This is a genomic window from Gilliamella sp. B2969 (assembly GCF_026536195.1).
In the GTDB taxonomy this organism is placed as follows: domain Bacteria; phylum Pseudomonadota; class Gammaproteobacteria; order Enterobacterales; family Orbaceae; genus Gilliamella.
Window position 1 is genome coordinate 57,672 of record NZ_JAFNOP010000008.1, and the last position, 115,343, is coordinate 173,014.

The following is a 115,343-nucleotide window of genomic DNA, read 5'->3' on the forward strand; positions in this document are numbered from 1 at the left end:
TTTATGATGTGGATGCCATCAATTATTAAATCTGCTGGTAATGTCGATATTGTCTCTGTTGGTTGGCTTTCAGCCATTCCGTATCTTGTTGCAATTACAATGATGTTAATTGTCTCTTATTATTCAGATAAATTGCAAAACCGAAAACTTTTTGTTTGGCCTTTATTATTAATTGCAACGATCGCTTTTTTTACCGCTTATGTATTAGGAAGTGAGCAATTTTGGATCTGCTTTATACTATTATCGATTGCTGCTGGGTGTATGTATGCACCTTATGGTCCTTTTTTTGCATTAATCCCTGAATTATTACCAAGTAATGTGTCAGGGGTTTCTATAGGTTTAATTAATAGTTTTGGCGCACTTGGTGCATTTATTGGCGCTTGGCTTGTTGGCGTGATAAACGCAGCAACTGGCAGTGCTGGAGCCTCATATGTTTTTATGGGAGCTGCATTGATTTTATCAGTAATATTAATGGCGAGTGTGAAAGCCCCTAAACAGTAGTTATCCATTAAAAAATAGGAAGATAATAGTAACGATTATCTTCTTATTTAGTACAGCAATAATGGGATTTATTTTTTATTTTTATTTTTACTGGTAAAATGGCTAAATTCAACTGGCTTGTTTACCTATAAAAATAAAGGGTTATGAAAGATAAACGCATTAGTTTACAAGATATCGCAGATTTGACCGGCGTGACTAAAATGACTATTAGTCGCTATTTGAGAAATCCAGAACAAGTCTCTGAAAAAAACAAAGAAAAAATAGCAAAAGTTTTAAAAGAAATTAATTACATTCCTAATCTTGCACCGCAAATCATGTTGGGCTCACGCAGTAGGTGTATTGGTATTGTTATTCCTTCATTTAAAAATCACATATTTTTAGAAGTGTTAGCAGGAATTGAGTCTGTTACCTCAAAGCACCATTATCAAACCATTATTACCAATTATAATTATGATAAAAAAATCGAAGAAGAAAAAATTATCAATTTGCTATCCTATAATATTGATGCCTTGGTATTAATGGAAAAAAACCATACTAAAACAACTTTGCAGTACTTAAAAACGGCCAATATTCCTGTTGTTGAATTGATGGATGTAACTCAGCAATTTTTTGATATCCAAGTTGGGTTTGATAACGAACAAGCCGCCTTTGATATGACAATGCAAATGTTAGCTTCAGGCAAAAAAAATATTATCTACTTTAATTCTATCGCCAGTGCCCGTGATAGCCAACGCTACAATGGTTATCAACGCGCCATGAAACAATCAGGATTGATGGCAAAGCAGATTATTCCTGATGCAATATCCTCAATTAATTTAGGTAAAAGTTTATTTAACCAAGCTATCGAACAATATCCCGACCTTGATGGAATATTTTGTACTAATGATGATATGGCAATTGGTGTGTTACTTGAATGCCAAAAATATAATATTGCAGTACCTGAACAAATTGCTATTGCAGGCTTTCATGGTTTAGAAATTGGTCGCGCTAATCAACAAAAAATAGCAACGGTTATCACACCCCGTTTTGAAATTGGAAAAGTTGCAATTGAGCTTTTATTAAAAAGGCTAGATGGAGAACAAGTCAAAAACAGTGTTTGTTTAGCGTATAAAATAGAAAAAGGACAAACAATATAAAAATCAGTCAAATCAATTAAGTAATTAAACACGATGATGAGTTTAATTACTTAATCTAAAGTGATGATAATTAATCATCACTATAACCTAAACTTCGCAGTGCCCGTTCATCATCAGCCCAACCCGCTTTGACTTTTACCCACAGCTCTAAATGAACTTTGTTATCAAAGAAGGACTGCATATCTTTGCGCGCTTCAATACCAATTTTTTTAATTTTTTCGCCCTTATTACCAATAACCATTTTCTTTTGACCATCTCGTTCCACTAAAATCAAGCCATTGATACGATACATGCCGTTGCGTTCATCAACTTTAAATTGTTCAATTTCAACAGTAACTGAGTAAGGTAACTCATCACCTAAAAATCGCATTAGTTTTTCACGAATAATTTCTGATGCCATAAATCGTTGAGAACGATCGGTAATATAGTCTTCAGGAAAATGGTGTTCACCTTCGGGTAGGTGTTTTTTGACAATACTTTTAATAATGTCAATACCTTCCCCTTTTTCAGCACTAATAGGCACCACATCGAGAAAATCAAGTTTTTGACTGATTGCTTGAATATGGGGTAAAAGTTGCGTTTTATCCACAACATTGTCAATTTTATTAATGACAAGTAAAACCGGACATTTACATCCTTTCAACTTGTTAGCAACCATCTCGTCGTCATCATTCCAATGCGTACCTTCAACGACAAAAATAACTAGTTCAACATCACCTATTGAGCTACTCGCTGCGCGATTCATTAAGCGATTAATTGCGCGTTTTTCTTCAATGTGTAGTCCTGGCGTATCAATGTAAATAACTTGATCATTGCCTTGTGTATCAATACCAATAATTCGATGGCGTGTAGTTTGAGCTTTACGCGAAGTAATTGAGACTTTTTGGCCAAGTAATTGATTTAATAAGGTTGATTTACCTACATTTGGTCGGCCAACAATGGCAACAAAACCACAATGTGCTATCGTTTCTGTCATTTTATACCTAATTGATTGAGAGCTTGTTGTGCTGCGGATTGTTCCGCCTTACGGCGACTTAAACCACGCCCTAAATATTGATTATCATCGTTTTCAATTTTACACTGAATTAAAAACTCTTGTTCATGATTGTCACCAGTCACTTCAAGAATTAAATAACATGGCCTTTCATGATGAATACCTTGTAAATATTCTTGCAAACGGGTTTTAGCATCTTTTTGTTTAATGCCGGGTTTAATTTCAGTTAAGCGAGTTTGGTACCAAGCTAAAATTAATTGACGTATATTTTCAATATCACTATCTAAGTAAATTGCACCAATTATGGCTTCTACAGCATCAGAAATGATGGATTCACGACGAAATCCACCGCTTTTTAATTCACCTTGTCCTAAAATAAGATGATCACCTAACTTAAAGTCTTTACCAATTTCCGCTAAAGTTTGACCACAGACTAAGCTTGCTCGCATTTGACTTAAATCACCTTCGTCTTGTTTGATAAATCGGTGATAAAGCTCATCGGCAATAACAAAACTTAAAATAGAATCACCAAGAAACTCTAAACGTTCATTATGTAATTTATTAGCACTACGATGAGTAAGTGCTAATTCAAGTAAAGATAAATCGTTAAATTGGTAACCAATTGATTGTTGTATTTGACTAAATTTTTTCATCATCATTGTTATTAATGTATACCACCAATACGGCTGAATCTTATACCAGTAGGCCATTCATTAGGTTGTTTTTCAAAACTAATCCAAATTGCGGTTGCTCGTCCAACAAAGTTTTCTTCGGGTACAAAACCAAAGTAACGGCTATCACCACTGTTATCACGGTTATCCCCCATCATAAAATAGTGCCCTTGTGGGACAACCCATGTCGCAATAGGTTGACCGTCTTGATGGTAAAAATAATTTGGATCTTCTTGTGAACCTTGAGTGGTTAAAATATCGTGAGGTTGCTCGCCCAACGTTTCTTGTTGTATTTTCATATCAAGCGATACCACAGATCGTGAATTGACAATATCTTGCTTTGCATATTGTTCTAGCGTATAAAAATTCGGGTTGGCTTTCATTTCTCTGTGCACTTCTTTCCAATCACTAGGTTTGGGTTCAGTGTAATGTAAATCTAACGGCTGAGCTTTTTGTCCAACACAATTGAGATCACTTGTTTGACAAGCAGGGTAAATAAATATCTTTTTATCATTGACTGAATAGACAATTTTATCACCAGGCAACCCCACAACACGTTTAATTAAATCCATTTGTGGAACATTTGGATGTTTAAATACCGCTACATCACCTCGCTTTGGGTGGCCAGTTGGAATCAATACTGTATTTGTGATGGGATCTCTAAGTCCATATGAGTACTTTTGGACGGCAATAAAATCGCCGACCAGTAAAGTTTGCATCATTGAACCTGACGGTATTTGGAAAGGTTCAAATAAAAATGAACGAATCACAAATACAATAAATAAAACTGGAAAAAATGAGGATAACGTCTCTATCCAGCCATTTGGTTTTCCAACTTCAGCAAGTATTTTGCCATCAACTTCACCATTGCATTGTTGGCGAACTTCTTCAACTTTTCTTTGTCTTGCTGGTTTCCATTTAAATTTTTCTAAAAACCAAAAGATTCCAGTTATAAATGTTGCTAACGTTAATATGATGGCAAATATTCCAGCCATTTTTTTACCTCTTCAACTAATTAATCTTTTCCTACATGCAAAATAGCTAAAAATGCTTCTTGCGGTAGTTCTACGTTACCTACCTGCTTCATGCGTTTTTTACCTTCTTTTTGCTTCTGTAAAAGTTTCTTCTTACGGCTTACATCACCGCCATAACATTTGGCTAATACGTTTTTGCGTAACTGTTTGACTGTTGATCGAGCAATAACATGATTACCTATAGCTGCCTGAATAGCAATATCAAATTGCTGACGAGGAATAAGATCTTTCATCTTTTCAACTAATTCACGCCCACGATAAGGTGCATTATCTTTATGTGTAATTAGAGCTAACGCATCAACTCGCTCACCATTAATCAGTACATCTAGTCTGACCATATCAGCAACCTGAAAACGTTTAAAACTATAATCTAATGATGCATATCCACGCGAAGTTGATTTCAATTTATCAAAGAAATCTAATACAACTTCAGTCATTGGGATTTCATAAGTCAGTGCAACTTGATTACCATGGTAAACCATATTAGTTTGTACACCACGTTTTTCTACACATAAGGTAATAACATTTCCTAAGTAAGTTTGCGGCACTAAAATATTACATTCAGCAATCGGTTCACGAAGTTCTTGAATATTATTTACAGCTGGTAGCTTAGCTGGGCTATCAACATAGACAATTTCATTTGATGTGGTTAAAACTTCATAAACAACAGTTGGCGCAGTTGTAATTAAATCAAGGTTATACTCGCGCTCTAATCGTTCTTGAATGATTTCCATGTGTAATAACCCAAGGAAACCACAACGAAAACCAAATCCTAAGGCACCTGAATTTTCTGGTTCATAAAATAATGACGCATCATTTAAGCTTAATTTACCGAGTGCATCACGAAATGCTTCGTAATCGTCAGAACTTGTCGGGAATAAACCAGCATAAACTTGTGGTTTTACTTTTTTAAACCCGGGTAATGGTTTATCCGCTGGAGCTCTGGCGGAGGTTAAGGTATCACCAACTGGTGCACCTAAAATATCTTTGATTGCACAAACAACCCAGCCAACCTCGCCACAGTTTAGCGAATCTTTATCAACTTGTTTTGGTGTAAAAATACCAAGGCGATCGACATTATATGTCATGCCAGTACTCATTACTTTGATTTTATCACCTTTGTGCAGTTCGCCATTTTTAATCCGAATTAACGACACGACACCTAAATAGTTATCAAACCATGAGTCAATAATCAATGCTTGCAATGGTGCATTAGAATCACCTTCAGGAGGAGGAATATCTTTTACTAATTGTTCAAGTACATCAACAACACCTACTCCGGTTTTGGCTGAACATCGAACAGCATTACTTGCATCAATACCAACAATGTCTTCAATTTCAGCGGCAACGCGCTCTGGTTCTGCTGCTGGCAAATCAATTTTATTCAGTACCGGGACAACTTCCAGGTTCATGTCTAAAGCAGTATAACAGTTAGCAAGGGTTTGTGCTTCTACCCCTTGACCAGCATCGACAACCAATAAGGCACCTTCGCAGGCGGCTAGCGAACGAGAAACCTCATACGAAAAATCAACATGTCCAGGCGTATCGATAAAATTAAGCTGATAGGTTTGACCATCTTTAGCATGATAATCTAATGTCACGCTTTGTGCTTTAATTGTGATACCTCGTTCACGCTCAAGATCCATCGAATCCAGAACTTGGGCTGCCATTTCGCGATCAGAAAGACCACCACAAATTTGAATAATACGATCTGAAAGTGTCGATTTACCATGATCAATATGAGCAATAATTGAAAAATTGCGGATATTTTTATTCATATCAATAAATTATAGTTTATATTTTAGTTATATACTGTTGATTATCCAATAATGGTTTTGACAAATAATAGAGCAATTAGATAATCACGGAAAATAGAAAAGCAACATTCTACACATTAATAGCCACTAAGCATAGTCTTATCGAAAGGTTTGCAGCTATTTCTCAACAATATTTTGAGCAATTCGCTCAATGGTAGTTTTAGGCAAGTTACCAATAATAATAATATTTTTGTTACCAATATTTGTTGAAAAAATTGTACGTCCACCTTGTTGGATAAGCTGGTTTGATTGATTTGATGAATCAGAAGAAACATTTACTGTGAACGAAAATACGCCATCCGAAAAAAGTTTGGTTGCAATATCAGAATTGTAAAAATTGACATTATAAGCAGCAACTTCTTTAAATCCTTTTGGTAACCAAGCTAATCGCCATGCATCTAACATATTGTTCTGTTTTTCAATAGATAATAAGATAGGATAAGTACGGCTATCGATATAATCTTTCATTTTTTTCTGATCAAAGTCTTCATCGATATCTACTACTTTGAATTGATTGATAATCTCACCATCTTGATCAAGTAAATCGATTCGTATCGGTAAAAAATTCTTGTCATCTATCCAAATAATATAGCTATAGCGATCTTTATCTTTAGCTATCATTTTTATTAGCTGTACACTGCGATTGGCCGTTCTAGTTTTACCTAACTTCACAAATTCGTATACATCAGTAAGTTTAGTAAAATCATTATAAATGACATCTGGGAAGGCTTCGGTTATACGAGGGCTGGTAATAGAAAAAGATGCACTATCAGGTTGAAAATAACTGGTAATATTATTGTGTAAAATAATCTCTTTTGCAGGACCTTCAAGATAAAGCAATTGCGCTTTGACCTCCTCTTTTTGTAAAGCCCCTAAATGGCTATATTCAAAGGTAGTGACATACTGATCTTTATCTTGTGAAAGGAAATGGATTTGATAACTATTTGTTTGGACAGATTTGCTCATTTTATTTAACAAATTTACCGCTTTATCGGTATCAGCAGCAAAAACAGATAATGCAAACAACATAAAAAACAGAGTAACAATAATCATTATACTCTGTTTGATTTTGCACTTAGTTAAATAAAATGAAAAATTCATATAAAATTAGTACGCATTGAGCCTTTTTTGCAATTCATAATCTTGGACCAACAGTCGAATTTTATCATACTGTCTTTTTTCAATTAGTTGTTGATCATTGTGCTGTTGTATACCACCAACTGGCGCGACATTTACCCCAATGGGTACAGTATTTAAGACTGGCGAACCGTTGGAATCATCGGATTGCCCTTGGTGATATTGAACGCCTGCAATAATCGCTAAAGTCACACAGGCTGCTAGTCCAACCTGACTTACTTTACCTAAGCAATCTTTAATTCGAAGCCAAATAAGATTTTGTGCTTTGGGAATATCAACGTTATTTTGATCAGGTTGATTTGGTAGAGGTAAATATAAATTATCAGCAGCGATTGCTTTTGCGACTTGATTTGAAATATCTAACGTCAATGAACTATCGTGCAATTCACCACGCATTGCAGATCTTACAATGTGATAACGATGCCAACATGCTTGTAAACTTTCATCTTTTGATACAGCATCAATGAAGTGATCGTCGTTTAACTCGTCATCCATGAGTAATGAAAGTTGCTCTTTTTGTTCTATTTGCATAATAGATACCTTAAATTTATCACTGCTTATTATTAATTCATTTCAACCATTTATTAATGGTTTAATCTTTTCATCAATAATATCACGCGCTCTAAAAATACGTGATCTCACTGTTCCAACTGGTGTATCCATAATTTCAGCAATTTCCTCATAACTTAAACCGTCTATTTCCCGTAAAGTAATAGCCGTTCTTAAATCATCAGGCAAAGCTTCGATAGCGTCAAATACAACTTTTTCAACCTCTTTTGACAGGACTAAACTTTCTGGATTGTCCAAATCTCTTAACGAATCTGCACCTTCATATCCTTCAGCCTCACTTGCATCGATATCTGAAGATGGAGGACGTCGTCCTTGAGAAATTAAATAATTTTTTGCTGTATTAACTGCTATTCGATACAACCACGTATAAAATATACTTTCACCTTTAAATAGACTTAACGATCGATAAGCCTTAATAAAAGTTTCTTGCACAACATCAGGTATTTCTGAAGCTAAAACATAGCGAGAAACCAAATGAGCGAGTTTATTTTGATAACGTAGTACAAGCAAATTGAACGCATTTTTATCTCCGTTTAATACACGATCAACTAATACTTGGTCTGTTACTTTCTCCCCCATTACAGGCCATTCCTCATTATGTTAATAACTGCTATGTGGCCCAAAATTGCGCTTACAAACAGTTAGATTCTTAAATTTAAAAAAAGTTCCCACATTTTAATAGAAATTTTAAAAATTTACCTATTAAAATTACTTTTTTACTCTTTTTTATACTAAAACGTAATGTGTTTCTCAAATTTTTTTACATTAATTTTTAATTGAGATCGATTAATTTAATAAAAAGATCTCACGATCCCCATTATCACTGTAGGTAATTTGATAGAATTGCGGAAGATTAAAATTAACAGAGCTGCTTGTAGTAAAAGTAAAGCGATCATCAGACAAAACATAAAAATCGTTGATTGCTTTGACCATATTTTCTTTATTACCATTACAATTGCGATAGATCTCGATCTGATTATGTTCATTTAAAATATACAGATCAAAACCTGTTTGGGTATCTTCAAAAAAGAATTGTATGATGCCTTGATAAGCTACACTGTCAATTTCTTTTGGGAGTTCATTGGTTTCATCTAAAATGTTTAAAGGCCTACCTTGAACTTTGTTATTCGATACCGCACCATAAAAGTCGATAGCATTTTCAAATTGATGGAATGAAACACCTAAACGTTCAAAAAATAAATACCAAGATGCTCCATCAATTCTTAATGGTTTAACTTGAGTCGAATTATTGATAGTGGTAGTCAAACGTAATTCGACACAGTCATCCATTAATTTTTTAATCTGTTTTTTAATTTCAACACTAAAATATTTACTGTAACAAAAAATTTCCATTGAATTGGGTAAATCCGCATCTTTATGCATTCGGTTTAGTAATGCTTTTATGGCTTCAAGGACACATAATGTACCACTAAAGTGCAAAACGCGAATTTCATTCCATGAGTTGCGATAAAGCAAATCAACCGATCCCACTAAACTTAACTCTTTTTTACCATAATTTAATATATTAGTATTAATTTCATGGTCTAATTCACATTGAGTAGTTGGATCATTTTCTAAATTCAAGATGATCGCTAAATGTCGGATTTCACATGGGCCATACAATTGCTCTTCGGTTGCTGCTGGCACATCAATAGGAAAATATTCTTTTAGGTCATCAATAAATTTGGTTATTTTTGCTTTATCCCGATCCTCGCCATCGTGATAATAAAATTCAGTAGAGTCTGAGATTAAACGATTAAAGTAACACCAACTTACCAGCTTAACTAAATACTTACTATATTCTAAATATTGGTGACCAATAATTTGATCCAATATTGGTTTTTGTTTATAAACATACCAACCAGCTCGATTTATTCTATCTTCTTTAACATGAATAAAGGTTAACGCCTCTTCTTGTAAATTATGAGAAATGTTAAGCTTTAATGTGGTTATTTTACCCGGTAATACTTCAAATGAAGCATACAATTTACGTGTTAATATTGCTAAGTCTTGGGGACTAATTAAAGAATCCAAATTATTACGGCGACCAAAATTAAGTAAGTTACGATACCCCGTCATCATAGTTTGCAGTAAAACTTCATGTATTTCACGAACTTGTTCTATTTTCCAAGTATCGCTGGTATCGAGTTTAGCAAAACATGATTTATCCCATTTCCATTGCTTTACCAAATCTTCAAGTACTTTACGACGCCACGATAGCGTAGAATTTGCAATAGATAATTTTTCATTAACTTTTAGGTAAAAACACGTTCTTACTAATTTTAATCTCGAGAAATCTTTAATTTCAATTAGATAGTTACTGATTCGTTGCAATAGCATATAGTAAGAATCAAGATAACACCCTTCATCGCTTTTAAATGTTTGTATCAAATCGCGCATTTGATAAGCAATAGGTTTGTTTTCTGGATATATCCACGAATAGGCTTCAAGTAATAATGTCTTTAATACCGCTTTAAAAGGTGAATCAATACTTTTATAAAGTTGCCACAAGCTGGCGCCAAAATATTCTTCTGCCGATAGCCCAGTTAAAGGTCCAAAATCGATCCATTGATCACGTTCAATTATTTTTTGTTCAACTAACGCTTCAATACATTTTTCATAGCTAGGATAGGTTGTATTATTCACGGTTAAATTTGCGGGCACAGCAAACCACAATAATAGTTTGCCTGCAAGTAAATTAGCTGATCGATAAAACTCTTCCAATAATAAAATATGTTGAGCAGAACCACAGTTTTCGCCCATTAAACATTCATGATGTTGATTAATAAAACGATCTACATCAACAACAAATAATGTTAATTTTATTCCAAGCTCTTTTGCCCATTGTTCAATCAATCGGCATTTTTTTTGTAATGACGATTTTCTAACTGCCGATAAATTATTTTCAATACAAATCCAAATATCAAGATCTGACGTTACTGACTGGCCGATAGAGCAAGTACTGCCCATTGAATATAATGCGGAAATATCTGCCTTATTAAATGCTTGTGGAAGATTAAAATTAAATTCATTTTTTAACTGAGCAAAAACTTTATCAGAAGCTTGATAACAAGCAATGCCCATCGGGGTATCTTCGTTTAAATAGCCAGGCAAAGCCGGATGATGAAAATGAAAAAGCGCAGGCAACAATGTAAAAACACGTTGGAACTCTAAGGACATACCATCGAGTGCTCTTTTATGTTTTAGTAAAGCAAGATCTTTAAGTTCTTTTTTTATGTTGTTAATATAATATTGCATGACATTATCAAGGTGAACCACGTGTACTACTAACAAACAACTTCAATCTACCATGTTCATATTATAACGTAAATACAGCGTAAATTTAAAAACAAAACTAAATAAATATTATGATCACAACAGAACAGATAGCTAACTTATTGAAAACAGATAAGATAGCAAACGAAATGAATCAAAAAGCAGCAGTTTTAATACCGCTTGTTAAGGTCAATAATCAATTGCATTTACTGTTTCAAGTCCGCTCGAAAACATTGAAATGGCAACCTGGTGATATTTGCTTTCCAGGTGGGCGAGTAGAGGTAGACGATAGTAATCCAGAATATACAGCCAAACGTGAAACTTGCGAAGAATTAGGTATTTTACCCACACAAATAACTATTTTAGGACAATTACCTAAATTTATCGCAAATTTTGCTATGACTATTTACCCTTTTGTCGGTGAAATCAAATCTATAGATAACTTTATCCTTAATCCTGATGAAGTTGAAGAAGTTTTTACCGTACCGCTTAATTGGTTTATCAACAACAGTCCTAGCCAAGCTACCGTCGAAGTTGGCCATAAACTTGGCAAAGACTTTCCTTTTCATTTATTGCCTAATCGCCCTCAAAAATGGCAGAAAAGATCAGAACATTTAGTTTACTTTTACCAATATAATAATTATATTATTTGGGGATTAACAGCTCAAATATTGAATAACTTTATTCATCAAATTCAGGTAGTTGTTTAAATTTCAAAAATAACCAAGTAATTCAAAAAGTTGTTGTATCGTTTTAAATTAACTATTGTTAGCAATTTGTTGCATTTTTAGCAAAAAGTGCTATGAAGTTTTATTTTCCACTATAAATATCTTGAGAATTATCTTAAAATTCATACATATATAGGAAAGAAAAAAGCTATTTTATAATTATTCAGTGAAAAAGCTTTATGTCTAAACGCATTTAGTAATAAGTAGATTAAGGCATTATACCGTAGAGTACGTGATATTCCATTTGCTCTATAAGTGATGTCATGAATTTGCAAATTAAAAAAAGCGTTAAATTTAATTCTAATTTCAATAAATAAAAATGAAGGAAATTATCATGAAACGTTTTAAAAAATCATCTGTTGCATTAGCACTATTGTTATCACTACCAGTTGCAAGCTTGTATGCAGCAGAACCACTAACAGCTAAAGAAAGCAGTAATTTAATCCCACTTAAAGAAATCTCAGTAACAGGTAAATATTTACAAGCAGATAATGCGGCAAGTGATATTTCTCGTGCAGCTGATGAAGCAGGTGCTAAATACTATCATATTAAATCAATTGAAAGTGCAACAACTAGTGATTCAGCTGATCAAGCAATCGTTTATGCTGATATTTATCAATCAAAAGAACCTGTTGCAGTTAAAAAAGAAGAAGTGACTCAAAATGGTGTTGTTGTTTATCCTCGTGCGAAAGCACTTTACTACTTACCATTTGAAGTGATTAAATTTAAAGGTAATTACAACAACACTTCAGATATTATGAATGCAGCAAGTAAATTAGCAGCAGAAAAAAATGCATATGCTTTCTATGTGTATTCAATTGCACCTGCTGATGTAAAAAATCAAGCACAAGATATTGATGTTGCATTATACAAAAAAGATGCTGTAGCAAGAGATTTCATCGTGACTAAAGCAATTGAAGGTGAAGACGCTTACGAAATCAGCAGCGATGCATTCAAAAAAATGAAACCATATGACACTATTAGTTTCCATGGTTCATTCAACAATACAGCTGAAATCAGTGCTGCTGCTCAAAAACAAGCAATTGCTAATGGTGCACATTTCTATTATGTGAAAGAAGTATCTGCAAATACAAAAGGCACTTCACAAACTGTATATGTAAACTTATATAAATAATACGTTATAGTTTATACGTATTCCACATGCTATATAAATTATGCATGTGGAATACATCTAATGATAAAAATAACTATCAAAATATCAATATCTTTATATTCTAGCAAATCGAAAACTTATTTTTTATTAACAGATTTTATTCCCTCTTTATTACACAATCTAAACACTTAATTGATTTGAGCCTATTTCACAATCCTTTATTTAGCTTTTTAAATTAAAGATAAGACAATACAGTTCGCTTTATAAGTTAATTTATGTATTGTTTAATTTCACTTCAACTTTAGATGTCCAAACAAACCATTTATTTAACGAGATATGCCCTACTTTTGCCACTCTTGAACCACGCTAATTCAATACAGCACTCAACCATAATAAAAGAAACTTTATTTATTTTGATACACTATGATAATGAACCAATATTATCAATTATTAAAATTCAATCGAAAGAATAACTCAGTTAATTTTGTTTGAACGTCATCCTACCGTTTATCTTAACAAACAATTGATAATTGAAATTTCACTGTAACTTATCCAAGTGATACTCCAGCAATTTGCTTGAAAAAACTCTAATTCGACAGAAAATTGTTGCCGGCAACCATATGAACTTGAATGGATGACCCATTTATTATTGATTAACCTTACCAAGTAACCAATCAAGCTTGCAACAGTTAGCCGATAAATAACATTCTTAATAATTACACAAGATAGAAAATAAAATCCAGACATTTAAATATCAAGCTCTATAGCCCAATATTAACGATGCTATTACCAATTTATAAAAGTGGTGCCCAGGCTCACTACAACTTATTAAGTTACACAGTTAACTTTCGGCTTAAACTGACAATTCGCACATACTGCGCTTTGCGCTGCGGAATAATAAAAAAGATTTTTTTGTTCGAAATAATCATTTATTTATTCATCAAACGAAAGGGCGTAAATATGTGACTACTACATATGGCGAAAAAAAATTGATCAAACACGGAGCAAAAATTGCGTTACCGCCGAATTTAACTTTAAATGTAGTTAATATGTGCATTGAAGATGCGATTTTGAATTGTGGCGGCAATGAATGCTTTATCGAAGTAAATGGTAAGCCGGTCCAATACTGGCGGCTTAATCGTAATTTGTGTAAATTATGTGATACAATTTTCCCCGCAAAATATTGGGAAGACTATGACCCGCCAATTTTTTTGAAATACGCTCACTAGCAGAACGATTATACCGAGATCAGGGAGTTAATATACAAGTATTGCTGGGGCACAAATATCGTAGCACAACAGATACATACAATGATTTAAGGGGCAGAGGATGGCATCACCTGAGAATTTAAAAACATATAGAATTTATGTGATAAAACAACGAAAAGGGGGCAGTGAAATACTCCTTCACACTCGTACAAATACGACTAATTTTGATGTTGCAAAAATGGCATTTTGGCAATTATACAATCAAGATTTTGATAATAAACATTTGCTACTAATGACATGTAATAGTAAAAAAATTAATGTATATCGCTTTCAATCAAAAGTGGGGGACGATTGCTATATCAGTATAGATTCGGAGTTAAATTATGAATAGAGAAAGACAACGCAAAAATGAGCAAGCATATAGAGACAGGAATGCGGGGCGTCCTCGACTGGCTGGTACATATTTAACAGAAGATGAGAGCTCACTATTAAAAGAGTTGGCGGCAATTTGTGGTACCCAGAAAGCGGCAATATTTGAAGGTCTAAAACTTTTAAAAGAAAAATTAAAAAATTAAAATAATTGCTGACTAATAACCTCCCCATTATATTATATATCCAGAGTTAAGAAACAACTCGGCAGATTCTGGGGTGTAAAAAGGTAAACAATTAAAAAAAATTTAAATTTTCACATTACATTTCAAGAATGGCTCTTAACGGTATTTTAATCGCGGTATATTGTAATAAAGATGAATCAATTCATAAGCTAGTTGCGGAAAAAGATGGTATGAAAATTGCCGTGCATTCCCGATAAAGGTATTATTCGTTTTTTACGTGCGGCTTCAATGTGTGGAATTGACTTTCTTTAAAAGCTAATAAACAAGGCCGGTTATTCCGGTCTTTTTTCTGACCAAGAAAGCCCACAGTCATTTTACCGCCATAAGCTATAGTTGCTATAATTAACCATGCAATTATATACGTTTAACTCATTGTTTTATAAAAATTTAGTGGCTGGGGTACAAGGATTCGAACCTTGGAATGGCGGAATCAGAATCCGCTGCCTTACCGCTTGGCTATACCCCACTATAGTGTGAAAATGATATCTGGTACGGGTAGTGAGATTTGAACTCGCACACCTTTCGGAACTAGAACCTGAATCTAGCGCGTCTACCAATTCCGCCATACCCGCATATGAATAATTTAGAAATCGATATGATTAACAATAAAATACAAAAGAGTGAGATATCAAAAATATGCAGATTGGAATGGCTGGGGTACCAGGATTCGAACCTGGGAGTGGCGGGATCAAAACCCGCTGCCTTACCGCTTGGCTATACCCCAATAAAGGATAGATACTAAGATTAAAATGGTGCGGGTGGAGAGACTTGAACTCACACACCTTGCGGCGCCAGAACCTAAATCTGGTGCGTCTACCAATTTCGCCACACCCGCACTGTATACTTCCGGTAAAAGTATTACTTAACCTTAATGGTGGCTACGACGGGATTCGAACCTGTGACCCCATCATTATGAGTGATGTGCTCTAACCAACTGAGCTACGTAGCCATCTCATTCGCAACGTCATAACCAACACTGCGAGGCGCATTATGCTTGTCTTAAGCCAAATCGTCAACCCTTTTTTTTAGATATTTTGAAAAAAAATGACGATTGATTAAGATGCAATCAAATCCAGTTTAATAACGCTTCAATTCGCCTTTTTTGTAATTCATTATAAATAGCTTTACCAACAAAACCATCTGCAATAATATTTTGCACGTTAACACTATTGGCAACATTATAAGCTTCATTTAAGTATTGAGCTTGCAAAAATGGTTCTTGTTTACAATATGCATGGCTTGCAATAATTAATTGTTCAAGGTGTTGGGGATTACGCCAAACGTCAATACTATTTAGTAAATGGATAACCTGCTCTGCCGTCAACTGCTTTATATCTTCAACAACTTTACCATATTGCTGAACCATAACAGCTATCTTTAAAAAACTTGTAGGTGATTTTATTTTTTGACATAACAATTCAACACTTCGCTTAGTCGGCATCTGGGCACATAATATTGCAAAACGAACCGTTAATAGCGCAGTTAACTCAACAGATCTAGCTAACGCATCAACAACATTTTGTGACAATATTAATTGCGGAAATAACACAGCAAGCGCACCACATTGGTTGAGTACTTGAAAATAAATGTGTGGATGCTGAGTCGATAATGCTTTTTCTGTCTCTTTCCAAATGCGTTCAGGAGTTAAATATGACACCTCGCCAGCATCAACCATTTCTTTCATCAAAATTAACGTTTCTGGCGCTATTTTAAATCCCAAATGGTGATAGCGAGCAGCAAAGCGAGCAATGCGTAATATCCTTAAAGGATCTTCCCGAAAAGCCAAAGATACATGACGTAGTATTTTATTATGGAGATCACTTACACCATTATAAGGATCGACAATATGCCCTTGCTCATCCATCGCTATCGCATTAATTGTTAAGTCGCGACGAATAAGATCTTGCTCTAACGTGATATTTGACCCAAAATCACAAATAAAACCAGTATAACCGTTACCTGACTTTCGTTCAGTACGCGCTAGAGCATATTCTTCTTTAGTAGTAGGATGTAAAAATACAGGAAAATCTTTACCAACTTGTTGGTAACCTAAAGCAAGGAGCTGATCGGGTGTTGCACCAACAACAACCCAATCATGATCGACTACAGGTAATCCTAATAATCTATCCCGAACACTGCCGCCGACAAGATAGATCTTTGACATTTAACGCATCCAACGATCTTTTCTACGGCGTGGCATAATTAATGGTAAAATTAAACCTAAAATTAAGCCTCCACCAGCAACGAGTCCGCCATAGGTGAACCAAGTGATAATCAGATCACGGCGTTTATCATCCACTTGATTGAGCATTGACTCAAGTTGACTATTTTGCTGCTTAAGTTTGTTTTCAAGCTCAGTATTTTTATTTTGTAAAGACTCAATTAAAGTGTTTGCATCTTGTAATTTTTGCACATATTGATTAGCCACATCTTGTTGAGACTGATCGGCATTATCAGCTTTACTTTTGTACTGGGCAAGTTCAGATTCGAGAGAAGGCAGTCGCTCTTTGCAACTCGGTTGATCGTTAAGTTTACTTGTTTCAATCCATGCAACACTACCATTATTGACTTGAATTTTGGTATATTTACCATCGCTATTTTTTTCAAGTTCAATGACTTTTTCGCCCGCTTTTGCTGAATTTGAATAAGCATATTGTGCCCCCGGACCTCGACGCAAGTAAACATCAACGTCATCGGTGATATATTTATCTACACCATAAGCGTTAAAAGCACAACTTAAAAAAGAAACGACAGCAATAATATTATGTTTTTTCATGATATTTAATCTATTCACCCAACATTGGTTCATAATAGCATAAAAAATGAATTTTTCGCATAATCATTTCATAATATATCTTACTTGAATGAAGTTAATAACCCAAAAAAATGAAAACGATTACATTTTATGAGATCTTAATCACAAAACAAAAAATTAATAATATCCTTCTAATTAAATTATCATTACTGTATAAGAATTGTTTTAGTAATCAATTTTGGAGAAAACATGAATTACCATCTTGGCAATAATAACTTAGATATAATTTTACGCACGCAACCTTATGCTGAAATCTGTTATTTTGGAAAACGATTACAAAATTTAAATATCAATTCTATCGATATGCTTACCCCTGCCGTACCTAATTCACGCCTAGATATTGATGTTCCATTCACACTTTGTCCTGAAGAAGGGTTAGGTAACTTTAGTACACCCGGGCTTGAAGGACATCGGAATGGCAAAGATTGGTCTCCAGTATTTATCACTAAAGAAGTCAAAAAAAACAATAACAATATTACTATTATTAGTGAAGATGATATTGCCAAGCTTCGTTTAACTAGCCAACTCATTTTAGATGAAAGTGGTGTTTTGCAATGTCAAAATAGCCTAACCAATTTAGCAGAGCAGCCTTATCAAGTGAATCGTTTGTCAGTAACCTTACCTATACCTGAACGGGCGCAGGAATTAATGGCATTTAATGGTCGTTGGATTAAAGAATTTTTTCCACATCGCACTAAAATTGAACATTGCGGATACTTACAAGAGAATCGCCGAGGAAGAACTTCACATGAATATTTTCCTGGCATGATTGTCGGTACAAGTGGTTTTAAGGAACAAACAGGAGAAGTATGGGGTATCCATTTAGGTTGGAGCGGAAACCACCGCATACAGGTAGCCGTCAAAAGCAATGGAAAACGTTTTATTCAAGCCGAAGCACTTTACCTGGCGGGCGAAATATCTTTAGCTAAAGGCGAAACAGTAAGTACACCATGGTTATATGCAACCTATAGTGATCAAGGTTTAAATAAAATGAGTCAGCACTTTCATCAATTCTTACGAACCAATATTATTAAGTTTTCTGCTCATAAACCACGCCCTGTTCATCTTAATACTTGGGAAGGCATCTTTTTTGATCATAATCCCGATTATATTATGAAAATGGCAACACAAGCAGCTCAAATAGGTGTTGAACGTTTCATTATTGATGATGGCTGGTTTGGTCATCGCGATGATGACTATCAAGGCTTGGGCGATTGGTATCTTGATGAGCGCAAATATCCAAATGGTTTAGAACCAGTCATTAAACATGTTAAAGACCTTGGTATGGAATTTGGTATCTGGGTTGAACCTGAAATGATTAACAAAAACTCTAATCTATATCGTGCCCATCCTGACTGGCTATTAGAACTTCAAGGTTATCAACAACCTGAAGGTCGTCATCAATATGTACTAGACTTACAAAATCCAAATGTTTTTGACTATTTGCTCGAAAGATTAACCTGGTTACTTGGAAGTTACGACATAGACTACATAAAATGGGATATGAATAGAGAAATCGTACAAGCGGGTCATAATGGTCATCCGGCTATAGTTGGCCAAACTAAAGCTGTTTATCGGTTACTTGATATTTTGCAAAAAAAATTTCCGAATGTCGAAATTGAATCTTGCTCATCTGGCGGTGGTCGCATTGATTATGAAATATTAAAACGTACTCAACGTTTTTGGGCATCGGATTCCAACGATGCATTAGATAGACAAATAATTCAACGCGGCATGAGTTATTTTTTCCCACCAGAAGTAATAGGAGCCCATATTGGTGGAGCGCTATGTCACACCACATATAGGCAAATTGATATGAATTTACGTGGTTTAACTGCACTATTTGGCCATATGGGGGTAGAACTCGATCCTGTAAAAGAATCACAACAAGAAAAACTATCATTTGCTAATTATATAAAATTACATAAACAATTACGTTCATTGCTCCATTCGGGCAATTTTATTCGGTTAGATGTTGATGATAATCAAGCCATGCAAAGTTATGGTGTGGTTAGCCAAGACCAAACCGAGGCCGCTTTTATAATTGCACAACTTATTTTACCGACTTATGCTTTGAGTGGTAATTTACGTTTAGCGGGTTTATTACCAGATAAAGATTATCACATTGAGATTCTTGACATGCCTAATAATATTGATCCTAAAGTGAATGGACATGTCATGAAAGCCCTACCTAATTGGATGGTAAAAAGCACAACGTTATCGGGCGATTGGTTAATGAATATTGGTTTACCCCTACCAGTACTAGATCCTGCAACTGCAATGCTAATCAAGATCACATCGGTATAAATTGTTTAGCAAAGAGGCTTAATTTTTTAGCAATTCAAGAGGGATTTCAACAGCACAAATCCCTCTTAATTAATATATTTAAACTGAATCGATTCGACAAACCAGAGAGCAATTGGCAAAAGCAAAATTTTCTCGTATTATAATGCGTTGGCTCATATATTCAGAGTATTACATACTGAATTCACTTAAAGATTTTAAGTACAGGATTTCTCCCAAACTGCGAGCCCTTTTGCTTGAATCATTGGTAATCTTACGAAACTCTATATGGACAAACATAAAGTATCAAATATGGATATAAATAATTAGTAGTAATCAATTAAAAGGTAGTTTTATGGCGACAATAAAAGATGTTGCACGATTAGCCAAAGTTTCAGTGGCAACAGTATCTCGTGTTATTAATAATGCAAACAATGTTAGCGAAAATACACGTGAAATTGTAAAAAAAGCTATGGAAAAATTAAATTACTATCCTGATGCCAATGCTCGCGCGTTATCCCAACAAAATTCAAATACCATAGGCATTGTTGTTGCCGATGTTTCCGACCCTTTTTTTGGTGAGATGGTAAGTACCGTTGACAAAGTAGCTCATCGAACAGGTAATTTTTTATTAATTGGAAATGGCTATCATCAACATGATCAAGAATATAATGCAATAACGCAACTTATCGAACATCGCTGTTCATCATTAGTTGTTCATGCTAAGGTTTTGCCCGACAGTATATTAAAAAAATTAATGCAGCAAGTGCCAGGAATGGTATTAATCAATCGGGTAGTGAGCGGCTTTGAAAAACGGTGTATTGCACTCGACGATCGTTATGGTTCCTATTTAGCGGTGAAGCATTTAATTCAACATGGCCATCTTAAAATTGGTTATTTATGTTCAAACCATGATATCTCGGATGCATCTGACCGTTTGCAAGGCTATAAAGATGCTTTAGCTGAATATAATATAGAGCTTGATGAAAAACTTATAGCTTTTGCCTCACCTAACGAAGTCGGTGGCGAACAAGCTATGATGACATTACTCGAACGCAATCGTCAAATTACCGCTATAGCTTGTTATAATGACTCTATGGCCGCTGGTGCAATGTCAGTGTTATATGATAATGATATAAAAATTCCAACCGAGATTTCTATTATAGGTTTTGATGATTTACTTCTTGCTCGCTACTTGCACCCTAAATTAACAACTATCCGTTATCCATTACAAACGATGGCAGAACAAGCGGCTGAATTAGCATTGAAACTTGCTAAAGGTGAAGCGCCACCTGCTAATTTAGTTAATATATTTATACCTACGCTAACTAAACGTTATTCTGTCAATTTGATCAAATAACATGATTATTAACGACCAATAACATCTTAGTTTATCAACACTATCAAAAATAGAGGATAATCACCACTTATCTGAGCTTACTTAATGATTTTTGATGCATACTATTAGCTCAGATAATCGTATTGTATTATCCCTCTCGATTAAAAGATATTAGCTAAAACCAAACCTCTGTTTGTACCCCAAAACTAATTTGGTGATGCTTACCATTAAAATCAAACTTACTAATATCATTTTGCAATGATTCAATATATGAAACATAAAAACGAATATCAGGTCTAGAAGATAAAATACTTTGTCCGACTTTGAAAGAATGATAAAGCGTTGTTTTATAGCCTTCCTCAACGTAAGTTTGACTATTAGCTTTATTTTTCTGTCTAAAATAGCCAAGCTCAACACCACTCTGGTTATAGGTATCCCATATATATGCAGGTCTTACCGCTGATTTAAAACTAGAAAAATTGGTATGAGCACGATGGAGATCATAAGAATAAACATCATTACCCGTAGTTAGTGCCAATGCATGGGCAACAATAACATTATCGGCTAAATAAGCTTCACCTTCAGAAACCAAGCGATAAGCTTTACCCCCAGTATGTTCACCAATATAATCATTATCAGCATTAGCTGCAAACTCTGGATTATTAGTATTGATGTTGGCTAATTGTGAAGCAACCGAATTTGTCGCTGCTTGTAGTGTAAACTGATTGAATCCAGCAAAAAATTCATTCTGACGTAATACAAAACTACCAAGCCATGCATTTTTGACTTCTACATTGCCTTGAATTTTGGATTTATTCGGTGCTGAATAACGTGCATTTATGCCAAACAGCGCATCTTTCCACAATGGAATGTTATGATAACGTAATTCGATTTCATTAAGATCAACGTCCTCTTTTTTATGCCTAGTAATCTGATTGCCATTTTCATCAACACCAACCACATCAGCTTTTTTACTTTTTACATTCACATCAGCTCGAACTAAAGCTAAATCAAGTACACCAATACCAACGGCAAGATTTTCAATCCCTACCCCACCACCAGCAGGTGTTTTTTGCGTTTTCCAGTCAAGCATCTGAATTTCGTTGTAAGGTAAAGAGTGCTTACCAATCCATAATGTTGCATCAGGGAAACGAGGCACAAATCCTTTAGTAGCTAAATAAATATCAGAGAATTGCATAATATTATCATCTTGGGTATTAAATAAACCCGCTGCCTTATTGGTTGCCACATTCCCATCAATCATGACAATAGCATCGACTCTACGCCCATCTTGATCATAAACTTTTTGTTTAAAAATAAGATCATACCAACCGCCATATTCATTACCGAATCGACCTAACGCACCTTCAGCATAGTTTTTAGGTTTACCATTATTCGATGTTGACCATCCACCACGGAAATAACCGTTATAAGAAAATCCAATTTCATCTTTAATATAATCTTTAAATTCAGATAGAGTAAAAGATTTTTTTGCAGAACCATCTTCGTCTGATGCAGAAGAAGTTTTAACATTATTAACTAACACAATTTGATTATCACTTACGCTATTATTGACATTAATTTGTGGTGAACTAGCCGATTTTTTAGAATTGGTGAGTGATGCTGTCTGATTTTTTAATTGTTTTTGTTGATTGTTAATAACGACTTGTTGTTTTTGAATATTATTATTTAATTGAGCAATTTGCTTGTTTGATTCAACAAGTTGCTTTTTTAAATCCGCTGAGTCTTTACTGATCTCTAGTAACTTCTGTTCTAAAATTGTTATCCTTGCTTCTAACTCTTCTGACGTTGCAGCCATAACATTTGGCAAATAGCATAAACTTAACATCGTAATTAACGCAATTTGTTTTAGTTTGGCTATGACTTTTACAACCTTATTTGTTAAATATTTCATATTTACCTACTCATTATTTTATAAAACATAATGAAGCCTCGTAAATTCGAGGCAAAAAAAAACCTAAAGAATAGCTATTTATGGCTATTCTTTAGGTTTTGCCCGTTACACAGCGGTAACAATCCTTTGAAGAATAATTATCGTTTTTTAATATAACAAATAAAAATAGTGATAAATAAATTAAATGTCTAAGCTGTGACCTATATCACAGTAATAGTTATCTATTTATATACAAAAAGGGATGTAATCGAAAATCACAAATAAAAAAAATAAACCAATCTAGCCATTTAGAAAAAAGATGTATTCGGTTACATAAATGTTATCTAGATCACTGTTTTAAATTACCCATTACTTATAATTTATAACAATTAATGCTCATGTCATTAACTACAATAAATAAAAAATAGTGGTTAACGGAACAGTAAATGGAGAGTATATGACCCCTTCTTTCAATGAAATAATTAACCGCCATGATTGGAATAACTTATCTGTGTTAAGTATGAATAGACTCGATACACATGCTAAATTTCACAGTTGGCGAGATAAACAGAGCGCTAAAAACAATCTGAATTCAGACACCACTATATCACTAAATGGCGATTGGTTTTTTAGCTATTACAATAGCCCAAATCAAGTACCAGAATCATGGTTAAAAAAAGAGTTAGACAAAACAACTATTCCTGTTCCGTCTAATTGGCAATTGCAGGGTTATGATAAACCGGTTTATACCAATATACGTTATCCTTTTCCTTATAATCCACCTTTTGTACCGGAACAAAATCCCACAGGCTGTTATTCTCGCTATGTCAATATCACTCAACAATGGCTGGCGCAAGGAAATACCAGAATTATATTCGATGGTGTCAGCTCAGCGTTTCACCTTTGGTGTAATGGTCAATGGGTTGGCTACTCTCAAGATAGTCGTATTGCGGCAGAATTTGATTTAACGCCTTTTTTAAAGGCCGGTAAAAATCGCATTGCAGTATTAGTATTAAAGTGGTGCGATGGTAGTTATCTTGAAGATCAAGATATGTGGCGATTAAGTGGTATTTTTCGCCAAGTCTGGTTATTAAATAAACCGAAATCACATTTACGAGACATAAAAATTCACACCCAACTCGATGCACTTTATCAAAATGCCACGCTTTCACTACAGATTGATGTCAATCTTGATGACAACAAAGATTTATTCAATGTTGATATTGAATTATGGCAACAAAATAAATTAATAACTAAGCATTCTCAAAGCATTGGTACTGATGCTGTTGACGAAAAAGGCGGATATCACGATCGCTTAGACTGCCATATACCAGTCACCAGCCCCAAATTATGGAGCGCGGAAACGCCGAATCTTTATCGTGTGGTTATCAGTTTATACCATAAACAAACAGGGTTGATAGAATCAGAAGCCTACAATGTCGGTTTTCGGACAGTTGAAATCAAACATGGTCAGCTTTGCTTAAATGGTAAAGCTCTACTCATAAAAGGGACAAACCGACATGAATTCTATCCAGATATGGGCTATGCCGTCACTGAACAAGCGATGTTGTATGATATAAAACTCATCAAACAACACAATTTTAATGCAGTTAGATGTAGTCATTATCCTAATGATCCAAGATGGTATGAACTTTGTGACCAATATGGGCTGTATTTAGTGGATGAAGCCAATATTGAGTCGCATGGTATGTTTCCTATGTCCCGTTTATCGGATGATCCTCGTTGGTTTGCAGCGTATAGCGAACGCGTCACGCGCATGGTACAACGTGATCGAAATCATCCCTCAATTATAATCTGGTCATTAGGAAATGAATCTGGTCATGGTGCTACTCACGATGCACTTTATGCTTGGATTAAAAGCAATGATCCAACGCGGCCTGTACAATACGAAGGGGGTGGTGCGAATACAGCTGCTACCGATATCATTTGCCCAATGTATGCACGTGTTGAGCAAGATCAACCGCATCCAACGGTACCTAAATGGGCAATAACAAAATGGATTTCAATGCCTGATGAACACAGGCCTCTTATTTTATGTGAATATGCGCATGCCATGGGTAATAGTTTAGGTGCGTTTTATAAGTATTGGCAAGCATTTAGGCAATACCCTCGTTTGCAAGGCGGATTTATTTGGGAATGGGCAGATCATGGTATTCGCTGTCAAACTCAAACGGGGGAAAGTTATTGGGCCTATGGCGGGGATTTTGGTGAAGCGTATCACGATAGACAATTTTGCTTAGATGGATTAGTGTTCCCCGACCGCAATGCTCATCCTAGTTTAATCGAAGCTAAGAAATTACAGCAACCTTATCAATTTAAGCTAATAAGTCAAAAACCATTAGTAATTGAGATAACCAGCGAGTATTTATTTTATCATACCAATCATGAGGTTTTACAATGGGAGTTATTAGTCGAGGGTAAAAAACGAAAATACAGCAAAACCAAACTGGACATTAAAGCCAATAGCACAATAAAAATGGTTTTGTGTGATGACGTCGGTAATGATTTTAACTGTGAAGATTTGCATTTATCAGTCAAAATTATTCAAAGCAAAACCACGCCATGGTCTGCTGCTGGGCACCTAGTCGCATGGGAACAGTGGAAGTTAACCAACACTTTTATTCCATTACTGACTATTAATCAAGATAAAAGTTCGCTTAAGTTAACCGAAAATCAGGATAATTATGTCATAAATTATAAAAATCAACGTTGGCAATTGAATAAAGCATCGGGTCAATTAGAACAATGGTTTAAAGGAAACAAACCGTTATTAGCTTCAGCTTTTACCGATCAATTTATTCGTGCACCAATTGATAATGATATAGGTATCAGTGGTGATTTTGATAGCAATAATAATCCTTTTGCTTGGGTTGAGCAGTGGAAATCGGCGGGTTATTATGACCTAAAACACCAATGTTTTGGGATAAAAGTGGCCGAATCTTCTGATAAAATTATTATCGAAGTGCTTCATGGATATGTTGTAAAAAATAAAAAAGCCATTCAAAGTAAATGGTTATACCAATTTGATCAGCAAGGACAACTAACCTTATCAGTACAAATTGATATTGCGAATAATATGCCACCACCTGCACGTATAGGGTTAACATTTCAATTAAAACAGGTACCAAAACAGGTAAAATGGTTAGGATTAGGTCCACACGAAAATTATCCAGATCGTAAAACATCGGCAATCTTTAGTGACTGGTGTTTACCTTTTTCCCAACTCTACACGCCTTATATTTTTCCTTGTGAAAATGGTTTACGTTGCGATGTAAAAAAATTACAACTCAATCAATTAACCGTTACGGGTCATCAATTTAAATTTAATATTAATCAATATGGTACAAAACAGTTAATGAAAACATCACATCGACATCTATTGCAACCAAAAGACAGCGCTTATGTCAGTATTGATGCATTTCATATGGGAATTGGTGGCGATGATTCTTGGACACCTAATGTCCATAAAGAATTTTTATTAACCGAAAAGTATTACAGTTATCAATTGGTTTTTAAATGTTCATAAAATTTAACTGTTACCAACCAATAAGTAATACAGCAGGTAGTAGTCGATACCTTCTGTATTTCGGTTTAGATAACAACATGCCAACAAAAAAATCTGCAAAATTTAACGCCAAAAAATAGCTCAAACCATCAAGTGCTAAGATTAACAGATTAAATATTGTACTTATTATCCCCGTCAAATAACTGATCAAGTTGCTCTATGAACTGTTTTGCTGGTTGGCAATAAAAAATCCCGTATTCGGGCATACCCCGTAAGAAAAGATAATACACCCCACCAAAATGGTCTTGATATTGATAATTGACTAAACGACTTTTTAAAAATCGATGTAATGCTAAACAATAGAGTTGATATTGTAATTCATAACGATGTTCACACATTACCTGCTCTAATGCGGGCTTTTGATAATAAGCAGCAGAATCACCTAACCAGTTCGATTTATAATCAACAATATAATATTTACCTTCAAATTCAAACACTAAATCAATAAACCCTTTCAACATACCTTGTACTGTTTCAAAATCTAATTCTGGGCATTGTTTAGATAAAGGGTCATATTGTTTACACAAAGAGTCCAATTGCAAGCTAGACACTGCTTGACGAATAGGTAAATAAAATTGAAGCTCGTGAATACATTTTCCACTTAATATTTGCGCTAATGTAAGCCCTTGCTGATTAACTTTTGTGCTAAGCACCTGTTGCATCCAATCTCTTAAAACATCGATCCAGATTGCGTCTAAATTGAGTTTTTTTACCATTTCATCGCATAATTGAGCAACATTATTCCCTGCAACATTTTCCATCATTGTATGCATAAGCGTACCAACATAAGCTCCTTTTGGAAAATGATGAATATCATATAATTGCACTAACTGTTGCGCTTGATTATCTGATTGAGATTCATCCCAATCATCGAAGATGGCATAATTCAATATTGAACTACCATTATGCTTTTGAAGTTCAGTATAACTTGTCACACGCCAACAACTCGAAAGCTTTCGCTTAAATACACTTGCAAACAAGGTGCTATTTGATGTTTTTGGTGAAATATACTGTTCACCGACTATAGGTAATTCAACCTCAATTAAATTTGAAAATTTGGCTATCGATTTTAAATCATCATTTAAAAGATAATTAATCGCTGATTGATTTTTTTTCAAAGAAGCTAAACCAATACTACAATGATAAACAGAGCGAGTCATTGCCACGTACAGCAATCGTAAATCTTCTGCCAGATGTTCATCTTCAATTTGTTGTTTAATTTCATCAGTTAACGACCACGCATAGCTTGGCTGATAATCATTATGTTTATCGTGATAAAATTGGCTATTAGCAGGGCGATATTTAGCCGCAAATGGCAACCAAACTATTGGAAACTCTAACCCTTTAGATTTATGTATCGTGATAATTTTGACCAAATTTTCATCGCTTTCTAAACGTTGTTCATGATTGTCTAAATTCAAATCGGGATTGACTATTTGTTTAGTCAACCAACGAACTAAAGCCGGTAAACTATCTAACTCATCCGCGGCGGCTTGTAATAATTCCCCTAAATGCATGAAGTTAGTCAATATTCGTTCGCCATTCTGGCAAGCTAAAAGATTTTCGGCTAAGTGTCGCCGTTTCATCAAACGACGTAACATCACTAATACCCCATAGTGTTGCCAAATAATCTGATATTGTTTAAATTCCTCTACTAAATTTTCCCACTGATCTTGATCATCAATCAATTGCTCAAGTTCTGCCATGGTTTGACCTAATAACCTAGTCATTAGCGCTAAACGTAATGCTGCTTCATTTTCTGGCATGAGTACGGCTTGCAATACAGAAAGCACATCCTGTGCTTCGGTTGACGAAAAGACGCTATTTCGATTGGATAAATAAACGCTTTTAACCCCATAAATCGCCAGTTTTTGTTGAATTATTTCAGCCTCTTGTCCGGTGCGCACTAAAATTGCAATATCGCTAGTTATCACAGGGCGTTTGCCATCTTTATCACAGATGAATATTGAACTATCCGTTAACCATGAAACAATTTCTTTAGCACAACAAATCGCCATATGTTCTTGATAATCTGTAATAGTTGTTATTGTTTCAGGTAATAGATAAGCCGTTAAGGCATTTGCCTCTTGATCATTGATTATCAACGTTTTTTGATTATTTCTTGTTGCACTTTCCATAGGTAAAAAGGGAATGCGATCAAAAATAAAAGGATGTTGACGATTAGCGAATAACTGATTTACAGCCTTTACCATTTCAGAAGAAGATCGGTGATTAACATACATGGTAAAATTATTTTCGCCTGCCGACTGTTTTGCTTTTAAATACGTAAATATATCAGCGCCACGAAAGCTATAAATTGCTTGTTTGGGATCACCAATAAACAATAAACCTGTATCTACTCGCTGCTTATTATAAATACGATCAAATATTTGATATTGTGCGGGATCGGTATCTTGAAATTCATCGATTAAAGCAACACAATATTTTTTTGCAATACTTTGTGCTAATCGATGACCATTTTTGGCCTGCAAGGCCCGATTAAGTTGCCAAATTAGATCGTTAAAACTCATCTCGGCACGTTTAATCTTCTGATAATAAATGCCTTTTTGTATAATTTTAACAATATGCATCAAAATTTCGTTGCGTAAATCAAGTTGGCTTGTATAAAGTTGTGCTATTTGCTCAAAAACTAAATGTCGTGGAGCCGTCTTATCGGTTTTGGTTTTTTCAATTAATACCGCTTGACTAAACTTTTCCAGTTCAGCGGGTAACTTAAACGTCGTTGTCGGTGTTTGGCACCAAGCCGAAACTTTGGCAATCCAATTAGGTAAATAACGATTACTATAAGATTGTTTACTGACGCCTGACTGAATAATGATATCGGTTAATTCATTTACTGATTCTAACCAAGCCTGTTTTAACATTTCGATTTTGTAAAAATTACGCTGATAAAAATCATTAATAATATTCACAAGATCGATATTATCATCTGTGTTTTGGCTAAAATCAAAACTCAAATAAGGTTTAATACTTGCTAATAAGGCATCTGGATCTTGCCAAGTTGCAAAAACTATCTGAGCAAGTGGTTTATTTAAGGGAATAAAATAATGACGCCAAAAATCTTGGGTAACTTGTAAGTGTAATTGCTGCTCATCAGTAATTAATTTTTGTTCAAAAAGTACACCCGATTCAAATGCATGACTAGTCAATATTCGCTGACAAAAACTATGGATGGTATAAATAGCCGCATCATCCATTGATTGTTGGGCTTCAGTGAGTTTTTGAATCGCAGCTTGACGGTCATCAATTAATTCAATCAATTTTTGATATATCGGATCTGAATGGTTACCTTGCAGTAATCCTGTTCTTAGTTCTTGTATAGTTGCTCTAATGCGTGAACGCAGCTCTTGCGTTGCCGCTTTAGTAAAGGTGACAACTAAAATTTGATTAATACTCAGTGGGTTAGGATAACTGTTTTTGCCTATGCCTAATAACAATCGCAAATAGATAAAGGCAAGTGAATAGGTTTTACCTGTTCCGGCCGAGGCTTCAATTAAGGTACGTCCGGTTAACGGTAAATCAAAAAGATTAAGTTTTTTTACTCCGCTTGATGAAACCATTCAAGATTTCCTGCGGTGCCAATTGAGTAGTTAATACATGCAATTGCAGCTGTTGGAAACATCGGTGGCGAAATATGAGGGCAAAGCTCATTGACTAAATAGCCGACTAATGGAAGGTGTGAAACTATAATCACTTGCTTAACATCTTGGGGTATAAGGGTCATTAAAAAATCAGCAATTGAAGCAGCACTTCCACCTGGAACCAAAAGCTTTTCTGTTTTTACTTTTGAAATAGGAATATAAGAGGATAGTTGAGCAAACGTTTGCTCTGCTCGTAAATATGGACTCACTAAACCTAAGTCAAATTTAAAATGTTGCTGTTGAAGCCATTGACCGGCTTGATTCGCTTGTTCAATGCCATAAGCAGTAAGTGGTCGACTTGCATCAGATGAAGCAGAAAATCCTGCTTCACCATGTCTCATAATACAAATTTTCATTAATGACAATTAACGTAATTTTAATTGAAAAATTAAGCACTCAGCGCCACAACAAAAAGTAAACTTAGCAGTTAATTTAAAACCTTCTGCAACTTTGTCGATACTGCTATTAATTTCACAGGGTTCAGTTGCAGCATCTTTTGCAGCTTGTGTTAATGATACTAATTTAGCTTGAGCTTCTGATTCTGACGCAAAAACGTGTTCGTATTCTGCTGTGCAATCCTCATTATCGATAATTGTTCCAACATCAACACAACAACATGCTGGTGTTTCATTTGCTTTACATTTATTTAGTGAATCTGTCATCCTGTACCTCTATTAATCATTTAGTTTTGACATAGTATACTCTCAATCAAACTTAAGGGCAAAGTTCTAACATTTTTTTAACAACCTAATAACTGACATAAAAAAACGTTTTTTATCAATCAAAAATAGAAGTTTTTTAAAAATAACCTTTGTAAGTCACGGTTATTTCTCAAGAATAATTATTGTCTTAGCGTTTTCTTTTTGTAGTATATAATATTTGCAGTATTTATTTGTATTGGTGTTTTTTATGCAACAACGTAGTAACGTCCAGAAAATGGCAATTTTAGTCGCCGCAACATTTTTTATGGAAAATTTAGACGCGACAGTTATTACTACCGCTATTCCTAATATCGCAAAATCATTTTCAGTTAATCCTCAAGATATCTCAGTTGGAATTAGTGCCTATATGTTAGCCCTTACCATAGGTTTACCTGCAAGTGGTTGGCTGGCTAATCGTTTTACTGCACATCGAATTTTTTCAATCTCGATTGTTTTGTTTATGTTAGCATCTTTACTCTGTGCACTCTCAACTAATCTAACCATGTTTACGCTGGCAAGATTATGCCAAGGATTGGCAGGATCGTTAATGGTCCCTGTTGGCCGCACGGTGGTACTTAGCCGGACTGAAAAACAAAATTTAGTCAATACTATATCAATACTGGTCTGGCCAGGATTAATCGCTCCGGTCATGGGACCTGTGATTGGTGGATTTTTCGCGCAATATCTAACATGGCATTGGATTTTCGTTTTAAATATTCCACTTGGATTTATTGCCCTTTTTTATGCATTCAAACTTCTACCAAAAGAACTACCGCAAATACGCGCATTTGATGGCATTGGTTTTATTTTGTGTGGATCAGGTTTATTGCTCTTTGTTTATGGACTTGAAATGATTTCACATTCACAAAAGAGTATAGGAATAAGCCTTTCAATCGTTTTACTTGGCTGCATAATGTTAACAATGGCATGTTATCACTTAACTCACAGCACACATCCACTGATTAGCTTACAGGCGTTTTCTAAACGTACATTTAGAACCATGTTTTTTGGGGGATCCTTAATCCGAATCGCCTTAAGCAGTGCCCCATTTCTTTTACCTTTGATGTTTCAAGTTGGATTTGGATACTCACCATTAACAGCAGGTGCTTTATTGCTGGTGCTATTTGTTGGTAATATTCTTTTTAAATTGATCAATACACCGTTAATTGAACGATTCGGTTTTCGAAATATACTGATTATTAACGGAATAGTGTTATCAGCGAGTTTTATTTTATGTGCATTTTTTACAGAACAAACCTCGATTATTACTATGATTATCGTTCTTTTTCTATCAGGAGGAGCACGATCAATCCAATTTACTACCTTAAATACACTAGGTTTTTCTGAAATCGAAAAAAGTGAAGTTCAAAGTGCCAATATTTTATCTACTTTAGCACAGCAACTTAATAATGTTCTTGGCATTGTACTAGGGGCATTATTCTTATTTATTGCATCTTGTTACCATGATCATAATAAAACAATGTTAAGTGTTGAAGACTTTCAATTTGCTTTATTGATGGTTGCAGGGCTGACAATCATTGCTATGATTGATTTTATTACACTACCTAAAAATGCTGGTGATAATGTGCGAGGAATAAAATAACGAAGAAAAGCCTCTGCCTTAAGGCAGAGGTTAAATTAATTAAAATTTTGGTGCTGACGAGCGACCTCGTTTTTTCGAAAATCCTTTATCATTCGACTCAGATTTACTACTTCTACGTCCACCACGTCTATTATCAGATGAAGCATTACTCACTAAGCTCATTTTCATCGGTTGATTAAGCACTCTTACCTTTTCGAAGTGTTTAAGAATGTCTTGAGGCATACCTTTAGGTAATTCAACAGTTGAATAAGTTTCGTAAAGTTTGATATTACCAATATAACGACTACTTATATCAGCTTCATTAGCAATGGCACCAACAATATGTCGAACTTCAACACCATTCTCTTTACCAATCTCGATTCGATACATGTCCATATCGCCAACATCACGACGTTCTCGACGTTTTGGTGTTTCACGATTATCACCACGCAAACGGCGCTCACCACTGCGATTATCACGATCGCGACTATCACGAGATGGTTTCATCACTGGATCTGGTGGTAATATTAACGGGCGCTCGCCCTGAGCCATTTTTAAAATCGCAGTAGCGATCGTTTCTAAATCTGTATCACAGCTTGCTTGAATTTGTGATAAGAGTGCTTGATATTGGTTAAGATCAGCACTTTCTAACTGTTTTTGTACTTGCTCAGTAAATTTTGCTAAACGACGTTTTTCAATCAATTCTTTTGAAGGTAATGCGACTTCTGGTATTGATTTTTTAATGGTTTGTTCAATGTTTTTAAGCAAACGACGCTCACGGCTATCGACAAATAAAATCGCGCGTCCAGCTCGACCTGCGCGACCGGTTCGCCCTATTCGATGAACATAAGATTCAGAATCAAGTGTAATATCATAGTTGATGACTAAGCTAATACGTTCAACATCTAAACCACGTGCTGCAACATCGGTTGCAATTAAAATATCTAATCGACCATTACGTAAACGATCAAGAGTTTGCTCTCGTAATTGCTGCGTCATGTCACCATTTAATGCTGCGCAGCTATAACCATGTTTTTCAAGAACGTCGGCAACATCTAACGTGGCGCTTTTGGTTCTAACAAAGATAATCGCAGCATCAAAATCTTCAGCTTCTAAAAAACGAATAATTGCTTCGTTTTTACGCATACCTCTGACTAACCAATAACTCTGATCAATATCAGGTGCGGTTTGATTGGTTCCTTTAATTTGCACTTCTTTAGGGTTTTGCATAAACCGTTTAGTAATGCGACGAATAGGTGCTGGCATTGTTGCTGAAAATAGTGCTGTTTGATGATTTTCAGGAATCGTTGCCATGATACTTTCAACATCATCAATAAAGCCCATTCTTAACATTTCGTCAGCTTCATCAAGAACTAAACCTTTAAGATTAGACAGATCTAATGTTTTACGGTTTAAGTGATCCAGTAATCGCCCCGGTGTTCCGACTACAATTTGCGGACCTTGTTTTAAAGCGCGTAATTGTACATCGTAACGTTGTCCACCATATAATGCTAAAACTTTTATGCCTTTCATATATTTTGCATATTCAGCACATGCATCGGCAACTTGAATAGCCAACTCTCGTGTTGGTGCTAAAACCAACAATTGTGGTGCTTTTAAATTAGCATCTATATTCATTAAAAATGGGATAGAAAAAGCAGCAGTTTTACCACTGCCAGTTTGTGCCATTCCTAATACATCGTTACCTGCTAACAATAAAGGAATACATTCAGCTTGAATCGGTGATGGTTTGCTAAAACCAAGATCATTTAATGCATTAAGGATATCCTCGGATAAACCAAGGTCAATAAAAGAAACTTCTTTTGTCATGTAAACTCGCTTATAAATTTTATTATATCTAAACAGGTTATTTGCACTGTTAATAATATTAAGCACAACTTAATATCGGCAATGTGCAATGGCTAATTTAATAAAACCAAGAATAGATAAATTTATGCCAGCTCACTAAATTGAAAAATTACAACTCACCCCAATAACTAACTGCCAATATTAATACTATCGATAATTACTCAGCAAAATTTAACGATGATTAGCGTTTTATCATAAAATAGATAAAGCAAAATAATCAAATCATTAAAATTCAGGAGTATATTATTGGCAAATCAGAACTACGCTATAACAATATTTTCACTTTTAAACTGGCATGACCCTTGTTACTTTTCTTTTTCTTCAAGTAACTTCATTTCGTAGAGTGCCTGTTGATGTTCAACAAAGTTATAAATATTATTAGCTAAAGCATATTTAAATAACATTTTGGCACGCTCATTATCACCTTTACTTTGATAATATTTACCTAAGTAAAAGTAGGCTTCACATAGGCGCTCAGCTAATTGCCGATTACTTTCTACACCTTGTTGAAGATTTTGCATCAATTTAGATTCATTAATTTTACCTAAATAAAATGCAACAATATCGCTACTATAAATCGTTTTATCATTAAGCAGATCATAACGTTTTTGTAGCTCATGCTGTGCAACTTTATTATCGATTTCTTTTTCGATCAGATAAAGCCACAAAATTCGAATGGGTTCATTCACATCATATTGATAAAATTGCAACGCATCACGATCTGCTGATTGATAATGCCCAGTACGGTACAACGTAATTGCACGATTTAAGTAGGCATACGCATAAGCAGGATCAAGCTCTAAGGTAGTATTAAACGATGCTAAAGCCGAATCGAAGTCACCATCGCGAAGTGCATAATTACCTAAAAAATTATACAAATCTGGAATTTCAGGATTAAAGCTTAGCAAATGTGTAAAATCACTGTATGCAAAAGCTTTAAAACCTAATGAATCGTAGACAATACCTCGCTCAAAAATGAGCTGCATACGTGTAATGGTATCAATATCATTTTGTGATAACTGCTGACTGAGCTGAGCAATTTTCAATTCATCCTCGTAAGAAACTTGCTCAGGAACAGCCAGTACAGGTAAAGAGTTAGAACAACCTGATAAAAGAATAACAGCTAGCAAAAAGCAGATAATTCTCAGGTTGAATAGTCTCATTTTAACTCCTAGTGAATGACATTTTATTCAGTAATTGGTGCGACATCAGCAGCAGGCTCAACAGCATCTTTCATGCTTAAACGAATTCTACCCTGCCGATCTATTTCTAATACTTTAACATTCACTTCTTGTCCAACTTTCAAGTAATCAGAAACTTTCTCAACGCGATGATCAGCAATTTGAGAAACATGCACAAGACCTTCTTTACCACCAATGATTGATACAAAAGCACCAAAATCAACAATTCGTGTCACTTTACCGGTATAAATTTTACCCAACTCAACATCAGCAACTAAATTATTGATACGATTCATTGCATCTTTAGCTTTATTACCATCAGATGCCGCAATTTTTACTGTACCATCATCAGTGATTTCAATCGTAGTACCCGTTTCTTCCGTTAAGGCTCGAATCGTTGCCCCACCTTTACCAATAATATCGCGAATTTTATCTGGATTGACATTCATGGTATAAATGCGAGGCGCAAATTCAGAGATCTCTTGACGAGGTTTATTAATTGCTTGCTCCATCACACCTAAGATATGTAAACGTGCACCTTTAGCTTGATTGAGGGCAATTTGCATAATTTCTTTAGTAATACCCTCAATTTTGATATCCATTTGCAGCGCACTTACACCTTCACGTGTACCGGCTACTTTAAAATCCATATCGCCAAGGTGATCTTCATCACCCAAAATATCAGATAGAACAACAAAATTATCGCCTTCTTTCACAAGTCCCATCGCAATACCAGCAACAGAAGATTTAATTGGCACACCAGCATCCATTAATGCAAGTGAAGCACCGCACACAGAAGCCATTGAAGATGAACCATTAGATTCAGTAATTTCAGACACTACGCGCACAGTATATGGAAACTCTTCTTTGCTTGGCATTACAGCTGCAACACCACGCTTAGCTAAGCGCCCATGACCAATTTCACGACGTTTTGGTGAACCGACCATACCTGTTTCACCAACTGAATATGGTGGGAAGTTATAATGAAGTAAGAAACGTTCTGTATATTCACCTGTTAACTCATCAATAATTTGTGCATCGCGCTCTGTTCCTAGTGTTGCAGTAACTAGTGCTTGCGTTTCACCACGCGTAAACAATGCACTACCATGCGTTCTTGGTAACACATTAGTACGAATATCTAGCGCACGGATCATATCTTTTTCACGACCATCAATACGCGGTTCACCAGCAATAACGCGTTGGCGAACAATTTGACTTTCTAATTCAACAATAATGTTAATGACTTGATTTTCATCGAGTTCTTCATCTTGTGCTTTTAACGTTGCTAACACATCGTCTTTAATGAGATCAATTTGTGCATAACGTGCTTGCTTTTCAGTAATTCGATAAGCTTCACCTAAACGATCTTTAGCCAATTCGGCAACAGCATTATATAAAGCTTCGTTCTTAGCTGGCGCAACCCAATCCCATTTTTCACAATTTGCTTTAGCAACAAATTCATTAATATTATCAATGACAACTTGTTGTTGATCATGGCCAAATACCACAGCTGCTAGCATCTGATCTTCTGAAAGCAGATCCGCCTCAGACTCAACCATTAATACTGCACTTTTTGTCCCAGCTACTACTAAGTCTAAACGGCTATGTGCCAGTTCTTTAACTGATGGATTAAGAACAAACTCATCATTAATAAAACCAACTCGAGCGGCGCCAATAGGACCATGAAACGGTACGCCAGATAAACAAAGGGCAGCTGAAGCACCAATCATCGCAACTAAATCAGGACTCACGTCAGGATTCACAGAAACAACTGTTGCGATAATTTGAATTTCGTTAACAAATCCTTCTGGAAATAGTGGACGAAGTGGTCGGTCAATTAAACGAGCAATTAACGTTTCGCCTTCGCTAGGACGACCTTCACGTTTGAAAAAGCCACCAGGAATACGACCGGCTGCATAACTACGTTCTTGATAATTAACAGTTAAAGGAAAAAAGTCTTGACCTTCTTTCACTTTTTTATCAGCAACAACGGTGACAAAAACAGCCGTATCATCCATATTAACCATTACCGCAGCTGTTGCTTGTCGAGCCATTATACCCGTTTCTAAAGTTACGGTATGACGACCATATTGAAATTTTTGATGTGTCGGATTAAACAAAACAATTTCCTCTTGTATTTTGTGTGTTGAAGTTTGAATTTGAACAAAAAGTAACATAACACGAATTAGGCTACTCACTTCAACAGTGTGGGGATATCAAACAAAAGATTATTTCACTGTCACGACTAATGACAAATCTATAAACTATAGAGCTCTCATTAGTCGCGCGAAACATGAGATACAATCTTTTATTTTTCCGAGCTCGATATTATATCAGAGTCCTAATTTTTCACAACGAAAAAGAGGCCTAAGCCTCTTTCCAAGTAGATAAGTTATTAGCGACGTAAGCCTAATTTTTGAATTAGTTGGTTGTAACGTTCGATATCTTTACGACGTAAATAATCTAATAATTTACGACGGCTAGAAACCATACGTAATAAACCACGACGGCTATGGTGATCTTTTTTATGCGCTGAAAAATGACCTTGTAAGTCATTAATACGTGCAGTTAAAAGAGCAACTTGAACTTCAGTTGAACCTGTGTCATTAGTACCACGACCATATTCGGCAACAATTTTCGCTTTCGCTTCTACAGTTAGAGACATAATAAACCTCTTAAAATTAATATTAATGATGGAATGTCCGATCTCTAATTCAGACATACCTCGATATTCATATAAACATTATATGAATTGTGCGCAATTATACTCAAATTTATTAAAATAGCAATTTGAATTATGGTCATTATTGCCTGCTACTTAAGCTTAAAACCATATTCTTCTTGTATCAGTTTTTTTAGTGCTTCTATATAGTTTTGTGCCGACATACTCAATTGCACTTTTTGAGAGGTAATCCAACCGATTAATATTTTTTCATTAACACTCAGTGGAATTGATAAAATATCAGAACCATTCAAATCGGTACTTAAAACCCCAGTGCTAATTGTGTAACCATTTAATCCATGTAATAAATTAAATAACGTTGCCCTATCACTCACATGAATGCTTTTTTTATGATAGACCGTACTTAAAATCTCTTCAGAAAAATAAAACGAATTATATTCACCTTGCTCAAATGATAAATACGGATAATCTTCCAGATCATGTAAGGTTAACGATTTCATCGCAGCTAAAGGATGATGGGTACTAATAAACACATGTGGATCGGCTTCAAACAAAGGATTAAATGTTAAACGATGCTCTTTAAGTAACCGCAATATGACTTTTTGATTAAAATCAGTTAAATAGAGTATACCCACTTCACTACGTAAATTAGCCACATCGGTAATAATGTCGTAAGTTCGCGTTTCACGTAAGGTAAATTCATATTCGTCAGTATGATTCTTCTTGATTAAATTAACAAAGGCATTCACAGCAAACGCATAGTGCTGGGTCGAAATGCTACATAGTTGCTTTGAGGGCGCCTTTTTAGCATAGTGCTGTTCTAATAACTCAGCTTGATCCAATACTTGTTTGGCATACCCCAAAAACTCTACTCCATCGGTTGATAAAGATACTCCCTTTGAAGTGCGTACAAAAATTTCAATGCCAAATTCGGCCTCTAACTCTTTAACCGCTGTCGACAAGCTAGGTTGGGTAATATATAAATTTTTAGCCGCTTCATTGATGGAGCCTGATCGAGCTATTTCTAAAATATAGCGTAATTGTTGTAATTTCATAACGTGAATTGATAAAGTTTTTTCAGCAAATCATTTGCCTTGATATAATTAAGAATATAACAGATATTAATGATTATAAGATAGACAAACTTAAAAAAATTAAATCAGATAATAATTAGTCCATTTTTATCTAAAACATTTTTTAAACATTATCCAACTAATGAAAAACACGCAATAAATTTCCTACCTTTGATTTTTTCATCCACATAATGCACATAGCAGGCTTTTGCAACTCATCATTCACTTTTTAATTAAAAAAGTATTAACTAACACCGCGTATTTTATATTAAGAATATCGGTATCAATAGTAAACATTATGCTTGTGTTTATGGATTTTCGATTAAATCATTGTCTAAAATCAGTCTATCTTGCCAGTTACCTTTATAACTGCCGCCATGATAACAAATCATCTCATCAATATCATAATTCATCAGATCTTTTATAGAACTTTGGGCTTGAGCCAAATCATAAGCAAACTCTGGAAAAGGTATAACTAATTTATCATTAACCAAAACGAGTGCATCACCCGCTATCAGGGTTTTATTTTCCTTGATATATAACGATATGTGACCTTGGGTATGCCCAGGCGTAAAAATAACCTCTACCCCTTCACCAATAGGTAAAACTTGATGGTTGAGCAAAATATCATCTACCTTAACACCTTCTATATTTTCTAATATTTTATGAAAAATCAGTGCTTGTTGCTTATCATTATCCGACAAGAAAGGATATCTTTTTTCTGCTTGCTCTAAACGCAATGGTTTTTTATGCTTTTCTATATAGGCTTTTTCTATACTTGATGACAATATTTGAATATGAGGAAATCTTTTCTTAAATTCTGCTAACGAACCAATATGATCGAAATCATGATGCGTAATGATAATATGAGATAACTTATTTAAATCAAGATCACTCTTTTTTGCTGCTGCTTCAAATAACTCAAACTGACAAGGATACCCCGCATCAATTAAGATCATATGACTATCATCTTGTATAATGACAGGATTAATTATCTGCTCAATACCGTTATATTCGAATTTTATAGCAAGTACAATTATTTTCATTTTATGCTCACCTTATTCGATACTTATATCCGTAAGTTAATTAGCCTGTATTGGTATTATTGAACCACGCTATGTATCACTATCCCTTACTGACAATATAACATATGGTTAATCAATTAACTGTTGATTTTTATCATTCATATACCTTCTACATTTTAGCAATACTTAACAAACAGACAAAAATTTTACCTTCATTGTTAATAAAGCTTAATCTTTCTTGTTTTTATAAATTGTAAAAATAAGCTGTGATAAAGGTATTTAATAATCAGTCTAAACAGATTTTTTGAGCAGAAATTTTGCTATATGGAGTTTAACAAGATTGAGTTGTCTGAATACAAAAAAAGACTATATGCCTCGAATGTTAAAGGCCTATGTATTAATTGTGTGTTGCTTAAAGCACATCAAAATATCTATTTATGTGTGGTTATTAGCTAAAACAAGCTTGGTGATAGTTGATATAAAGTTGGAATAAAGGCACATAATGACAATTTCATAGTTAACTCATTTATTTTAATGAAATACGTTAAGGCATTTTTATAGCTTTAACTAAAGACTTCCTGCGGTTAGGCTATTAAACCGTAAAAATCTACTTCCTCAAATTTTTGCTTTTTTTAACTACCTACACGGTATTGAGCAACTTAATTAAATACAAAGAATTTAAATTGGCTTTCTAAACTACCTACACGGTATTGAGCCACCCCCAACTTTTAATGTTTTCCGTTCTTCATTTCTAAACTACCTACACGGTATTGAGCTAGAACAACGCATACTATAATCGCCTTTGGCATAAAGGTAAATATTGTTTTATTACTTAAAAACCCTTTTTTTCTACTGTTTTGTAACGCTTTGATTTTATTTATCTTTAAATTCAGCGAAAAAAAAGGGTAAAAACGATGAGGTAATTATTGATAATGTTTAAATGATATTGACTTGAAACAGTCTGTTTGAAATCGAATGCGATCAAATTATAATTGATAATTACTCTGCTCGATAATTTATTTAACAATGTTAAAAATACATCAATTACTTTTTATTCAAAACAGTAACAACTACCATTGATAAACAAAAATATATTTTAAATCGCAACGTTAAGGAAGTGTGTCAAATATTCTTGTTAGCTTTGAGTTTATATGGATAGCTGCACATTATGACCATTACATTGAAACAGTGCATTAGGTATATTAAGATCGTTTACTGCAAAAGTATTGAAATTGTTGAAGTCGTTCTATTAGTTTAGCTTAAATATATTTATGTTATAACGATTAAAAATTCTGAATCTTTTGTGTCCCACGTTTTATTAGCTAAATATATTAAAACAAAATTTATCATCAATTACGGTTAGCTAACAATCAAAAGCAAAATCTAATCATCAGAAGAAGTTCTCATAAATCAACTTAATACTCATAACTGTAGAAACAATAATCAACATTGGTCTTATTAATTTTCTTCCTTTCGCAATAACCATTTTAGCGCCTAATCTTGCGCCGATGAATTGTCCGACTAACATGACTAAACCTATCGACCAGACCACTTGTCCGCCCATAATAAAAAATAACAATCCCGCTAAGTTTGAGGTAAAGTTAAGCACTTTGGTATGCGCAGTTGCTTTTGTCAGATTAAATCCGGCAAGGGTAATATAGGCTAAAGCATAGAAGGAACCGGCACCGGGTCCGAAAAAGCCGTCATAAAAACCAATTGCTAACGCCGGAATAAGGGCAAATTGTAGGGTGGTCAGGCGGCTTTTGCGGTCTTGTTCTCCGATTGTTGGTGAGAGTAGGAAATATAACCCAACACTGATCGTTAATATCGGTAATAATAGTCTTAGAAAATCGGCTTGTATATGCATCACCGAAACAGTACCAACTGCGGAGCCGATAAAGGCGAAGATAATTGCGATTTTTTGTTCTCTAAGATTAACCATGCGCTCACGGATAAAGTAGAGACTAGCCGAGAATGATCCACCACAACTTTGTAACTTATTAGTCGCTAAGGCACTAGCCGGCGGTAAACCGACTGCCAATAGTGCCGGCACGGTAAGTAGCCCTCCTCCACCGGCAATTGAGTCGATAAATCCCGCTAAAACTGCTATGGCAAACAGCAGAATAAGGAGTTCGTAATTCATAGCGGATTCACATCACTGCATTGAGCACGATAACGAAGGTAGTGATCCATTAAAACAATAGCAACCATTGCTTCAGCGATGGGAACCGCTCTTATTCCGACACATGGATCATGCCGACCATGCGTCGATACTTCAACGGCTTCACCTTGTACATTAATCGATCGACCTGCAATTTCAATGCTTGGTGTAGGTTTTAAGGCAATGTTGGCTAAAATGGTTTGTCCTGAGCTGATACCGCCTAAGATGCCACCGGCGTGGTTGGATAAAAAACCTTCTGGACTAATCTCGTCGCGATTTTCGCTACCACGTTTAGTAATAACAGCAAAGCCATCACCTATTTCGACCCCTTTAACTGCATTAATACTCATTAATGCATGGGCCAATTCAGCATCTAACTTATCAAAAACTGGTTCACCCAGCCCAACCGGTACATTTTCAGCGACAACAGTGACTTTCGCACCAATTGAATCACCCTCTTTTTTTAATTTTCTTAATAATTCATCAAGTTGCTCAAGTTTACTTTCATCAGCACAAAAAAAGGAATTTTGTTCAACTTGTTGCCAATCTCTTAATTGACATTCAATATCACCCATTTGAGCTAAATAACCACGAATAGTAATGCCGAGTTTTTCGTTTAAATATTTTTTAGCTATAGCACCTGCCGCAACACGCATTGCTGTTTCGCGCGCCGATGATCGACCGCCACCTCGGTAATCACGTGTGCCATATTTTTTTTGGTAGGTGTAGTCAGCATGACTAGGGCGAAAGATATCTTTAATTTTGCTATAATCTTGTGAACGTTGATCGGTATTTTCAATCATCAAACCGATACTGGTGCCGGTTGTGACACCATCAAAAACACCTGATAATATTTTAACTTGATCTGCTTCGCGGCGCTGCGTAGTATAACGAGAAGAACCAGGACGGCGACGATCGAGATCGTGCTGCATATCGGATTCAGTTAAAGCAAGTCCCGGTGGTACACCATCTACAACACATCCTAATGCTATGCCATGTGATTCGCCAAAAGTGGTGACTTTAAATAACTTACCGATCGAGTTTCCAGACATAAATTTTATTTCCAATGATTAATAACACATTATTTAAAATAGTGGTGAAATTCTATTAAGGTTTGACACGATATTGAAAATACACCAAGTCCACCATGTTCAAACGTTATCCAATTGAATGGAATATCAGGATATTGTTCTTGCAAACTGATCCAACTATTTCCTACTTCACATATTAAAACACCATTTGGTGTTAGATAATTGACGGAATCACGTAAAATTCTTTTCACAAGATCTAAGCCATCAACGCCCGCTTCTAATGCCAATTTAGGTTCATATAAAAACTCATCAGGGAGATCACGCATGTCTTCGTCATCAACATAAGGAGGATTTGAGACAATAACATCATATTTTTTAACCGGCAGATTATCGAATAAATCCGATAATATCGGCGTTACTTGAAATTGCATTTCATGTAATTCAATATTCGTTTGCGCAACATCTAACGCCTCTAATGATATGTCAGAAATATCAACTTGCGCATCAGGAAATGCATATGCACAGGCAATACCAATACAACCGCTACCTGTACACATATCTAATATTGAATTAGGCTCAGTTGTTAACAAGTTGGAAAAGTGATTATCAATTAATTCACCAATTGGTGAGCGCGGTATCAACACCCGCTCATCAACATAAAATTGGTGACCACAAAACCAAGCTTGATTGGTTAAATAAGGCGTTGGAACCCGATCTTCAATGCGTTTTTGAATCAGATCCAGTAACTGTTGTTTTTCAGACTCAGTAAGACTGCTGGCATAAAATTCTGGCGGAATAAATAATGATAAACCTAATGTTGTTAAAATAAGCTGCTTGGCTTCATCAATCGGGTTATCAGTTCCATGACCTAAATAGATATCAGACTGGCTAAATTGGGAGGTTGTCCAGCGTATAAAGTCCTGAACAGTGCGTAAGTTTTCCATAATGGCTCCAAATATTCTAGGAGGAGGAAGGTTCTACTCGTCACTTTCGGTCTTGTTAACGTGAATGCATATTGTCAAAGTAACATTGAAAGTCACTCCTGACAGTTAAAACCTGACGGCTTTTATCCTTCAATGACTAAATAATAAAAATTTATGGCGGTGAGGAAGGGATTCGAACCCTTGATACGTTGCCGTATACACACTTTCCAGGCGTGCTCCTTCAACCACTCGGACACCTCACCAAAATTTCTCAACCCGCTAATTAAAGCAGGTTGCATACTATAATGATCACAAGCTAATTAATCAAGCTTTTTAATTCATTACAACAATAGTACCAAATGCGGCTAAAACAACTAGTATAGCGACAACAGTTACTAAAGCAAATTTCAAATTTGTACACATGTTTATTATCTCCAATTATTTGTTGAACCCAGCTTTATTTAATTGATTGATCTAATGAAATAAATCCACTTACGGGTTGACTAACATCAATTTTTGGATAGTTAGGCGCTAAATCTAATAGAATTTCAATCGCTTCATTTAAATAAGCATCGGGTATTTTATAGTCCTTAGGTAAATCGTCTAATTTAGCGATGGCTGGTTTTCCTTCACGAGCCAAGCGTTCATTCATTCTTTTTAGATCACGATCATCATAAGTTTTTCGCTCTGCTTCACGCGATTTTTTGTTCAACGAAACAATGTACTGACGATCCTTCTTGTTATTAAAATCACTGATATCTTGTTCAAGATAGATAAATTCAGGATTTTTAGCTATTCGCGTTAAATGCTTAGCCGTTAAATCAGGTAGAAGCGGTTTAACATTAGCAACAGTCAAATATTCAGACGAAGGAATTTTATCCCATGGCATAGCATTATCTAAGAACCGCTCGCCCGTTTCGTCCATATATTTAGTTTTACTCATTTCAATGTCAGGCTCAACCCCTTTCAGTTGGGTACTGCCACCGTTTATACGGTAAAATTTTTGTACAGTATATTGCACACCGCCAAGTTCAGGCCAATTGGGATGTAATCTTGAATCAGAAGGATAGGCAATATTACGAGAAGTTTGTACCGTGCCTTTACCATAAGTTGTTTCACCAACAATAACAGCGCGTCCATAATCTTGCATGGCTGCGGCGAAAATTTCAGAAGCCGAAGCGCTATATCGATTGACCATTACAACAATAGGGCCTGCATAGTCGGCACCTTTATTTTTATCGTCGTAAACGACAACTTTTTGTAAATTATCGCGAACTTGTACTACTGGTCCATTGTCAATAAATAATCCCGTTAGGGTAATAACTTCAGCTAAAGAACCACCGCCATTATCACGTAAATCAATAACTAATCCTTGCAGTTGTTCATTTTTTGCTTGCAATAATAGATCGTGGACTTTATCTGTTAAACCCATATAAAAACTTGGAATCTCAATAACACCCACTTTTCCACGTTCATTATTGATAATTTTTAATTTGGCTTCACGATCTTCAAAATGAATCTTATCTCGCGTTAGTTCAATAATTTTAGATTTACTATTATTACCTGCTGGTAAAATTTCTAATCTAACTACTGTACCTTTTGGACCACGAATTTTATCGACAATATCGTCTAAACGCCAACCGATAACATCTTCAATAGCTGAGTTTTTTTGACCAACACCGATAATTTTATCGCCAACAGCTAGCAACTTACTTTTTTCAGCCGGCCCACCAGTGACAAAAGACATGATGACAGTATAATCATCTTGTTGGCTGAGCGTTGCGCCAATACCTTCAAACGATAAACTCATTTCAGAATCAAAATCACGTTTTGAACGCGGTGCTAAATAACTGGTATGCGGATCAATTTCACGTGCAAAAGCATTCATAAACACTTTGAATGCATCTTCATTATTGGATTGTAAAATGGTTTTTATAACACGATTATATCGTTTGGTTAGTGCTTCACGAATTTGTGCTTCATTTTTACCAGATAAAGACAAACTGAGCTCGTCATATTTAACACGTTTATCCCAATAGGCATCGAGTTCTTTTTCAGAAGTTGGCCAAGCAATATCTTCACGTTTAAAATCAATTTCGTCATTATTGGTGAAGTCCATTGGGCGCTTCAAAACCTCAAGAGCATATTTATAACGATCATAACGCTTTTGTAAGGCGAGATTATAAATATCGTATGCAGTTTTCAAATTACCATCTAATAATTCTTGTCCTAGCGAATCTTGCCTATTTCGAAAACTATCCACATCACTTTGAATAAATATTGCTTTGCTACCATCAAGCATTTTGAAATAACGATCAAAAATTTTAGCCGAAAAAGCACCATCTAAAGCAAAATTACGATAATGTGCTTGAGTAAAATAGTTAGTAACTCTTCTCGCCACAACTTGGTGTATATCATCTTGTTTAAGAACAGGTATTTGCTCGTTATTAACTTGCTTAGCCTGCGTACTTTGGCTAACAATACATAAAACAAGGCTTAATTTGATAACAACTTTGAGTAATTTATTCATGCAAATTCTCTATTTGGTAATAATATGCTCAGGTTTAACAGTTAATTCCATGCCAGAGCCGACATTCACCTTAATATGTTCTTTTTCAATATTAATGATTTGAACTCTTAATGGTTTATTGCCTAATAATACTTTAACAAAGTCACCCACTTTTAAAGCCTTCGGTTTTTTGACTGGTGGGCGAGAATTTTTACGTTTTTCTTTCGCTCTTTCTTTGGCTTTTTGTTTACTTTCTTTTAACTGTTGTTGGGCGTATTGTTCTTGTTCTTCATTAATAAGATCATCAGGATTTCCATCTAAATCAACTCGATTAGCACCCGCTTTAATACTATATAAATAACGCCAACTCATCGTATAAGCACGCAATGCAACACGAAGTTTGGTTTTACTCAGAACTTCACTTTCGCTCAAACGAGAAAGGATATCTTGAAATATCCCTATTTTGAGGGGTTTAGCTTCGCCTTCAAGCGTAAAACAATTAGGAAATTGTTCGACTAAATATGCAATAATCTCTTTACTATTTGTTAATTGAAACTGACTTTCCATTGGTAATTCCATTAGCAACTAAATTGAATTTTACTAGCGTTAAAGTATATCTCAGCTTAAACAATAACACTAATTATCTTTTTTCTGTTTATTAATAAAAGTAATAAAATCTTTAATACCATTACGCATTAACCAAGATGCAACGATAGATTTTTCATCATCCGATAATTGTTCAAATGCAATCATCCATAGTTGAAAAGGTTCGATAGGTGATACGACGTAGCTTGCACTTTCTTCTTCTGCATACAGTGCTTTTTTGACAACTAACGGTAAACTGGCAATATGATACTCTAGCGCTTTACCACGAACACCCGTTCTTTTTCGTGAAGTCCATTTTTCGGCTCTAGCTTTTCGATTGACGCCTTGTATCGTTGATGGCATCCCTGCAATGCTTGATAGCTCTTTTGACGAGAACCATTCTTTCATTTTCACTATCCTATTTTAGCACAATAAGAAAAAATTACAGAAATTAAAGAAACTTTGATACAATAAATTAAGAAACATAATTATTAATAACTAAAGTTCAATTGTAAACTTACTTGTTTTAGTAACATCAAAGCATAACATAGATGCACAAGGTTATAAACTAAGAGGAAATAAAAAATGAAAATAAAGTCTAGTGATTGGCACCCTGCAGACATTATTGCCGCCTTAAAAAAACAAGGAACGACCCTGGCAAATCTATCCCGACAATCGGGTTTGAGTTCATCAACATTGAGTAATGCGTTAGTTAGACCCTGGACTAAAGGCGAAGTTATTATAGCTCAAGCTCTCAATTTACAACCTCATGAGATCTGGCCTAGTCGTTATATCAATTCAAATACAAACCAACCAATAAAACGCGTCCTAAGACAAAATAAAGACTAAAAATAAAAATTATTGTACATTAATAACAAATACGCGGAAAATATGGAAACAGTAAAACACATATAGTTTCCATATTTACATAAAATCGACCAATTTCTTTGATTAATGATAATTTGATTTTTTCAAAATTAAAAAATGCGCTCATCTTGAACGTTGACGAGCATGTGTTATTATTGACACTTCAAAAATTATGTTAGTTGTCAGGTAACAATACCATGAAAAATATAAGTAAATTCATTATCGCACTATTTTCAATTATTATCCTTTCAAGCTGTAGTCAAAAGAATTTTGTCGAACAAGGTACTCCATTAAGTCAAGAAAAAGTCAGTCACATCGTCGAAGGTGCAACCACCGAATCACAGATAATTTCTTTATTTGGCGAACCGACTAGTAGAAAGGTCATTAATGCTAACGAGGCTCAGTGGACATATAAATATACTAAAAAAAGCTCTACCAGTCATATGATCATTGGCGAAACTCAATATAATATTGTTGAAGGCACACTTGATGTGCTAATTTCAAACGGTGTTGTAACTTGGTTTAATTATGACGAAAATGAAAGACAGAAAAAATGGTAATTGATTTATCTTAATACAAAAGCTAGCGCATCTTTTTGATGTGCTAGTAATTAAAATAGTTCACAGACTACCCCCTATTGATTAGCGCCTTGTTATTAGGCATATTTCATCATTATTGATTTTTAAATGCCTAAACATTACACATCTATTTGATCAAATCCAAGACAGAGCTGGACAAAATTATGCATTAGGCTATACTCATGGGCGAAATTAACCAGACAATCGCTGCTTTGTTGTAGTCCTTTTTTAAAGGAGACAAACAGAGGGGAGGAAAGTCCGGGCTCCATAGGGCAGAGTGCCAGGTAACGCCTGGGGGGTGTTGGCGAGAGCGAACATTCACGACTAGTGCAACAGAGAGTATACCGCCGATGGCTTAGCAATAAGATCAGGTAAGGGTGAAAGGGTGTGGTAAGAGCACACCGCGCAACTGGTAACAGTTGTGGCACGGTAAACTCCACTCGGAGCAAGGTCAAATAGGGATTCATTGGCGCGGCCCGCGTTGAATCCGGGTAGACTGCTTGAGCTAATGCGTGAGTATTAGCCTAGAGGAATGATTGTCCACGACAGAACCCGGCTTATCGGTTAATTTCAACTTTTATTTTTTGCCGTCTTGCTTTGCTTGTTTTTTATTATTTAACCAACGTTTTACTGCTAACCAAATCGAAAAGACTAAACCTAGCACCAATAAAAATACCGGTATTAACATTAATAAAGACATGATCTGTTTTTCATAGGTTTTAAAAATTGGTGATAATCCAAATAGATAACCTAATGTGACAATCAAAAATATCCATAATGTTGCACTAACCCAATTGTAGATGTGAAATTTACGGCTATGTAAACCTGATAAACCAGCCATCATGGGTAATAGTGTTCGAACAAAAGCAATAAATCGACCGATAAATAAAGCTTGTAATCCATATTTATGGAATAGTACTTCTGATTTATGGTGATATTTTTCTGGCAAATGCGCCATCCAATTTTGCACAATTTTGGTATTTCCCAACCAACGTCCTTGTGCATAACCAAGCCATGTGCCAAAAGCGGCGCCGGCAATCAAAATTAAATTTATAAGACCAAAATGAAAAACATCAAGACTTATCAATACACCGGTTAAAAACAGTAAACTGTCACCGGGTAGAAATGCCGCGGGTAACACACCGTTTTCTAATAAGATAATGACAAACAGCATGCCATATAATATCCATAACACATTGGGATTTGAAAGTGTTGCAATATCCATATGAACAAATGCTTGATAAAGTGTAATGATTGTTTCCATCTATTTTTATATCTCACTTATTTAGTTATGACTAATTTATAGTACCACCAACCGTTAAATTATCCACTTTTAAAGTGGGTTGTCCAACACCGACAGGTACGCTTTGCCCGGCTTTACCGCAAACACCTACACCGGAATCGAGTGATAAATCATTCCCTACCATTGAAATTTGTTGCATGGTTTCAATGCCCGATCCTATTAATGTCGCGCCTTTAACTGGATGGGTAATTTTGCCTTTTTCAATGAGGTATGCTTCTGATGCAGAAAATACAAATTTGCCGGATGTAATATCAACCTGTCCGCCAGCAAAGTTAGGTGCGTATAGCCCATAATCTACACTACTAATGATTTCATCAAATGTTGAATTACCCGCTAGCATGTAAGTATTGGTCATTCTTGGCATAGGTAAGCAAGCATAATTTTCACGGCGACCATTACCGGTAGAATGGCATCCCATTAACTTAGCATTTAGCTTATCAAACATATAACCTTTCAAAACACCATTCTCAATTAAAACCGTTTTTTGAGTTGGTGTACCTTCATCATCAATCGAAAGTGAACCACGTCGATTTTCGATGGTACCATCATCAACAATCGTACAAAGTTCTGAAGTGACCTGCTCGCCTATCTTACCAGAAAACACGGAGCTATTTTTACGATTAAAGTCACCTTCTAAACCATGACCTACCGCTTCATGTAGCAACACACCAGGCCAACCGGCACCTAAAATAACAGGCATTGTGCCGGCTGGCGCAGCTTTTGCCGATAGCGATACTAACGCAAGTCTTACCGCTTCGCGAGTATAGCTATCGGCAATACTTTCACCGGTTTGAGGATTGGTGGTTAAAAAATATTCATAACCAAAACGCCCACCACCACCACTACTGCCATGCTCTCGTTTACCATCTTTTTCAACTATTACTGAAACAGATAAACGCACTAACGGCCGAACATCAGCGCACAACGATCCATCTGTTGCTGCAATTAAAATATCTTCATAACTACCAATTAAACTCGCGGAAACTTCAATGACTCTTGGATCGATTGAACGTGCTAATGCATCAATTTGCTTTAATAGTGCTATTTTTTGTTCTTGTGAAAAAGAGTTAATTGGATTAATAGCTGGGTAAATAGCAACAGCTTCTGTTTGTTTAAACGGCGTTACAACAATTGGGGTTTGTTGTTTAGTGATTGAATTAGCGGCTAAAGCACTTTGCTCTAAACGGTTTAAAGAGAGTTGATCTGTATAAGCAAATCCAGTTTTTTCACCTACGATTGCACGAACGCCTACGCCCTGATCACGATGAAAAGAAGCATTTTTAATAATTCGATCTTCAAGCGACCAACTTTCATAGTAACCAGACAAAAAATATAAATCACCAAAATCAATTTGTCTTGAACTTAATATATCAAGCAAATTCAAAAGGTCTTGGTGGCTTAGGTTATTGGGATTGAGTAACCGTTCACTCACTTGAGTAATTATCATAAATTCCTTTATCTGTACTTTATCACATTTGTTATTTAGCTAATTGTTTTTCATCTTTGTTTATAATGGGGTTATTATTACACATTTCAAATCGTTATAATAAAACACAAGCATGATGACCGGGAGTATTGTGATGAAATAGCAATTATCACATCAATACCACATCATACTGCTCTTGAATATAAAGCGGTTCAACTTTAACTTCCACTCGCTTACCGACAAATATTTCGACTTCGGCTAGAGCATGTGATTCATCTGTAGTTAAAGCATTCGCGACAGCCGATGATGCATAAACCAAAAAGTATTCAGAACGATGAGCTTTATAGACACGGACAATTTCACGTAAAATTTCATTACAAACTGTTTCAACGGACTTGACCATACCTCTGCCTTTACATGCTGGACACTCCTCGCATAAAATGTGACCGATGCTTTCACGCGTCCTTTTGCGTGTCATCTCAACCAAACCCAATGCCGAAAACGAATTAATTGTTGTTCTTGCCCTATCTTTCGATAAAAAATCTTGTAAAGATTGCAATACTCGCTCACGGTGCAAGTCTTCTTGCATATCAATAAAATCAATGATAATAATTCCGCCTAAATTACGTAAGCGTAACTGTCGAGCTATGGCAATAGTTGCTTCAATATTAGTGTTAAAAATCGTTTCTTCTAAATTGCGATGACCAACAAAAGCACCTGTATTGATATCAATGGTTGTCATGGCTTCAGTTTGGTCAATAATTAAATAACCACCCGATTTTAATTTAACTTTGCGATCCAATGCCCGTTGAATTTCGTTTTCAGTATCATAAAGATCGAAAATCGGAATACTGCCACGGTAGTGCGATAATTTACTTGTTACTTCAGGCATAAATTCTTGAGTGAACTCAATGAGTAGATCATAGGTTTGCTTTGAATCGACCAATATTCGCTCTATCGGATCACCCACAAAATCACGCAATACCCGTTGTGATAGTTCAAGTTCACCATACACTAAATTTTTACTAATCGGGCGAGCCATTCGTTCTTGAATTTTTTTCCACAACCGTTTTAGAAAATTAGCATCTTGTTCAAGTTCATGTGCGTTAGCACCTTCAGCTGCTGTGCGAACAATAAAGCCACCTTCTGGCGTAACATATTGTTCTACAATATGTTTAAGTCTTTCTCGCTCTGTTTCACTTTCAATACGCTGTGAAGTGGCGACATGCGCTGAATTTTGCCCCGGCATTAATACCAAATAGCGCGAAGGTAAGGTAATATCAGTTGTGAGTCTTGCCCCTTTTGTACCTAAGGGATCTTTGACTACTTGTACCATTAAGTCTTGACCCTGGCGAACCAGTTCAGAAATATCCTTAACTTGAAATTGTTCTTGCTCAGAATAAGAAACGCATTCAGTATGCGGCATAATATCTGAAGCATGTAAAAAAGCCGCTTTTTCTAAACCAATATCAACAAATGCAGCTTGCATACCTGGCAAAATTCGAATGACTTTACCTTTATATATATTACCGACAATACCACGACGTGATTCACGATCGACATGAATTTCTTGCAAAACACCATCTTCAATATAAGCTACACGAGTTTCTGACGGTGTCACATTCATTAATAATTCAACAGACATAAAGAGCGTTTCCTTTAATTAATTGCAAAGTTCCGTGCTATTCGTCGTAAGAGTAGATATATCCATATCCATAAAAAGCCATCCACACAACTTGATAATAAGATATAAGGTGACATCGAAATTATATGATAAATACTAACTTGAAATATAAACACTAATCCATTATAGCAAACAGAAACCGCAATTATTATAAAAGATTGTTGCCACAATGCTAAATTACGAAGTAACTGATATTTAAAAACAAGCAAATAAGCAATAAATGAATAAATAAACGCGTGTACACCTAAAAAAGTACCCGAACATAAATCTATCATTAGACCAAATAAAAAAGCGGTGCCAATACCGACTTGGTAAGGTTGTGCAATTAACCAATAGGCTAAAATTAACATAAACCAATGAGGTTTGAACATGTTGTAAGCTGGTGGCCATGGTATAATTTGTAAACATAATCCAATAAATAATGTTAGCCAAATAAATAATATGCCATTATGACCCCTCATGTTTTACTCCTTGATCTCCCCATAATAATAGTAGATAACGTAATCGTTTTAAATCCGCTGTCGGTGTTGCCGAAATAATTGGCGTTGAATCATTAATATCGAGTTTAACTGAACTCACCACAGCCACGGGATATCCCTCAGGAAAGCGACCATCAAGTCCTGAAGTGACAAGTACATCGCCAACTTTAATATCAACATTGTTAGGTAAAAAATCAAGCGTTAGATCATTGCTACAACCATTCCCTACCGCCACCATTGATATATCGTTTCTTAATACTTGTACCGGAATGGCATGTTGATAATCACACACTAAAATCGCTCGGCTAGTTGTCTGTGCGGTTTGATAAATTTGCCCAACAATCCCTTTTTCATCAACTACCGGTTGACCAACATAAACCCCATCATTTTGACCTTTATTTACAACGACTTGATAAACATACGGATCTGTGTCTGCTAATAAAACTTGTGCCGCCATTTTATGTTCATCATGTCTGAGCGGAGATCCCAGTAATTCTCTTAACCGATTATTTTCATGTCTGAGATGATCAAGTAATAATAAATCTGCTTTTTTTTCAAGCAACAAATTATTCAGTTTTGCATTTTCTGTTTCTAATGTTTCTCGTGTTTTTGACATTTCATAAAACCCATCAAGCGTGGCTTGGGGAGCATTTGAAATGTAATATAAAGGGGAAATAATCGTATCTAAATAATAACGAACTTCTTTAAAAGGACGATAATTTATATCTAATGCAATTAAAGCTAACGACATAGCCAAAGACATAAATAATTGTACACTAAGAGGCGAACGTTTAGAAAAAAGCAATTTCATTGTTCAGTACTTACCTGTAATAGACTCAAGATCTAATTATTTTAAGATATGACTCCGCCGACAATGTCGGCGGAAAAATGAGAGGTATATTTACTAATCATTTCATTAATTAAGAGTTAGTTAACCTTGTTTGAACTTTTACTCTTCACTAAATAGATCACCACCATGCATATCAACCATATCTAATGCTTTGCCACCACCTCGCGCAACGCATGTTAGTGGGTCTTCAGCCACAACAACATGAATACCGGTTTCAGCTGACAATAGTTTATCGATATTACGTAATAATGCACCACCACCGGTTAATACCATACCATGCTCTGAAATATCAGACGCTAGTTCTGGTGGACATTGCTCTAAGGCAACTTTAACCGCACTTACAATACCACTTAATGGCTCTTGTAGTGCTTCTAAAATCTCATTAGAATTTAATGTAAAGCTACGCGGCACCCCTTCAGCAAGATTACGACCACGAACTTCAATTTCAAGCACTTCATCACCAGGATAAGCACTACCAATCACATGTTTAATACGTTCAGCAGTTGCTTCACCAATTAGTGCACCATAATTACGTCGAACATAATTAATGATTGCTTCATCAAAGCGGTCACCGCCAATTCGTGCAGATGCAGAATAAACTACACCATTTAATGAAATAACCGCAACTTCAGTCGTACCACCACCAATATCGACCACCATTGAACCGGTTGGTGCAGAAACCGGTAAATCGGCACCTATTGCTGCTGCCATTGGCTCTTCTATTAAATAGACTTCACGCGCACCTGCGCCTAAGGCTGATTCACGAATAGCACGACGTTCAACTTGAGTTGCGCCAACTGGAACACAAACAAGCACACGCGGGCTTGGTCTTAAAAAACTATGGCTATGCACTTGGCGAATGAAATACTGTAACATTTTTTCGGTAACAGAAAAGTCTGCAATCACGCCATCTTTCATTGGTCTAATCGCTGCTATATTGCCAGGCGTACGTCCTAACATTTGTTTCGCAGCATGCCCAACAGCAGCAACACTTTTAGGTGTGCCAGTACGATGATCTTGGCGAATAGCAACAACTGAAGGTTCGTTTAGTACAATACCTTGACCTTTTACATATATAAGAGTATTAGCTGTACCTAAATCGATCGATAGATCATTTGAAAACATGCCGCGAACTTTTTTGAACATAATGAAAACTCTTCCTAGAATTAATCGTGTTTAAATGTTAGTGAGTATTTGAAGCAACGCATTGTATAAATTATATACTTTTAAAGCAATATTAGGCTAAATAATATACTATTTGATGCTTTTAAAACACCACCAGCTTCAATAATAATTAAGTGTTACTATTGTATCGCAATTATAAAATAATACCTAGAAAATAGTATAACAACAGATCGTAAAGGAGATATATAATGACAAAATCGGTTTTACAGTGTATGCTTCCGCGTTAATGTTGAGTTACTGCCTTATTATCGACTTAAAAGATCTCTTTTAAGATATTAAGGATGCATTAAAATAATTGTTACTTATATCAAATAAACACGGTGTAATTCATGGATATACGCAAAATTAAAAAATTAATTGAATTAGTTGAAGAATCAGGTATTTCAGAGCTTGAAATTTCTGAAGGTGAAGAGTCAGTACGAATTAGTCGTTCTGTTCCCGCTACAAACTATTCTGCGCCAATACAAAATATTCAAATTCCTCAAGCATCCCCAGTTGTCGTTGCACCTAGTGCAGCAGCCGATGTTGTTGTTACTGAAGCTGATCCGATTACGCCTACTGGCACGACTATAAAATCGCCAATGGTAGGCACTTTTTATCGCACACCAAGTCCAGAGTCAAAAGCGTTTGTTGAAGTGGGTCAAACTGTAAATGTTGGTGACGTACTTTGTATTGTTGAAGCGATGAAAATGATGAACCAAATTGAATCAGAAAAAGCAGGCACAATTAAAGCTATTTTAGTTGAAAACGGTCAACCAGTTGAATTTGATCAGCCACTATTCATCATTGAATAATATTCATTTAAAAAATTAAGAGATTGAATATGCTTGATAAAATTCTTATAGCTAATCGTGGCGAAATCGCTCTACGTATCTTGAGAGCCTGTAAAGAACTTGGTATTAAAACTGTTGCAGTTCACTCGTCGGCAGATAAAGATTTAAAACATGTTTTACTTGCAGACGAAACCGTCTGCATTGGTCCAGCAGCTTCTGCTAAAAGCTATCTTAACATTCCAGCATTGATTTCTGCTGCTGAAGTAACGGGTGCGGCAGCTATCCATCCTGGATATGGTTTTTTATCAGAAAATGCGGACTTTGCTGAACAAGTTGAGCGTTCAGGCTTTATTTTTATAGGCCCTAAAGCTGATACCATTCGTTTAATGGGTGATAAAGTGTCGGCAATTCATGCCATGAAAAAAGCAGGTGTACCTTGTGTGCCAGGTTCTGATGGGCCATTAGGCAATGATATGAATACCAATAAACAAATCGCTAAAAAAATTGGTTATCCTGTCATTATTAAAGCATCAGGTGGCGGCGGTGGTCGTGGTATGCGCATTGTTAGAGAAGAAAAAGATCTTGAACAATCGATTAAAATGACAAAATTAGAAGCAAAAACAGCTTTTAATAATGATATGGTTTATATGGAAAAATTCCTTGAAAATCCACGCCATATTGAAATACAAGTACTATCTGATGGTCAAGGTAACGCGGTTTACTTGGGTGAACGAGATTGTTCAATGCAAAGACGTCATCAAAAAGTTGTTGAAGAAGCGCCAGCTGTAGGTATTACACCTAAAATGCGTAAATTCATTGGTGAACGTTGCGTTAATGCCTGCATTGAAATCGGCTATCGTGGTGCGGGTACATTTGAGTTTTTATTTGAAAATGGTGAATTCTATTTCATCGAAATGAACACCCGTATTCAAGTTGAACATCCTGTTACCGAAATGGTTACGGGTGTAGATTTGATTAAAGAGCAAATTTCAATTGCAGCAGGTCAGCCGCTATCATTAAAACAGAGTGATATTCATATTACTGGTCATGCCATTGAATGCCGTATTAATGCTGAAGATCCAAAAACCTTTATGCCTTCACCAGGTAAAATTACCCGTTTTCATGCGCCTGGTGGTTTTGGTATTCGTTGGGAGTCTCATATTTACGCTGGCTACACTGTTCCACCTTATTATGACTCAATGATCGGTAAATTAATTGCTTATGGTGAAACGCGTGAGGTTGCAATTGCACGTATGAAAAATGCCTTAGCTGAATTAGTCATTGATGGGATAAAAACCAACATTGATTTGCATATCGAAATTATGAATGATAAAGGCTTCTTAAAAGGTGGTACGAATATTCATTATTTAGAGAAAAAATTAGGTATTTATGAGTAGTAAACACTAATCGCTACGTTATTAGCGATTAGTGTCATATTTAATATTGATAAAGAATTGGTGAAGCAAATGAAAAACTGGAAAAAAAGCGCTGAAGATATTTTAACACTCGGCCCGGTTGTACCGGTTATTGTTATCGAGCGCTTAGAAGATGCGGTACCACTAGCCAAAGCATTAATCGCAGGTGGAGTAAAAGTGCTTGAGGTTACATTAAGAACGGCTTGTGCTCTTGATGCGATTAAGAAAATTATCAAAGAAGTACCCGAAGCGGTCGTTGGTGCAGGTACTGTGACCACTGTTGAACAACTCAAACAAGTGACTGATGCTGGTGTTGAGTTCGTCATAACTCCCGGTATTACCGACGCTATTTTAAAAGCCGCAGTCGAGGGACCAATTCCAGTTATTCCAGGTATTGCAACCATTTCTGAACTACTAACTGCTCAAGAGTATGGGTTAACGGCATTGAAGTTTTTCCCAGCTGAGATCAATGGCGGTGTGGCTGCATTAAAAGCTTTTGCTGGCCCTTGTGGATATATGAAGTTTTGTCCAACCGGTGGCGTTAATCCAAAAAATTACCGCGATTATTTAGCCCTTGAAAATGTACTTTGTGTTGGTGGAACATGGTTTATTCCAACCGATGCAATAGCAAAAGGTGAATTTGCTAAAATTACTGAAATGGCACAACAAGCTGTTGCTGGTGCACAATAAGATACTAATACGCCGACATTTGTCGGCGGTTAATTGATAAAAACGATCAAACTAACTCCGTAATCCTTTTCCTTTTTCAATCAAATTCCATACCATGATATAAAGTGCTATTACAAATAAAATTAGCATTGAAAAAGTGATCCACAATGATACATCTGTCACCCCTAAAAACCCATAGCGAAAACCATTAATCATATAAACAATAGGATTTAGTTTCGATACCCATTGCCAAAAAGTAGGTAGCATGCTAATTGAATAAAATACGCCACCAAGATAAGTTAATGGAGTTAACACAAAAGTAGGGATAATACTAATATCATCGAAGGTTTTTGCGTACACTGCATTTAATAGTCCTGCAAGTGAAAATAAAATTGACGTTAACAGCAGCGTACATACAACAAAAAGCCAAGAATGAACTTGATAGCGAACAAAAAATAACGATACGATTGTCACTAATATACCAGTTAAAATCCCACGCATAACGCCCCCACCAACATATCCCCAAATTAAAATATGGGTAGGCACAGGGGCAACTAATAACTCTTCAATATTTCGTTGAAATTTGGCACTAAAAAATGACGAGCAGACATTAGTATATGAGTTAGTAATGACAGACATCATAATAAGTCCCGGCACAATAAATGCCATATAATTAAATCCGCCCATATCACCAACACGCGATCCAATTAAGTTACCAAAAATAATAAAATAAAGCGACATTGTAATAACTGGCGGAATCAAAGTTTGCACCCATATTCTTAAAAACCGAGTGACTTCTTTACGCCAAATACTTTTTAATGCAATCCAATATAAATGATTCATTTAACGTTCCCCTATCCCTGCTCACTATGATGCAAAAGATCGACAAATAACTCTTCTAATCGATTTGCTTTATTTCGCACACTTATCACCTTGATTTGTTGTTGATTAAGCTGTTCAAATAATTGATTTAAACCAAGCTGTTTATTAACTTTTACCTCTAACATACCTGATTCAATATTTGAAAATTGATAACCCTCTAAGGTAATTGGTTCCTTGGTTGGAATATAATCAATAATAATGGTTTCAGATTGACTATTAGCGAGCAAATCACGCATAGAAGAGTTGGCAATTAATTGGCCATGTTGAATAATACCGATATGCCGACATAGCATTTCCGCTTCTTCCAGGTAGTGAGTAGTCAAAATAATTGTAATGCCTTGGCGATTAATCTCGCGTAAAAAATCCCACATTGAACGTCTTAATTCAATATCAACGCCCGCGGTGGGTTCATCTAGAATTAAAAGTTTAGGTTCATGCACTAATGCTCTAGCTATCATTAACCGCCTTTTCATTCCGCCTGATAACATACAAGCGCGGCTATGGCGTTTATCCCACAAATCTAAAATCCGTAAATATTTTTCAGCACGCTCTAAAGCCAATTTACGTGGCAATCCATAATAACCACCTTGGTTAGTTATTATTTGTAGCACTTCTTCAAATTGATTAAAATTAAACTCTTGCGGGACTAGCCCTAATTGTCTTTTTGCATTAACGATATCATTATCTAAGTCATAACCAAATATTTTAACCTGGCCCGATGTCTTAGTGACCAGTGAGCTAATGATGCCTATCGTGGTTGACTTACCCGCACCATTAGGACCGAGTAATGCATAAAAATCACCGGCTTGTACTGTCAAATTAATGCCTTTTAACGCTTGCACACCATTTTTGTAAATTTTTTTAAGCTCAATTAACTCTAGTGCAGGTATTGATGACATGAAAATATCCTAAATAAATAGATTATTATTTACATTATGCTATTGCATTTATTAGAAGGGAAATATTGACAATATAATCTTTAGTTGTAAAGGTCTTTTTAGTATTATTTAGGATATCACAAAGAACAAATGACACCAGATCTAACGCAAGTTGCTAAAATACTAAGATTTGATAGGTAAGTTTTAAATTTGAAGGAATAAAAAATATGATTAAAATTGGACTGGTTTCAGTATCAGATCGGGCATCGCAAGGTATTTATGCAGATGAAGGAATACCGGCTTTGTTATTATGGCTCAAAACCGCATTGATAACCCCGTTTGAAACCGAAAATCGCGTTATTCCTGATGAACAACCTTTGATTGAAAGCACATTATGTGACTTAGTTGATAATTTTCACTGTCACTTAGTTTTAACCACTGGCGGTACCGGCCCGGCTTTGAGGGATGTCACGCCAGATGCCACGTTAGCTATTGCCGATCGCATCATGCCGGGCTTTGGCGAACAAATGCGTCAAATTAGCTTGCATTTTGTGCCAACAGCGATTTTATCAAGGCAAGTCGGCGTTATTCGCAAAAAATGTTTAATATTAAATCTGCCCGGTAGACCAAAATCTATTCAAGAAACACTACAAGGTGTTAAAGATAGTGAGGGCAATAGCCTAGTTGATGGAATTTTTGCCAGTGTTCCTTATTGTATAGATCTTCTTGAAGGGCCTTATATTGAAACGCATGAACACATCGTCAAATCGTTTAGACCCAAAAGCAGCATAAAATCAGATAATTGATTTTATGCAAATATTATGCATAATTATGAACCATATGCATTACACTCATTGAATATGAGGTGCTGAAACAACCTTTGATATAACGGTTTTCAACATATTTACCAATAAGTTTATGTGAATATTGTTAAGATAAAAGCAGCACAAAAACATTACCGTTAATTCAATGAAACAACCGTCATAAATGAATTCCTAAGGAAAATTATGAAACAAGACGATCTGACTAAAACGTTTAAAGAAATGCTGCTGCAAGAAAAATTTAGTTCTCAAATTAGTATTGTGCAAGCGTTACAAGAACAAGGATTTGATAATATTAACCAATCCAAAGTTTCCAGAATGTTAACCAAATTTGGCGCAGTTAGAACTCGTAATGCCAAATCAGAAATGGTTTATTGTCTACCTGCTGAAATGAGCGTTCCAACAACGAGTAGCCCTTTAAAAAATTTAGTTGTAGATATTGATTATAACAGTTCGATGGTTGTGATTCGTACCAGCCCTGGCGCCGCTCAGCTTATTGCCAGATTGCTTGATTCCATAGGCAAGTCAGAAGGCATTTTAGGATCAATAGCCGGTGATGACACTATCTTTAGTACACCAACTAAATCTTGTTCTGTTAAACATTTATACCAAACTATCATTCAACTATTTGAACAAGAATTATAATCAATGATTGAACATTACGGCATTAATATTTCGTACTTAACCTATTGACAGATTTGACAGAATCGTTAATTCTATATAGCGACACTATTGTAACTTAAGTTACATATAAAGAAGAGGCGCATTACTCAGGTAAATTATTTTAGGTTCTGGTACTTGTTATAAATAATTGAGGGGAGGTAATGCCGAGGTTTGGTTAAACTTCCAGAAATTAACCAGATCGACTACAAGGGCTGAATCCCTTGGGTTGTCACCTAAGCAGGTGGAGCGCTTCCCGGTCTGTACTTTTTCAACGAGAATGTAAATAGCACATACCCTCGCTCTATCTCTGTTAAAAATTAAATTTTTAATATGAGGAATCCATGGAAACATCATTTGTCATTGCCAAGTTTGGTGGTACTAGTGTTGCTGATTATTCAGCAATGGTAAATAGCGCTAACATTGTTATTGCTAACCCTAACGTCAAAGTTGTTGTGTTATCGGCATCAGCCGGAATTACAAATTTACTGGTCGCTTTAGCCGAAGGCCGTGATGCAGAAGTTAGAGCACAGCACATTGCGAAAATCCAATCTATCCAATATAACATCCTAGAAAATCTACCCGAAAACCAAACCTTAAGAGCTGAAATAGATCAAATCATCGCAAATATTGCCTCTTTATCAGAAGCAGCCAGCCTTGCAACATCAGCGGCTTTAACCGACGAACTAGTCAGTCATGGCGAAATTATGTCGTCAAAATTATTTGTCGAAATATTACGAGAAAAACAAAAAAATGCCATGTGGTTTGATGTCCGCAAAGTTATGCGCACTGATGATAATTTTGGTAAAGCTCAACCTAAAATTGACGAAATTAAACAACTTTGTTGCGCTCATCTTAAATCCTTAAATGGTAATGCGTTGGTTGTCACTCAAGGTTTTATTGGTAGTGAAACTAGCGGTAAAACAACAACATTAGGACGAGGGGGAAGTGATTATACAGCAGCGTTACTTGGTGAAGCATTAAATGCGAGTCAAATTGATATTTGGACAGATGTTGCCGGCATTTATACAACTGATCCACGGATTACACCAACAGCTAAACGTATTGATGAAATATCATTCGCTGAAGCCGCTGAAATGGCAACCTTTGGTGCCAAAGTTTTGCACCCAGCAACGTTGGTACCAGCAGTTCGAAGTAATATTCCAGTATTTGTTGGTTCAAGTAAAGCGCCACAAGATGGGGGAACCATTGTTTATAATACTCACAGTATTCAATCAACCGTACCGACCTTTAGAGCATTAGCACTGCGTCGAAAACAAACCCTTGTTACATTAACAAGTTTAAATATGTTACATGCTCAAGGCTTTTTGGCTAATGTCTTTACTATATTGGCTAAACACAATATTTCGGTTGATTTAGTCACAACATCTGAAGTGAGTATTGCCTTAACAATTGATACTACCGGCACCAACACCAACGGTGGTAGTTTATTAACTAAAGAATTGTTTGATGAGCTCTCTGGTTTATGTCATGTAGAAGTTGAAGAAGATTTAGCGCTTATTGCCATTATCGGTAATCAATTAACATCAACCAAAGGGATAGCTAAAGAAGTCTTTGGGGCGTTAGATGACTATATTATTAGACTGTGTTGTTATGGTGCAAGTACACATAATTTATGCCTTTTAGCTAGAAGTCACGATGCTGAATCCATCATAAAAATTTTACATAAAACAATATTTGAATAAATACCACTAGCAAGAGAAGGTTAATAGCCTTCTCTGTTTCTATTAACCTGTTTCTCACTTACCCCATCAATAAATTAGCTCATAAAATTAACGGTATAAAAAGCCTAGTATCTAACTAAAAATAATTGTAAACTATATCATAAATGATTAGATGAATATATTACTTCGATATCACGACTTATTTAATCATTTGTTACTAATATATCTACTTGCTATTTCTTTTATCTACATATTTTTATTCTTAATAAGAAGTTAAGTTCAATCAATTAAATTATAAACATTATTTATTAATTTTTTTATACGCTGATAGTCATCATACATTTAAACTTAATCAAACAAAGGAAATCATTATGGGTCTATTAAGTTGGATTATTTTAGGATTACTTGCTGGTTGGATTGCCAAGTTTTTTATGCCACTGGGTAAAGTGGGTGTCATTAAAACAATTATTCTGGGTATTGCAGGCGCGCTAGTTGGCGGGTACATCAGTACTTTCTTCGGCTTAGGTAGTGTCAATGGTTTTAACTTCTATAGCCTGTTAATTTCAGTATTAGGGGCAATATTACTTATTTATATTTATCGTTTACTTAAATAATATCCCTGTTTAGATCTAAATTGGCGGGTTAATCCCGCCGATGATTTGCTATTTTAAGTGCCATTCAACGCATTACTCAACAAATAAAGTGCTCATAAGTAATCAAAGCTACCTATAGTAATTCGGTTAGTCAGAACTATTTTGATTAGAAACATTGTAATAAATAATTTCGTGATAGTTAGATTTTTGTTATATTACCTGACAACATTCACTAAATTAAACGTAAAAATTATAATGTTAAAAATATTCAATACATTAACCCGTGAAAAAGAAATTTTTAAATCCATTCATGCCAATAAAGTTGGATTATATGTCTGCGGCGTAACCATTTATGATCTTTGCCATATTGGTCATGGTCGTACTTTTGTCGCGTTTGATGTGGTAACCCGTTATTTACGTTTTTTAGGTTATGATTTAACTTATGTTCGTAACATTACCGACGTTGATGATAAAATTATAAAACGAGCACTCGAAAATGGTGAAACCTGTGATCAGCTAACTGAACGAATGTTGAAAGAAATGTACGCCGATTTTGATGCACTTAATATTAAACGTCCTGATGTTGAACCTCGCGCTACTCATCATATGCCACAAATCATCGATTTAGTGCAAGAGCTGATTAAAAAAGATCATGCTTATATTGCTGATAATGGTGATGTTATGTTCTCGGTCGAAAGTGATGCTAATTATGGTATTTTATCACGTCAAAATCTTGAACAATTACAAGCTGGCGCTCGAGTAGATGTTGTTGATGTCAAACGAAACCCAATGGATTTTGTACTTTGGAAAATGTCCAAACCCAACGAGCCTAGTTGGGATTCACCTTGGGGTAAAGGTCGCCCAGGTTGGCACATTGAATGTTCAGCGATGAATAGTTATCAATTAGGTCATCATTTTGATATCCATGGTGGCGGTTCTGATTTGATGTTCCCACACCATGAAAATGAGATTGCGCAATCAACTTGCGCGCATAATGGTCAGTATGTTAATTACTGGATGCATTCAGGCATGGTGATGATCGACCAAGAAAAAATGTCAAAATCACTTAATAACTTCTTTACCATTCGCGATGTATTAAAGCATTATGATCCTGAAACTGTACGTTATTTTCTACTTTCTGGCCACTATCGTAGCCAGCTTAACTATAGCGAAGAAAATTTAAAACAAGCAAGAATGGCTTTAGAGCGATTATATACAGCTTTACGCGATACTGATAGCAATTATCCTTATACATTATCAACAGATAGCCAATATTATCGTCAATTTTGCGATGCCATGAATGATGATTTTAATACACCAGAAGCTTATTCAACTTTATTTGATTTAGCTCGCGAAATTAATAAAGCTAAGGCTGAAAATGATATGACATTAGCTAATCAATTAGCAGCTCAATTGCGTTATTTAGCCAAAGTTCTTGGTTTGTTAGAACAAGATCCAATAAAATTTTTACAAGGCGATAATCAAGACGCAGTAGATGTTGAACTAATTGAATCGTTAATTAAGCAACGTAATGAAGCTCGTGCCACTAAAAATTGGGCTTTAGCCGACGAAGCCCGAGATAAGCTAAATGCTATGAATATTGTGCTTGAAGATGGCGCCACAGGAACCACTTGGCGTAAAAAGAGCTAAATAATGTAGTTCATCTAAAGATACCCCATATCCTTGTATGAGGTATCTTTAGACCTTATAACTTTTTATCAATGGAAGTTAAAATTCCCCTCAAAATATTTAACTCTGATTGCTCAATTCGCGCACGCGTAAATAATCGACGCAAACGCCCCATAATTTGTCCAGGATGATTTGCATTAATAAAACCTGTTTGTAATAAAGTTTGTTCTAAGTGCTGATAAAACCGTTCAATATCTTCATCCTTTGGAAATTGAATAGCTGAATCACATTGACTGGTTAAAACTGTTTGACGATTTAATAGTGACATTCGAATCTCATAACATAACACTTGCACTGACATTGCTAGATTTAATGAACTGTAATCGGGATTGGCAGGAATACCAACATGATAATGACATTTTTGCAGTTCGTCATTGGTCAATCCAACACGCTCACGGCCGAAAACTAACGCCACATCTGCATTCTCGGTTGCTTCTTGAATTATTTTATCGCCACACTCTTTAGGCGTTAAATTGGGCCACTGCAAGCTACGTGGGCGTGCACTCGTACCAATGACTAAACGACAATCAGCTATCGCTTGCTCAAGTGATGTAAAAATTTGCGCGTTTTTTATAATATCGCTAGCACCAGCCGCTAACGAAATAGATTGCGAATCGGGTTTTATCACCGGATTGACTAAACAAAGATTCGATAGCCCCATGGTTTTCATTGCTCTAGCCGCTGATCCCATATTACCGGTATGAGAAGTTTCGACTAATACAATTTTTACTTTATCTAAAATGTTCACATCATCCTCGTAAAAAATAAAACTATTGTTAGATCATATTAACAATTAGTATATAGTAAAAATGTTACAAAATGCAGTTTGACTATTGTTTGATTTGATACAACTATAGGATTTTTCTGGACAATAATCACAAAGATTTGTTTGAGTACAAATAACCTATTGACGAAATACAAATAATTTGCCAATGTAGATAAATAAACACGCAGTAGTGTTTGCTCAATTTGTAAGTAAACAAAGTGGAGGTCAATTATGACTTTAAGTATTACCAGTAAGCAAATGGACATTACTCCAGCAATTCGTAGCTATCTCGAAGATAAGTTTTCGAAACTAGATAAATGGAGAGCACTGTTAATCAACCCTCATTTTATTTTATCTAAAGAACCCGATGGATTTATAATTGATGCAACTATTGCAACTAAAGGTTCCCCCTTAGTTGCTTCGGCAAAACATAGCGATATGTATGCAGCAATCAATGCTTTGATTGAAAAACTTGAAAAACAACTTAATAAAATTCAACACAAAAGTGAATCTAGACGTGCATTTGATAGTATAAAAAGCGCTGTTATTGAAGAAGAATAGTAATTAATTATTTATTGAAATAGAAGAAAAAGGCACTTTGATAGTGCCTTTATTTTTTTGCTTGTTATAATATCACTAACTTTTTTTATATAATGAATAGATATGACTGTAAATCCTTTGTTGCCTTTACGTGACCAAATTAACGAAATTGATCGAAACCTTCTTGAACTCATAGCTAAACGACGCGAACTTTCAACCAAAGTTATTCAGACTAAAATTGCAGCAAATATTCCTGTACGTGATTTAGAGCGTGAACGATCACTAGTAAAAGCGTTGATCAATCAAGGAAAAAACCATAGCCTTGATGACTTGCTGATCAGACGTTTATATCAAATCATTATTGAAGATTCAGTTTTACTGCAACAAAAAATCTTACAAGAGAATCTAAACCAAAATTGTGTTACTAGCGCAAAAGTGGCTTTTTTGGGGCCCAAAGGTTCCTATTCGCATTCCGCTGCTCGCCGTTATGCTAGTGCTAATTTAGAGCAGATGGTTGAATCAAGTTGCTCAACGTTTAAAGATGTCTTTGAACAAATTGAACATAATTTGGTGGATTATGGCATACTACCGATTGAAAACTCGAGTTCAGGATCAATAAATGAAGTTTATGATCTACTGCAAAAAACACATTTACATATTATTGCAGAACTGTCATTACCTATAGATCACTGCATCCTTGCTATACCAAATACTGAGCTTGATAAAATTGATACCATTTACAGCCATCCACAACCTTTTCAACAATGTAGTAATTTTCTAGAAAATTATCCGCATTGGAAAATTGTTTACTGTGATAGTACCTCATCAGCAATGGAAACCGTTGCTAAATTAAATAAGCCTAATGTTGCAGCAATAGGCAATAAAGATGGGGGAGAGTTATATGGACTTAAAATGCTTGAACATAATTTTGCCAACCAAAAGCAAAATATCACTCGCTTTATTGTACTTGCGCGAGAACCGATAGCCGTATCAGATCAAATTCCAGCTAAAACAACAATTTTAATGAAAACCGGTCAACAGGCAGGGGCGTTAGTTGATGCACTGTTAGTGCTACGTAATCATAATATTGTGATGACTAAACTTGAGTCTCGACCCATTCATGGTACCCCATGGGAAGAGATGTTTTACATCGATTTACAAGGCAACATCCATTCAGATGAAATGCAAACAGCATTGAAAGAGTTGGCATCCATAACGCTCTATACTAAAGTATTAGGTTGTTACCCAAGTGACTCGGTTGCGGCGATAGTCTAACTAATGAAAATGATGCAACATTTTTCTCAAGCGGTCATTCGCTGGTATGAGCAGTTTGGTAGAAAGACGCTACCATGGCAAATAGAAAAAAGCCCTTATCATGTCTGGTTGTCGGAAGTTATGTTGCAACAAACCCAAGTTGCCACAGTTATTCCCTACTTTAAGCGATTTATTGCGCATTTTCCTAAGATCTCTGATCTTGCCAACGCGCCTATTGACGATGTTCTACACCTTTGGACTGGACTGGGTTATTATGCTCGTGCACGTAATTTGCATAAAGCCGCACAAATTGTCAATGACAAATTTAAAGGTATATTTCCGACTCGTTTTGATGATGTTGTTGCATTACCAGGAGTCGGACGCTCTACTGCCGGTGCTATTTTATCACTATCACAAAATCAACATTTTGCTATTTTAGATGGTAATGTTAAACGAGTACTGACTCGTTATTTTGCCGTAGAAGGCTGGCCAGGCAACAAAACTATCGAAAATAAGCTATGGCAGTTGAGTGAACAAGTTACGCCAAAACACGATGTCGCAAAATTTAATCAAGCGATGATGGATATAGGCGCGACAGTTTGTACGCGTTCTAAACCTAAGTGTAACTTATGCCCACTCAATGTTGAGTGTATAGCTTACAAAACCGAAAGTTGGCAACAATTTCCAACTAAAAAACCTAAATCAACGCTTCCTGAAAAAACCGCTTATTTTTTGATACTAGAATATCAACACGCAATATGGTTAGAAAAAAGACCGCCATCAGGAATTTGGGGAGGCTTATATTGCTTACCCGAATTTGCAAATCAACAAGCATTAGAAGATTGGTTAATCCAAAGGGGAATTGAAACCACGCCGCCAGAACAATTAATTTCGTTTCGACACACTTTTAGCCATTTTCACTTAGATATTATACCGATGAAGTGTATTATCACTAATTATAAAAAGTGTTTAGATGAGACCAATGGTTATTGGTATAATTTGAAAACTGAGAATGCAAAAATTGGCTTGGCAACACCAATTTATAACTTACTAAAACAATTCGTTTAATATCAAGCCAAGTTTTTCTACCCATATTTTTTGTATATAATTGCCGATTATTTTTATTTAAAATAGCTAATGAACAATACACAAAATCAAGCTTTGTCGAAGTGGTTAATTTTTTTAATGGCATTTGCAATAGGTATTACTATTGCCAGTAATTACTATGCACAACCTCTGTTACACTCTATTACCAATGATTTAAACATTGCAGTTGAACACTCTGGCGCGATCATTATGACTGCACAATTTAGTTATGCTGTCGGCTTATTATTTATTACGCCGCTAGGTGATAAACTCGAACGTAAAAAATTGATACTGATTTTAATGATCTTATCAACATGTGGTCTTATTATTAGCGCTTTATCGATCAATTTATGGATGCTAATACTAGGAACGGCCTTGACCGGACTCTTTTCAACTGTCGCCCAGGTATTAATTCCATTCGCTGCGACCTTATCAAAACCTGAGCATCGAGGAAAGGTGGTTGGTACATTAATGAGCGGTATGTTATTAGGTATATTATTAGGTCGAACCTTTGCAGGGGCTATTTCGTCAAATGCCGACTGGCATTATGTCTATTGGATTGCGGCAACTATTATGATCACTGTCACTGCGTTACTTGGTTTTTATTTGCCTACCTATCGCAATACCATTAATATTAATTATTTTAAACTGTTATTATCAATCGGCACGCTCTATAAACAAGAACCAATACTAAGAATTCGTTCGCTACTGGCAATTATTTCTTTTGCCCTATTTTCACTATTATGGACGCCACTTGCGTTTTTATTGACTGATGCGCCCTACCATTATTCTGATTTTATTATTGGCCTGTTTGGTTTAGCGGGAGCGGCTGGTGCTCTTGGCTCACCGATTGTCGGAAAATTATCTGATATAGGTAAAGGCACACTAGCGACAACCATTGGTTTATGTTTATTACTACTATCTTGGCTACCACTTTCACTAGCACAGTATTCAATCATAGCGCTAATTTTAGGCGTAATATTGCTCGATTTTTCGGTACAAGTTACCCATGTTTCTAATATGAGTGCTATTTATCAAATTAGACCCGATGCCCGCAGTCGAATGAACACAGGTTATATGGTTTGCTATTTTATTGGAGGCATGCTGGGCTCGGTTACTTCAACCTACTTATTTAGCCACTATGGTTGGCTATCGATAGCCATTACCGGAACGCTATTGGGGTTACTTGGTATCGTCAGTTGGTATATTTACAATACTAAAAAATAGTACAATCATTGAATTTAAATTGATATCACAAACAACTCAACCCTATTTTTTAATAAAAATATTTGAGCTTTAGTTAATATAGTTTAACACATTGTTTATAATCTTATTTTTTCTTCTGCTTAAACAAACCGAATTGTTGATTGTTTAAGATGATCGATTAAATAATCACAATTAACTTCTGATTTTATTATAGATTAGCTTAATTAAAATTCCTGGCACAAGAATTAATCCGAATTGAAAATAATAAAAATGGATAGCATCAAATAGACTAAAAACTAACACAATACCCCTTGTACATAACAAGAAGAAACGGAATAATCCTCTTCTTGCTTAGAATAAGATTATTTATAATACAATATGCTAAATAGCAGTTAATATTGATAAGTACATCGTTGTTCTATAAATTAAAGCAACCATTATGGTGGCAATCATCACTAAAATGTTTTCAGTAATAGTTAATAATCATAAAGCTACCATCAATATTTTTAAATTAAAAACGGTTTAATGGTCCAATTACTCAATACTTAAGGAGTCATTTATGGCAAAAATTTCATATCTTAATACGCCATTTACTGTAAAAAAATTAACACTCAAAAATCGTATTGTGATGCCGCCAATGTGTCAATATCAAGCAACGGATGGCGTGCCTAATGATTGGCACTTTGTTCACTATGTGTCGCGTGCGGTTGGCGGTGTTGGATTAATTATTGTAGAAATGACTAATATCGCGCCAAATGGTCGAATCTCGCCAAATTGTCTGGGTTTATGGAATGATGAGCAAAAAGATCAATTCAAACGAATTGTTGATGCTGTACATGCACAAAATGGCAAAATCGCCATCCAAATTGCCCATGCCGGACGCAAAGCATTAGGTACATCTGATGTCGTGTCGTGCTCACCAATTAAATATGATGGCGCTAACGAAGCCATGGAAAAATGGCAATACCAAACGCCTCGGGAATTATCCAAAGATGAAATCATCGAGATCATTGAAAAATTCAAACAATCAACCCAAAGAGCAATTGCTGCTGGGTTTGATGCGATTGAAATACATGCGGCACATGGCTATTTGATCCATCAATTTTGCTCACCAAAAAGTAATCACCGAACTGATAAATACGGGCAAGATAAATTATTATTTGCTGAGCAAGTTATCGAAGCCGTCAAATCAGTCATGCCATCGGATATGCCTTTAATAGTGCGTTTTTCAGCCCAAGAATATGGAAAGGACGGCTATGATGTTGAGTACGGGCGTAAACTGGCCAAATGCTTTGCTGATGCTGGCGCTGACGTATTAGATGTCAGTGGAGGGGGGGACGGACAGTTAGATCCAGCACATACCCCTGAATTTCATGCTGGCTATCAAGTATATTTAGCGCAAAGCATTCGCAAAATAACAAATTTGCCGATTATCACCGTCGGTATGCTCGAAGATCCATATGTAGCTGATTATGTATTAAGCACTAAAGATGCTGATCTTATTGGCATTGGACGAGGGTTATTACGCGATCCATATTGGGCTTTACATATCCCATCCTCACCATTTATACCAAGCTCTTATGCTACAGCGTTTAAATAACTCAGTTTTATACTTCATTATCCATCAAGCCATGCTTAAGGGTAATGAAGTCATAAATTTAACTTAAATATGCATAGCATATTTAATTAACTGTTTTTTGATAGGAGAGCAATGATCGATAGTATTCATACCAACTGTTCTTATTAATTTTTTAACAAGACTATCACCGTTAAACATATCTTGTATGGTTCGCATAGCGGTTAACATCACTAAGGTATCTTTTCGACGCATAAATTGAAACAATTTTAAATTATCAACTAATCCAAAATCTTTTTGTTGATCAATTAATTTTTTAATTGTTGTAACCAATAATGCTGAATCTTGAAATCCAAGATTGACACCTTGCCCAGCTAAAGGGTGAATGGTATGAGCAGCATCACCAATTAACACTAAACGATGTTTAATAAATTGTCTTGCTAAACGCGCTTTCAATGGGAAAACCATTCTTGGATTGATTAACTGACATTGACCGACTTTATCACCCGTTAAATGAAATAATTCATTGCAGAAATCTGATTCTGACATTGAAGATAGCATTGCCGCATTATCAGGCTTTGTTGACCAAACCAAACAACTTTTATTTTGTTGCCAAAGCGGCAAAAAAGCGACAATACCATTTGGATAAAAAATCTGTCTTGCACAAGATTGATGTGGGTAACGCGTTTCAACTGTGGTTATTACAGCATGATGAATATAATTACGTTCAAAAACAGAAATGTTTTCTTGCTTTCGAATCCAAGAGTGTGCCCCATCAGCACCAATGACTAATTTAGCATATAATACAGTTTCATTAGATAATGTTAGACAAGCGTAATCTTGGCTAAACTCACTATTAATTGCTTGATCAGTATAAATGGTGATGTTAGTACGTGATAATGCGTATTGATAAAGATAGTGAGATATTACATCATTTTCAATGATATAACCAAGATTAGCATAACCATAATCTTTGGCATGAGCAGCTAAATGTGCTTGACCATTTTTTTCCCAAACACCTATTTCAGAAAAATCTTGTACTCGTTTACTTGCTAATAAATCATCCCATATTCCAATTTGCGCAAAATAACGCTGACTAGCATTATTTATTGCAGACGCTCGAATACCTATCTCATTATGAAATAATTGTTGATGCTGATGAATGTTAGCATCGACAAGCGCAATGTTTAAACCATGTTGACTAAGTGCGCAAGCAGTTGCTAAACCAACTAATCCACCACCAACAATAGCAATATCAAAATTTTTATTCATACCAACAAATATCGCTACTTATTATCAAGTTTGTTATCGTTTTTGACTTCAGTGTCATCATCATTCATCGCTTTTTTAAACCCTTTTAAAGCTGAACCTAAATCAGACCCTAAATTACGTAGTTTTTTTGTGCCAAATAATAAAATGACTACAGCAAGAAACACTAAAAGGTGTGGAATGCTAAATGACATATAAAAATCCTCTTTTAAAAAGTATTACTGCTATGCTTGATCCAAAACAACAACACAGCACTTAAAGTATTAGCTTAATTATACGCTTTTTATTAAGGGATTTCACAACAAGTTATTTTAGGATAAAAAAAAGACCTGTATATAAATATACAGGCCAACATGAAATATAAGGAATATAAGGAAAGAAAACAATGAAAAATCCTTACCCTGCTTATTATCCATTTTTTTTCGTTTTAGTCAACGTTTTTATTTGCTTTCGTATTTATTTAAAGAAAGGTAGCAAAATTAAAAATAAAACAAATAAAATCATTAATATACAATATAATAACCACTTAATTATTTCATTTTCAATATTTTAACTTAAATCAAAAATTATTAAAAAAAACATATTAAATTATAAAAATACTTTATTTTTCGTATAAAATAACTTTTTTAAAACAGAAAAAAACACATCATCATTTTTTTAAAAACTCTAATTTTAAAACGTAAAATTAAATAAAAATCAGAATATAAAACGAATAATTTAACCGAAATTAAGAAAAAACATTTTTAAATACAAACTATTCTGATAATCATATATATAAAACTAAAAAAATATGTTTTATAATTAGTAAACGGATGAAAATAAAAAGTAGACAGAAATAAATATGATTAAAAATAAAAATGTTAAAACATTTAAAGATAGATTATACAGCTCTATGCAAGGTTTATCTGTTTCTGCCTTTGCTAAAAAATGTGATATGTCAGAAACTGTTATCAGAGATTACTTATCAGGTAAAACATATCCATCTCTTACCCGTTTAGAAGTCATTGCGGAAAAATGTAATGTATCTTTCAACTGGCTTGCTACCGGTTATAAATTAGAAGTTTTCGATCCTAAAGACGAAGATGATGGTATTTATAACGAAAATATTTATCGAATTCCTGTTTATAAAAAACAATTACCCACTAAAGAAGAAGCGCAAACTCAGCGTTATGTTCGTGAAACCCCACCAGTGATGAATTATCCTATCGTTGAAGGTTGGGCTGCTCATCGAGGCCTCGATATCCGAAAACTAATAATTTATTGGGCTAAAGGCGATCTAATGGCACCAGACATTGAAAATAATAATGGCGTGATTATCAACACACAAGAAAGTGAACTTATTGATGGTGCCATTTATTTAATCGAATATGAAAATTTTACCTTGCTTAGGAAAATAAGATTAACACTGGGCAGTTGGATCTTAATTTGTAACAATAACCAATATCCAACTATTGAGGTTCCTAAAGCTCATTTCGAAAAATACAATATTGTAGGTCGTGCAGTACAAATCATTAAAGATGTTTTTTAATACCATAAGTAGCAATCCAAATTAGTTCAGGCTATAATTTAAACACGAGGAAATCTACAACCTGTAATTTCCTCGTTATTTTACTAATAGGTATAATTTTCCTACATCAGGTAGAAAGCTAAATAATGTTCATCTAAAAATATCACACAACAATTTAGTGTTTAGATAATTTATATCTATAACTATTACCCGCATATTTCTTTTGATCATTGATAAAAAATCAATGGCTAACCTTACTAATTATTGGGTCAATTATGTATCGATTTTTTGAAAAATTGGTGTCAGCTTATCCTAAAGATGACGCACAACCTACCGCTAAAAACTTTTTTAAATTTATTTGGCAATCCACAAAAGGCATTCGCATTTTTATATTATCACTCATTATACTTAGTGGTTTAAGTGGCGCTTTTGAAGCTTTCTTATTTGCGGCTTTAGGTAAAGTAGTTGATTGGCTGGCTGTCATTGAGCCAAGTAAATTTTGGCAACAAGAAAAAAGTACCTTAATTTTATTTACCTTAATCATTTTAGCAAGTACGTTGATTATTGGCTTACAAACCATTATTAAGCATCAGTCACTTGCTGGTAATTTTCCGATGAGAATACGTTGGAATTTACATCGTTTAGTCCTAAATCAAAGTATGCGATTTTTTCAAGACGAATTTGCAGGCAGAATATCAGCAAAAGTCATGCAAACAGCCCTTGCCGTTCGAGATACCTGTTTTTTGGTAGCAGATATTTTAGTTTATGTGCTTATCTCGTTTATCACCATGGCAGCAATTATTGGACAACTCGATCCTTGGTTCTTATTACCCTTTTTTGGCTGGTGTGTCCTTTTTGGCATTGCTATGTACTATTTCATTCCACGCTTAAGTAAAGTGGCGAGTATGCAGGCAGACGCCAGATCAACCATGACAGGACGCGTGACAGATGCCTATACCAATATTATGACAGTAAAACTTTTTTCACATGCTGGCAATGAAGCTAAATATGCCCAAGAGTCCATGGATGAATTTTTAATTACAGTCAATAAACAAATGCGCCTAGTGAGCAGTTTTGAAATTGTAAACCATTTGCTTTCTATTTCACTGATTTTAAGTACGACAGCGATTTCACTCTGGCTATGGAGCCAACAATTAGTCGGAGTGGGTGCGATTGCCACAACAACCGCAGTTGCACTACGATTAAATGGTTTTTCACATTGGATCATGTGGGAAATAGCGTCCTTATTTGAAAACATTGGTGTTGTTAAAGATGGAATAAAAACATTTTCAGCCACTCAAGCTGTCACAGATAAACCCGATGCAACTGAGCTTAAAGTCAATCAAGGTAAAATTGAATTTAAGCATATAGATTTTAATTATGATAAAAAACGGTTAAATGCGGTAATCGAGAATTTAGATCTTACCATCAATCCTGGTGAAAAAATTGGATTAGTCGGTCGTTCTGGTGCTGGTAAATCGACACTAATTAACTTGCTGTTACGTTTTTACGATTTACAGAGTGGTAAAATCATTATTGATGGTCAAGATATTACCAATGTTACCCAAGAAAGTTTACGTGCCAAAATTGGTATGGTCACCCAAGATACCTCGCTACTGCATCGTTCAGTAAAAGAAAATTTACTTTATGGTAATAATCAAGCCAGTGAGCAAGAGATGATCATAGCGGCTAAAAAAGCCCATGCTGATGACTTTATTCAAACATTAGTCGATGCTAAAGGTAGAACAGGTTATAACGCCTATGTAGGCGAACGAGGTATAAAATTATCGGGAGGGCAAAGACAACGAATCGCAATTGCTAGAGTCATTTTAAAAAATGCCCCTATTTTACTTTTGGATGAGGCAACAAGTGCACTTGATTCTGAAATAGAGCAAGCCATTCAAGAAAGTTTATATACCTTAATGGAAGGAAAAACCGTTATTGCGATAGCCCATCGTTTATCGACCATTGCAGCAATGGATAGATTAGTCGTGCTCGATCAAGGTAAAATCATTGAGCAAGGTACACACCAACAGCTATTAAATAAAAATGGTTTATATGCACAACTTTGGAAACATCAAAGTGGCGGCTTTTTGGGCGATAACCTTTAGCGAATTATCGATTAAAAAAGGAAGAATATACACGCAAGTATAATCTTCCTGTAATTCACATTAGTTAACAAAATTCTTATAAAATTCAGATTCAAATTTCATAATTGCACTTTTAGGCTCATTTTGGCTTTCAGCTTGATAGCCTGACAGTAACTGAACAAAAGCAATATAATGACCATCAGATTTTTGAATAAATCCAGCTAAATTATAACTACCTTGTATATAACCTGTTTTCGCAATAATAGCCTCTTTAAACGGTGGTTGGCTAAAACTTTTACGATATTGCAAAGTGCCATCTATTCCAGCTATGGGCAGTTTTTCAATAATTCCTAAGCGTGCATTATTAGCTGCAATGTATTGTAATACTTCCATTAATTTATCGGCACTAACTAAATTTAATCTCGACAATCCTGAACCATCCGCAATGACAAGATTCTCTAAATTAATTCCTGCTTTTTTGCGTAAAATTTGTTTTACCGCATCACTTCCATTACGCCAGGTACCTGAGATATTAAAATAGTGAGCACCCAGTGTTCTAAATATAGCATCAGCATACAAGTTATTAGACTTTTTCAACATCACAGTTAATAAATCAGACAAAGGAGCAGACTGACTTGCGGTTAACAAAGTAAGTTGTGAGTTAGTTTTTTTGTTTTTTTCTATTATGCCACCGGTATAACTTATTTTTTGTGCTTTTAGTTCATTCTTTAAAATCGTTGAAAAATATTCAATACTATCAACAACAGCAAACTTTAATGGCATTTTATCGGCACTAGCTGAGATACACCCAGACAAATAATATCGATTTTTATCTGAATAACTCACATCAAGTTCGCAATATTTATCATTTAAATCTTTACTATTTGCAGCAACAGTCCGAACATCACTGGTAATTATCACAGGATTGCTAGCGGCAACAGATGCAGATGCAATAGCACCAACTTTATTCGGTGTAATTGTTGCGTAAAAACAGTTATCATCAATTGTTGCGGCTGATGAAGGTGCGCTATAGCAAGCCGTTAAGTTATTCCATGACCAGCCTGGTGCTTTATCATGACTGGTAAAAATCGAGGTATCTAAAATTATATTACCTGCAATCTTTTCAATCCCTTTTTGGCGTAAAGCAATAAGCATACTGCGTAATTTTTCACGCGAAAACGTTGGATCACCACTTAATTGGATAATTAAATCACCATTTAATTGTTTATTACTTATTGTGCCATTAGTTTGCATTCGTGTAATAAACCGAAAATCGCTGCCTAACTCAAGTTCGGCTGCTAAAGCAGTAATCACTTTTTGTGTACTGGCCGGTTGCTTGAATTGATCACTTTTATATTTAGCTAAAAGTTTAGGATTATTTTCAACCGTCTGTACTAAAATTGATATGTCACTGCCTTTGGGTAGAGTAGAAATATAAGGTTCAACAGATTGTGCTTGGAGTAGACTGGAAAAAATTGCGATAATAAATAAGATAAATAGCCGAAAATTTAGCATGGAAGTTTGCTCGAAAGTTTAATAAACAAAGACAGTTTAAACAATTTGATAAATATATCTTTTTTTGGTTTTGCTATCAATATATACTCAATCATTTTTATGAAGATGTTTGATATAACTTAGAACAATACTTACATTACGTCATAAATCAATCTGAAAATTAGGTAATGTCACTATGATTCACAACTCATTAGGTTTCCCTATAGAAACCATTTTAGTTTTTATTATACTAGCAATTGTAGCAATAAGTATTGATTTATATGCTCATCATAATGATAAGCCTATTACTTTAACTAATGCTATAACCTGGTCTATTTTTTGGATTGTTATTGCATTATGTTTTGCGCTATTTTTATATATTCATCACGGCGCTGAAATAGCAAGCTTATTTTTAACAGGTTATGTGCTTGAAAAGGCGCTTTCAATCGATAATTTATTTGTCATTATGGCACTGTTTTCGTGGTTCAGCATTCCTGAAAATTATCGTCATCGATTACTTTACTTAGGCGTGATAGGCGCGATTATTTTCCGGGCTATTTTTGTCATCATTGGTACCGAATTATTAGCCCTAGGTCCTTGGATGGAATTGGTTTTCTCAGTCGCCGTTGCCTACAGTGGCGTAATGATGTTAAAAAACCAAAATCATGACCAAGCTATCAAAGATTACTCACACCATATTGCTTACCGAATTGCTAACCGTCTGTTTCCAACCTATCCCAAACTGGTTGGTCATCACTTTTTTTTGTCACGAAAACAAGTTCAAAATGAATTGACTAAACCAGAAAATAAAAATTTAAGCAATATCAATACTCACAAAGCGTTATATGCAACACCGCTTTTTTTATGTATTGTCGTTATTGAGCTGAGTGATGTCATGTTTGCTTTTGATTCCGTGCCAGCAGTTATCGCGGTGAGCCAAGAACCTTTAATTGTCTATAGTGCAATGATATTTGCTATTTTAGGTTTAAGAACACTGTACTTTGTATTAGAAGCGATGCAACAATATCTCGTGCATTTAGGTAAAGCTGTTATTTGCTTATTATTTTTTATCGCTATCAAATTGGCTCTGAATGCTAGCAACCATTTGTTCGGATACGGAATCGACATTACCCCAACAATGAGTTTATATATTGTGTTAGGTCTATTAGCTTTAGGGATTATTGCCAGTTTTATCTGGCCTAAAAAGAATAAACCCGCAAACAATTCATAATATTAGGCAGATAAAAAACCTGCCTAACTATTAGATTTTACTGTCTTTTTAAACCACGAACACAATAACTTACCGCTAAAATAACAAACCAAATTGGTGTTGCTATAAGCGCTTGGCGGGTATCTGTCTCAAACGTCAATAATACAATTACGAAAGCAAAAAATGCCAAGCATACATAACACATTAAAACGCCACCAGGCATTTTAAATTTAGATTGCTGATGTAAATCCGCTTTTTTTCGATAATAGGCGATATAAGAAACCAGAATCATCGACCAAATAAACATAAATAAAATAGCGGAAATGGTTGTAACAATGGTAAAAGCTGCCATTACGTCCGGTACTAAATAAATTAAAACTACACCACCAAATAAACAGGTACATGAAAACAGTAAACCATTGGCAGGGACAGATCTGCGCGATAATTTCCCAAAAGGTTCTGGAGCATCTTGTTTTTTGGCTAACCCAAATAACATTCGGCTGGTAGAGTAAATTCCACTATTGGCAGAAGATGCAGCTGAAGTTAAAACTACAAAATTAATAACACTGGCGGCGGCGGGTAAACCAATTAAGGTAAATAACTCAACAAACGGGCTTTTATTTGGCGAAATTAAAATCCAAGGTGTGACACTCATAATAATAATTAACGCAAAAACGTAAAAGAAAATAATACGAGCGGGTACCGAATTAATTGCTCGAGGTAGATTTTTATTTGGATCAACAGTTTCAGCGGCTGTAGTACCCACCAATTCAATACCCACAAAAGCAAAGATTGCAATTTGAAAACCAGCAAAAAAGCCCATTGAACCATGAGGGAAAAACCCACCATAACTCCATAAATTGGCAAAAGAAGCGGTAGTATTGGTCTGCTCTGAGTGAAAAGCAGTCAAAATCAAAACAAGTCCAACAACAATCAATGCTAAAATTGCAACAATTTTAATCATTGAAAACCAGAATTCGGTTTCACCAAACATTTTCACTGTTAATAAATTCAACGTCAATAACACAATTACCGTCAAGAGCATTGGGATCCATGCATGTAATTGAGGGAACCAATGCTGCGCATAACCAGCAATAGCAACAACATCAGCTATTCCAGTGATTACCCAGCAAAACCAATAAGTCCATCCTGTAAAAAACCCAGCCCAAGGGCCTAACAGATCATTGGCAAAATCACTAAAGGATTTATATTTTAAGTTAGACAAAAGGATTTCACCCATGGCTCGCATAACAAAAAATAAGATAAAGCCAATTATCATATACACAAAAATAATCGATGGTCCTGCAAGACTGATCGTTTTACCTGACCCCATAAATAAGCCGGTACCAATAGCACCACTGATTGCGATTAGTTGAATATGTCGATTGGAAAGATTTCGTTTAAGATCACTGTTTGGAGATGTATCGCTCATCGCATTGATTACCTTTAAGTTTCAAAATTTCACACTACTATCCGTAGTGTAGGACTATAAAGTTTATGCCGTCAAACCGCAAGCTTAATTGTTATGAAAACTTTTTATGGCAACATCACATTTAGTGGTAGTTTCTTATAATAGAATTGTGTAGCATAACCACCTATAATTTTATAACGTATTATAATGATTAACTAAGATGAAAGAATATAACCGCCATTATCGAATATATATTGTGTGCATTTTATTTGTACTAACCGTTTTAACTGGATGTCAAAGTAATGCAAAACGTCAATTTAAACAAGGACAACTGTACAAAGATGGTAAACTTAGTTCGCCACTCAATGTTAGTCATCCTGATCTGGGGATTCCAGTCAATATTACCGATTATGTGCTTCAAGTTAACAAAATTAAATCTACATCCCCATCTTTATATCGAAAAAATGAACATATTTATAAAGCAATAGATAACTGGATTAACCGGTCGTTAGGGGCAGATGAATTTAACAAAGTGGGGCTAAATAGTTATGAAATGGCAGGCCAAGATGGTTATGGTAATGTCCATTTAACGGGGTACTACACCCCTGTCATCAAAGCAAGACACCAACCAAATGCAGAGTTCAAATACCCTATTTATAAAATGCCTGCAAAAACTAGTGGACGATTACCGAATCGCGAACAAATTTATAATGGAGCCCTAGCCGGAAAGGGTCTTGAAATTGCTTACAGTAATTCCTTGATGGATAATTTTATTATGGAAGTACAAGGAAGTGCTTATATTGATTTTGAAGATGGTACCCCTTTAGTTTTCTTCTGTTATGGTGGTAAAAATGGTCATGGTTACTCAAGCATAGGTCGCTTATTAGTCGAACAAGGCGAAATCGATAAAGACAAAATGTCAATTCAAGCCATTAAAGATTGGGCTAAAAACAAAAGTGAAAAACAAGTCAAAGCATTATTAATTCAAAACCGTTCATTTGTTTTTTTTAAACCTCAACCTAATGCTGAGGTAAAAGGTGCAGCAGCGGTACCACTGGTTGCCAATGCATCGGTGGCATCAGATAAATCACTTATTCCAATTGGTTCAGTTGTGTTAGTGGATGTACCCTTACTTGATGACGATGGTCAATATCGAGGTCGTCGGGAAACGCGGTTGATGGTAGCGTTAGATGTTGGTGGCGCAATTAAAGGGCAACATTTTGATCTTTATTTAGGAATCGGTGATAAACCAGGAAAATTAGCCGGATACTATAATCATTATGGTCGTGCATGGGTTATCAAACCCTAAATTATCAACATCGACGGCATCGTTAGAACCTGTTAGAATAAGCAAATAACAGTATATTTAAGGATAACTCATGAGATTATGCGATCGAGATATCGAAGCGTATTTACAAAGTGGTAAACTAAAAATTACACCGCAACCAACAACTCATTGTATCAATGGCGCAACCGTCGATGTTAGATTGGGTAATAAATTTCGTACCTTTCGGGAACATACTACACCTTATATAGACTTGAGTGGTCCTAAAGAACAAGTATCAGCGGTTCTTGAACGTGTGATGAGTGAAGAAATGGTCCTTGCAGAAGGCGATGCTTTTTATCTTCATCCCGGTGAGTTAGCTTTAGCCGTCACGTTAGAATCTGTTACTATTCCTGACGACTTAGTTGGCTGGCTAGATGGTCGCTCATCACTGGCCAGATTAGGATTGATGGTACATGTGACCGCTCACCGTATCGATCCTGGTTGGCAAGGACAAATTGTATTAGAATTTTACAATTCGGGAAAAATCCCATTAGCGCTCAGACCAGGAATGACCATTGGCGCATTAAGTTTTGAAACATTAACTGGGAAAGCAGCAAGACCTTACAACAGCAGAAAAGATGCAAAATATAAAGATCAACAAGGTGCAGTTGCCAGTCGTATTGATAAAGACTAGCACGCTTAGTAGCTTATATTCTAAAGGAACATTAATATGATCAAAAAAATATTGGTTACGCTTTTAATTTTAATCCTCATTATTTCAATCGGTATTGTCTCATTAATCGTTTTTGTTGACCCCAATAATTTTCGAGGATTTATAACTGATACCGTCAAAGATAAAACAGGCTATGAATTAACTATCGAAGGAAATTTACGTTGGCACATTTGGCCACAAGTCAGTATATTAACTGATTCGGTTAAGCTTTCTGATCAAGATGCTAAAAAACCCATTCTAACAGCAGATAATATGCGTTTAGATGTGGAGTTGTTCCCACTGTTTTCTAAAAAATTGACTGTCAAAAATGTATTTATAAAATCGGCTATTATTAATATTACCGATGAAAGTAAAGGATTGGTTTTTGACAACAAAGAAGCTAACAAGCCAAACACATCTAACGGTGAAATATCACAAACTAAACAAGCTGCAAAACCATCAAATTGGGCGTTTACATTAAACAAACTTGAAGTCACTGATAGTACTGTTGTCATTCAACACAAAGATGATTTGATTAACTTTCGCAATATTAACTTAGCGATCGAGCAAAAATCAGATAAAAAAATGACAATTGATGTAAAAGGCAATGTTGATCGTAATCAACAAGATCTTTATTATGCTGCTAATGCTGATGTAGATTTAACCCAATATCCTAATAGCGCAATTATTGATTTGAAGAAATTTGAATATTCTTATAAAGGCATTACCTCATCGTTTAAAGCTCTAAAAGGCAATATCAATGGATTATTTAATTATCAACAAACGAATCCAATGCAATTAAGTAGTAAAAATTTATCTTTTTCAATCAATGAAAACAATTTTAATGGTGCATTTACTGCTAATTTAGACAACAAACCTGATATTGATCTGCAGCTTAGCTCGGATAAATTGAACCTATCGACATTTTTAACCAATGATAAAAAAGTAAACGACAATATCACTATACAACAAACACCTCCTGTGGTATCAAACGTTGAAAAAATTGAGAACGAACTCAATTTTCTTAATAGCTTCAATGCTAAACTTAAACTCAATTTAAAACAATTAGATGCTAATAACATTATATTGAATAATATCAATGTAAATATGGTCAATAATGATGGTGTAGCCACCTTTCATGATATCAATTTTGACTTTGCTAAAGGCCATGTAATAGCAACAGGTATCGCAAATGGTAAGCAAAAAAATACGCTAATTAAATTGAGTCCTAAAATTAGTAATGTTGATCTTAATACGTTCTTTACCCAAATAGAAACACCTAATGATTTGCAAGGATCATTTAATGCAAATGGTGATTTAGAAGCGAATACATTAATAGGTAATCGACTCTTAGAAAGTATAAAGGGTAATGTAGCAATCAATGTGACCAATGCCAGATTAAATAATATTAATATCAATAATATTATTCAAACTGCAGCAGCAAAATATACCAAAGATATATCTAATCCAGAAAATCAAAAAAACTATACTGAATTTTCTAATATCACAGCTAATGGCTATTTAAGCAATGGTAATTTAGAGCTAACAACGTTAGGAGCCAATTCTCAAACACTCGATGTCACCTCTGGCTCAGGCAGAGTTGGTATGACTCAAAAAGATTTAGATGTGAATTTAAACATTAAACTTTTAGGTGGCTGGAATGGTAAAAACGATACCATTGCAAAACTACAAAAGCTAACTATACCGTTACATATTTATGGGCAATTTGCTAATCTTCATTACCAAATTGATTTAGAACAAGTCATTAAGGATTTATTTAGTGATAAGTTGCAAGACAAGTTAGATAAATTACGCAATAAACTTGAAGGACGTAATTCAAAAGATGACTCTAAATCAAATTCTAAACAAAAAGCAGTAGATCTTTTAGAAGGTTTACTAACTAAATAAAAATAAGACAAATGAATAATAAAAAAGGTGAGTAATATACTCACCTTTTTTGTTTACCAGTTAAAAATAAAACTACAAAATAAACTTGCTTAGATCTTCATCTGCAACGAGTTTATCTAAATGCTCACCAACATACTTAGCATCAATTGTAACTGTTTGCCCATTAAGTTCACTCGCTTCAAACGAAACTTCTTCCATTAAACGTTCAAGCACGGTATGTAATCGACGAGCACCAATATTTTCATTTTGCTCATTTACTTGCCAAGCAGACTCCGCTATTTTACGTATCCCATCTGTGGTAAAATCAATATTCACACCTTCTGTTGCCATAAGTGCTTTATATTGTACAGTGAGTGATGCATTTGGCTCAGTTAAAATACGCTCAAAATCTTCACTGGTTAATGCTTGTAATTCAACTCGAATTGGTAAACGCCCTTGAAGTTCCGGTATTAAATCTGATGGGCTTGCTGTTTGGAATGCACCAGAAGCGATAAATAAAATATGATCAGTTTTTACTGAACCATGCTTAGTTGATACCGTGCATCCTTCAACTAAAGGTAATAAATCACGTTGCACCCCTTCACGAGACACATCAGGACCAGAAGAATTACCACGCTTACAAACTTTATCAATTTCGTCAATAAACACAATACCATTTTGTTCAACAGCTTCAATGGCTTGATGTTTAAGTTCTTCAGGATTTACAAGTTTAGCAGCTTCTTCTTCAATTAACTGTTTAAATGCATCTTTAATTTTCATTTTACGTGGTTTTGTTTTTTGACCACCTAAATTTTGAAACATCGATTGTAATTGATTCGTCATTTCTTCCATACCCGGAGGTGCCATGATTTCGACACCAATATTAACGCCGGCTACTTCAATTTCAATCTCTTTATCATCAAGTGCACCTTCACGGAGTTTTTTTCGAAAAGCTTGTCTAGCTGTTGAATCGTTATTATTTTCAACCTGTCCCCATCCATCTTTCGCTGGTGGGACCAGTACATCTAAAATACGTTCTTCAGCTAACTCTTGTGCACGATTGCGATTTTTTTCTATTGCTTCTTGACGAATCATTTTGACAGCGGAATCGGTTAAATCTCGAATAATAGAGTCAACCTCTTTACCAACATAACCGACTTCTGTAAATTTTGTTGCTTCGACTTTGATAAATGGAGCACGTGCTAATTTCGCTAATCTTCTGGCGATTTCGGTTTTACCTACCCCTGTTGGTCCAATCATTAATATATTTTTGGGTGTTACTTCATGGCGTAACGCTTCATCAAGCTGCATACGACGCCAACGATTACGCAATGCAATAGCAACAGAACGTTTTGCTTTATCTTGACCAATGATATGTTGGTTTAATTCGCTTACTATTTCGCGAGGAGTCATTTCAGACATAATAATTTTCTCTTAAATCGGTTTAATTAATAATTGAGTTCTTCAATTGTTTGGAAGTTATTGGTATATACACAAATATCTCCCGCTATTGATAATGACTTTTGCACAATATCATGTGCAGATAATGAAGTATTATCCAGTAGCGCACGTGCTGCCGCTTGAGCATATGGTCCTCCCGAACCAATAGCAATCAAATCGTCTTCTGGTTGAATAACATCACCCGTACCAGTAATAATTAATGAGGCACTTTCATCGGCAACAGCAAGCAATGCTTCTAATTTACGTAACATCCTATCGGTACGCCAATCTTTCGCTAACTCAACTGCAGACTTGGTTAAATGACCTTGATGCATTTCAAGTTTTCGTTCGAATAATTCAAAAAGCGTAAAGGCATCAGCTGTGCCGCCTGCAAATCCTGCAATTACTTTGTTATTATATAATCGACGAACTTTACGGGCATTGCCTTTCATAATTATACGTTCACCAAGTGTCACTTGCCCATCACCACCAATAACCACTTGCCCTTCACGGCGAACACTGACTATTGTTGTCATATTCTGCTCCTTCTCTTACTTACAATAACTAAATTTGGAATGAATAGAAAATATATTGGGACGTTTAAATCATTTTCAACATCTTTGAGTGAAAGATGTTGAAAATTTATTTTATGAAGATCAAAATTTGAACATTAAGCTATTTTGGTTGGAATTCAAGAGTCATATTTTTTACTTCATTATACAGATTATTGGCAGGTCTTGGTATCACCGCAAGTTTGGTAGCGGCAAGCGCTTCGCGGCATAAAGCATCATCCCCACCTTTTGAAATGACATTAAGTAATAATCCATCGGGCGCAATTTGAATCTGCAAAACACAGTGTTGCCCACTATAAACATTAGGAGGATTAATAAATTTATTACTTATTGCATTTTGTACTAATGACTTATATTTGTCTAATTCACCATCCGACACACCTTTACGGCTAGCCGTTGCTCCTTGAGCATTTGAAGTACTTGGCGCACCTGATGAGGTTAATCCACCTAACAGATCATTTAATGCTTTATCATTTTTAGCTTGTTTAGCTTTCTCTGCCGCAGCTTTTTGGGCGGCGGCTTTCTCGGCTGCGGCTTTTTCAGCGGCAGCTTTCTCGGCTGCGGCCTTATCAGCAGCGGCTTTTTCTGCTGCAGCCTTTTCAGCGGCAGCTTTCTCGGCTGAAGCTTTTTGGGCGGCGGCTTTTTCTGCTGCAGCCTTTTCAGCGGCGGCTTTCTCGGCTGCGGCCTTCTCAGCAGCAGCTTTTTCTGCTGCAGCCTTTTCAGCGGCGGCTTTTTCTGCGGCGGCCTTTTGAGCGGCAGCTTTCTCGGCTGCGGCCTTCTCAGCAGCAGCTTTTTCTGCTGCGGCCTTCTCTGCAGCGGCTTTTTCTGCTGCAGCCTTTTCAGCGGCAGCTTTTTCTGCTGCGGCCTTATCAGCAGCGGCTTTTTCTGCTGCAGCCTTTTCAGCGGCAGCTTTCTCGGCTGCGGCCTTTTCAGCAGCGGCTTTTTCTGCCTCTTGCTGTTTTTGTTGTTCAGCAATTTTTAAACGCTCTTTTTCAAGATCTTTTAACCGTTGCTGTTCAGCTAATTGCTTCTCTTGTAACTCTTTAGCCTGGTTTTCTAATTGTTGTTGTTTTTGTTTATCCGCCTTTTGTTGACTGGTTTGAGCTTGTAATTGCCTTTGATATTGTTCAGTCATAACCGAGGGATCAACCATAATCGCATCGATAGATTGACCATTAATACTACCATAGTTAGCATTATCATCTTGTATAGCTCTATAGCCAAGAATGATAATTAATATTAAATGCAATAAAATAGATATTACAATTGGTACGCTTAATTTAGAATTTGGCTTATAAGACATTGCTGACATTTTTAACGTATTATTATGTTTAATTAAATTGGTTGAGTCATCAATCCAACAGATTTAACGCCTGCAGATTGTAATAAATTCAACGCCTTTATAATTTCTTCGTAAGGAACATTTTTAGCACCACCAACTAAAAAAACAGCTTTTTCGTTAAGTGAAATTTGATGCTTAACCTCGGCAACAATTTGCTCTTGCGGTAAATTTGATTGACGATCTTGATCAATGATCAATGCGTAAACGCCAACATCAGATACTTCAATAATGATTGGTTTATTATCTGAAGGTGAAACTGTTTTTGATTCCGACGCTTCAGGTAAATCAACTTCAACACTTTGACTGATAATGGGTGCAGTTGCCATAAAAATCAATACCAATACCAATAGTACATCCAATAATGGAACTATATTGATTTCAGATTTTGTGGAATAACGTGAACGTCTGCTCATAATTAATTACTTCCTAACCGCAACAGCTTGACGTTGTAAAATAGCTGAAAATTCATCAATAAAGTTTAAATAGCTTTGCTCTATTCTACTGACGCTTAATGATAAACGATTATATGCCAACACCGCAGGAATAGCAGCAAATAGCCCTATAGCGGTTGCAATCAATGCTTCTGCAATACCAGGTGCAACCATTTGAAGTGTTGCTTGTTTAACTGCACCTAATGAAATAAATGCGTGCATTATCCCCCAAACAGTACCAAATAAACCAATATATGGACTGATAGAACCAACTGTTCCTAAAAAAGGAATATGTAATTCTAAATTATCAAGTTCACGATTCATGGCTAATCGCATCGAGCGAGATGCGCCATCTAATGCCGCTTCTGACATATTTGGATTAATTTGATATAGTCGAGAAAACTCTTTAAAACCCGAATAAAAAATATGTTCTGTACCACTGATATCTTCTTTATTGAATTTTGCTTTATCAAATAAAACATTTAATTCATCAGATGCCCAAAAACTATTTTCAAATTGATCAACTTGTTTTTTAGCTTTTCCTAAAATTTTACTACGTTGAAAAATAATAGCCCAAGACATAACAGAAAAGCTCAGTAACAATATCATCACACATTGTACTAATAAACCTGCTTGTAAAAACAAATCAATAATATTAAGATTTTCCACTTATATAAACTCCGAAACTAATAACTTAGGAAGCCCACATGGCTTCATTTTAGTCATATCTACACACGCAATAATCACATCAGCAGAACTGATAGCTTGCTTGTTTTGATTAAAAATAGTCTGTTTAAAGATAATAGACGCCTTGCGAACTTGCTCAATGCTACTGCTAATTGTCAGCATATCATCTAAACGAGCTGGAAAGAGGTAGCTAATATCCATCTTTTTTACAACAAAAGCAATACCTTCTTGTAATAACTTTTGTTGACTAATATCGAGTTGTCTTAGCATTTCGGTTCTAGCTCGTTCGAAAAAAGCAAGATACCGAGCATGATAGACAACTCCACCTGCATCGGTATCTTCATAATAAACCCTTGCATTCCAATTAAATTGTTTCATATTCAAATATCACGTAAAAAAAAATTTGTTGTTATTATATCTAAATATAAAATTCGCCGCACTATGATATAAAATTACTTAAATGAAAACAATTATCATTTGTGACTAATTCGATTATAGTGACTATGTTTAATTAAAAAAGGTGACGATAAGCCACCTTTTTAATTAACGCTATACTAATAAATTAGTGATTATTTGACTCTTTATCACTACTAATATGTTCTACCCATAATCCAGTAACAGCAGATAACATACAAGCTGCAATAATGCCTACAAACCATAATACATAATACATATCTGTTCCTTAATAAAGAGAATGTTTATTATTTTCAATATGATTTTTATCAAGTCGTCCAAACATTTTAATATATGACCAGATAGTATATAAAAGCACTATTGGTAAGAAGATTAATACCACTACAAACATAATATTAAGTGTTAATTGACTTGATGTTGCATCCCATATAGTTAGACTTGCATTTGGCATAATGCTTGATGGCATAATAAATGGGAATGTTGCGATAGCATAAGTAAATAATACACAAGCAATTGTTAATGACGATAAAATAAAAACTAATGCGTTTTTATTTAAACCAGAACAAAGAATAGTTAACAATGGCAAAACGACACCTAAAACAGGCACTAACCATAAAATTGGATAATTCATATAATTTGTTAACCATGATGTATCGGTCGATACAGTCTTCGCTAATGGATTAGAGGCAGCATTGTGATCAATAACACTTGTCACTTCATATCCATGAATACCAAAAGCTACCCAAACTCCAGCTAAAACAAAAGCAATGACTAAAATCAAACTTGCCACTTGAGTTGCTTTCCTTGCGCGCAAATAAAGCTCACCAGAGGTTTTCATTTGCAACCATGCTCCACCATGAGCAACTATTAACATTAAACTAACGACACCTGTTAATAGAGCAAATGGGTTAAGCAAACCGAAAAAGTTACCATCATAAAATACACGATAAGTATTGTCGTATCTAAACGGAACACCTTCTAGTAAGTTTCCAAATGCAACGCCAAATACCAATGCAGGAACAAAACTCCCAACAAAGATACCGCCATCCCATAAGTTACGCCATTTTGAATTTTCTAATTTACTACGATAATCAAAACCAATTGGTCTAAAAAATAGCGCACATAACACTAATATCATCGCAATATAAAAACCTGAAAATGAAGCAGCATAAGCCATTGGCCAAGCTGCAAATATACCTGCTCCACCAGTAATTAACCATACTTGGTTACCATCCCAATGAGGGGCAATGGCATTTATCATAATACGACGTTCTGTATCAGTTTTTCCGATAAATGGTAGTAAAATACCTACTCCCATATCGAATCCATCTGTGACAACAAAACCGATTAAAACAACGCTAATCAGCACCCACCAGATGACGCGTACAATTTCGTAATCAATCATTGTGTATACTCCCTATGCCCTATTCTGTTACCGGTTGTGTTTTTTCATAATGATAGTTGCCTGTACCTAAAGAACTCGGTCCCAAACGTGCAAATTTAAACATTAAAAACATTTCAGCAACTAAAAATAAGGTATAAAGACCACAAATCAATATCATTGTAAATAATACTTCACCTGGAGTTAATGACGAATTTGCTACACCTGTTGGTAAAATATCTTGAATAGCCCAAGGTTGACGACCGTATTCAGCAACAAACCAACCACACTCACAAGCAAGCCATGGGAATGGTAAAAACAACATTAATAAACGATGTAACCAGCGTCTTTCTGTAATTTTATTTTTATAAGTGGTCCACAAAGCAAAACCCGTACCAAGAATCATTAATAATCCTAGACCAACCATACCACGGAATGCCCAAAATAGCGGCCAAACGGTAGGAATAGAATCTTCAGCAGCAGCTTTAATATGTTGTTCTGTTGCTTCAGGAATAGTTAAATTATCACGATCAGTAAAGCGTTTAACCAAATAACCATAACCTAAATCAGCTTTATTATCTTCAAAAGCTTTTAATACGGCAGGATCTTGATCACCTTTTTGAATTTTTTCCAAGTTTGTATAAGCCAAAACACCATTACGAATCTTGGTTTCATTGGTATTTAAGATGTCTTTCAAACCAATAACTTGAGTATCTAATGAACGTGTTGTCATAATACCCATAACATATGGAATCTCAATAGCAAATAAATTTTCTTTATTTTTTTGAGAAGGAAAAGCTATAACATTAAATGATGCTGGAGCAGGTTGAGTTTCCCACTCACCTTCAATCGCAGCGAGTTTAGTTGGTTGAACAGTGGTCATTTCGTGACCAGCTTCATCGCCCATAAACGCAACTAAAATCGACATAATAAAACCAAACATTGCAGCTACAGCAAAAGAACGTTTGGCAAAAGCAACATCACGTTTTCTAAGTAGATAGTATGAACTAATACTTAAAACAAAAATAGCACCAGTTAAATAACCTGCTGCAACAGTATGCACGAATTTATATTGCGCAACAGAATTGGTAATTAACTCAAAAAAGTTCGCCATTTCCATTCTAGCATTGATAGGATTAAATTCAGATCCAACAGGGAATTGCATCCAACCATTAGCCACTAATATCCACAATGCAGAAAGATTTGAACCGAATGCAACACACCAAGTAACCAATAAGTGCTTACCTCGACTTAATCTATCCCAACCAAAAAAGAATAGACCAACCATTGTCGATTCTAAGAAAAATGCCATTAGCCCTTCGATAGCTAGTGGTGCACCAAAAATATCTCCCACATAGTGTGAGTAATATGACCAGTTCGTGCCGAACTGAAATTCCATTGTCAAACCTGTGGCAACACCAACGGCAAAATTAATACCGAAGAGTTTTCCCCAGAATTTGGTCATATCTTTCCAAACTTGCTTACCACTTACAACGTATACTGTTTCCATAATTGCTAACAAAAACGCTAAACCAAGCGTTAATGGTACAAAGATGAAATGATACATTGCAGTGAGTGCAAATTGGAGGCGTGATAGTTCAACTATATCAAACATATTTGCTCCCTACTACATAAATGCTCACTAAATTAATATCGTTATTGACCGATATTGTACATCAATATTTTAAAATATAATTTGACGGATATCAAAAAACTACATATTAAATTGTTTTTTTACAACATCACCGATATCAGCCAAACTACTAACAACAGTTATACCTGCAGCTTGTAGTGTTCTGGTTTTTTCTTCAGCAGTGCCTTTATTACCCGAAATAATTGCGCCAGCATGCCCCATACGTTTACCTGATGGTGCAGATACCCCTGCAATATAACCAATAACAGGTTTAGAGACATGTTTTTTAATATACTCAGCGGCTTCCTCTTCCGCACTACCTCCAATTTCACCAATCATAACAATGGCTTCTGTTTTAGGGTCCTGCTCAAGTAATTTTAAAATTGAAATAAAATCACTACCTGGAATAGGATCACCGCCAATCCCGATGCAAACTGATTGACCTAACCCTATGTCGGTAGTTTGCTTAACTGCTTCATAGGTTAAAGTACCAGAACGGGAAACAATGCCTATTTTACCGGCTAAATGAATGTGCCCCGGCATAATACCTATTTTACATTCATCAGGAACAATAATTCCCGGGCAGTTAGGTCCAATCATGACAGTATCGGTTTGTTTTAGTTTTTCTTTAACTATTAACATGTCTAAGGTTGGAATACCTTCTGTAATACAGACAATCAATTTAATGCCGGCATCAATTGCTTCTAAAATTGAATCTTTACCAAATGCGGCTGGTACATAAATAACACTTGCAGTCGCCCCCGTAGTTGCTACTGCTTCCTTTACGGTATTAAAAACGGGTAAACCTAAATGCTGAGTTCCACCTTTGCCTGGTGTTACACCACCAACTAATTTAGTGCCATAGGCTAATGCTTGCTGTGAATGAAAGGTTCCTTGACTGCCAGTAAATCCTTGGCAAATAACTTTGGTATCTTTATTAACTAAAATTGACATAATTTCCGTTCTCCACTCTTTCTTATTATGCAACAGCAACTATTTTTTGTGCAGCATCAATTAAACTTTTTGCAGTAATAATATTTAACTGACTTTCAGCTAATATCTCTCGAGCAATCTCAGCATTATTACCTTCAAGGCGGACAACAACAGGAACCGCAAGACCTATTTCTTTTATTGCGTTAATAATTCCATCAGCAATTAAATCACATCGAACAATACCACCGAAGATATTGACTAAAATTGCTTTAACATTTTTATCAGATAAAATTAATTTAAATGCTTCAGATACACGTTCTTTGGTCGTGCCGCCACCAACATCTAAAAAGTTAGCCGGTTCACCGCCATATAATTTGATAATATCCATCGTAGCCATGGCAAGACCTGCGCCATTAACCATACAACCAATATTACCTTCTAAAGATACATAGCTAATTCCCTGTTTGGCGGCAATTGATTCGCGTTCATCTTCTTGTGTGGTATCTCTTAGCACATTTAAATTTGGATGTCTAAAAAGCGCATTATCATCAATAACAACTTTCGCATCCAAACAAATCAACTCTTGAGCATCGGTAATCACTAAAGGGTTCACCTCAGCTAAAGACACATCGTTTTCTAAAAAAAGCGTAGCTAAATTGACAAATAATTTAGCAAATTGATTAATTAGTTTACCGGATAAACCCAATTTAAATGCGAGTTCACGTCCTTGATACGCACAAGGTCCCGTTAAAGGATCGAGTGAAATTTTATGAATTAGATGGGGTGATTTTTCAGCGACACTTTCAATATCCACCCCACCTTCTGTAGAGGCCATAATAACTACGCGTTTAGAACTTCTATCAATTACTGCACCTAAATACAGTTCTTTATCTATATTAGACGCTTTTTCAATGAGAATTTGATTAACCGGTTGACCTTTAGATGTGGTTTGATAAGTCACTAAATGCTTACCCAGCCACTTTTCTGCAAACTGTTTGATTTCATTAAAATCGTGTGTACAAATCACGCCGCCTGCTTTACCACGACCACCAGCATGAACCTGACACTTTGCCACCCAAGCGTGAATATCTGCTTGAGACGCCAATTTAGCTAAGGTATCTTGTACTTCATCAATTGAGTTACAAACATAACCTTCTGGAACAGGTAAATTATATTGTTTAAAAAGATATTTTGATTGATACTCGTGCAGGTTCATAAATAAATTCCAAAACTTATGTTATTATTAAATTTTCAACAATTCTAATCCAAGATCAATCAATTGTGTAGCAAATAATATGGTATGATGATGGTAATTGAGAATTATTGCTGATAACAGGTGACAATGATATACTCAAAAAATATTTTTTATATTGTAAAACAGTGAAGGTACAAATATGGCAAACGTCGGTATTTTTTTTGGTAGTGATACAGGTAATACAGAGAATGTAGCTAAACAAATCCAACTTATTTTAGGAAGTGAACAAGCAGATCTTTTTGATATTGCTAAAACCACCAAAGAACATATAGAAAAATATGATTATCTTTTTTTCGGCATTCCGACTTGGTATTATGGTGAATCACAAGCAGATTGGGATGATTTTTTTCCTAATCTAGAGCAAATTGATTTTAATGGTAAAACGGTTGCTATTTTCGGTTGTGGTGATCAAGAAGATTATGCCGAATATTTTTGTGATGCAATGGGAACTATACGCGATATTATTGAACCGAAAGGTGCCAAAATTGTTGGGCATTGGTCAACTGATGGATACAACTTTGAAGCATCTAAAAGTTTAGTTGACGATAACCATTTTATTGGATTAGCAATTGATGAAGATCGCCAACCAGAATTGACAGAACAACGCATCGCTACGTGGGTAAATCAAGTCAAAAGCGAAATGAATATTTAATCTATCAAAGTGATTTATTTTATTTTCCGTACATAGTCTTATAATATAACTGATTAATTAACTAAACTGGAATGCAATATGACAAATCATGATAACGATAATAACGCTGCACTAAAAAGCGCAGGTTTGAAAGTTACTTTACCAAGATTAAAAATTTTAGAGTTATTGCGCGATCCTTCATGTCAACATATCACAGTCGAAGATCTTTATAAAAAGTTACTTGATATGGGGGAAGAAATTGGACTTGCCACAGTTTACCGTGTTTTAAATCAATTTGATGATGCGGGTATTGTTACACGTCATAATTTTGAAGGTGGACGAGCGGTTTTTGAGCTATCAACTCAAAAACACCATGATCATTTAATATGTTTAGATTGTGGCGAAGTATTTGAATTTCGTGATGAAATTATTAATACCAGACAAAAAGAAATTGCCGAACAATATGGCGTTAAGTTAACGTTCCATAGTTTGTATCTTTACGGTCATTGCCAATCAGGAAATTGTAAAGCACATCCCGAACTTCATACCAAAAAATAAGGCCTATTATTAATAGGCTTTTTTTCTTATTTAACTCTTAATAAGTATCTCATCTATCAGGTTAATAATTACATGAAACAACTTTTGAATTTTATTCCACTGATTTTCTTTTTTGTCTTTTTAACAATGTATGATATTTTTGCTGGCGTTCAAGCACTCATGATCTCAGCAACCATTGCTTTTCTTATTATTCTCGTTATTTATCGAAAAATAGATAAAGTAGAGTTGTTATCATACCTAATGATCATGATTTTTGGTGGTTTTACATTATATACTCGTGAACCCAATATCATTAAATGGAAAGTGACAATCATTAATTTTATCTTTGCTTCTGCTTTATTAATTAGTCAATTTATTTTTAAAAAAAATCTTTTACAGAAAATGCTTGGTAAAGAGTTACAATTAAACTTAGCTGTCTGGAACAGACTAAATTTGTTATGGATAATATTTTTCATTTCGTGTGGAGTCATCAGTTTAATCACAACTTATTATGCTCCTGATGAATTTTTTTGGATTTTCAAAGTATTTATTTTACCCGGTGCCTCTTTACTATTATCATTAATATCTGGTATCTATATTTATCGAAATTTAAATAAACACGCTAGTACCGAGTAAAATGTTATAACTAAGGCTTTCATCATGAAACAAGACACAACTAATCCTAAAGGACAATTGGTATTAAGAACACTTGCGATGCCTGCTGACACAAACCCACATGGCCATATTTTTGGTGGTTGGATTATGTCACAAATGGATCTAGCTGGCGGAATTTTATCAAAAGAGATCGCCAGAAACCGTGTAGTAACAGTCAATGCAAGTAGTATCACATTTTATAAACCGGCAATGGTTGGCGATGTTGTCTGTTGTTATGCTCATTGTATTAAAACAGGTAAAACCTCAATCACGATTGGCATTGAGGTTTGGGTAAAAAAAGTACTCGACACATCAGACACCCCTCAACGTTTTTGTATTACTGACGCAGTATTTACTTATGTATCAGTTGATAAACATAACAATCCTAAGCCATTACCTGAAATTTTTCAGCATTATGATTGTAGCAAAGATCCCATTAGTCAATTAAACTTAAGCAATAGTTAACTAATATGCAATATACTTCATTTCATGCCTTAATTAGTTCATTAATCTTCTTCGTTTATTGGTTGATAATCGTTGCAGTAACTTTACGGATAGTGTTTAAGCGTAGACCAACAACTTATGTCATTGCTTGGATGTTGGTCATTTACATCTTACCTATCGTTGGGATTATTCTTTATTTTTCACTTGGTGAAGCACATTTAGGTCAACAACGCGTTAAACGTGCGCAAAAAATGCGGCCAATCATTGCTAATTTTATCAATCGAATTAGTGTATTTTCTGATATTTTTACCACCAAAGTTAGCCAAGTCAGTAAACCCATTTTCCAACTTTGTAAACACCAGACCGGACTGGATGGTATAAACGGTAACCATATCGAGCTGCTTAGTGACACCGATACCATATTTGATAAACTCATTGAAGACATTAATCAAGCCACGTCTAATATTGAAATGGTTTTTTATATTTGGAACGAAGGCGGTCGAGCAGATGATGTTGAAAGCGCACTGATTTCGGCCACCAAAAGAGGGGTAACATGTCGGTTAATGGTTGATTCAGCAGGTAGTCGCCATTTTCTTAAAACTAACGCAAGCAAAAGAATGCGAGCAGCTGGTATTATAATAGTTGAAGCGCTTAAAGTTAATTTATTGCGCTTTATGTTTAGACGGCTCGATCTGCGCCAACATCGTAAAGTGGCTATTATTGACAATTATATTTCATATACAGGTAGTATGAATATCGTCGATCCACGCTTTTTTAAACAAAATAAGCATGTTGGTGAATGGGTCGATGTTATGGTAAGAATGCGTGGACCTGTCACCACCTTAATGGGTGCAATTTATGCTAGTGATTGGGAATTAGAAACCGGTACCGATTTAGCCTTACCGCAAATTACTGACTTTGCAGAACCACCAGAAGAGAAAAAGCATATCATGCAACTTATTGCTTCTGGTCCTGGTTATATGGAAAACATGATCCATCAGGTGTTACTCACTGCTATTTATTCAGCACAAGAGCAAATTATTTTCACCACACCCTATTTAGTACCAAGCGATGATATTTTACATGCAGTTTGTACCGCTGCGCAAAGAGGGGTTGAAGTAATTATTATTGTTCCTAAAAAGAATGATTCATTAATGGTCAAATGGGCAAGCCGAGCTTTCTTTTCGGAACTGCTCGATGGTGGTGTAAAGCTATATCAGTTTAATGATAACTTATTGCACACAAAAAGTGTGTTAATTGATAACCAGTTAAGCTTAGTTGGTACTGTAAATTTAGATATGCGCAGTTTATGGTTAAATTTTGAAATTACCACCGTCATTGATGATGCTGAATTTGCCCAATCGTTATCTAACCTTTTACAAAAATATTTAGCGCAATCAGACGAAGTTAATATCGAAACTTGGAAACAACGACCCATTTGGCAGCACGTCGTTGAACGGCTCTTTTACTTTTTTGCTCCATTACTGTAATTGGTGATATTTAATTACAGTAATTAATAGCCATTTTGTGATAAATCCGGTACAAATCGATTATCACAAATTCGAAAAACAGACGTGTCAATTGAACCATTATCATTTAATTTAATTTCGCGCCAACCTGGCGCATCTTTATCTGCTAACTGAAAATCATAGCTATTTGGTTTAAATTGAACACAAGTTGATGGCGTTGAAAACGCTAAGCAGTGATGCCATAAATGATCTTGCTCTTGATGAATATGTCCCCATCCCACCCCTTTTATTTGTTGGTGACCTTGGACAATTTGCTCCAATTGACAACTATTTTTTAAAATATGTTGATCAAGCCAATGACAACTGGAGGATATAGGGTGATGATGCAGAAAAACTAATGCATTCTTATCTGGATATTTGGCTAAAGTATGTTGTAAAAATTCAAGCTCTATATTGCTTAAAAAGCCGTAAGCTTGCCCTTCAACTTGGCTATTAAGAAGAATGATTATCCATTTATCGCCAAGTAATACCACCTTATTATCAGCTAAATCATAATGGGCAAAAACAGACTGCATATAGCTATAGTTATCATGATTGCCAGCTAACCACACACAAGGCGTTTTTAAACTTATAATTTGCTCTGCAAAACGTTGATAAGCATGTTTGGATCCATCTTGTACAAAATCGCCAGTTGCCACAATTAAATCATACTTTCTTTTGGCGCTTTTTATTTCATCTAACACTGCTAAAAAACTTGCATTTGAATTTACACCAAGTAATACACTGCTGTCATCGGCAAAAAGATGCATATCGGTAATTTGTAATATTTTGGCGTGTTGTTTATTTTGTGTTGGAAGCTGTAAAAGTGATTCCAAAATTCACCTCAATTATTCATTAATACATTACAGTTAATGACGGAAATAGCAAAATCTAGGGGTGTAGCAAGTGATATAATTTTTATTATAAATCCAAGCGTTATATTAAAGTGTAAAATAGATCACATTTTAATGGAAGAAATAATTAAATGTGATCGGCAATACTCATTACATCCACTCATTTTTTAATCGATGATGATTAAGTTGTAACCACTGTAGGGCAATAATTGAAGCTGCATTATTAATTAAACCGTCTTCGACCCATTGGTAAGCTTGTTCTCTACTTACTACATGCACTTTGATATCTTCGTTTTCTTCAGCTAATCCATGAACACCTTTTGCTGTCGTTGAATCAACCTCACCAACCAAAATATGCAATTTTTCAGTTAGACCACCAGGTGAAGCCAGATAACTTGTAATTGGCATACAACGACCAACTTTGATCCCTGCTTCTTCCATAGCTTCGCGTCTTGCAACATCTTCACAAGATTCATTTTCATGATCCATCATGCCGGCAATCAGCTCTAACATCCATGGAGTATCTTGAGTTTCAATAGCGGCGATACGAATTTGTTCAATTAAAACCACTTCGTCACGTTTAGCATCATAAGCTAATAACACAACAGCGTGCCCACGTTCTAAAATTTCTCTAGTGACAAATTCACTAACTGAACCATCGAATTTACGGTATTGAAAACGATATTCAAGTAATGAAAAAAAACCTTTATACAAAACTCGTTTGGTTAGATTGAACACATCGTTTTTGTTAAAATGGACAGGATTATTGATAATTTTCATATTGTTTCTCAATTTTAAGCTAAATTTTAATAAAAAGTGCGAATGTTACATAAACTATGCTTACTATATGCTAATTATCTGTTAAAATCACTTAAATCAACGTACTATTATATTTTAATGTTTCTTAAAGAGATAATTGATGAAAAAAACGCTAACTTTTCTAATCGGCTTAACATTAAGCCAAGCAGTTTTTGCTGAAAATTTGGTTCAGGTATATGAACAAGCCAAAGAAACGAACCCGGATCTACGAAGTTCATTAGCCGATAAAGACAAAGCTTATTCAGCAATTTCAGGCTCTCGAGCAAGTTTATTACCACAAGTTGGGTTAAGTGCTTCTTATGGTGTAACACATGGTCGTCGTGATACTAGTGGACAAAAAAGCAAAAGTGGTAATTTATATCAAGTCACTTTATCACAAAGTCTATTCAATTTTGCTAATTGGAAAAATTTAGATATCACAAAAAAACAAGCGAGTATTGCTGATATCACTTACCAATATCAAGGGCAAACATTAATTTTAAATACTTCAGTTGCTTATTTTAATGTGCTAAAAGCGCTTGATGCATTGAGCTTTATCGAAGCTCAGAAAAAAGCCATTGGTCGTCAATTAGAACAAACCCAGCAACAACATCAAGTGGGTTTAGTGGCTATTACAGATGTACAAAATGCCAAAGCTAATTATGATTTAACCGTTGCACAACAAGTTAATGCATTAAATGATTTAAATAACGCCATTGAAGATTTACGGCAAGTCAGCGGTCGTTTTTATTCCCAATTAGCAAGTATTAATACCAATACGTTCAAAACTGAAATGCCAACTCAAATCGGTGCTTTGTTAAAACAATCAGAAACATCAAATCTGAATTTATTAACAATGAAATTAAATCAAGATATCGCACGCGATCAAATCAAGTTAGCACAATCTGGTTATATGCCAACAGCAAGTGTTGATGCATCGACAAATCTTAATAAAACCGACCGATATGGTAATTACAGTTCTGCTGGCACACCTGCTGCCCGTAATGGTAAAAGTTATTCAGGCAGTAACTATGTTGGCGTGAGTGTTAGTATGCCAATCTTCTCGGGCGGTGCCACCATGTCTCAAGTTGAACAAGCGCAACACAACTTTGTCAGTTTTAGTGAAAAACTTGAAAGCACCAATCGTAGCGTGATTAATCAAGTTCGTTCTTCTTACAACAATATTTCGTCATCTATCAGTGCAATCAAAGCTTACCAACAAGCGGTTGTCTCTGCGGAAAGTTCATTAGAAGCAACCACATCGGGATATCAAGTTGGAACACGTACTATTGTTGATGTATTAAATGCCACAACTCAGCTATATAGCTCTAAGCGCAACTTATCTGATGCTAAATATACTTATTTAACGAGTTTATTACAGCTGAAGTATGCAGTTGGAACATTAACTGCTGATGACTTAGTTTACCTTAACAATATGTTAGGAAAAGAGTTAAGCACAACAGTAACAATTAAATAAATAGTAGTTTAAATGGATTTAAACTATTAACTAAAAAGGCGACTGAGTCGCCTTTTTAGTTATCGATACTTTAGCTAGTTATTATATTATCTCACTTACACTCAGGCATATTGACCAATATGCTTACAGTAAACAGCATCAAATAAGCTAAGCCATCTTATCTACTATAAATTCAATAAACATCTTTAATTTCAACAGCTGGCGTTTATCCGCTGTATAAAGTAGATGAACTTCTCTAGGTGGTGGTAAATACTCCTGTAGAATGGGTAATAATTTTTGTTGTTTAATTGCTTCACTTAGCATTGACTCAGGTAACATCGTTACTCCCAATCCTTGAATGGCGGCTTGTGCTAAGGCGAAGGTATCATTACTTTGTAACATTCCGGATATAGGAAGATTAATCACTTGACCATTAACTTTAAAAGACCAAAGATGATCTTTTCTTGTTGGATTAACATATTGATAAATCAAACATTGGTGTTTTTTTATATCATTGGGCACTGATGGTATTCCATATTTAGCCAAATAACTTGGTGCAGCAGCAAAAATAAGTTGAAAAGATTTGAGTTTACGAGCAATTAGGCTTGAATCATCTAATACCCCAATACGAAACACCGCATCAAAATCATCCTGAACCAAATCAACATAACGATCACTTAATTGAAGATCAATATTTACCTTGGGATAACGCTTCATAAAACAGCTAATAACTGGAATTAAATTGAAATGACCAAAGCTGACTGGCGCACTGATTCTTAATCGACCATTAGGCTCTTCACTAAATTGCTGGGCAAGATTTTTTGTTGCTTTAACTTCATCAAGGATAAACAAACACCGCTCATAATATTGTTTGCCAAATTCAGTTAAATGCTGTGAACGTGTTGTTCGATTAAGTAGCTTTAAACCAATGTATTTTTCTAGATAAGAAATATATTTAGTGACCATTTGAGGTGAAGTATTTAATGAAACAGATGTAGCAACAAAAGATCCTGTTTTTACTGTCACAACAAACGCTTCCATGCACTTTAATAAATCCAAATTATCAACTCCTAGTTGTTAATAAATCAATTATTATCGTATTTATTATCTATTATTTTATAAAGATAATACAACAACTTTATTTATTTAATGGAAATACAAAATGAAAAAAATATCGATTATTGGCGCTGGCTTTATTGGTCAAGCTTGTGCAAAATTATTTATAGAATCTGGGTATCAAGTTATGCTAAGTAACTCAAGAGGAAAAAACACACTTTACAGCGTGGCAAGCGCGATAGGTTGTCAAATCGGCAGTCAACAAGAAGCCATAGAATTTAGTGATATCATCGTAACTGCAATACCATTTGCTAACTATAAACAGTTACCAACAGATTTACTAAGTAACAAAATTATTATTGATACCATGAACTACTATCCTGACAGGGATGGTCATTTTGAGTTATTGGATAATCATCAAATAACAACCAGCGAACTTGTCGCTCAACACCTTAATCAATCAAAAGTAGTCAAAGCATTCAATGCTATTCTTGCAAAAGATATCGTTAAAGATGCGAAACCAAATGATAAAGTTAACAGAAGAGCGCTGCCTGTCGCTGGTAATGATATGCCGAGCAAACAGATAGTTTGTCAGTTACTTGACCAAATTGGCTATGATTATATTGATGTTGGCAATTTATCAGAAAGCTGGCGATTCGAACGAGCTAAACCAGCTTATTGCATTTCACTTAATCGTGAACAATTAAAAGAAGCTTTAGCAAAAGCGACCAAAGAAGATGAATTACCACATAATTCATGGAAATCTTAAATTAAGAAATACAATTCAATTATCTCTAATGCTTTAATATTAAAAAAATGACAATTAGCCGTTTTATTTAATTACTAGACAAATTAAATTTAATAATCGTTTTAATGGAAATAAAATATGAATATGACAGATAAAAGATACACAGCTATAACAGGTGCGAGCTCTGGTATAGGTTATGCAACAGCACTTGAATTTGCTAAACGCAACAAATCCCTTATTCTTATTGCAAGAAGGGAAGAACAATTAATTGATCTTAAAAACAAAATTGCAGAGATCAACCCAGCGGTCGATGTCATTATAAAATTATGTGATTTATCAGTAGCCAGTAATGTACATTCACTTTTTCAAGATCTTGATCAATATTTTATCGAGACTTGGATTAACAATGCAGGTTTTGGCAATTATGGAAGTGTTAAAGAGCAGGACTTAAATAAAATAGAATCAATGCTACATTTAAATATCGAAGCATTAACAATTCTATCAACGCTGTATGTGCGTAAATACCAAGATCAAGCAAATACTCAAATAATTAATCTTTCATCAAGAGGCGGATACACAATAGTACCAAATGCGGTCACATACTGTGCAACTAAATTTTATGTTAGTGCATTCACTGAAGGTTTAGCTCACGAATTAAAACAAGCTAAAGCGCCATTACAAGCTAAAGTGCTGGCGCCTGCGGCAACCAAAACAGAGTTTGGACAAAAAGCTAACAATGTCACCGATTATGACTACAATAAAAGCTTTGCTAAATATCATTCAGCCGAACAAATGGCACAATTTTTGTTAGCGTTATACGATAGTGATAAAGTCGTTGGTGAAATTAGCACTAAAGACTTTTCATTCTCACTTAAAGATGGCCTATTCCCCTATTCAGGCAATCCAGCTGAAAATCAAAAATAGTAAGATGATGCCATATTACTATTGAATGATATTTGAATAAAAACTAACTCAAAACCATAACATTGTTATCGTTTTGAGTTTTTTTAAACCTAATTTAAATAAATGGTAGCTTAACAGCTAGTGTCTAAAAAAACCTATTGTTACATCTGAATTAAACTCATCAATGAGCCAATTTTAGCAAACCTTTCTTCAACTTTCTTCGCTGCGCCATCTAATGAATATCCATCATCAATCAATTCTTGAATAAGAATTATCTTTTTAATATTGGCTAAATCAAATTGGCGAGATTTAGATTGTGGGTCAACTGTTTTGATGATGCCTTTTTCTTCCCAATAACGTAATTTTCTCACTGGAATTTTAGTCATTTCAGAAACTTCCCCAATACCAACAATCACTGTTGATAAAAAGTCATCATATGTATTTTTTAGTGAATTATCACCCATGTCGAAAACCTGTTTATAGTCAAAATAAGCACTTATTATAAGGCACAATATCTTTAAACAACAAATAATGTTGTATTTAAGATAAAAATGACTCTATAATTCAATAATTGCACTTTAACTACAATTATTGAACATTTAGAGCTTAACATGAAATATAAATTAATTATAGGTACCTTTTACATTCCACTTATTGCACTGGCCGTTGTGAGTCAACTTTATATATTAATGCCTGTCTCAACCAATCTATTACTTTTTGTGACTCACGCAAGTGCCGATAATATTGGATTATTAACCACCTTTTTTGGCATTTTCTACGCTATCGGACTGATTGTCTGGGGAAGTTTATCAGACAAAATCGGCAAGGATCTCACTTTAATCATTGGTCTGCTATTACTTGCCTGCGTTAGTTTTATCTTACCACTGCTAGCAAACTACTATTTACTACTGCTTGCTCGTTCAGCTCAGGGATTTTGCGCCGCCTCGTTTCCGCCTGTTGCTTTAGCGTGGATTTCGATTAACCTACCTGACAGCTCAAAATCTAAAGCGATATCAATAATTAGTTGTGCATTTTTACTTGCAGCAACAATTGGGCAATGGTTAGGGTCGTTATTGATTTCAAACTCACTGCTTTATGCAATGTGGTTTTTAGGCGGTATTTATGCGAGTGGTGCCACTATTTTTTACGTCTATCACTTAAAAAGCGAAAAAAATAATCTGGCCGTACCAAGTACAACGCTTATTACAATATTGTCTAAGTTACCAACTATACTGATCAATAAAAAATTGTTTCCAGTATATCTCTGCTCATTATTCGTTTTACTCGGTTTTGTTGCACTTTATTCCGTATTATATCGTAGCTCGCTTATCAGCCATATTCCAACTTTAAGAAGCATTGGCATTGTTGCTATGTTATTTAGTTTAACCGCAAGTTATCTATTTAAAGTGATCAAACCCGCATATGTGCTAGCAATAGCGCTTTGCGTAATGGCATTAACATTATTGATACAGGCATTTTTTATAAATGATCAAATTAACACATTAATTATCCTCTATCTCTCTCATTTCATATTCATCATTGGTCTTGCCTATGCTATTCCTTCTATGATTGTATATGTAGCAACACAATCAGAGATCAAAGATAGAGGTATTGCAACATCACTATATACTTGTATTTTGTTTATTGGTGTAAGTCTTGGAGCATTTTTACCGTCTTTAATTAACCCTTTTGTACTAATAACCGCGCTTTCTCTTTTACTTTTACTCTGCGCAATCCAACTCACCATCAATTTAACCCTCATCATAAGGAATTGATTTATGATAGAACGATTAATCAAACTGACACTAATATTAAGTTTTTGTTATTCAACATGCTATGCTCAACAATTGCACCAAACAAAGGAAAATACGATGGCCTTAATAGAGTTAACAAACATCAGTACCCAAGCTGCACCCAATTTACAACAACTATTAGATAATAATGAACTTAATTTTAAGTTAGTTTTAACTATTGAAGTAATGCACAATCAACAACCAGTGACACTATATCGTTTTGAACCGCAAGAAACCATGCAACTTCATAACCAGCATATCTCATTTTTATTGGATAATAATACCGGGAAATTAGAAGGATTTGTTAAATTATTGCCGAAATATCAATCATCTAAAGCGCAAGTTGATAAAGATAAAGCCTTATCCATTACACTTAAATTTCTAGAAACTTATGCACCCGATTTATTAAACAACTTTAACAATAATTGGATAGATACGCATGATGAACAAATCATTGTTGACGGAAAAAAAGTGACGTTGACAGGTATGAAGGTAAAATGCCGTGATTTAAATACAGGTCTTTACTTTTGGACAATTATTGCACCAGACGAAACAGTAATGGTTTTTGAAAGGGATGTTGAATGGGACTTTATTCGTGCAGGTCGCCAAACACAAAAATGGTTGCACGATAGTTGGTTAAGTAAAAATTTATAATTCAACTAACCATCGTAGTGAGGTGCAATTTCATTTAAATATCTACTTAAAAACATCTTAACAAGCTTTTACGTTTAGCTTGTTAAGATGTGAATAATATAAACAGTTACGAAATTCGCATACCCGGTTTTGCTCCGCTATCTGGCGATAATAAGTAAACACCTTCGCTATCGTCTTTACCGCTTGCACATAGTACCATCCCTTCTGAAATACCAAAGCGCATCTTACGTGGAGCCAAGTTGGCGATCATAATGGTTAATCTACCAACTAAAACCGCTGGATCTGGATAGAACTGTTTAATGCCCGAAAATACGTTGCGAGTTTCGTCACCAATATCAAGTGTTAACTGCAATAACTTATCAGAGCCGTCAACAACAGTTGCATTTTTAATTAAGGCAACGCGCATATCCACTTTGGCAAAATCATCAAAATTGATCGTGTCAGCAATAGGTTCGGCGACGTTTTCTTTAGCTGGTGTCGCTAATGCAGCTTGTTGTTTTGTTTCGTCAATCATTGCAGTAATTTTATCCATATCGATACGGTTAAATAGGGCTTTAAATCGGTTAATAGTGTGTCCAATTAAAGGTTGATTAATCGAATCCCACGCTAATTGGCTACCTAAAAATTCTTCGGTGCGCTGTGCTAATGACGGCACGATTGGTTTTAAATAAGTCATCAAAATACGGAATAGATGAATACCCATTGAGCAAATATCTTGTAGAGTTTGCTCCTGCCCCTCTTGTTTAGCCACTACCCATGGCGCTTTTTCATCAATATAGCGATTAGCTTCATCAGCCAGTGCCATGATTTCACGTATTGCTTTCCCTGATTCACGTTGTTCAAAGTAGTCAGCAATCACGATTGATTTTTCGACAAATAACGCATAAAGCTCGGGTTCAGCAAGATTATCAGATAATTTACCGTCAAACCGTTTACTAATAAAGCCTGCCGAACGCGAGGCAATATTCACCACTTTGTTAACTAAATCACTATTTACACGTTGAACAAAATCTTCTAAGTTTAAATCGATATCATCAATATGTGGTGATAATTTCGCGGCATAATAGTAACGCAAACAGTCAGGATCTAAATGTTTTAAATAGGTACTTGCTTGGATAAAGGTACCGCGTGATTTTGACATTTTAGCGCCATCGACTGTCACATAACCATGCACAAAAATATTGGAAGGTTTACGATGTTCGCTACCGTCTAACATTGCCGGCCAAAACAAGCTATGGAAGTAAACAATATCTTTACCGATAAAATGGTAAAGTTCAGTTGTTGAGTCTTTGTTCCAAAACTCATCAAAAATCGGTTTATTATGTTTATTGCAGTAATTGAGGAAAGAGCCCATATAACCGATTGGCGCATCTAACCAAACATAAAAATATTTACCTGGTGCGTCTGGAATTTCAAAGCCAAAATAAGGCGCATCACGGCTAATGTCCCATGGTTGTAATCCTGCTTCAAACCACTCCTGCATTTTATTAGCCACTTGATCTTGTAGTGTGCCTGAACGAATCCACGCTTGTAACATATCGGAAAACGCAGGCAAGTCAAAAAAGAAGTGCTCAGAATCTTTCATAATCGGCGTTGCACCAGATACCACCGATTGCGGATTGATTAAATCAATCGGATTATAGGTTGCACCACAAACTTCGCAATTATCGCCATATTGGTCTGGTGATTTACAACGAGGGCAAGTCCCTTTCACAAAACGATCAGGTAAAAACATCTGTTTTTCGGGATCGAATAATTGTGAAATAACTTTAGTTTTAATATAGCCATTAGCTTTTAGCTTTTTATAAATTTGCTCTGATATTTCACGATTTTCAGGACTATGCGTTGAGTGGTAATTATCGTAACTAATATTAAAACCAGCAAAATCTCGTTGGTGCTCGATGTTAACGTCTGCAATCATTTGCTCTGGTGTCATACCTAATTGCTGAGCTTTAAGCATGATTGGCGTACCATGCGCATCGTCAGCACAAATAAAATAGATCTCATTACCACGCATACGTTGATAACGTACCCAAACATCAGCTTGAATATGCTCAAGCATATGCCCTAAGTGAATTGAACCATTTGCGTAAGGAAGCGCACAAGTCACCAATATTTTGCGTTTTGTTGTCATGTCGATTAATTACCTTTTATTACATAATGGCGGAAATAGTACATCAATCGTGGGATTATCGCTAGATTTATGCCATAATTTAATAACATTTCTCTCAAATTCAACATGAATTCAAAGTGTAATAGGCATAATTAATCATATAAAATGGCAATACTTAATTTATCGATTAGATAACTGTTTGTCATCGTACTTGAAATACTAATAATTTAAAACAATATAAGTAGAAATCTGGTACACAAAATTTAAGGTCAAAAAACATGGAAGCAAAACAGATTCTTGAAACATTTACCCATCCTACTTTACAAAAAAATTTAGTTGCACTTGGTGCGGTTAAGCGGTGTGAATATGTTGATGAGTCACTTTCAATTCATTTAACCATGCCATTTGCTTGGGGACTTGCTTTTGAAGAGTTAAAAGCTAAGTTAACGCCTGAGTTACTTAAGTTAGACAATGTTAACCATGTGAATTGGCAGCTTGACTATAACATAGCCACTTTAAAACGTGCCAATAGCCAACATGCAGTTAAAAATATTAAAAACATTATTGCTGTTAGCTCAGGAAAAGGCGGAGTTGGTAAATCGTCAACAGCAATTAATCTTGCTCTTGCGTTACAAGCACAAGGCGCTAAAGTTGGCATTTTAGATGCTGATATCTATGGTCCTTCTATTCCAACAATGTTAGGCACAGAAAAACAACAACCATTAACCCCTGATAATAAACATATGAGCCCTATTATGGCATATGGATTAGCGAGTAACTCTATTGGTTATTTAGTTGATGCTGATGGTGCTATGGTATGGCGAGGACCAATGGCAAGTAAAGCATTGCTACAAATTTTACAAGATACACTTTGGCCCGAACTCGATTATTTAGTTATCGATATGCCGCCAGGCACTGGCGATATACAATTAACTCTTGCACAAAGTATTCCTGTGACAGCCGCGGTTATTGTTACAACGCCACAAGATATTGCTTTAATTGACGCTAAAAAAGGCATTACCATGTTCAATAAAGTCAACATTCCAACGCTGGGAATTGTTGAAAATATGAGTTATCACATCTGTGAAAATTGTGGTCATCATGAAGCTATTTTTGGAGAAGGTGGCGCTAAACATTTAGCCGAGCAATATCACACTAAATTATTGGGCCAAATACCCCTACATAAAATGTTAAGACAAGATCTCGATTCTGGCAAACCAACTGTAATTAGTCACCCTGAAAGTGACTTTACACAACTTTATTGTCAAATAGCCAGCTTAATTGCCAGTGAACTTTATTGGCAAGGTGAAACTATTTTGCCAGATATATCATTTAAAGCAGTATAAGGGTTAATTAATTGGCTTTTTATAATTAAAAGCCAATTTCATTGCGAATTATTCATCACAACTTAATAACGCTAAGTTAAATTTTAGATCAATGTTTTTTTAAATGACTAAATTCTGTTTTAGCTTTAGCTAATTGCTGATTAAATGCAGGATTAGTATGTAATTGCGCGACAACTGCTGCTGCCATCACTTTAGCGGCATCCACATCACTCTGCCAGTGATAGCCACAAATTACCCGACTTTCACCAATCTCATAACCACGTTTTAAAATTTCATTTTGACGCTCAGGATTTATCTCAGCCAACACTAGCGAAATAGCAAACCCCATTGTGGTGTGACCTGACGGATATGAACCATTAGTGGATAAAGTTTTTTCGTCTTCAGGGCGACAAGTTGGTTCGTTAAAAAAAGAGAAAGGCCTGACTCGGTTATAATGGTTTTTCGCTGAACGTGTGGCGAGATCCCCCGCATCTTCTTTCATTGTGGTAATTAGTTTATAAATCTCAGGAGTTGTTGTGATTGATATTTCGTGACCAAAAGATGGCGAAAACTGCTTAGTAACATTATCTTTACTGGAATCGGCATCTAAATAGGCTTGATGACCGCGCTCGGTATTACGCATAGATTTTCCCCAATCATATTGAGCTTTATCTCTCAAAAAATCAATACTATTATAAGATGGTGGAGGCGGTAGCAATAATAGGCTATCAGGTGCTTGATCTTCTTTAAGATAAAAATCTTGCGGATCGGTAGTGACATCTTTAACGCCTACCGCAAAAGTATTTGCACAAAATAAACAACCAATGATAATACTTTTGACAAAAAGTTGTTTCATATACATCTCCTTACTAAACTTGGCATTACACTATCAATATAGTCTATGAAACAAATTGCCTTGTTAGTTTCTTCAAGTAATAAAAAATTTCGATAATACGTTGTTAAAACGCTATTTAATCAGATTGACCACTTCGCAGTCAGCCAATCTTAAATTGAATTATTTTAGGAATAAACAGTCGGATTTTTATTATGTGATAAGTGTCACATATTGATTCAGGTTGTGAAAGTTTATTAAGCCAAGATCTTATCTCGAAACATAAAAAATACAGCGCCAAGCAAACATAAACCGGCCCAAATATAATCCGTTTTGAATGGTTCTTTTAAAATGTAAATTGAAAATGGAATAAACACAGACAAACTAATCACTTCTTGAATAATTTTTAACTGACCCGCTGTCGCGACTTGAAAACCAATTCGATTAGCAGGGACTTGTAATAAATATTCAAATAATGCAATACCCCAACTTATAAAAACAGCAACTATCCAAGCTTGATTATGTAAAAAACGTAAATGTCCATACCAAGCAAAAGTCATAAAAATATTACTAAAAGTAAGTAAACACACAGTGATAAGAAGTTGGCTCATAATAATCAATAAAGTAGTAGAAAGGGAAATAACATTATATACCTACACCTAATAAAGCTGCAAAATGGATAAATAACCATTTCGTTTACATCGCAATGTTTTTAGCAATTTTATTAATTGGGTAAATCATCATTATTCACCTTGTCATACTATTGATGATTTTTTAATCTAGCTTTATAGTAAAGGGAGTTTTTCTATTCTCACCTTTCCATCTTATTTCTACCACTATTAAGTTAATGTGACACTAAAAATTAGGAGACAGCTATGCAAAAACGAGTTAATGAAGTCACGATGAAAGGAACGCCTGTTACTTTGCTAGGACCAAAAATAACAATTGGTGATACTGCACCAGATTTTACTGTTGAAAATAGTAAAATGGAGCCGATAAAATTATCCGATTTTAAAGGCAAGGTTAGAATAATTAATTCAGTGCCATCAATTGATACTTCTGTGTGCAGTGCGCAAGTTCACCGTTTTAATGTTGAAGCTGCAAAATTAAAAGATGTCGTAATATTCTCTGTCAGTGTCGATCTTCCATTTGCATTAAATCGATACTGCGCGGCCGAAGGAATTGATGCAGTAAAAGTGACATCAGATCACAAAGATCTGGATTTTGGTTTAAAATATGGTGTTGTTATTGAAGAAAAACGATTACTTACAAGAGCTGTGTTTGTCGTTGATAAACATGATAAAATCGCTTATGTTGAATATGTTAAAGAAACGTCGGACGAACCTAATTACGATAAAGTGTTAGCCGCAGTCACAGCGTTAACAAACTAATTTTACCCATTATGAAAGCTATGTCATCTAAAGATTATAGATGGCATAGCTAAGCAAGATTTATGCTACCTATCCGTTTAATAACTAACAATATTCAGTTATAATTATTGAAAATCAATTTATCCCTTCAATAAAGTTATATCATGAATAATGCCAATAAACGGTCTCGAATTTGGTCGTCGATACTTTGTCTGGCTTTTGCTGGATTCATTTTCAACACCACTGAATTTGTGCCCGTTGGATTACTACCCAACATTGCTGAAAGTTTTTCGATGGATGTTGCTCATGCTGGGCTTTTATTAACCATTTATGCTTGGGCGGTATCGTTATTGTCTTTGCCATTGACAGTATTGACTTCAAAAATGGAAAGACGAAAATTATTAGCAGGACTTTTTTGTTTGTTTATTTGTAGTCACATTTTAGCGGGTTTTGCTTGGAATTTTTATAGTTTAATGGTGGCGAGAATTGGTATTGCTTGTGCGCATGCCGTTTTTTGGGCTATCACTACGCCATTAGCAGTTCGATTAGCGCCAAATGGCAAACGGGCACAAGCAATGAGTTTTATTGTTGTGGGTACATCAATGGCTACCGTATTAGGTATTCCAATTGGTACAATGATAGGACAACTCGTGGGATGGCGAGCAACCTTTTTATGCATCAGTATCATTGCATTTTCAATTATGGTGTTATTACTCTACTTATTGCCTCAAGTGCCGAGCTTAAATGTCATTTCACTAAAAGACATTCCAAAAGTGTTAAAACGCCCTGTTCTTTTGAATATCTATTTATTGACGGCGATAATTATCACCGGTCATTTTACGGCTTACACGTATATCACACCATTTATGATGAAAGTGGGCGGTTTTAGTCAACATGTTATTGTCATTATATTATTAGCTGTTGGATTTTCAGGCATGATAGGTAGCATACTATTTGCTCGCTATGCTGACAAATACCCTATTGCAATTCTTGTCTTACCGATGATAGGGCTAATAATTTGTTTATTGTCTTTATATGTTTGTGCTTTAAGCCTTTATACTGCCATTATGCAAAGTATGTTATGGGGTCTTTCGATAACTATTATTGGTATGGTAATGCAAAGCAAAGTGATTGACGCTGCGCCTGATGCCGCAGATATTGCCACCTCGGTCTATTCAGGTATTTACAATATCGGAATTGGTGGCGGTGCTTTTGTCGGTAGCCAAGTTTTAGTCGTACTTTCAACCCATTACATTGGCTTTATTGGTTCAATTTTTGTTGTTCTTGCATTACTTTTATTCTTCTTATTATCCAAACGAATTTGGTTATTAGCAAAATAAGCGCTAAACAAGCGCTTATTGGCTTAACGATTCAAGTTGTTCCCAGCGTGTAAATACAGTTTCTAACTCAGCTTCTTTATCGGCCAAATCTTGTAATATTTTGCTGGTAACGTCATGAGGTTGGTTAAAAAAGTCACTATGACCTATTTGTGTTTGTAAATCACTAATAGCCACCTCGAGTTGCTCAATCTTAATTGGTAATTGGGTCAATTCACGTTGCTCATTATAACTCAGTTTGACTCTCTTTTTAGTGGTTTGATCTTTATTATCAACAACTATATTAGCTTCGTTGTTAGTTGATTTACTCGACTGATTAAGGGTTATTTGTGCTTTAACGGGATTGGCTTGTTGCTGTTGTTGTAAAGCATCACTGTAACCACCTGCATAAATACCAATATGACCATGATCTTCAAAAAACCAGCATTGTGTGACAACATTATCCACAAATTGCCTATCGTGACTAACAAGTAAAACCGTTCCTTGATAATCATTAACAAGTTCTTCTAATAATTCTAACGTCTCAATATCAAGATCATTGGTTGGTTCATCAAGTACTAATAAATTACTTGGTTTTAAAAAGAGTTTTGCTAATAACAGACGATTACGCTCACCACCGGATAATGCTCTTACTGGTGTACGTGCTCGTTTGGGTGGAAATAGAAAATCCTGTAAATAACCTAAAACATGCCTTGAGCGCCCATTTACCATCACTTCTTGCTTACCTTCAGCAAGATTATCCATTACGTTTTTTTCGGGATCGAGTTCTAATCGATACTGGTCAAAGTACGCAACTTCTAACTTGGTTCCACAATGAACATGACCGGA

General features: G+C 35.3%; 104 protein-coding genes, 6 tRNA genes, 1 other RNA gene and 1 riboswitch (2 of these 112 cut by a window edge). Of the genes, 46 read left to right on the forward strand and 65 right to left on the reverse strand.

Annotated features, from left to right (window positions below; translation table 11 throughout):
- Both J3U66_RS08470 and idnR read left to right on the forward strand, forming a co-directional pair.
- A protein-coding gene (locus J3U66_RS08470; protein ID WP_267333345.1) for an MFS transporter crosses the window boundary here: on the forward strand, window positions 1-501 show its 3' end. It extends 750 nt beyond the left edge of the window; the window shows 501 of its 1,251 coding nt (coding positions 751-1,251); the start codon falls outside the window, past its left edge; the stop codon is at window positions 499-501.
- A gap of 143 nt (window positions 502-644) precedes the next feature.
- The gene (idnR, locus tag J3U66_RS08475; RefSeq protein ID WP_267333344.1) at window positions 645-1,637 is read left to right on the forward strand and encodes a DNA-binding transcriptional regulator IdnR; all 993 of its coding nucleotides are present in this window, start codon (window positions 645-647) and stop codon (window positions 1,635-1,637) included.
- Window positions 1,638-1,707: 70 nt separating this feature from the next.
- On the opposite strand, the gene era is transcribed toward idnR, so the two are convergent.
- From era to J3U66_RS08515, 8 genes are all read right to left on the reverse strand, one after another.
- On the reverse strand, window positions 1,708-2,613 hold the full coding sequence (gene era, locus J3U66_RS08480) for a GTPase Era (RefSeq protein WP_267343546.1): 906 nt from the start codon (window positions 2,611-2,613) through the stop codon (window positions 1,708-1,710).
- The gene (gene rnc, locus J3U66_RS08485) at window positions 2,610-3,287 is read right to left on the reverse strand and encodes a ribonuclease III (RefSeq protein ID WP_416379573.1); all 678 of its coding nucleotides are present in this window, start codon (window positions 3,285-3,287) and stop codon (window positions 2,610-2,612) included. Before rnc ends, era begins: the two co-directional genes overlap by 4 nt.
- A gap of 8 nt (window positions 3,288-3,295) precedes the next feature.
- Window positions 3,296-4,297 (reverse strand): signal peptidase I, encoded by a 1,002-nt coding sequence (gene lepB, locus J3U66_RS08490; protein WP_267348734.1) that lies wholly within the window; start codon window positions 4,295-4,297, stop codon window positions 3,296-3,298.
- 20 nt (window positions 4,298-4,317) lie between these two features.
- On the reverse strand, window positions 4,318-6,114 hold the full coding sequence (gene lepA, locus J3U66_RS08495) for a translation elongation factor 4 (RefSeq protein WP_065633325.1): 1,797 nt from the start codon (window positions 6,112-6,114) through the stop codon (window positions 4,318-4,320).
- Between the two features lie 156 nt (window positions 6,115-6,270).
- Complete coding sequence (locus J3U66_RS08500; RefSeq protein WP_267333341.1) at window positions 6,271-7,206, reverse strand: MucB/RseB C-terminal domain-containing protein; 936 nt, start codon at window positions 7,204-7,206, stop codon at window positions 6,271-6,273.
- 54 nt (window positions 7,207-7,260) lie between these two features.
- Entirely contained in the window at window positions 7,261-7,821 is a 561-nt protein-coding gene (locus J3U66_RS08505; RefSeq protein WP_267333340.1) for an RseA family anti-sigma factor, read from the reverse strand.
- A gap of 42 nt (window positions 7,822-7,863) precedes the next feature.
- On the reverse strand, window positions 7,864-8,439 hold the full coding sequence (gene rpoE / locus J3U66_RS08510; RefSeq protein ID WP_267343548.1) for an RNA polymerase sigma factor RpoE: 576 nt from the start codon (window positions 8,437-8,439) through the stop codon (window positions 7,864-7,866).
- 207 nt (window positions 8,440-8,646) lie between these two features.
- Window positions 8,647-11,139: a class I adenylate cyclase gene (locus J3U66_RS08515; protein WP_267348736.1), complete on the reverse strand. Its 2,493-nt coding sequence runs from the start codon at window positions 11,137-11,139 to the stop codon at window positions 8,647-8,649.
- 89 nt (window positions 11,140-11,228) lie between these two features.
- Here J3U66_RS08515 and J3U66_RS08520 point away from each other — a divergent pair, with 89 nt between their 5' ends.
- From J3U66_RS08520 to J3U66_RS08540, 5 genes are all read left to right on the forward strand, one after another.
- The gene (locus J3U66_RS08520) at window positions 11,229-11,846 is read left to right on the forward strand and encodes an NUDIX hydrolase (protein WP_267346504.1); all 618 of its coding nucleotides are present in this window, start codon (window positions 11,229-11,231) and stop codon (window positions 11,844-11,846) included.
- Between the two features lie 352 nt (window positions 11,847-12,198).
- Window positions 12,199-12,999: a YdgH/BhsA/McbA-like domain containing protein gene (locus J3U66_RS08525; protein WP_267343551.1), complete on the forward strand. Its 801-nt coding sequence runs from the start codon at window positions 12,199-12,201 to the stop codon at window positions 12,997-12,999.
- 941 nt (window positions 13,000-13,940) lie between these two features.
- Window positions 13,941-14,207: a hypothetical protein gene (locus J3U66_RS08530; protein ID WP_267346679.1), complete on the forward strand. Its 267-nt coding sequence runs from the start codon at window positions 13,941-13,943 to the stop codon at window positions 14,205-14,207.
- A gap of 100 nt (window positions 14,208-14,307) precedes the next feature.
- Window positions 14,308-14,577, forward strand: coding sequence for a hypothetical protein (locus J3U66_RS08535; RefSeq protein ID WP_267348738.1), 270 nt, complete (start codon window positions 14,308-14,310; stop codon window positions 14,575-14,577).
- Window positions 14,570-14,761: a hypothetical protein gene (locus J3U66_RS08540; RefSeq protein WP_267333334.1), complete on the forward strand. Its 192-nt coding sequence runs from the start codon at window positions 14,570-14,572 to the stop codon at window positions 14,759-14,761. Before J3U66_RS08535 ends, J3U66_RS08540 begins: the two co-directional genes overlap by 8 nt.
- A 430-nt stretch (window positions 14,762-15,191) precedes the next feature.
- Here J3U66_RS08540 and J3U66_RS08545 read toward each other — a convergent pair.
- The 7 genes from J3U66_RS08545 to J3U66_RS08575 form a co-directional block, all read right to left on the reverse strand.
- Window positions 15,192-15,266 (reverse strand) — tRNA-Gln (locus J3U66_RS08545).
- Between the two features lie 21 nt (window positions 15,267-15,287).
- Window positions 15,288-15,372: transfer RNA gene (locus J3U66_RS08550), tRNA-Leu, on the reverse strand.
- Window positions 15,373-15,449: 77 nt separating this feature from the next.
- Window positions 15,450-15,524, reverse strand: a tRNA-Gln gene (locus J3U66_RS08555).
- Window positions 15,525-15,550: 26 nt separating this feature from the next.
- Window positions 15,551-15,635 (reverse strand) — tRNA-Leu (locus J3U66_RS08560).
- Window positions 15,636-15,672: 37 nt separating this feature from the next.
- Window positions 15,673-15,749: transfer RNA gene (locus tag J3U66_RS08565), tRNA-Met, on the reverse strand.
- Window positions 15,750-15,866: 117 nt separating this feature from the next.
- The gene (locus J3U66_RS08570; RefSeq protein ID WP_267348740.1) at window positions 15,867-16,964 is read right to left on the reverse strand and encodes a multifunctional CCA tRNA nucleotidyl transferase/2'3'-cyclic phosphodiesterase/2'nucleotidase/phosphatase; all 1,098 of its coding nucleotides are present in this window, start codon (window positions 16,962-16,964) and stop codon (window positions 15,867-15,869) included.
- Entirely contained in the window at window positions 16,965-17,576 is a 612-nt protein-coding gene (locus tag J3U66_RS08575) for a TIGR04211 family SH3 domain-containing protein (RefSeq protein WP_267348741.1), read from the reverse strand.
- 228 nt (window positions 17,577-17,804) lie between these two features.
- On the opposite strand from J3U66_RS08575, the gene J3U66_RS08580 reads away from it, so the two are divergent.
- Window positions 17,805-19,922: an alpha-galactosidase gene (locus tag J3U66_RS08580; RefSeq protein WP_267348743.1), complete on the forward strand. Its 2,118-nt coding sequence runs from the start codon at window positions 17,805-17,807 to the stop codon at window positions 19,920-19,922.
- A gap of 331 nt (window positions 19,923-20,253) precedes the next feature.
- Window positions 20,254-21,258, forward strand: coding sequence for a substrate-binding domain-containing protein (locus tag J3U66_RS08585; RefSeq protein WP_267343555.1), 1,005 nt, complete (start codon window positions 20,254-20,256; stop codon window positions 21,256-21,258).
- Window positions 21,259-21,412: 154 nt separating this feature from the next.
- Here the strand turns inward: J3U66_RS08585 and J3U66_RS08590 are convergent, their stop codons facing one another.
- Window positions 21,413-23,152, reverse strand: a complete 1,740-nt coding sequence (locus J3U66_RS08590) for a carbohydrate porin (protein ID WP_267348745.1) — start codon at window positions 23,150-23,152, stop codon at window positions 21,413-21,415.
- A 436-nt stretch (window positions 23,153-23,588) separates the two neighbouring features.
- Here J3U66_RS08590 and J3U66_RS08595 point away from each other — a divergent pair, with 436 nt between their 5' ends.
- A complete protein-coding gene (locus J3U66_RS08595) occupies window positions 23,589-26,678 on the forward strand; it encodes a beta-galactosidase (protein WP_267348747.1) in 3,090 nt (1,029 codons plus the stop codon).
- Between the two features lie 149 nt (window positions 26,679-26,827).
- Here the strand turns inward: J3U66_RS08595 and recB are convergent, their stop codons facing one another.
- From recB to J3U66_RS08610, 3 genes are read right to left on the reverse strand one after another with little or no spacing between them, the layout of a single operon-like run.
- Complete coding sequence (gene recB, locus J3U66_RS08600; protein WP_267348749.1) at window positions 26,828-30,298, reverse strand: exodeoxyribonuclease V subunit beta; 3,471 nt, start codon at window positions 30,296-30,298, stop codon at window positions 26,828-26,830.
- Entirely contained in the window at window positions 30,277-30,720 is a 444-nt protein-coding gene (gene sixA, locus J3U66_RS08605) for a phosphohistidine phosphatase SixA (RefSeq protein ID WP_267333326.1), read from the reverse strand. Before sixA ends, recB begins: the two co-directional genes overlap by 22 nt.
- 24 nt (window positions 30,721-30,744) lie before the next feature.
- Window positions 30,745-31,041 (reverse strand): YfcZ/YiiS family protein, encoded by a 297-nt coding sequence (locus tag J3U66_RS08610; RefSeq protein WP_267348751.1) that lies wholly within the window; start codon window positions 31,039-31,041, stop codon window positions 30,745-30,747.
- A 247-nt stretch (window positions 31,042-31,288) separates the two neighbouring features.
- On the opposite strand from J3U66_RS08610, the gene J3U66_RS08615 reads away from it, so the two are divergent.
- On the forward strand, window positions 31,289-32,683 hold the full coding sequence (locus tag J3U66_RS08615; protein ID WP_267343560.1) for an MFS transporter: 1,395 nt from the start codon (window positions 31,289-31,291) through the stop codon (window positions 32,681-32,683).
- 39 nt (window positions 32,684-32,722) lie between these two features.
- On the opposite strand, the gene J3U66_RS08620 is transcribed toward J3U66_RS08615, so the two are convergent.
- The 14 genes from J3U66_RS08620 to J3U66_RS08680 all read right to left on the reverse strand — a co-directional run bounded on the left by J3U66_RS08620 (window position 32,723) and on the right by J3U66_RS08680 (window position 48,110).
- Window positions 32,723-34,492, reverse strand: coding sequence for a DEAD/DEAH family ATP-dependent RNA helicase (locus J3U66_RS08620; protein ID WP_267333323.1), 1,770 nt, complete (start codon window positions 34,490-34,492; stop codon window positions 32,723-32,725).
- 344 nt (window positions 34,493-34,836) lie between these two features.
- On the reverse strand, window positions 34,837-35,694 hold the full coding sequence (nlpI, locus tag J3U66_RS08625) for a lipoprotein NlpI (protein ID WP_267333322.1): 858 nt from the start codon (window positions 35,692-35,694) through the stop codon (window positions 34,837-34,839).
- A gap of 23 nt (window positions 35,695-35,717) precedes the next feature.
- Complete coding sequence (gene pnp, locus J3U66_RS08630) at window positions 35,718-37,832, reverse strand: polyribonucleotide nucleotidyltransferase (RefSeq protein WP_416379567.1); 2,115 nt, start codon at window positions 37,830-37,832, stop codon at window positions 35,718-35,720.
- A gap of 275 nt (window positions 37,833-38,107) precedes the next feature.
- Entirely contained in the window at window positions 38,108-38,377 is a 270-nt protein-coding gene (gene rpsO, locus J3U66_RS08635; RefSeq protein ID WP_065634359.1) for a 30S ribosomal protein S15, read from the reverse strand.
- A 149-nt stretch (window positions 38,378-38,526) separates the two neighbouring features.
- The gene (locus J3U66_RS08640; protein ID WP_267333321.1) at window positions 38,527-39,450 is read right to left on the reverse strand and encodes a LysR family transcriptional regulator; all 924 of its coding nucleotides are present in this window, start codon (window positions 39,448-39,450) and stop codon (window positions 38,527-38,529) included.
- A 326-nt stretch (window positions 39,451-39,776) separates the two neighbouring features.
- Window positions 39,777-40,514, reverse strand: coding sequence for an MBL fold metallo-hydrolase (locus J3U66_RS08645; protein ID WP_267348753.1), 738 nt, complete (start codon window positions 40,512-40,514; stop codon window positions 39,777-39,779).
- Between the two features lie 1,369 nt (window positions 40,515-41,883).
- The gene (locus tag J3U66_RS08650) at window positions 41,884-42,636 is read right to left on the reverse strand and encodes a TSUP family transporter (protein ID WP_065634356.1); all 753 of its coding nucleotides are present in this window, start codon (window positions 42,634-42,636) and stop codon (window positions 41,884-41,886) included.
- Window positions 42,633-43,706 carry a chorismate synthase gene (gene aroC, locus J3U66_RS08655; protein WP_267348754.1) on the reverse strand — a complete coding sequence of 358 codons (1,074 nt, stop codon included), beginning with the start codon at window positions 43,704-43,706 and terminating at the stop codon, window positions 42,633-42,635. Before aroC ends, J3U66_RS08650 begins: the two co-directional genes overlap by 4 nt.
- A gap of 29 nt (window positions 43,707-43,735) precedes the next feature.
- On the reverse strand, window positions 43,736-44,629 hold the full coding sequence (gene prmB / locus J3U66_RS08660; protein WP_267333317.1) for a 50S ribosomal protein L3 N(5)-glutamine methyltransferase: 894 nt from the start codon (window positions 44,627-44,629) through the stop codon (window positions 43,736-43,738).
- Window positions 44,630-44,783: 154 nt separating this feature from the next.
- A tRNA-Ser gene (locus tag J3U66_RS08665) sits at window positions 44,784-44,871 on the reverse strand.
- A 70-nt stretch (window positions 44,872-44,941) separates the two neighbouring features.
- Window positions 44,942-45,031 carry a YnhF family membrane protein gene (locus tag J3U66_RS12930; RefSeq protein ID WP_416379566.1) on the reverse strand — a complete coding sequence of 30 codons (90 nt, stop codon included), beginning with the start codon at window positions 45,029-45,031 and terminating at the stop codon, window positions 44,942-44,944.
- Window positions 45,032-45,065: 34 nt separating this feature from the next.
- Entirely contained in the window at window positions 45,066-47,138 is a 2,073-nt protein-coding gene (prc, locus tag J3U66_RS08670) for a carboxy terminal-processing peptidase (RefSeq protein WP_267333316.1), read from the reverse strand.
- Between the two features lie 9 nt (window positions 47,139-47,147).
- Entirely contained in the window at window positions 47,148-47,684 is a 537-nt protein-coding gene (gene proQ, locus J3U66_RS08675; RefSeq protein ID WP_267348755.1) for an RNA chaperone ProQ, read from the reverse strand.
- A gap of 69 nt (window positions 47,685-47,753) precedes the next feature.
- Complete coding sequence (locus J3U66_RS08680) at window positions 47,754-48,110, reverse strand: DNA-binding protein (RefSeq protein ID WP_065634351.1); 357 nt, start codon at window positions 48,108-48,110, stop codon at window positions 47,754-47,756.
- A 177-nt stretch (window positions 48,111-48,287) separates the two neighbouring features.
- Between J3U66_RS08680 and J3U66_RS08685 the strand changes: the two genes are divergently transcribed.
- The 3 genes from J3U66_RS08685 to rnpB all read left to right on the forward strand — a co-directional run bounded on the left by J3U66_RS08685 (window position 48,288) and on the right by rnpB (window position 49,723).
- Window positions 48,288-48,551: a helix-turn-helix domain-containing protein gene (locus J3U66_RS08685; protein WP_065634350.1), complete on the forward strand. Its 264-nt coding sequence runs from the start codon at window positions 48,288-48,290 to the stop codon at window positions 48,549-48,551.
- Window positions 48,552-48,766: 215 nt separating this feature from the next.
- Window positions 48,767-49,129, forward strand: coding sequence for an outer membrane protein assembly factor BamE domain-containing protein (bamE, locus tag J3U66_RS08690; protein WP_267333314.1), 363 nt, complete (start codon window positions 48,767-48,769; stop codon window positions 49,127-49,129).
- A gap of 206 nt (window positions 49,130-49,335) precedes the next feature.
- Window positions 49,336-49,723, forward strand: an RNA gene (gene rnpB / locus J3U66_RS08695) — RNase P RNA component class A.
- A 1-nt stretch (window position 49,724) separates the two neighbouring features.
- On the opposite strand, the gene J3U66_RS08700 is transcribed toward rnpB, so the two are convergent.
- From J3U66_RS08700 to J3U66_RS08725, 6 genes are all read right to left on the reverse strand, one after another.
- Window positions 49,725-50,411: a DedA family protein gene (locus J3U66_RS08700; RefSeq protein ID WP_267343565.1), complete on the reverse strand. Its 687-nt coding sequence runs from the start codon at window positions 50,409-50,411 to the stop codon at window positions 49,725-49,727.
- A gap of 31 nt (window positions 50,412-50,442) precedes the next feature.
- Entirely contained in the window at window positions 50,443-51,897 is a 1,455-nt protein-coding gene (gene tldD / locus J3U66_RS08705) for a metalloprotease TldD (protein WP_267333312.1), read from the reverse strand.
- Window positions 51,898-52,045: 148 nt separating this feature from the next.
- The gene (rng, locus tag J3U66_RS08710; protein ID WP_267333311.1) at window positions 52,046-53,521 is read right to left on the reverse strand and encodes a ribonuclease G; all 1,476 of its coding nucleotides are present in this window, start codon (window positions 53,519-53,521) and stop codon (window positions 52,046-52,048) included.
- A gap of 14 nt (window positions 53,522-53,535) precedes the next feature.
- A complete protein-coding gene (gene mreD, locus J3U66_RS08715; RefSeq protein WP_065634345.1) occupies window positions 53,536-54,021 on the reverse strand; it encodes a rod shape-determining protein MreD in 486 nt (161 codons plus the stop codon).
- A complete protein-coding gene (gene mreC, locus J3U66_RS08720; protein ID WP_267333310.1) occupies window positions 54,008-54,850 on the reverse strand; it encodes a rod shape-determining protein MreC in 843 nt (280 codons plus the stop codon). The genes mreD and mreC overlap by 14 nt, the downstream gene beginning before the upstream one ends.
- 138 nt (window positions 54,851-54,988) lie before the next feature.
- Window positions 54,989-56,035, reverse strand: coding sequence for a rod shape-determining protein (locus J3U66_RS08725; protein ID WP_065634343.1), 1,047 nt, complete (start codon window positions 56,033-56,035; stop codon window positions 54,989-54,991).
- Window positions 56,036-56,403: 368 nt separating this feature from the next.
- On the opposite strand from J3U66_RS08725, the gene accB reads away from it, so the two are divergent.
- The 3 genes from accB to J3U66_RS08740 all read left to right on the forward strand — a co-directional run bounded on the left by accB (window position 56,404) and on the right by J3U66_RS08740 (window position 58,952).
- Window positions 56,404-56,868, forward strand: a complete 465-nt coding sequence (accB, locus tag J3U66_RS08730; RefSeq protein ID WP_267333309.1) for an acetyl-CoA carboxylase biotin carboxyl carrier protein — start codon at window positions 56,404-56,406, stop codon at window positions 56,866-56,868.
- A gap of 29 nt (window positions 56,869-56,897) precedes the next feature.
- Window positions 56,898-58,244, forward strand: a complete 1,347-nt coding sequence (gene accC / locus J3U66_RS08735) for an acetyl-CoA carboxylase biotin carboxylase subunit (RefSeq protein WP_267333308.1) — start codon at window positions 56,898-56,900, stop codon at window positions 58,242-58,244.
- A gap of 69 nt (window positions 58,245-58,313) precedes the next feature.
- Window positions 58,314-58,952, forward strand: coding sequence for a bifunctional 4-hydroxy-2-oxoglutarate aldolase/2-dehydro-3-deoxy-phosphogluconate aldolase (locus J3U66_RS08740; protein ID WP_267333307.1), 639 nt, complete (start codon window positions 58,314-58,316; stop codon window positions 58,950-58,952).
- A 51-nt stretch (window positions 58,953-59,003) separates the two neighbouring features.
- Here J3U66_RS08740 and J3U66_RS08745 read toward each other — a convergent pair whose 3' ends face one another.
- Both J3U66_RS08745 and J3U66_RS08750 read right to left on the reverse strand, forming a co-directional pair.
- Window positions 59,004-59,774 (reverse strand): ABC transporter permease, encoded by a 771-nt coding sequence (locus J3U66_RS08745; RefSeq protein WP_267333306.1) that lies wholly within the window; start codon window positions 59,772-59,774, stop codon window positions 59,004-59,006.
- Window positions 59,775-59,785: 11 nt separating this feature from the next.
- A complete protein-coding gene (locus J3U66_RS08750; RefSeq protein WP_267333305.1) occupies window positions 59,786-60,712 on the reverse strand; it encodes an ABC transporter ATP-binding protein in 927 nt (308 codons plus the stop codon).
- Between the two features lie 206 nt (window positions 60,713-60,918).
- Here J3U66_RS08750 and mog point away from each other — a divergent pair, with 206 nt between their 5' ends.
- The 5 genes from mog to cysS all read left to right on the forward strand — a co-directional run bounded on the left by mog (window position 60,919) and on the right by cysS (window position 66,100).
- Window positions 60,919-61,497 (forward strand): molybdopterin adenylyltransferase, encoded by a 579-nt coding sequence (gene mog, locus J3U66_RS08755; RefSeq protein ID WP_267343566.1) that lies wholly within the window; start codon window positions 60,919-60,921, stop codon window positions 61,495-61,497.
- 201 nt (window positions 61,498-61,698) lie between these two features.
- Entirely contained in the window at window positions 61,699-62,157 is a 459-nt protein-coding gene (gene argR / locus J3U66_RS08760) for a transcriptional regulator ArgR (RefSeq protein WP_065634336.1), read from the forward strand.
- A 103-nt stretch (window positions 62,158-62,260) separates the two neighbouring features.
- Window positions 62,261-62,435, forward strand: a riboswitch (Lysine riboswitch).
- Between the two features lie 81 nt (window positions 62,436-62,516).
- Window positions 62,517-63,878 (forward strand): lysine-sensitive aspartokinase 3, encoded by a 1,362-nt coding sequence (lysC, locus tag J3U66_RS08765; RefSeq protein ID WP_267333303.1) that lies wholly within the window; start codon window positions 62,517-62,519, stop codon window positions 63,876-63,878.
- Between the two features lie 350 nt (window positions 63,879-64,228).
- On the forward strand, window positions 64,229-64,471 hold the full coding sequence (locus J3U66_RS08770) for a GlsB/YeaQ/YmgE family stress response membrane protein (RefSeq protein ID WP_065634334.1): 243 nt from the start codon (window positions 64,229-64,231) through the stop codon (window positions 64,469-64,471).
- Window positions 64,472-64,705: 234 nt separating this feature from the next.
- Entirely contained in the window at window positions 64,706-66,100 is a 1,395-nt protein-coding gene (cysS, locus tag J3U66_RS08775; protein ID WP_267333302.1) for a cysteine--tRNA ligase, read from the forward strand.
- 55 nt (window positions 66,101-66,155) lie between these two features.
- On the opposite strand, the gene trmJ is transcribed toward cysS, so the two are convergent.
- Complete coding sequence (trmJ, locus tag J3U66_RS08780; RefSeq protein WP_416379572.1) at window positions 66,156-66,881, reverse strand: tRNA (cytosine(32)/uridine(32)-2'-O)-methyltransferase TrmJ; 726 nt, start codon at window positions 66,879-66,881, stop codon at window positions 66,156-66,158.
- A gap of 255 nt (window positions 66,882-67,136) precedes the next feature.
- On the opposite strand from trmJ, the gene raiA reads away from it, so the two are divergent.
- From raiA to J3U66_RS08805, 5 genes are all read left to right on the forward strand, one after another.
- Entirely contained in the window at window positions 67,137-67,466 is a 330-nt protein-coding gene (gene raiA / locus J3U66_RS08785; protein ID WP_267333300.1) for a ribosome-associated translation inhibitor RaiA, read from the forward strand.
- Window positions 67,467-67,568: 102 nt separating this feature from the next.
- The gene (gene pheA / locus J3U66_RS08790) at window positions 67,569-68,720 is read left to right on the forward strand and encodes a bifunctional chorismate mutase/prephenate dehydratase (protein WP_267348757.1); all 1,152 of its coding nucleotides are present in this window, start codon (window positions 67,569-67,571) and stop codon (window positions 68,718-68,720) included.
- A 3-nt stretch (window positions 68,721-68,723) separates the two neighbouring features.
- The gene (gene mutY / locus J3U66_RS08795) at window positions 68,724-69,767 is read left to right on the forward strand and encodes an A/G-specific adenine glycosylase (RefSeq protein ID WP_267348759.1); all 1,044 of its coding nucleotides are present in this window, start codon (window positions 68,724-68,726) and stop codon (window positions 69,765-69,767) included.
- A gap of 69 nt (window positions 69,768-69,836) precedes the next feature.
- Window positions 69,837-71,012 carry an MFS transporter gene (locus J3U66_RS08800; protein WP_267348761.1) on the forward strand — a complete coding sequence of 392 codons (1,176 nt, stop codon included), beginning with the start codon at window positions 69,837-69,839 and terminating at the stop codon, window positions 71,010-71,012.
- Window positions 71,013-71,550: 538 nt separating this feature from the next.
- Complete coding sequence (locus J3U66_RS08805) at window positions 71,551-72,591, forward strand: NADH:flavin oxidoreductase/NADH oxidase (protein ID WP_267348763.1); 1,041 nt, start codon at window positions 71,551-71,553, stop codon at window positions 72,589-72,591.
- Between the two features lie 63 nt (window positions 72,592-72,654).
- Here the strand turns inward: J3U66_RS08805 and J3U66_RS08810 are convergent, their stop codons facing one another.
- Together J3U66_RS08810 and J3U66_RS08815 are read right to left on the reverse strand one after the other, a co-directional pair.
- Complete coding sequence (locus J3U66_RS08810; protein WP_267348765.1) at window positions 72,655-73,839, reverse strand: FAD-dependent oxidoreductase; 1,185 nt, start codon at window positions 73,837-73,839, stop codon at window positions 72,655-72,657.
- A gap of 14 nt (window positions 73,840-73,853) precedes the next feature.
- Window positions 73,854-74,030: a Sec-independent protein translocase subunit TatA gene (locus J3U66_RS08815; RefSeq protein ID WP_065634325.1), complete on the reverse strand. Its 177-nt coding sequence runs from the start codon at window positions 74,028-74,030 to the stop codon at window positions 73,854-73,856.
- Window positions 74,031-74,677: 647 nt separating this feature from the next.
- Here J3U66_RS08815 and J3U66_RS08820 point away from each other — a divergent pair.
- Together J3U66_RS08820 and J3U66_RS08825 are read left to right on the forward strand one after the other, a co-directional pair.
- Window positions 74,678-75,364 carry a LexA family transcriptional regulator gene (locus tag J3U66_RS08820; protein WP_065634324.1) on the forward strand — a complete coding sequence of 229 codons (687 nt, stop codon included), beginning with the start codon at window positions 74,678-74,680 and terminating at the stop codon, window positions 75,362-75,364.
- Between the two features lie 254 nt (window positions 75,365-75,618).
- The gene (locus J3U66_RS08825) at window positions 75,619-77,454 is read left to right on the forward strand and encodes an ABC transporter ATP-binding protein (protein WP_267333294.1); all 1,836 of its coding nucleotides are present in this window, start codon (window positions 75,619-75,621) and stop codon (window positions 77,452-77,454) included.
- A gap of 60 nt (window positions 77,455-77,514) precedes the next feature.
- Here the strand turns inward: J3U66_RS08825 and dacB are convergent, their stop codons facing one another.
- On the reverse strand, window positions 77,515-78,948 hold the full coding sequence (dacB, locus tag J3U66_RS08830; RefSeq protein ID WP_267333293.1) for a serine-type D-Ala-D-Ala carboxypeptidase: 1,434 nt from the start codon (window positions 78,946-78,948) through the stop codon (window positions 77,515-77,517).
- 175 nt (window positions 78,949-79,123) lie between these two features.
- Here dacB and J3U66_RS08835 point away from each other — a divergent pair, with 175 nt between their 5' ends.
- Window positions 79,124-80,158, forward strand: coding sequence for a TerC/Alx family metal homeostasis membrane protein (locus tag J3U66_RS08835; protein WP_267333292.1), 1,035 nt, complete (start codon window positions 79,124-79,126; stop codon window positions 80,156-80,158).
- Between the two features lie 37 nt (window positions 80,159-80,195).
- Here J3U66_RS08835 and cycA read toward each other — a convergent pair whose 3' ends face one another.
- Complete coding sequence (gene cycA, locus J3U66_RS08840; protein WP_267333291.1) at window positions 80,196-81,569, reverse strand: D-serine/D-alanine/glycine transporter; 1,374 nt, start codon at window positions 81,567-81,569, stop codon at window positions 80,196-80,198.
- A gap of 199 nt (window positions 81,570-81,768) precedes the next feature.
- Here cycA and mltA point away from each other — a divergent pair, with 199 nt between their 5' ends.
- From mltA to asmA, 3 genes are all read left to right on the forward strand, one after another.
- Complete coding sequence (mltA, locus tag J3U66_RS08845; protein ID WP_267333290.1) at window positions 81,769-82,857, forward strand: murein transglycosylase A; 1,089 nt, start codon at window positions 81,769-81,771, stop codon at window positions 82,855-82,857.
- 70 nt (window positions 82,858-82,927) lie between these two features.
- On the forward strand, window positions 82,928-83,509 hold the full coding sequence (gene dcd, locus J3U66_RS08850; protein ID WP_065634318.1) for a dCTP deaminase: 582 nt from the start codon (window positions 82,928-82,930) through the stop codon (window positions 83,507-83,509).
- A gap of 36 nt (window positions 83,510-83,545) precedes the next feature.
- A complete protein-coding gene (gene asmA, locus J3U66_RS08855) occupies window positions 83,546-85,435 on the forward strand; it encodes an outer membrane assembly protein AsmA (protein WP_267348767.1) in 1,890 nt (629 codons plus the stop codon).
- Window positions 85,436-85,507: 72 nt separating this feature from the next.
- On the opposite strand, the gene hslU is transcribed toward asmA, so the two are convergent.
- From hslU to sucC, 11 genes are all read right to left on the reverse strand, one after another.
- On the reverse strand, window positions 85,508-86,836 hold the full coding sequence (gene hslU, locus J3U66_RS08860; RefSeq protein ID WP_267333288.1) for an HslU--HslV peptidase ATPase subunit: 1,329 nt from the start codon (window positions 86,834-86,836) through the stop codon (window positions 85,508-85,510).
- Between the two features lie 26 nt (window positions 86,837-86,862).
- Window positions 86,863-87,390 (reverse strand): ATP-dependent protease subunit HslV, encoded by a 528-nt coding sequence (gene hslV / locus J3U66_RS08865; protein ID WP_065556332.1) that lies wholly within the window; start codon window positions 87,388-87,390, stop codon window positions 86,863-86,865.
- Window positions 87,391-87,529: 139 nt separating this feature from the next.
- Window positions 87,530-88,738 (reverse strand): cell envelope integrity protein TolA, encoded by a 1,209-nt coding sequence (tolA, locus tag J3U66_RS08870; RefSeq protein ID WP_267348769.1) that lies wholly within the window; start codon window positions 88,736-88,738, stop codon window positions 87,530-87,532.
- A 23-nt stretch (window positions 88,739-88,761) separates the two neighbouring features.
- Entirely contained in the window at window positions 88,762-89,181 is a 420-nt protein-coding gene (gene tolR / locus J3U66_RS08875) for a colicin uptake protein TolR (protein WP_065634314.1), read from the reverse strand.
- Window positions 89,182-89,187: 6 nt separating this feature from the next.
- On the reverse strand, window positions 89,188-89,868 hold the full coding sequence (tolQ, locus tag J3U66_RS08880; protein ID WP_267333286.1) for a protein TolQ: 681 nt from the start codon (window positions 89,866-89,868) through the stop codon (window positions 89,188-89,190).
- A complete protein-coding gene (gene ybgC / locus J3U66_RS08885) occupies window positions 89,869-90,264 on the reverse strand; it encodes a tol-pal system-associated acyl-CoA thioesterase (RefSeq protein WP_267333285.1) in 396 nt (131 codons plus the stop codon). It abuts the gene before it with no gap.
- Between the two features lie 184 nt (window positions 90,265-90,448).
- Window positions 90,449-90,559, reverse strand: coding sequence for a cytochrome bd oxidase small subunit, CydX/CbdX family (locus J3U66_RS08890; RefSeq protein WP_267333284.1), 111 nt, complete (start codon window positions 90,557-90,559; stop codon window positions 90,449-90,451).
- Between the two features lie 9 nt (window positions 90,560-90,568).
- Window positions 90,569-91,705: a cytochrome d ubiquinol oxidase subunit II gene (gene cydB / locus J3U66_RS08895; protein WP_267333283.1), complete on the reverse strand. Its 1,137-nt coding sequence runs from the start codon at window positions 91,703-91,705 to the stop codon at window positions 90,569-90,571.
- 19 nt (window positions 91,706-91,724) lie between these two features.
- Complete coding sequence (locus J3U66_RS08900) at window positions 91,725-93,296, reverse strand: cytochrome ubiquinol oxidase subunit I (protein WP_065634310.1); 1,572 nt, start codon at window positions 93,294-93,296, stop codon at window positions 91,725-91,727.
- A 99-nt stretch (window positions 93,297-93,395) separates the two neighbouring features.
- Window positions 93,396-94,268 (reverse strand): succinate--CoA ligase subunit alpha, encoded by an 873-nt coding sequence (sucD, locus tag J3U66_RS08905; protein ID WP_267333282.1) that lies wholly within the window; start codon window positions 94,266-94,268, stop codon window positions 93,396-93,398.
- Between the two features lie 25 nt (window positions 94,269-94,293).
- Window positions 94,294-95,463, reverse strand: a complete 1,170-nt coding sequence (gene sucC / locus J3U66_RS08910; protein ID WP_267333281.1) for an ADP-forming succinate--CoA ligase subunit beta — start codon at window positions 95,461-95,463, stop codon at window positions 94,294-94,296.
- A 178-nt stretch (window positions 95,464-95,641) separates the two neighbouring features.
- Here sucC and fldA point away from each other — a divergent pair, with 178 nt between their 5' ends.
- The 5 genes from fldA (at window position 95,642) to cls (ending at window position 99,258) form a co-directional block, all read left to right on the forward strand.
- Window positions 95,642-96,154 (forward strand): flavodoxin FldA, encoded by a 513-nt coding sequence (fldA, locus tag J3U66_RS08915; RefSeq protein ID WP_267333280.1) that lies wholly within the window; start codon window positions 95,642-95,644, stop codon window positions 96,152-96,154.
- Window positions 96,155-96,232: 78 nt separating this feature from the next.
- Window positions 96,233-96,691 carry a ferric iron uptake transcriptional regulator gene (fur, locus tag J3U66_RS08920; RefSeq protein WP_267333279.1) on the forward strand — a complete coding sequence of 153 codons (459 nt, stop codon included), beginning with the start codon at window positions 96,233-96,235 and terminating at the stop codon, window positions 96,689-96,691.
- 72 nt (window positions 96,692-96,763) lie between these two features.
- The gene (locus J3U66_RS08925; RefSeq protein ID WP_267333278.1) at window positions 96,764-97,306 is read left to right on the forward strand and encodes an inner membrane-spanning protein YciB; all 543 of its coding nucleotides are present in this window, start codon (window positions 96,764-96,766) and stop codon (window positions 97,304-97,306) included.
- Between the two features lie 24 nt (window positions 97,307-97,330).
- On the forward strand, window positions 97,331-97,789 hold the full coding sequence (yciA, locus tag J3U66_RS08930) for an acyl-CoA thioester hydrolase YciA (RefSeq protein ID WP_065634304.1): 459 nt from the start codon (window positions 97,331-97,333) through the stop codon (window positions 97,787-97,789).
- 5 nt (window positions 97,790-97,794) lie between these two features.
- Window positions 97,795-99,258, forward strand: coding sequence for a cardiolipin synthase (gene cls, locus J3U66_RS08935; protein WP_267343580.1), 1,464 nt, complete (start codon window positions 97,795-97,797; stop codon window positions 99,256-99,258).
- Between the two features lie 23 nt (window positions 99,259-99,281).
- Here cls and cpdA read toward each other — a convergent pair whose 3' ends face one another.
- Both cpdA and nudF read right to left on the reverse strand, forming a co-directional pair.
- A complete protein-coding gene (cpdA, locus tag J3U66_RS08940; protein WP_267333276.1) occupies window positions 99,282-100,112 on the reverse strand; it encodes a 3',5'-cyclic-AMP phosphodiesterase in 831 nt (276 codons plus the stop codon).
- Between the two features lie 168 nt (window positions 100,113-100,280).
- A complete protein-coding gene (gene nudF, locus J3U66_RS08945; RefSeq protein ID WP_267333275.1) occupies window positions 100,281-100,910 on the reverse strand; it encodes an ADP-ribose diphosphatase in 630 nt (209 codons plus the stop codon).
- 139 nt (window positions 100,911-101,049) lie between these two features.
- Between nudF and tolC the strand changes: the two genes are divergently transcribed.
- A complete protein-coding gene (gene tolC, locus J3U66_RS08950) occupies window positions 101,050-102,405 on the forward strand; it encodes an outer membrane channel protein TolC (RefSeq protein ID WP_267333274.1) in 1,356 nt (451 codons plus the stop codon).
- Window positions 102,406-102,552: 147 nt separating this feature from the next.
- Here tolC and J3U66_RS08955 read toward each other — a convergent pair whose 3' ends face one another.
- On the reverse strand, window positions 102,553-103,443 hold the full coding sequence (locus tag J3U66_RS08955) for a LysR family transcriptional regulator (RefSeq protein WP_267333273.1): 891 nt from the start codon (window positions 103,441-103,443) through the stop codon (window positions 102,553-102,555).
- Window positions 103,444-103,546: 103 nt separating this feature from the next.
- Between J3U66_RS08955 and J3U66_RS08960 the strand changes: the two genes are divergently transcribed.
- Both J3U66_RS08960 and J3U66_RS08965 read left to right on the forward strand, forming a co-directional pair.
- Window positions 103,547-104,209 carry an NADPH-dependent F420 reductase gene (locus tag J3U66_RS08960; RefSeq protein ID WP_267333272.1) on the forward strand — a complete coding sequence of 221 codons (663 nt, stop codon included), beginning with the start codon at window positions 103,547-103,549 and terminating at the stop codon, window positions 104,207-104,209.
- A 123-nt stretch (window positions 104,210-104,332) separates the two neighbouring features.
- Window positions 104,333-105,112, forward strand: a complete 780-nt coding sequence (locus J3U66_RS08965) for an SDR family NAD(P)-dependent oxidoreductase (protein WP_416379571.1) — start codon at window positions 104,333-104,335, stop codon at window positions 105,110-105,112.
- A gap of 140 nt (window positions 105,113-105,252) precedes the next feature.
- Here J3U66_RS08965 and J3U66_RS08970 read toward each other — a convergent pair whose 3' ends face one another.
- Complete coding sequence (locus J3U66_RS08970; RefSeq protein ID WP_267333270.1) at window positions 105,253-105,555, reverse strand: MerR family transcriptional regulator; 303 nt, start codon at window positions 105,553-105,555, stop codon at window positions 105,253-105,255.
- Window positions 105,556-105,702: 147 nt separating this feature from the next.
- Here J3U66_RS08970 and J3U66_RS08975 point away from each other — a divergent pair, with 147 nt between their 5' ends.
- Complete coding sequence (locus J3U66_RS08975; RefSeq protein ID WP_267348770.1) at window positions 105,703-106,866, forward strand: MFS transporter; 1,164 nt, start codon at window positions 105,703-105,705, stop codon at window positions 106,864-106,866.
- 3 nt (window positions 106,867-106,869) lie between these two features.
- Window positions 106,870-107,538 (forward strand): YcdB/YcdC domain-containing protein, encoded by a 669-nt coding sequence (locus J3U66_RS08980; RefSeq protein WP_267348771.1) that lies wholly within the window; start codon window positions 106,870-106,872, stop codon window positions 107,536-107,538.
- A gap of 106 nt (window positions 107,539-107,644) precedes the next feature.
- Here J3U66_RS08980 and metG read toward each other — a convergent pair whose 3' ends face one another.
- A complete protein-coding gene (gene metG / locus J3U66_RS08985; RefSeq protein WP_267343586.1) occupies window positions 107,645-109,672 on the reverse strand; it encodes a methionine--tRNA ligase in 2,028 nt (675 codons plus the stop codon).
- Window positions 109,673-109,929: 257 nt separating this feature from the next.
- Here metG and apbC point away from each other — a divergent pair, with 257 nt between their 5' ends.
- Window positions 109,930-110,997 (forward strand): iron-sulfur cluster carrier protein ApbC, encoded by a 1,068-nt coding sequence (gene apbC / locus J3U66_RS08990; protein ID WP_267333266.1) that lies wholly within the window; start codon window positions 109,930-109,932, stop codon window positions 110,995-110,997.
- Window positions 110,998-111,085: 88 nt separating this feature from the next.
- Here the strand turns inward: apbC and J3U66_RS08995 are convergent, their stop codons facing one another.
- Entirely contained in the window at window positions 111,086-111,832 is a 747-nt protein-coding gene (locus J3U66_RS08995; RefSeq protein WP_267333265.1) for an acid phosphatase, read from the reverse strand.
- Between the two features lie 233 nt (window positions 111,833-112,065).
- Complete coding sequence (locus J3U66_RS09000; protein ID WP_267333264.1) at window positions 112,066-112,419, reverse strand: DMT family protein; 354 nt, start codon at window positions 112,417-112,419, stop codon at window positions 112,066-112,068.
- A gap of 264 nt (window positions 112,420-112,683) precedes the next feature.
- Between J3U66_RS09000 and tpx the strand changes: the two genes are divergently transcribed.
- Complete coding sequence (tpx, locus tag J3U66_RS09005) at window positions 112,684-113,199, forward strand: thiol peroxidase (RefSeq protein WP_267333263.1); 516 nt, start codon at window positions 112,684-112,686, stop codon at window positions 113,197-113,199.
- A gap of 143 nt (window positions 113,200-113,342) precedes the next feature.
- Complete coding sequence (locus J3U66_RS09010; RefSeq protein WP_267333262.1) at window positions 113,343-114,518, forward strand: sugar transporter; 1,176 nt, start codon at window positions 113,343-113,345, stop codon at window positions 114,516-114,518.
- A 15-nt stretch (window positions 114,519-114,533) separates the two neighbouring features.
- Here J3U66_RS09010 and J3U66_RS09015 read toward each other — a convergent pair whose 3' ends face one another.
- Window positions 114,534-115,343 carry the 3' portion of an ABC transporter ATP-binding protein gene (locus tag J3U66_RS09015; RefSeq protein WP_267333261.1) on the reverse strand. 1,116 nt of this gene lie beyond the right edge of the window, so 810 of the gene's 1,926 nt are visible here — the last part of the coding sequence; the start codon falls outside the window, past its right edge; it ends in the stop codon at window positions 114,534-114,536.

Bases quoted from the DNA above. Each gene is read 5' to 3' on its own strand.
- J3U66_RS08810 (WP_267348765.1), bottom strand. From the start codon at position 73,839: ATGAATAAAAATTTTGATATTGCTATTGTTGGTGGTGGATTAGTTGGT.
- lepA (WP_065633325.1), bottom strand. From the start codon at position 6,114: ATGAATAAAAATATCCGCAATTTTTCAATTATTGCTCATATTGATCAT.
- J3U66_RS08575 (WP_267348741.1), bottom strand. From the start codon at position 17,576: ATGAAAAAACATAATATTATTGCTGTCGTTTCTTTTTTAAGTTGTGCT.
- sixA (WP_267333326.1), bottom strand. From the start codon at position 30,720: ATGAGACATGGTGAAGCAGGATTTTCTGCTTCATCTGATGCAAGTCGA.
- nudF (WP_267333275.1), bottom strand. From the start codon at position 100,910: ATGAAAATTATCAATAATCCTGTCCATTTTAACAAAAACGATGTGTTC.
- J3U66_RS09000 (WP_267333264.1), bottom strand. From the start codon at position 112,419: ATGAGCCAACTTCTTATCACTGTGTGTTTACTTACTTTTAGTAATATT.
- J3U66_RS08580 (WP_267348743.1), top strand. From the start codon at position 17,805: ATGAATTACCATCTTGGCAATAATAACTTAGATATAATTTTACGCACG.
- J3U66_RS08820 (WP_065634324.1), top strand. From the start codon at position 74,678: ATGATTAAAAATAAAAATGTTAAAACATTTAAAGATAGATTATACAGC.
- hslV (WP_065556332.1), bottom strand. From the start codon at position 87,390: ATGACAACAATAGTCAGTGTTCGCCGTGAAGGGCAAGTGGTTATTGGT.
- asmA (WP_267348767.1), top strand. From the start codon at position 83,546: ATGATCAAAAAAATATTGGTTACGCTTTTAATTTTAATCCTCATTATT.
- argR (WP_065634336.1), top strand. From the start codon at position 61,699: ATGAAACAAGACGATCTGACTAAAACGTTTAAAGAAATGCTGCTGCAA.
- J3U66_RS08535 (WP_267348738.1), top strand. From the start codon at position 14,308: ATGGCATCACCTGAGAATTTAAAAACATATAGAATTTATGTGATAAAA.
- rpsO (WP_065634359.1), bottom strand. From the start codon at position 38,377: ATGTCTCTAACTGTAGAAGCGAAAGCGAAAATTGTTGCCGAATATGGT.
- sucC (WP_267333281.1), bottom strand. From the start codon at position 95,463: ATGAACCTGCACGAGTATCAATCAAAATATCTTTTTAAACAATATAAT.
- recB (WP_267348749.1), bottom strand. From the start codon at position 30,298: ATGGTTTCATCAAGCGGAGTAAAAAAACTTAATCTTTTTGATTTACCG.
- J3U66_RS08815 (WP_065634325.1), bottom strand. From the start codon at position 74,030: ATGTCATTTAGCATTCCACACCTTTTAGTGTTTCTTGCTGTAGTCATT.
- J3U66_RS08900 (WP_065634310.1), bottom strand. From the start codon at position 93,296: ATGTTTGATATAGTTGAACTATCACGCCTCCAATTTGCACTCACTGCA.
- dacB (WP_267333293.1), bottom strand. From the start codon at position 78,948: ATGCTAAATTTTCGGCTATTTATCTTATTTATTATCGCAATTTTTTCC.
- mog (WP_267343566.1), top strand. From the start codon at position 60,919: ATGATTAAAATTGGACTGGTTTCAGTATCAGATCGGGCATCGCAAGGT.
- era (WP_267343546.1), bottom strand. From the start codon at position 2,613: ATGACAGAAACGATAGCACATTGTGGTTTTGTTGCCATTGTTGGCCGA.
- J3U66_RS08800 (WP_267348761.1), top strand. From the start codon at position 69,837: ATGAACAATACACAAAATCAAGCTTTGTCGAAGTGGTTAATTTTTTTA.
- J3U66_RS08960 (WP_267333272.1), top strand. From the start codon at position 103,547: ATGAAAAAAATATCGATTATTGGCGCTGGCTTTATTGGTCAAGCTTGT.
- J3U66_RS08805 (WP_267348763.1), top strand. From the start codon at position 71,551: ATGGCAAAAATTTCATATCTTAATACGCCATTTACTGTAAAAAAATTA.
- J3U66_RS08680 (WP_065634351.1), bottom strand. From the start codon at position 48,110: ATGAAAGAATGGTTCTCGTCAAAAGAGCTATCAAGCATTGCAGGGATG.
- raiA (WP_267333300.1), top strand. From the start codon at position 67,137: ATGACTTTAAGTATTACCAGTAAGCAAATGGACATTACTCCAGCAATT.
- mreD (WP_065634345.1), bottom strand. From the start codon at position 54,021: ATGAGGGGTCATAATGGCATATTATTTATTTGGCTAACATTATTTATT.
- cysS (WP_267333302.1), top strand. From the start codon at position 64,706: ATGTTAAAAATATTCAATACATTAACCCGTGAAAAAGAAATTTTTAAA.
- tolC (WP_267333274.1), top strand. From the start codon at position 101,050: ATGAAAAAAACGCTAACTTTTCTAATCGGCTTAACATTAAGCCAAGCA.
- J3U66_RS08585 (WP_267343555.1), top strand. From the start codon at position 20,254: ATGGCGACAATAAAAGATGTTGCACGATTAGCCAAAGTTTCAGTGGCA.
- J3U66_RS08970 (WP_267333270.1), bottom strand. From the start codon at position 105,555: ATGGGTGATAATTCACTAAAAAATACATATGATGACTTTTTATCAACA.
- dcd (WP_065634318.1), top strand. From the start codon at position 82,928: ATGAGATTATGCGATCGAGATATCGAAGCGTATTTACAAAGTGGTAAA.
- J3U66_RS08825 (WP_267333294.1), top strand. From the start codon at position 75,619: ATGTATCGATTTTTTGAAAAATTGGTGTCAGCTTATCCTAAAGATGAC.
- proQ (WP_267348755.1), bottom strand. From the start codon at position 47,684: ATGGAAAGTCAGTTTCAATTAACAAATAGTAAAGAGATTATTGCATAT.
- prmB (WP_267333317.1), bottom strand. From the start codon at position 44,629: ATGGAAAACTTACGCACTGTTCAGGACTTTATACGCTGGACAACCTCC.
- prc (WP_267333316.1), bottom strand. From the start codon at position 47,138: ATGAATAAATTACTCAAAGTTGTTATCAAATTAAGCCTTGTTTTATGT.
- sucD (WP_267333282.1), bottom strand. From the start codon at position 94,268: ATGTCAATTTTAGTTAATAAAGATACCAAAGTTATTTGCCAAGGATTT.
- fur (WP_267333279.1), top strand. From the start codon at position 96,233: ATGACAAATCATGATAACGATAATAACGCTGCACTAAAAAGCGCAGGT.
- J3U66_RS08995 (WP_267333265.1), bottom strand. From the start codon at position 111,832: ATGAAACAACTTTTTGTCAAAAGTATTATCATTGGTTGTTTATTTTGT.
- tolA (WP_267348769.1), bottom strand. From the start codon at position 88,738: ATGTCAGCAATGTCTTATAAGCCAAATTCTAAATTAAGCGTACCAATT.
- cls (WP_267343580.1), top strand. From the start codon at position 97,795: ATGCAATATACTTCATTTCATGCCTTAATTAGTTCATTAATCTTCTTC.
- rpoE (WP_267343548.1), bottom strand. From the start codon at position 8,439: ATGGGGGAGAAAGTAACAGACCAAGTATTAGTTGATCGTGTATTAAAC.
- hslU (WP_267333288.1), bottom strand. From the start codon at position 86,836: ATGTCTGAAATGACTCCTCGCGAAATAGTAAGCGAATTAAACCAACAT.
- accB (WP_267333309.1), top strand. From the start codon at position 56,404: ATGGATATACGCAAAATTAAAAAATTAATTGAATTAGTTGAAGAATCA.
- lepB (WP_267348734.1), bottom strand. From the start codon at position 4,297: ATGGCTGGAATATTTGCCATCATATTAACGTTAGCAACATTTATAACT.
- J3U66_RS08505 (WP_267333340.1), bottom strand. From the start codon at position 7,821: ATGCAAATAGAACAAAAAGAGCAACTTTCATTACTCATGGATGACGAG.
- J3U66_RS08725 (WP_065634343.1), bottom strand. From the start codon at position 56,035: ATGTTCAAAAAAGTTCGCGGCATGTTTTCAAATGATCTATCGATCGAT.
- ybgC (WP_267333285.1), bottom strand. From the start codon at position 90,264: ATGAAACAATTTAATTGGAATGCAAGGGTTTATTATGAAGATACCGAT.
- J3U66_RS08570 (WP_267348740.1), bottom strand. From the start codon at position 16,964: ATGTCAAAGATCTATCTTGTCGGCGGCAGTGTTCGGGATAGATTATTA.
- J3U66_RS08620 (WP_267333323.1), bottom strand. From the start codon at position 34,492: ATGACAAAAGAAGTTTCTTTTATTGACCTTGGTTTATCCGAGGATATC.
- pheA (WP_267348757.1), top strand. From the start codon at position 67,569: ATGACTGTAAATCCTTTGTTGCCTTTACGTGACCAAATTAACGAAATT.
- J3U66_RS08965 (WP_416379571.1), top strand. From the start codon at position 104,333: ATGACAGATAAAAGATACACAGCTATAACAGGTGCGAGCTCTGGTATA.
- mreC (WP_267333310.1), bottom strand. From the start codon at position 54,850: ATGAAATTGCTTTTTTCTAAACGTTCGCCTCTTAGTGTACAATTATTT.
- apbC (WP_267333266.1), top strand. From the start codon at position 109,930: ATGGAAGCAAAACAGATTCTTGAAACATTTACCCATCCTACTTTACAA.
- tolR (WP_065634314.1), bottom strand. From the start codon at position 89,181: ATGAGCAGACGTTCACGTTATTCCACAAAATCTGAAATCAATATAGTT.
- J3U66_RS08525 (WP_267343551.1), top strand. From the start codon at position 12,199: ATGAAACGTTTTAAAAAATCATCTGTTGCATTAGCACTATTGTTATCA.
- J3U66_RS08975 (WP_267348770.1), top strand. From the start codon at position 105,703: ATGAAATATAAATTAATTATAGGTACCTTTTACATTCCACTTATTGCA.
- metG (WP_267343586.1), bottom strand. From the start codon at position 109,672: ATGACAACAAAACGCAAAATATTGGTGACTTGTGCGCTTCCTTACGCA.
- aroC (WP_267348754.1), bottom strand. From the start codon at position 43,706: ATGTCTGGAAACTCGATCGGTAAGTTATTTAAAGTCACCACTTTTGGC.
- mltA (WP_267333290.1), top strand. From the start codon at position 81,769: ATGAAAGAATATAACCGCCATTATCGAATATATATTGTGTGCATTTTA.
- J3U66_RS08740 (WP_267333307.1), top strand. From the start codon at position 58,314: ATGAAAAACTGGAAAAAAAGCGCTGAAGATATTTTAACACTCGGCCCG.
- J3U66_RS08500 (WP_267333341.1), bottom strand. From the start codon at position 7,206: ATGATTATTGTTACTCTGTTTTTTATGTTGTTTGCATTATCTGTTTTT.
- J3U66_RS08770 (WP_065634334.1), top strand. From the start codon at position 64,229: ATGGGTCTATTAAGTTGGATTATTTTAGGATTACTTGCTGGTTGGATT.
- idnR (WP_267333344.1), top strand. From the start codon at position 645: ATGAAAGATAAACGCATTAGTTTACAAGATATCGCAGATTTGACCGGC.
- J3U66_RS08590 (WP_267348745.1), bottom strand. From the start codon at position 23,152: ATGAAATATTTAACAAATAAGGTTGTAAAAGTCATAGCCAAACTAAAA.
- yciA (WP_065634304.1), top strand. From the start codon at position 97,331: ATGAAACAAGACACAACTAATCCTAAAGGACAATTGGTATTAAGAACA.
- J3U66_RS08750 (WP_267333305.1), bottom strand. From the start codon at position 60,712: ATGTCATCAATACCTGCACTAGAGTTAATTGAGCTTAAAAAAATTTAC.
- J3U66_RS08610 (WP_267348751.1), bottom strand. From the start codon at position 31,041: ATGACAGATTCACTAAATAAATGTAAAGCAAATGAAACACCAGCATGT.
- tpx (WP_267333263.1), top strand. From the start codon at position 112,684: ATGCAAAAACGAGTTAATGAAGTCACGATGAAAGGAACGCCTGTTACT.
- nlpI (WP_267333322.1), bottom strand. From the start codon at position 35,694: ATGAGACTATTCAACCTGAGAATTATCTGCTTTTTGCTAGCTGTTATT.
- J3U66_RS08980 (WP_267348771.1), top strand. From the start codon at position 106,870: ATGATAGAACGATTAATCAAACTGACACTAATATTAAGTTTTTGTTAT.
- J3U66_RS08700 (WP_267343565.1), bottom strand. From the start codon at position 50,411: ATGGAAACAATCATTACACTTTATCAAGCATTTGTTCATATGGATATT.
- J3U66_RS08650 (WP_065634356.1), bottom strand. From the start codon at position 42,636: ATGAATTACGAACTCCTTATTCTGCTGTTTGCCATAGCAGTTTTAGCG.
- rnc (WP_416379573.1), bottom strand. From the start codon at position 3,287: ATGATGAAAAAATTTAGTCAAATACAACAATCAATTGGTTACCAATTT.
- J3U66_RS08925 (WP_267333278.1), top strand. From the start codon at position 96,764: ATGAAACAACTTTTGAATTTTATTCCACTGATTTTCTTTTTTGTCTTT.
- J3U66_RS08835 (WP_267333292.1), top strand. From the start codon at position 79,124: ATGATTCACAACTCATTAGGTTTCCCTATAGAAACCATTTTAGTTTTT.
- cydB (WP_267333283.1), bottom strand. From the start codon at position 91,705: ATGATTGATTACGAAATTGTACGCGTCATCTGGTGGGTGCTGATTAGC.
- accC (WP_267333308.1), top strand. From the start codon at position 56,898: ATGCTTGATAAAATTCTTATAGCTAATCGTGGCGAAATCGCTCTACGT.
- J3U66_RS12930 (WP_416379566.1), bottom strand. From the start codon at position 45,031: ATGTGTACAAATTTGAAATTTGCTTTAGTAACTGTTGTCGCTATACTA.
- J3U66_RS08520 (WP_267346504.1), top strand. From the start codon at position 11,229: ATGATCACAACAGAACAGATAGCTAACTTATTGAAAACAGATAAGATA.
- J3U66_RS09010 (WP_267333262.1), top strand. From the start codon at position 113,343: ATGAATAATGCCAATAAACGGTCTCGAATTTGGTCGTCGATACTTTGT.
- J3U66_RS08685 (WP_065634350.1), top strand. From the start codon at position 48,288: ATGAAAATAAAGTCTAGTGATTGGCACCCTGCAGACATTATTGCCGCC.
- mutY (WP_267348759.1), top strand. From the start codon at position 68,724: ATGAAAATGATGCAACATTTTTCTCAAGCGGTCATTCGCTGGTATGAG.
- rng (WP_267333311.1), bottom strand. From the start codon at position 53,521: ATGTCTGTTGAATTATTAATGAATGTGACACCGTCAGAAACTCGTGTA.
- J3U66_RS08645 (WP_267348753.1), bottom strand. From the start codon at position 40,514: ATGAAAATAATTGTACTTGCTATAAAATTCGAATATAACGGTATTGAG.
- lysC (WP_267333303.1), top strand. From the start codon at position 62,517: ATGGAAACATCATTTGTCATTGCCAAGTTTGGTGGTACTAGTGTTGCT.
- tldD (WP_267333312.1), bottom strand. From the start codon at position 51,897: ATGATAATTACTCAAGTGAGTGAACGGTTACTCAATCCCAATAACCTA.
- bamE (WP_267333314.1), top strand. From the start codon at position 48,767: ATGAAAAATATAAGTAAATTCATTATCGCACTATTTTCAATTATTATC.
- J3U66_RS08745 (WP_267333306.1), bottom strand. From the start codon at position 59,774: ATGAATCATTTATATTGGATTGCATTAAAAAGTATTTGGCGTAAAGAA.
- J3U66_RS08640 (WP_267333321.1), bottom strand. From the start codon at position 39,450: ATGAAATTACAACAATTACGCTATATTTTAGAAATAGCTCGATCAGGC.
- fldA (WP_267333280.1), top strand. From the start codon at position 95,642: ATGGCAAACGTCGGTATTTTTTTTGGTAGTGATACAGGTAATACAGAG.
- J3U66_RS08615 (WP_267343560.1), top strand. From the start codon at position 31,289: ATGCAACAACGTAGTAACGTCCAGAAAATGGCAATTTTAGTCGCCGCA.
- J3U66_RS08890 (WP_267333284.1), bottom strand. From the start codon at position 90,559: ATGTATTATGTATTATGGTTTGTAGGCATTATTGCAGCTTGTATGTTA.
- cycA (WP_267333291.1), bottom strand. From the start codon at position 81,569: ATGAGCGATACATCTCCAAACAGTGATCTTAAACGAAATCTTTCCAAT.
- J3U66_RS08595 (WP_267348747.1), top strand. From the start codon at position 23,589: ATGACCCCTTCTTTCAATGAAATAATTAACCGCCATGATTGGAATAAC.
- J3U66_RS08540 (WP_267333334.1), top strand. From the start codon at position 14,570: ATGAATAGAGAAAGACAACGCAAAAATGAGCAAGCATATAGAGACAGG.